Source organism: Citricoccus sp. SGAir0253, from assembly GCF_005877055.1.
In the GTDB taxonomy this organism is placed as follows: domain Bacteria; phylum Actinomycetota; class Actinomycetes; order Actinomycetales; family Micrococcaceae; genus Citricoccus.
Map to the genome: position 1 here is coordinate 398,996 of NZ_CP039424.1, position 115,343 is coordinate 514,338.

The window sequence follows — 115,343 nt, forward strand, 5'->3', positions numbered from 1 at the left end:
TGCTGGCCACCCTGGGGCCGATCGCGGACGAGCTCTACGTCTACCCGGCCACCCCGATCCGGCCCGGCAACGAGGAGTACGCCATCTCGTTCGCCATCCCGGTCAACACCCCCGGCGTGGTGTCCGTGTGCCGTGACCCCTACGCCGTGGACATGGACGTGGTGGACCGCCCCTTCTCGGCGCGCTTCGACGAGCAGGACGCCGTGGTGATCTTCGAGGACGTGCTCGTGCCCTGGCACCGGGTCTTCATCGACGGCAACCTGGACGTCTACAACCGGATCAACGCCGGCACGGCCACCGGCAACACCCAGCAGCAGACCGCCATCCGCGCCTGCGTGAAGATGGAGTTCGCCTACGACCTGTGCGTGCAGATGGCCAAGGCCACCGGCACCGACGCCACGCCGGACACCGCGGCGATGCTGGGGGAGATCTACTCCTACCTGCGCATCGCCCGGGCCGTGGTGCACTCGGCCGAGGTGAACTCCTCGGACTGGGGCGGCGGGGCCTGGTTCTGCCACGACGACATCTCCTCGCTGCGCACCATGATGCCGCTGTGGATGGCCCGGGTGAACGACATCATCAAGACCCTGGGCTCGCACAACCTGCTCGCCACGCCCACGGCGGCCGCCTTCGACCACCCGCGGCTGGGTCCGCTGGTGGAGCGCTACCTGCCCGGGGCCCAGGGCATCTCGGCGCGCGAGCGGGCGCGGATCTTCCGCACCGCCTGGGACTTCGCCGGTTCCGCCCTCGGTTCCCGCAACGAGCTCTACGAGCGGTTCTACCTGGGATCCGTGGGCCGTGCCCGCGGCCTCGACCACCGCAAGGCGCAGGGCAAGGGCGAGACCGGGGCCTACCGGGCCCTGTTCGAGGACGCCGGCATCCCTGCCGCCGACGCCGTCGCCCGACCCGTCGCCGTCGCCCACTGAGCCCAACCGGCCATGCCGGGGGCGCGGTGCGCCCCCGGCCGAGAAGAGAATCGAGGAGACAGACATGTCCTGGGGACTGATCAGCGAGATGGGCCACGTGGGGATCCAGACGACGGATCTCGACGCCTCCATCTGGGACGCGACCCAACTGCTCGGATTGCGTGTCACGGAGCAGACGGGCGACGCCGCCTACCTGGCGGCCGCAGACGTGCACCACGAGCTCGTCTACCGCGAGTCGGACGTCAACGGCGTGGACTCCCTCGGGCTGGTCGCCCGGGACGGGGACGCGCTGCGGACCATCCGCCGCCGCGTGGAGGACGAGAACCTGGAGGTGCTCAGCGACGCGCCGCGCACGGCCGGGGTGGAGGACGGGTTCAGCTTCGTGGGCCCGGAGGACTACGTCTTCGAGATCACCATCGGCCGCCAGCCGGACGTGGCCGCGCAGCAGGGCTTCGGGCCGGACCGCTACGGCCACCTCAACTTCCACCCGCGCAACACGCGGTCGATGATGGAGTTCCTGCAGCGGGTGCTGGACTTCCGGCTCTCGGACGTCATCGGCGACGACTACGCCTACTTCATGCGGTGCAACCCGGACCACCACGGGATCGCGTTGCTGCCGGGCAAGGGCACGTTCCACCACCACGCGTGGCAGACCCAGTCCGTGGCCGACCTGGCCAAGCTGGGGGACCGGCTCAACAGGGTGGGCCGGGAGCTGATCTGGGGGCCCGTCCGCCATGGCGCGGGTCACAACGTGGCGGCCTATTATGTAGAGCATTCCGGCGCCGTCGTGGAGTTGTACACCGATCTCGAGCAGATCTACGACGACAACCGCGAGCCCGTCATCTGGGGCGCCGACGACAACTGGTGGAACATGTGGAGCGACTACCGTCCCCTGGACTTCCGCGACTTCGGCATCCCGCCGGTCGTCCGCCGCCTCACCTCGGCCTGACGGCGGCCCTCCTCCGATGCGCTCCCGGTCCCGTGGAGCGTGTCCACCTGCTCAGCCTGATCCCGCCGTCGCCGGGCACCCCTCCCCGGCGACGGCCCCCCACCCCCGTGCCACCACGGCGCCCGGAAGTTGGAAACCATGCACCAGACCCCGAACACCGGCTCCGCCGGCCGTCCGTCGACGCCGCGCGACACGCTGAACACCAAGGACCTGCGCCGGGTCCTCGGTTCGAGCATGCTCGGCTCGATCATCGAGTACTACGACTTCATCCTGTACGCCACGGCGGCCTCGATCGTCTTCGACAAGGTCTTCTTCTCCGACCTGGACCCCGCGCTGGCGCTCTTCGCCTCCTTCGGCACCCTGGCCGCCGGGTACCTCGCCCGGCCGCTGGGCGGGGTGGTGTTCGGCCACTTCGGTGACCGAGTGGGCCGGAAGCAGATGCTCGTGGTCTCGATGATGATGATGGGCATCGCCACCATCGCCATCGGCCTGCTGCCGACACCGGAGGTGCTCGGCTGGCTCTCCCCGGTGGTGTTGGTGATGCTGCGCATGGTCCAGGGCATCTCGGTGGGCGGGGAGTGGGGCGGGGCCACGCTGATGGCCCTCGAGCACGCCCCGGCCTCCCGGCGCGGGTTCGCCGCCGCCTTCGCGAACGCCGGGGGGCCGGCGGGCGGCCTGCTGGCCACGCTCGTGGTGTCCGCGACCTCGGCGCTGACCGGAGACGCCTTCCTCGAATGGGGCTGGCGGGTGCCCTTCCTGCTCAGCGCGGTGCTGATCGCCCTCGGCATGGTGATCCGCCTGAAGGTGGCGGAGTCCCCGGTGTTCGAGAAGCTGGCCACCGAGGCCGAGCAGCTCGAGGAGACCCGCAAGACCCCGTTGATGGAGATCATCACGCGGCACTCGAGGACGGTCGGCCTGACGCTCGTCGCCAGCCTCGGCTTCTACGCCTGCCAGGGCATCCTCACCTCCTGGGGCGTGGCCCAGGCCGTCAACGACGGCATCGACCGCGAGTGGGTGCTGAACTGGAAGGGCGCCGCCGCCGTCGTCACCGTGGCCGTCTCCTTCCTGGCCGCCCGGATGAGCGACCGCATCGGCCGCCGCACCGTGCTGACCATCGGCGCCGTCGCCGGGACCGTCCTGGCCTGGCCGATCCTGGCGATGCTCACCAGCGGCGACCCGTGGCTGTTCGTGGTCGCGATCCTCGTGGGCAACGGCCTGGTCCAGGGCATCCTGGCCGGTCCGATCGGGGCGTTCATCTCCGAGCTGTTCCCGCCCCGGGTGCGCTACACCGGTGCCTCGATGTCCTACCAGCTGGCCTCCACCCTGGGGGCCGGGTTCACCCCGATGATCGTCACGGGCCTGATGATCGCCGGCGGGCTTCCCCTCGTGGGCGTGTTCTGGATCGCCGTGCTCGTGGCCGGCCTGGTCTGCATCCGGATCGTGCCCGAGGGGGCGGAGGGCATGCAGGGCACCCACGTGGACCGGGCACGGTTCAAGGCGACCAAGCGCATCGCCACCCGCAACGTGCCCCGGGAGTCCGTGGGTGCCGGGCACGGACCGCGGACGAAGGCCTGAGATGGCGGCCGAGGCGCCCTCCCGCCCCGCGGCGGCAACACCGACCGGCGCGTCCACCGGCGCGTCCACCGGCGCAGCCACCGGGACTGACGCGGGGCAGACCCTCACGGACCGGTTCGTCCGCCACGCCCATCGGGTCCGGTTCGAGGACTTCGGCGAGGCCACGCTGCGCCGTGCCCGGCACCGGCTGCTGGACGCGCTGGGCAACACCGTGGCGGGCCACCGGGCCCAGGGGATGGCCGAGCTGGTCGAGACCGTCGCCGGCTGGGGCGGCCAGCCCGAGGCCACCGTCCTGGGGGACGGCCGCCGGATCCCTGCCCACCACGCGGCGATGCTCAACGCGGCACTGATGCGCTCGTTCGACTTCGAGCCGGTCGGCGCCGAGGGACCCGGCCGGCGGCAGGTCGCCGCGCACCTCACCGGCACCACCGTCCCGGTGGCCCTGGCCGTCGGCGAGCGCGTGGGCGCCACCGGCCGCCAGGTCCTCACCGCCCTGCTCGCCGGGGAGGACGTGGCCGCCCGGCTGGCCTTCGGCTCCGGCTTCGACGTGTACTCCGGCCAGGACAACACCGGCACGGTCAACGGCGTGGGGGCGACGATCACCGCCTGCCTGCTGCTGGGCCTGGACGAGGAGCGCACCCGCCATGCCCTGGGGCTGGTGGTCACCCAGCTGGCGGGCACCGTGGCGAGCATCTTCGACCACGCCAGCGCCTTCAAGCTGCCCATGGCCTTCGCCGCCCGCAACGCCGTCACCGCGGCGGAGCTGGCCGCGGCCGGGGCCACCGGGCCGGCGGACCCGCTGGGCGGGCGCTTCGGCTTCCTGGAGACCCACTGCGCGGACCCGCACCCGGAGGTGATGCTGGAACGGCTGGGACAGGAGTTCTACGCGGACGCCGTCATCAAGCCGTGGTCCTGCTGCCGCGCCGCCCAGCCCTCCCTGGAGGCCTGCACGCGCCTGCTGGACGTCCCGGGCGTCACCGCCGAGCGGATCGAACGGGTCACCGTCCACGTCACCCCGCGCACCGCCGCGGGGTTCGTGGGGCAGCGGTTCACCCCGGGCCCGTGTCCCGAGGTCGCCGCCGCATTCAGCATCCACTACACCGCGGCCGCCGCCCTGGCCTTCGGCACGGTGCGGCCCGAGCACCTGGGCCCGGAGGCCATGGCCGACCGGCGCGTGCGGCGGCTGCTGGAGCGGATCGAGATCCAGGGCAGCCTCGACGACGGCGAGGTGCTCACGGCGGAGGTCGAGGTGCGGCTGGCCGACGGCGGCGTGCACCGCGAGCGCGTGGACACCCCGCTCGGGGACGTCCACCACGCCCCGCTCACGGAGGAGCAGGTCCTGGACAAGTACCGCCTCAACGCCGCGTTCTCGGGGTGCGTCACCGAGGACGTCGCCGCCCAGGGGATCGCCGAGGTGGGCGCGTTCGAGGACCTGCCCGACGTCGGCCGCCTGGCCGGGCTGTTCGGCGCCGGGTCCTGAGCCGGCCGGCGGACCGGCGGGAACGGACCGGCGGGGCCGGACCAGCGGGGCCGGACCAGCGGGGCCGGACCAGCGGGGCCGGCAGCACACGAGAGGGGCGGGGCCGTGACGGCCCCGCCCCTCTCGTGTCTCGTGGTGGCGCCGCCTCCCCCTGGACGCGGATCGGTCGCCGGACGATGCCCCGGCGGGTGCCGGCTCAGCGCCGGGGGACCAGGCCCAGCTCCCCGGGCACCCGCACCTGCGGCGTGCCCCCGGCGAACTCCAGGCGCCGCGGGTCCTCGGGCGTGAAGGGCGGCAGCGGCTCGCCCCCGGCCCGGGGCCGGCCGTCGCGCACGAAGCCCAGGAACCACTCCTGCAGCCCGGCGGCCGTGGCCGCGAAGACCTCGGGGTCCAGGCCCTCGAGGAGGGGGGCGTCCGCCCACGCCTCCCGGTCCCCGAACAGGAAGGGCAGCGGCATGCAGTGCGGGCTGCCGGCACCCGGCAGCGGACTCTGGACCGAGAACCCGCCCAGGTGGACCACCCGCTCGGCCCGGGTGGCGGCCGCGGCCAGCTCGAGGTGGGCCAGGCGGAACTGGTGCAGCGTCATCGCCTCGGCCATCCGGTCCTTGCCGGAGCCGCCGGGGTGCTTGCGGTCGATCCACGCGGCCGCTGCCTCCGGGTCCGCGAAGCGGTGCCGCAGGAAACCCTCCACCGCCTCGGGCGGGAAGGCGGCCTCCGGCGCGGGGCGCAGGAAGGCGGTGGCCTCCTCCGAGGTGGACAGCAGCAGCACCGCGTCCACGTGCAGCCGCGGGGCCGTGGCGGCGTAGTCGTGCAGGTCCTCCGGGACGGGACCGCCGGCGGCCGGCATCAGCGCCATGCCGCGTCCGGCGTAGGCCCGGGACAGGTCGGCCTGGGCGCCGAGCACGGCGTCCAGGGGCGCGCGCTCCAGCCCGCCGGCGTCGGCCAGTGCCGCGGTGACCACCGCCCACCGGTCCCGGAGGGCCTCCGGGGCCAGGGGCGGCTCCCAGGGCAGGCTGACCAGCGCGAGCCGGCGGAACAACCCGGTGGTCTCCTCGGCGGCGGCCAGGGCGTAGGCGTACCAGGCGCCGGCGGAGTCCCCGGCGAGCGTGACGTTGTCCGGGTCCCCGCCGAGGTCGGTGATCTCGTCGTGGACCCAGCGCAGGGCGGCCAGCAGGTCCCGCAGGGGACGCTGGGACTCGTGCGCGGTGCCCCGCGGGCCGAGGTGCCCCAGGGCCCCGATCCGGTAGTTCACGGTGACCAGGACGCACCGCCCGTCGCGCACCAGGGCGGGGGAGGTGAACCAGCGGGCGTTGCCCGTGCCGGAGAGGAACCCGCCGCCCGGGACGAACACGACCACGGGCAGCCCGCGGGCGCCGTCGGGGGCCTGGACGCGCAGCTGGAAGGCGGTCTCGGACTGCTCCAGCTCACCGTTGGCCCGCCCAGCAGCGCGTCGAGCGCCCCGGGCACCTGGGGGAAGGCCAGTGCCGGCTCGCCCGCGGGCGCCTGCGCCCGGCGGACCGGGACCGGCTCGGAGAACCGGTCGGCCGGGTCCGCGGGCCGCGCGTAGCGGAAGACGGCGTCCAGGCCGGTCCGGGGGCCGGTCCCGGAACCGGTCACGGCAGGAACTCGTAGTCGTCCGCCACCACGTGCCGGGTGATGCCCCAGTACTCGGTGGTCTGGAACGGCCAGACCTGGGAGACGCGGCCGAAGCGGTTCTGGTACCAGGTCCTCACGTAGGGCTGTCCCCAGGTCATGCGGGAGTTCTCCGCGTCCACCCAGGAGACGTGGCGGTCCAGGGCCTCCTGCCTCAGGTCCAGCGCCCGGGCACCGCGCTCGAGCACTTGGTGGATGGCCTCCACGGTGTACTCCGCGGCCCGCTCGATCATGAAGTGCAGGCCGCCGGCCACCACGCCGCCCGTGTTCGGGCCCATGAGCATGAAGAAGTTCGGGAAGTTCGGCACCGTGATGCCGGCGAAGGCCTTGGCGTCCCCGCCCCAGTAGTCGTGGATCTCCAGCCCGCCGCGGCCGACCACCTCGATCGGGTCGAGGTAGTCCGAGGGGCGGAACCCGGTGGCATAGATGACCACGTCCACGTCCAGCTCCCGACCGTCCCCGGTGACCAGCCCGTGCGGGGTGAAGGACTCCAGGCCCGCGGAGATCACCTCGGTCCGGGGGGACTTCAGGGCGGCGGCCCACACGCCGTTGTCCCGCAGCATGCGCTTGGCCGAGGGCGGGTAGTGGGGGATGGCCTTCTGCAGCAGGTCCGGCCGGCCCTCGTACTGCTCCTCCATGCGCCGGATGATGGCCTGGCGGAACTCCTCGTTGGCCCGCGAGACGCTGTGCGGGGCGCCCTCCCAGCCCTCCTCGGCGGTGGCGATGTGGATGCGGCCCTCGATGCCCCCGGCGGTCACCCAGAGGCGGAACAGCTGTCCGTAGCAGGGGACCCTGGCATGCAGCCAGTCCGCGGTCTCGGACATCGGCTCGTGGTACGTCGGCGCCGGCAGCATCCACGGGGCGCTGCGCTGGAACAGGTAGAGCTGCTCGACGTCGTCGACGATCGCCGGGACGATCTGGTAGGCGCTCGCGCCCGTGCCGATGACCGCCACGCGCTTGCCGCGCAGGTCCACCCCGTGGTCCCACTCCTGGGAGTGCATCTGGGCGCCGCGGAAGGTGTCCTGGCCCGGCCACTCGGGGACGTGCGGGTGGTCAAGCTGGCCCACGCCGGTCATGATCGCGTTGTAGCGGCGGGTGCGCTCCTCGCCGTCCCGGGTGCGCGTGGTGGCCAGCCAGGTGGCGGTCTCCTCGTCCCACACGGCGCGGACCAGGGAGGTCTCGAGCTCGATCTGTTCCGTGAAACCGGCCTTCTCGGCCACGGTCTCCAGGTACTCGAGGACCTCGTGGCCCTGGGCGAACTGGTGCGGCCAGTCCACGCGCTGGGCGAAGGAGAAGCTGTAGCCGTAGGTGGGGGTGTCCAGGCGCACGCCCGGGTAGTGGTTCTTCCACCAGGTGCCGCCCACCCGGTGGGAGGCCTCGATCCAGCTGTAGGGCAGCCCGGCCTCCTGGAGGCGGTAGGCGGCGGCGATCCCGGAGATCCCGGCGCCCACGATCAGCGTCTCGAAGCCCTCCGCGCCCTCCTGGCGGTAGTCCTCGTAGTGCCAGTCCGGGGACCCGTTGCGGTCCGGGGCCAGGGTGAACTCGTGCTTCATCTGGCCCATCCAGTTCGGGTCGCGCGTCGCGCGGCCGCCGGTGAACCAGTCCAGGACGGCCTCGGCCTGCTCGGTGGTGAGGGGCTGGACCGTGCGGACCCCCTCGTCGCGCAGGCGGCGCAGGCCCTGGAAGGCCAGCTCCTGGGCCCGGGCGGTCTGCTCGGCGCCCAGCCCGCCATGGGGGGTCAGCGTGGTGCCCATGGGCGGCAGCGGCGGGGAGAGCTCGGCCTCCAGCAGGGAGGTGTCCCGCAGGGCGGCGGCGACGGCCGCCAGCAGGACCGGCGCCTCGGCACCGGCCACCATGCGGCGCAGCGTCTCGTCGTCCTCGGTGATGGGCGCGTACTCGTCGACCCAGTACAGGTCGCCGTTCGTCGGCTGGGCGTCCAGCGGGGTGCTGATGGCGGTCATGGGTCCTCCTGGGATGGCGGGGGCGTGGCCCCGGGGATGGCGGGTGGGGCGGTCAGGCGATCGGCTGGCGGGCCCGGCGGACGCGGTCGTCCAGGTGGGTCCGCAGCTGCCGCACCACGTGGTCCTGCTCGCCCGGGGTGAAGACGGCGGCCACGTACCGGTCCGGGCGGACCACCACGTACACCGGCGTGCCGGGCAGCCCGGCGGTGAGGGTCTCGTGCTCCTCCCGCACGTGCTCGACGCCGGCCGCGGCCCCGGAACCGGCACCCGGGCCCGCCGGGGTGCCGGGGCCGTCCAGCCGCACCAGGGTGGCTCCGAGGGCGGTGAAGTAGGGGTCGAGGTCCCCGGGATCCGACGCCAGGCCGATCACGGCCCAGCCGCTGCCCAGGACGGCGTCCAGCCCGGTGGCCTTGCCGGACGTCCTACCGGCGGTGTCCCCGGGTTGCGCCGCGGCGGCCGGGACGACCCGCGGCTGGCTCACGGCGGAGCCCACCGTGACGCCCGGCAACGCCGGCGTCCGCGGACCGGGGGCGACGGCGAGCCCGTCCGAGTAGTCCGGCGGGGTGACGAAGCGCATGCCGGCCAGGTAGGAGTGCACCGGCGGGGCCTGGCGCAGCACCTGCACGGTGGCGTCGCGCAGGCGGGTGGCCAGGGGGTGCGTGGCCATGACCACTGCGCCGATCCGGCGCGAGAGCATCATCATCTTCGCCCCGTGCGCTCGGCGCTCGGTCTCGTAGGTGTCCAGCAGCCGGTCCGTGGCCCCGCCGCGGACGGCCTCGATGAGCTTCCACGCGATGTTGGCGGCGTCCCGGATGCCGGCGTTGAGGCCCTGTCCGGCGAACGGGGGCATCAGGTGGGCGGCGTCCCCGGCCAGGAAGGCCCGGCCGGACCGGTAGGAGCGGGCCACGCGCTGGTGGGCCACGTACACCGCCGCGCGGCGGACGTCGGCCGGGTCCAGGTCCGCGCGGAACGGGCGCATCAGCTCCCGGATCATGTCCGGGGAGGTCATCTCGTCCGCGTCCTCGTGGTCGAAGAGCATGAACTCCAGGCGCAACCGGCCCTTGATGCCGGGAACCAGGACGTAGGGGCGCTCGCCGTCGCAGTGGAACTCGGCGAAGGGATCGCGCGGGGTGGTCTCGTTGAGCAGGTCGATGACGATCCACCGCTGGGGCTGGGTGGTGCCGACCAGGTCGATGCCGAGGGCGGAGCGGGTGAAGCTGCGCCCGCCGTCGGCGCCGATGAGCCAGTCCGCCGCCAGGATGCGCCGGCCCTCGGGGGTCTCCACCGCCAGGGCCACGCCCTGGGCGTCCTGGGACAGCTCGACGGCCTCGGTGCCGAGCAGGACCTCGAGCCCGGGGTGGGCCAGGGCGCGGTCGAAGAGCAGTTGCTCCAGGATCGGCTGGTCGAACTGGGTCTTGGCGGGGTGGCCCAGCCGGGAGGGCACGGGGCGTGCCTCGGCCAGCAGGCGCTCGCCGAGGCCGAAGTAGCGGCTGCCGGTGTCCAGGAGGGATTCGGCCTTGAGGGCGTCGGCGATCCCGAGCTGGTCGAACACCCGGAAGGACTCGTCCTGCAGGCTGATGGCGCGGGGGAGGTCGCCGGGGGCGGTGGCCTTCTCCACGACGGTGGTCCGCACGCCGGCATCCGCCAGCAGCAGGGCGGCGGTCAGGCCGACCGGCCCGCCGCCGACCACGATGACCTCGCGTTCGGAGTGCTGTCCGTTGCTCACTGTCGTCTCCTCGCTCTCGGCCCGCGCCGGTGGGGGCCGGATGCCGGTGCATGGCGCCACCGGCAGTCCGCAGCGGCGCAAAAGTAATGCATATCACTCTGGTCATCACACTAACGGTGGTGTGATGCATAGGTCAACAGAGAATATATTCTTTGCGCCGTGGGGGCCGACGGTGATCGACTCCCCGTCGGCCGGGACCCGCAGGGTGCCGGAGAAGGTCGTGGCGGCCCGCTGCCAGCACTGCTCCGGGGCGTCGGAGGGGACCAGGTGGTGCAGTGCCAATATGCCCACCCCGGCGGCCTCGGCGATGCGTCCGGCGTCCTCGGGCGTGGTGTGTGCCCTGCGGTGGTGGCCCATGCTGGCGTCCAGGTCCTGCGGGGAGGGCCGGTGGTAGCTGGTTGCCACCGAGTCGAGGTCGATCGCCTCGTGCAGCAGCAGGTCACACCCGCTGGCCAGCCGGACCAGGTTCGCGCTCGGCGCGGTGTCCCCCGAGACGGTGACGGATCCGTGGACAGAGTCGATGCGGAACGCGAAGGCCGGGGCCACGGGCTGGTGCTGGACCAGCGTGGCGGTGACCCGCACCCGGTCGTCGCTGAAGACCTCCCAGGGGTCCACGTCCGGGTGGTTGGCGTCGTCGGGGTGGAAGCCGGCCGCTGCCGGGATGGCGATGTCCTCGCCGCGGAACACCCGGGAGAGGTCCGGCGCCCGGGAATCCCGGCGCCGGTCGTTCAGGTCGGTGGCGTGCGCCCGCAGCAGCAGTTCGACGAGGTCGGCGGTGCCCGGGGTCGGTGCGTCCGGGAAGACGGGGTCGGGTGCGGCCCCGGGGTGTCCGTGGGCCGGCGGCAGGACACCGCGGCGGCCGGGACCCAGGACGGGGACGGTCCGGTCCGGGTGTCCGCGCAGGCCCAGCCCGCCCAGGACCATGAGCGAGTTGAGGTCGATGGTGTGGTCCGAGTGGTGGTGGGTGATGAAGACGCCGGCGAGGTCGGCCACGCGCAGTCCGGCCTCCGCCATCCGGTGGGCGGCGCCGTGGCCGCAGTCCACCAGGTAGACCGCGGAGTCCACCACGACGGCCGTGGCGATGCCGCTGCGGTGCCGCGGGTCCCGGCCGCGCCGCAGCAGCGGTCCACCCGCCGTGCCCAGGGTGATCACGCGCATCCCGCCTCCGTCGGGTGCTGCCTGTTGTTCCATGTCCGTCCGTCCGTGGCAGGGCCCGCCGGGAGGCGGGCGAGGGCGTGGCCGTGGGGGGCCACCGGCGTGCCGGCGGCCCCCACGGGTGGTCGATCGCGGTGGCGTCAGCCGAAGATGCCCGCGATGACCTGCTGGCTGGTCCGCTGCCGCTCCGCGACGTCGGCCAGGTCCGGACGGGGCAGCATCGGCACGTCGGCCGGGCTCTCGAAGGCCAGGTCGAGGCCCTCGGCGTTGGCCACCGGGCCGTGGCCCGCCTCCGCCTTGGCCTCGTTGGCCTCCGGCGTGTTCAGCCAGGTGGTGAACAGCTCGGCGGCCCGGGCGTTCTCCGCCCCGTCGACGACACCGGCGTACCAGTAGGTGGCCCAGTTGCCGCCCTCGACGGGATAGGCGATCTCCACCGGGGCGCCGTCGCCGGCCAGGGTGAGGTAGTTGCCCATGGCGCCCATGATGCAGACGTAGGACCGGCCCTGCACCACCGAGTTGTGGCACTCGGCGGTGTTGGAGGAGATGACGACCTCCTGGCCGGCCAGCTGCTCCAGGTAGTCCTGGCCGAGCGAGTCGTCGTTCAGGACCAGGTCACCCCACTGCATCCCGCCACCGTCCGTGGCCGGGTCCGTCATGGCGATCTTGCCCTTGAGGGCCGGATCGAGCAGGTCCTGCCAGCTCGCCGGCACCACGCCCACGTCCTGGCGGGTGTCGTACACGAAGCCGCGCGGCGAGGCGGAGACCGCGGTCAGGGTCCCCTCCTCGAGGGAGAACTGCGGATCGCTGGTGAGGTCCTCCGCGTTGAAGGGGCGGAACTCCGAGAAGTGGTCCCGGTCCGCCAGGGCCACGGCGCCGGCATCGCCGGTGATCACGGCGTCGGCGATCCGCTGACCGGAGGCCTGCTCCTGGGAGACCTTGGTGTCCAGCTCGGCGCCGACGATCTGCAGGGGCTCGACGGTGATCTCCGGGAAGCGCTCGTGGAACGCCTCGAACACGGCGGGCCAGGTCGCGGTGAGGGGCGTGTAGACGTTCACCGTGGTCTGGCCGTCCTCCACGGCCTCGGCGTAGAGCTCCTCGAAGGTGGCCTGGGCGTCGGCGCCACCGAGCGCCGCCGCGGTCTCGACGCCCTCGCGCTCGCCGAGGCCCTCGGCGGCCGGTGCGTCCCCGCCGCAGGCGGTCAGGGCCAGCAGGGACGCCAGTCCCAGGGTGGTCAGGAGGGTACGTGCTTTCATGGTGGACCTTTCAGTGGGTTCCGGGGGGAGGGAAGGAGGGAGGGGATGGGTGGGGGTCACCGGCCGTGCCGCTCAGGCGCCGGCCGCCTGGGGAGCCTGCGACGCCTGGAACGGCAGGCAGGCGAGGGACTCCGGCGGGATGGCGGCGGCGACGCTGTCCCCGCGGACGGGGGAGCCGTGCGGCCAGATATTGGCGACCTCGGCGGTGCGCAGCGAGACGGCGAAGCGCTGCGGGCCCACCTGCAGGTCGTAGACGTACTCCTCGCCGAGGTAGACGATGTCCGTGACGGTGCCGGTGAACCGGTTCGGCATGGCCTCGGCCGGCTCGCCCATGATGACCGAGGCCGAGCGCATGGCCACCTCCACGGTGTCGCCCGGGCAGAGGCCCTTGCGGGCCGGGCAGTCCAGGCGCAGGTCCGTGTCGTCCAGCCGGATCGTCACGCCGTGGTCGTCGGTGGTGATGACGGTGCCGCGCAGGAAGTTGTCGTACCCCACGAAGTCGGCCACGAAGTGGGACACCGGGTGCCAGTAGATCTCGCGCGGGGTGCCGACCTGCTCGATCCGCCCCTTGTCCAGCAGCACGATCCGGGTGGACAGGGAGACCGCCTCCTCCTGGTCGTGGGTGACGTAGAGGGAGGTCGTGCCCACGCGGCGGTGCATGTCCCGCAGTTCGGTGCGCATGTCCTGGCGCAGGCGTGCGTCCAGGTTGGACAGCGGCTCGTCGAACAGCAGCAGGCGGGGCTCGGCGACCAGGGCGCGGGCCAGGGCGACGCGCTGCTGCTGCCCGCCGGACAGGTCCGTGGCCATCCTCGAGGCGTACTCGTCGAGGCCGACCAGCTCGAGCACCTCGCTGACCCGGCGGGCCCGTTCGGGCACGCTCACCTTGCGCATCCGCAGCGGATAACCCACGTTGGCGGCCACGGACATGTGCGGCCACAGGGCGTAGCTCTGGAAGACCATGCCGATGTCCCGCCGGTTCGGCGGCACGTGGGTCCGCTCGGCGGGGGCGTCCACGACCTGGTCGCCGATCGACACGCGGCCACCCGTGGGGCGCTCCAGCCCGGCCACGCACCGTAGCGTGGTGGTCTTGCCGCACCCGGAAGGCCCGAGCAGGGTGAGGAACTCGCCCTCCTCGATCTCCAGGTCCAGGGACGGGACGGCCGGGGCCGCCTTGGGGGAATACCGCTTCTCCAGGGACTCGATGCTGACTCTTGCCATGGGACTTCCTATCGGGTGCCGGCCGCGCTGAACGCGCGGGCGTCGTCGGGGGTATGGGGGGCGGGAGGGGAGGTGGTCTCCGGACGGGTCGGGGCCGCCTCCGCCTGCAGGGCCTCCACGAGGGCGCCGCGGGCCCGGGTCCTGCGCTCGGCGCGCCGGCGCAGCAGACGGCCGAGGCCCATCAGGACGGCCCCGCCCAGGGCCAGCAGTGCCAGCAGCACCAGGAGCAGGGCGGCCGCCCGGGAACCGTTGCCCAATTGGGTGTAGTAGTTGTAGACGAGCAGCGAGACCGTCTCGGTCTTCGTGCTGGACAGCAGGATGGGGATGTCCAGGCTGCCGGCGGCCATCACGCCGGTGATGAACCAGGAGGCCAGGAAGGTGGGGCCCACCAGGGGCACCACGATGGTGGTCACCATCCGGGGGGCGGAGGCACCGCTGACGCGCGCGGACTCCTCCAGCTCCACGCCGAGCTGGCCGACGGGGCCGCTGGTGGCGCGCTGCGCGATGGGGGTGACCACGATGACCAGGGCGATCAGCACGATCCAGATCGAGCCGTAGAGGTCCCGCAGGCCGGGCACGCTCAGGTAGGCCCAGGTGATGGCCAGGGCCAGCACGATCCCGGGAACCGCGACCACCGCCCACACGATCAGCTCGGGGAGCCTGGCCAGCCGGGTCCTGCTGCGCAACGCCACGTAGCTGATGACCAGGGCCAGGGCGGTGGCGAGGAAGCCGGCGAGGATGCCCACGAAGAAGGTGTTCTGCAGTGCCCGGAGCACGTCGGGTGTGGAGAACAGGTCCAGGTAGTGCTCGAGGGTGAAGCCGGTGACGCCGAGGATCGGCTGGAAGGACCCGATCACCAGCTGGACGAGGGGCAGCACCAGGGCGATCGCGGTGTAGAGGACGAACAGGCCCAGCCCCAGCCACCTCCAGGCGCCGATGTCCTCCTTCTCCAGGCGGTACGCCTTGCCGGTGACGGTGATGAAGTTCCGGTTGCCCAGGACCCTGGCGCGGACCGTGACCAGCAGGTAGATGATGGCGATCAAGAGCAGGGCCAGGGCGCTCGCGGAGTCGTAGCGGATCGGGGTGGTGGCCAGGAAGTCGTAGATCTGGGTGGGGAAGACGTAGATCCCGGCGGGCACGCCCAGGATGAGGGCCACGTCCAGCTGGCCCAGGGAGTTGACGAAGCCGAGGATCGCCAGCCCGGACAGGGTGGGCAGCAGGATGGGCACGTTGATGTCCAGGAACAGCCGCAGCCGGTTGGCACCGGAGAGGAGGGCGGCCTCCTCCATGGAGCGGTTGAGCGCCCGCACCGGCCCCATGAGCAGCAGGTACATCACGGCCACGCCCTTCAGGCCGCTGATCAGGATCAGGCCGGCCCAGGAGTAGGCGTCGAACCGGGCCGAGCCGTCCGCGTCCGTGCCCAGCACGGAGGTGAGCAGGCCGGTCGGGCTGGTGAGCATGCCCCAGCTGATCGCGAAGAACAGCGTGGGGATGGCGAAGATCGTCACCATGGTGATCGTGATGAGCCGCGCGCCGGGCACGTTGGTGCGCGTGGCGAACCAGGCGAAGGCGAAGCCGCCGATGATGCCGATGGCCTGGACCCCGACGGCGTAGACCACCGAGGCCCACAGGGTCTCCCAGGTGGCGGGGTCCCCGTAGGCGTCGACGAATCCGGAGAGGCCGAGGTCGCCGCTGGTCCCCGGCTGGCCGCTGCGGAAGGCCCCGTAGAGCAGCATCAGCAGCGGGTAGCCGAAGAAGGCGGCGATGGACAACAGGAAGACGAGAAGGGCAGGGCTGGCTGACCTGAGACGGTTCACGATGGCTTCTCCAGGGGACTCGGGCACTGCCGGCGGTGGCATCGCCGTGGCGAGGGGAACTGAGAATCCATACTGAGTGTGATCTCAGACACTGTCAACGATTCTGCATAATTTGTCGCGAAAGTATTCCTGTAGTCCAGCCTCCGAACCCGCGGTTCAGAATTCTCGGGGCCAGGTCTGGCGTGATCGACGTCACGAATATATTCTGTATTGCACAGTACAAAATGTTGACCGGGCTAGCCGGTGACAACCAGCCTCAAGGAGGACTCCATGAGCGACACCACTCTCGACACCCCGACCACCTTCGACCCCCGGGCGTTCCGTGACGTCCTGGGCCACTACCCCACGGGCGTGGTCGTGGTGACGGCCATGGTCGACGCCGCTCCGGTGGGCATGGTCGTCGGCACCTTCAGCTCGGTCTCGCTGGAGCCCCCGCTGGTCTCCTTCATGCCGATGACGAGCTCGTCGTCCTACGCCAAGCTGCGCGCGGCGGACCGGGTGTGCATCAGCGTCTTCGCGCACGACCAGCTCCAGGCCTGCCGCACGCTGGCCTCCAAGGACCCGGAGAAGTTCGACAAGGTCGAGTGGACCCCCTCGGCGGCCGGGGCCCCGATGATCGCCGACGCCGTCGCCCACATCCACGGCCGGATCGAGCGCGAGGTCGAGGCCGGGGACCACTACATCACCCTCGTCGCCGTGGACGATGTCGCGGTGAACCGACCGGTGACGCCCCTGCTGTTCTTCCAGGGTGGCTACGGCGGCTTCTCCACCACCGGGCTCGCGGCCCACGTCGACGAGTCGCTGATCTCGGCCGTCCGGGTCGCGGAGGCGGCCCGCCCGCAACTGGACCGGCTCGCCCGTCGCTTCGGCTGCTCGGCCGCGGCCCTCGTGCAGGTCAGCGCCGTGGACCAGACCATCGGCGCCACCTCGTACGGGGGTGACAGCGACGCCGACGAGCGCATCGGGGTGCGCGTCCCGCTCATCCCGCCGCTCGGCGAGGCCGCGGTGGCGTGGAGCGCCGAGCAGGTGGACCGGTGGGTCTCGCGCATCTTCCCGCAGGATGAGCAGGTTATCGCCCGCTACCGCGAGGCGGCGGAGCGGGTGCGGACCCAGGGCTACGCGATCTCGCGCGTGGACCACGACCCGGAGGGCTACGCGGCCCTGGGCGAGGCCCTCGGCGAGTACGCCCACGGGGAGCTGACCCCGGCCCGCGACCGCGCGGTGCGCGCCGCCATCGCGGGGGCCGGGCACTTCTTCGGCGGGTCCATCACCGACTCCGACTCCTCGATCGACCTGGCGAGCGTGGTGGTGCCGGTGTTCAGCCCGGACGCCGACGAGCCGCGCAACTCGGGACTGGTGCTGCGCCTGTGCCACCTGCCGGCGGGCGTGGACGCGCCCACCGTGCGGGAGTGGATCCACGCCCTGCAGGAGGCCGCGCGAGAGGTCGCCGAGACCCTGCGCACCACCGCCCGCAAGGACCATGCACGGTACGCCGCCTCCGGACTGCGCACGTCGTGAGCGGCCGGTCCCGGCGGCGTGCCGGGACCGGACGTCGGTCGGCCGGCGTCCAGCCCGCCGCGGGGGGTGACCGGACCCTGGGCCGCGGCACGGCCCGCCGGGGTGGCCCTGGACCACCCCGGCGCGGCCACCGCTGAGGCGCAGTCCTACCGGCCCTCCGGGCGTCGGGGCACCGGCCGATCACTTCCCTGACACGTCGGAGAAATCCCCGGCAGGGGCCGGGACGCGGCATAGAGTGCTTGACGATCCAGAGAGTCGGAGTATTCGTGTCACCTCGTTCCCCCGGGCACCCGCCCGTCAGCCGCTTCCGTTCGGACATCCAGGGGCTGCGCGCGCTGGCCGTGCTGCTCGTCCTGCTCTACCACGCCCACATCCCCCTCTTCACGGGCGGGTTCGTGGGTGTGGACATCTTCTTCGTGATCTCCGGATTCCTGATCACCGGCGGGCTGCTGCGCGGCATCCAGGACCACGGACGGGTCGACCTGCTCGACTTCTACGGCCGCCGGGCCCGGCGCATCCTCCCCGCGGCGCTGCTGGCCCTGGTGGGCGTGGTGGCGATGACGCTGGCGTTCCTGCCGCGCTCGCGCTGGGACGCCATCTTCACCGAGGCCACCGGCAGCGCGCTGTCCGTGGTGAACTGGATCTTCGCCCAGGCCTCCACCGACTACCTGCGCCAGGACGAGGCGGCGAGCCCTGTCCAGCACTTCTGGTCGCTGGCCGTGGAGGAGCAGTTCTACGTCTTCTGGCCCCTCCTGCTGCTCGGGGCGGTGCTGGCCGGCCGAAGGCTGACGGCGGCGCACCGGCGCCCGGCCGGCACCGGTCCCTCCTTCGCCGTCGTGTCCCGGCGGTTCATCGTGGGCGCCGCGGTGCTGCTGTTCGTCCTGTCCCTGGCGCATGCGGTCACCTACACCGCCGTGAACCCGGGGGCGGCCTACTTCGCGACGACCACGCGGACCTACGAACTGGCGATCGGCGCGCTGGTGGCCATCTTCGCGGACCAGCTGGCCCGGGTCCCGCGCCGCGCCGCCCTCGTCCTGGGCTGGGCGGGGCTGGCGGCCATGCTCATGGCCGGGCTGGGCTACGACTCCTCCACCGTGTTCCCGGGGGCCGCTGCGCTGCTGCCCACGCTGGGCGCGGCCGCCGTGATCGTGGCAGGCATGGACGGCCGCCAGCAGGAGGGGGTCGGCGCGCTGCTCTCCCTGCGTCCGGTCACGTGGGTGGGGGACATCTCCTACTCGCTCTACCTCTGGCACTGGCCGCTGATCGTGGTGGCCACCTACCTCTCCGACGGGCTGGGCTGGCGGACCGGCCTCGTGGCGATCGTGGTCTCCGTGCTGCCGGCGTGGCTGAGCTACCGGTTCGTGGAGAAGCCGTTCCAGGCGTGGCGCTGGGTCCGGCCGCCGGCCCGGGCGATCCGCGTCGGCCTGGCGGGCACCGCCGCCGTCGTGGTCGTGGCCGTCTCCCTGGACGTCTACAGCTCCCGGTCGGGCCCGACCGCCTGGGCCTCCCCGACGTACGACGCCTCGGTGCAGGAGGCCGCCACGGGCGCCGACGCCCCGCCGGTGGGCATGGAGCTGCTCGCCCAGGACCCCGCCGCGGCCCGGCCCCCGGCCCCGGGGGCGACCCTGGTCCCGGCCCTGGGGGACGTCAAGGACGACCTGCCCGAGAGCTACGGCGAGGGCTGCATCCAGGGGCGGCGGGACGTGGAGCCGGCGGCCTGCGTCTACGGGCCCGACGACGCCGAGGTGCGCATCGCCCTCGTGGGCGATTCCCACGCCGGGCACTGGATCCCGGCACTCACGCGGCTGGCGGCCGAGAACGACTGGCAGGTGCGCGCGTACGTCAAGACGTCCTGCCCGTTCACCGCCGGCACCGTCATGTACGACGAGGAGACCCCGTTCGTGGAGTGCTCCGACTGGAACGCGGCCACCCTGGACGAGATCAAGCGCCAGGACGTCGACCTGGTGCTGTCCTCGACGTCCAAGTACGACGCCCCGGCAGGGGAGACCGTCCCGGAGGGGATGGCGACGGCGTGGCGGGAGCTGGCGGACGCCGGCATCCCGCACGGCGTCCTGGTGGACCCCGCCTCGCCCCGGTTCAACGTGACCGAGTGCATGGAGGAGAACCCCGAGGACCTCGCCGCGTGCTCCTTCGCCGAGGACGAGGCCGAGTGGACCGGCTCGTTCAACCAGCGCGAGGCGCTGGAGGCGGTGCCCTCGTCCCGGGAGGTGGACCTGACGCCGTGGATCTGCCCGGAGGGCACCTGCCCGGCGACCATCGGCGGCGTGGTGGTCTGGCGCGACTCCAACCATCTCACGGCCACCTTCGCGGACTCCGCGGCGCCCGTGCTGGGCACCGTCCTGCGCGAGGAGGAGCTGGTCCCCGCGCCGTAGGGACGGCGCCGGCCTCCCGGACGATGCGATCCCCGCACTCCCGGAGGCCGGGAGTGCGGGGATCGCCAGGACGGGCCCCGTCGCGGGGCGTCGCGGTGCCCGGCCGGCACGGCATCAGCCCCGAGGGCTCAGGAACTCCTGGATCGGCGTGCCGTCGATCAGCACCCGGGCGGTGCCCACCCCGGCGTTGGCCGCTGCGGTGTGCTCGAGCTGGGCGATGATGCGCGGGTCGTCGCACGTGCCGCCGGAGACCGGCTGGCCGGTGAGCTCCACGGTGACCGTGTCCCCGGCGATCGAGACGTCCTGCACCTCGAGCGTGGACTGGTACAGGGCGTTCACGAAGCCGCCGGGCACGTCCCGGCCCGTGGCCAGCAGCAGGTCGATGCCGGCCTCGACGCGGTCCTCGTCCCCCACGGGGCCGGAGGAGTCGCCCACCGTCACCGTGTCCTCGAAGAGCAGGTCCCCGCACCCGGGGAACTCGACGCCCGGCCGGCCGGAGCCGTCCAGCGCGATCCAGTAGGCGGTGACCTCGTCGTCCGGGCTGTCCACGGGGGAGGGGCTGGCGGAGGGCGCCGCCGAGGACGGGGCGGCCGACGGCGAGGCGCTGGCCGAGGGGGAGGCGGGGGCGGTCGCGGACCGGCTCGCGGACGGCGAGGCGCTCGCCGACGGGGCGGCACTCCCCGAGGCCGATGCGGAGGCGGACGCCGACCCGGTGGCGTCGGCCGAGCCGCTCCCGCTGGGGCTGGCCGAGCCGCTCCCGCTGGGGCTGGCCGAGCCGCTCCCGCTGGGGCTGGCCGAGGCCTCGGCGGAACTGGCCGGGGCGGAGGACGGGGTCGGGCTCTCGGCGGGCTCGTCGGTCCCCTGCGTACAGGCCACGAGGCCCAGGGACAGGGCCGCGGCCAGGGAGGCGAGCGTGAGGAGCGGGCGGCTGGAGTGACGCGAGTGACTCATGGGGCGAGGATATCCCGGCGACGGCCACGGACGCGGCGAGCCGCGCCCCTAGACTCGGACCATGATGGACTGGATCTCCGCCCTGCCCCTGGGCTGGGCGATCCTCCTGTTCTGGGCCGGCGCCATCCTGCGCGCCACCACCACCTATGCCCTCGGCCGTGGGCTCGCCGCCGGCGCCCGGCACACCCGGCTGCGCCGCCGCCTGACGGGCCCGGCGTCCCTGCGGGCCACCCGGTTCGTGGACCGCTGGGGGCCGTGGGCCATCCCGCTGTGCTTCCTCACGGTCGGCCTGCAGACCGCCGTCATCGCCACCGCCGGGATCACCCGGATGCGCTGGGGGCGGTTCCTGCCGGCCATGCTCCTGGGTGCGCTGCTGTGGGGCATCCTCTACGGCACCGTGGGCATGGCCGTCGTCTGGGCCGCGCTCGCCGCCGCGGTCGGCAGCCCCTGGTTCGCGGCCGCGCTCGGGCTGGTCGGGGCCGGCGTCCTCGTCCTGTGGCGCACGGGCGTCCCGGCCCGGGTCCGCGCGGCGCGGCAGGGGCGCCGGTCCGGTGCCCGGGCACCGGTGCCCGACGGCGGCCGGCGCGCGCCGTCGTCGGGCCCGTCCCGTCCGGCTCAGCCGGACACGACCTCCGGCGCCGGGCGGTAGTCGGTCTCGGGGTCCAGGCCCAGCGGGCCCGCGACGGCGTCCAGCACGCCGCGGTGGGTGAGCACGCCGTCGTGGGCGTTGAGGCCCTCGGTGAAGCCCGGCTCCGCGGCCAGCGCCGCGCGCCAGCCGCGGTCGGCGATCCGCAGGACGTAGGGCAGGGTCGCATTGGTGAGCGCCGCCGTGGAGGTCTGGGGGACCGCCCCCGGGATGTTGGCCACGCAGTAGTAGAGCTGCTCGCCGACCCGGTACGTGGGGTCCTGGTGCGTGGTGGGCCGGGAGTTCTCGAAGCAGCCGCCCTGGTCGATCGCGATGTCCACGAGCACCGAGCCCGGACGCATGGAGGCCACCATCTCCTCGGTCACCAGCTTGGGGGCCGCCGCGCCGGGGATGAGCACCGAGCCGATGACGAGGTCGGCGTCCGCGACCGCCTCGGCGATGTGGAGCTGGGAGGAGGCCATGGTGCGCAGCCGGCCCTGGTGCACGGTGTCCAGCTGGGCCAGGCGGTCGAGGTTGATGTCCAGCACCGTCACGTCCGCCCCCAGCCCGGCGGCGATCACCGCGGCGGACTCCCCGGCCACGCCGGCCCCGATCACCGCGACGCGTCCCCGGCGCGTCCCCGGCACCCCGCCGAGGAGGATCCCGGACCCGCCCTGCGCCTCGGTGAGGTGGTACGCCCCGGCCGTCGGCGCGAGCCGCCCCGCCACCTGGCTCATGGGCGCCAGCAGGGGCAGCGCGCCGTTGCGCGTGACGGTCTCGTAGGCGATCGCGGTGGCCCCCGAGTCCATCACCGCGCGCGCCAGCCGGGGATCGGCGGCCAGGTGCAGGTAGGTGAACAGGACCTGCCCGCGGCGCATCCGCTCCAGCTCCGGGCCCACCGGCTCCTTGACCTTGAGCACGAGCACCGCCTGGTCCCACACCTCCTCGGCCGTCTCCACGATCCGGGCCCCGGCCTCCACGTATGCCTCGTCCGTGCTGCCGGAGCCCACGCCGGCCCCGGACTGGACGAGCACCTCGTGCCCGTGGTGGACGAGCTCCGTGACGCCGGCCGGGGTGAGGCCGACGCGGAACTCGGTGTTCTTGATCTCCGAGGGGACGCCGATGAGCATGCCCCGACGCTAGCCCCGCGCGGGGCGCCCGCGGGAGGTCCGGCCGCTCCGTGCCCTGTCGGCGCGCATACTGAGGGGGTGGACCTCCAGATCATCACGACCGTCGTCGCCGGCCTGCTGCTCACCGTCGCCGTGCTCGGCACGGTCTTCCCGATCCTGCCCGGCTCCATCCTGGCGATCATCACGCTCATCGCCTGGGCGTGGATCCTCGGCTCCCCGGCGGCGTGGACGGCCGCCGTGGTCGGCGTGGGGCTGGCCGTGGCCGGGATGAGCGCCTCCGCCGTGCTGACCGGCCGCACCATGCGCCGCGAGCGCATCCCGCACGGGCCCGTCCTGGTGGGCGTGGCCGGGGCCGTCGTCGGGATGTTCCTCATCCCCGTGGTCGGGCTGTTCGTGGGCTTCGCCGGCGGCCTGCTGGCCGCCGAGCTGGTCCGGCGCCGGGACGTGCGCGCGGCCGCCCGCTCCTCGTGGCAGGCGCTGAAGTCCATGGGCGCGGGGATCCTCGTGGAGTTCGCCTGCGCCGCCCTGGCGGCCTCGGCCTTCGCCCTCGGTGCCCTCGTGCACTTCCTCAACCGCTGAGCACCGCGCCCCGGGGCGCCGGCGCCGCGGGGCCGCACCGCTGACCACCTCGCCCACCGACCGCCCCGACCCGCAGACCACGCCACCCCGGAGGGAACCATGGGAACCTACGACATCCAGCTCGAGCAGACCGGCTCCGCCCCCGACTGGACCCTGCTCGTGCTGTGCGCCATCGCCGCCGTCCTGGGGCTGGTCGCCGCCGCGGTGGTGGTGCCGCAGTTCCTCGCCGCGGTGCGCGGGGAGCGGGCGGACGCGGGACGGACCGCGGCCGGGAACCGGGTGGGCCTGGCCATGGCCACCCTGCTCTCCGCGGTACTGGTGGTCGGCGGGATCATCGGCGTGGTGGTGTCCCTGACCGCCGAGGGGCTGTACCACGCCTCCGGCTTCGTGGAGGCGACGGGCACCGTGGACGGCCAGCGGTGGCTGAAGATCGCCGAGATGCCCTTCGCCGTGGCCTGGGAGGGCGGCGAACTGCAGGACGGCGACCGCGTCGGCGCCGCGTGCACGGAGGGCTCCGCCGTGCCCGGGCTCGACTGGACCTGCGCCCCGCCCGGGAACTGACCGCGGGCCGCCCGGTGCGCGGCCGCCGTCGGGCCGGGGGAACCCGGGGGCGACGCCCCGCCGTCGGGCCGGGGGCACCGGCCCCCATGATGACTTTGCGGGCAATACCCACCGGTCGGTAGTGCCCGCAAAGCATTGCTCGCAAGGCAGCGCCCGCACAGCGGCAGGGAGCGGGTCAGACGGCCGTGTTCGGCGCCTGTCCCGGGTCGCCGAAGCGCCGGGCCGCCTCGCGCTCGCGGTACCGGTCGAGCAGCGTCATGGCCGGTCCGGTGGTGACGCCGTGCACCACGATGGACAGGGCCACGACCAGGCCCACGATGGCCCACAGGTCGTCGCTCGTGGCGCCGAAGTCCCCCTCGCCGAGGGCGTAGGCGAGGTAGTACAGCGAGCCGATGCCGCGGATGCCGAAGAAGGCCGTGGCGGCGCGCTCCCGCGGGCCGGTCTTCCCCCCCGCGAGTCCGAGCCACCCGGCCAGGGGCCGCACCACGAGCAGCACGGCCAGGGCGACGGCCAGCTCGCGCCATCCGGCCTCCGCGAGCAGGCCGCGGGAGATGGCGCCGCCGAGCAGGACGAGGATGACCACCGTCAGCAGGCGCTCGAGCTGCTCGACGTAGCTGTGCAGCACCCGGTGGTAGCCGTGCGTCCGCTCGGCCGCGCGCACGGTCACGGCGCAGACGAACACCGCGACGAAACCGTAGCCCTCGACCGCCTCCGCGGCCCCGTAGGCCAGGAAGGTGGCCGCCAGCGCGACGAACCCCTCCGAGTGCTCGGCCAGCCGGTGGCGGCCGAACCGGGAGGAGAAGAACACCGCCGCCAGCAGCTTCCCGGTGCCCACCCCCAGCAGCACCCCGACGGCGATCCGCCACAGCACGTCCACGGCGAACCACTGCGGGAACCAGGCCGCGGGGGAGGTGCCGACCAGGCTGAGGGTGATGGCGAGGTAGACGAACGGGAAGGCCAGCCCGTCGTTGAGCCCGGCCTCGGAGGTCAGGCCGAAGCGCAGCTCGTCCTCCCGCTCGAGCGGCGAGCCCGGGCCGGATCCCTCGCCGTCCTCGCCGCCCTCGTCCTGTTCGTCGGCCGGCTCGCCGACCTGCACCTCGGAGGCCAGCACGGGATCGGTGGGGGCGAGGGCGGCCCCGACGAGGAGCGCTGCGGACAGGCCGAGGCCCAGCACCCACAGCCCCAGGAGCGTGAGCCCGAGGATGGACAGCGGCATGGCGATCCCCAGCAGCCGCCACGTGGTGGCCCACCGCCGCCAGCCCAGGGGACGGTCCAGCGCCAGGCCTGCGCCCATGAGGGAGATGATCACGCAGACCTCGGTCAGGTGGACCGCGACCTCGCGGTGGGCGATGGGGTCCGGGGTCGGGAGCTCGTCGATGAGCCCGAAGGCCAGCGCCCCGGCGGCGAGGAACACCATGGGCATCGAGACGGGGGCCCGGCGCAGCAGCCGCGGCAGGACCGCGGCGGCGAAGACGGCCGCGCCCGCCGCGACGAAGGCGACGCTGGGGGTCTCGAACATGGGCCGTCCCTTCCGGAGGGGACGAGGCTATCGTGCGGGGGCCGCCGCCGGGAACGCGGAGGCGGCCGTCGGGCGTGTGGAGGTGGCCGGAGGCGACGACGGCGGGGCGCCACCCACGGGAGGTGACGCCCCGCCGTCGGGCCGCGGAACCGCCCCTTGACGACTTTGCGGGCAGAACCGACCGGTCGGTTCTGCCCGCAAAGTGACGGGGGAGGGGGTGTCCGGGTCAGATGACCGGGCGGCCCTCCTTCTTCGCCTCGGAGACGTCGCGGAAGAACCCGCGCGCGATGAGGAACAGGATGACGGCCACGATCACGGGCCACATCAGTACGTACAGCGTCAGTGCGACGGTCATGGTGGTCCTTTCGGTCAGTCGTTGCGGGCGGTCGGGGCGGCGCCCTGGCCGGCGAGGCTGGCGCCGGCCGGGGTGGCCTCGTCCTGGACGGTCTCGGGGTCGAAGTCGCCGGTGAGGTCCTTGATCGTGCTGAAGTCGAAGTCCCGCTTCGAGCGGAAGGACATCAGGTAGCAGACCAGGAAGGACACCGAGTAGGCGACCAGCGAGGCCGAGAGGACCGTGTAGTCACGCAGGAAGAAGAGCGTGAACGGCAGGGCGACCACGGTGGCCAGGGCGCCGACGATGACCGCCGGCTTCAGGCCGAAGAACCCGAACGCCATGATCCCCAGCACCACGCCGATGCCGACGGTGGCCAGCAGCTCCACGGCGAAGCCCGTGGCACCGGTGAACGGGATCCACTCGAAGCGCACCGGCAGGAACGCGACCAGGGCCGCGATCACGGCGGCGGTAAAGGCCGCGTTGGTGACCTTCGGCCAGTAGAAGGACGCGATCACGGGGAACACCAGGCAGCCCCACAGGGCGCCGACGAACACGAGCAGGTCGAGGATGTTGAACTGGCTCGTGGCGAAGTACAGCGCCGCGGCGGTGGCCACGATCATGCTGATGCGGCCGATGAGCAGCATGGTCTTCGGGTTGGCCTTGCCCTTGCCCACGGACTGGCCGTACATGTCCGCCATGACGATGGAGGACAGGGCCGCCAGGTCCGAGTCGGCGGTGGAGGACAGGGCGCCGATGATCATCAGGAACGCGAGGGCCAGCAGGATGGGGCCGAGGTAGGTGCCGGCCATCTGCGGGATGAGGTTGTTGACGTCCCCGCCCAGCGGCTCCACGCCCAGGTACAGGGCCATGACGCCGAGCATGCCCACGCCGATCACGGTGGCGCCGTAGCCCACGGTCGCGGTGACGAAGGTCGGCTTGATGAGGTCCTCGCGGACCGAGAACAGGCGCTGGGCGATGGTCTGGTTGCCGATCGCGTAGGCCAGGACGGCGGCGATGTACGGCGCGCCCTGGTTCATGAAGGCGTCCGAGGAGAAGAAGTTGCCCTGCTCCGGGGTCACGTTGCCCGCGGCCACGCCGGCCTCGAACATGCCCGGGCCGCCGGCCACGAAGAACACCACCGGGATGACCACGACGGCGGCGCCCAGCATGAACATCACCTGGGCGAAGTCCGTGAGCACGGAGGCGCGGAACCCGGACCACAGGGTGTAGAGCAGCACGCCGCCGGCGATGATGACGATGCCGGCCCCGAAGCTCAGGGGCGAGAGCATCGCGATGAGCGCGCCACCGGCGATGAAGTTGGAGGTCAGGGAGATGAGGGAGCCCAGGACGTTGGAGCCGGCCAGCATCAGCTGGGAGGAACGGCCGTGCCGGGCGTACATGACCTCGGCGAGCGTGTGGGCCTTCGGCGCGACCTTGCGGATCCGCTTGCCGAACGGGTAGATGAACAGGATCATCAGGGCTCCCCAGAGCCCGTAGTGGATGGGGCCGGAGACCCCGTAGGTGTAGCCGGCGGTGGCGGAGGCGTACATGGACGACGCCCAGATCCAGGTGGCCGTCATGGACGCGGCCGAGATGCCGAAGCCGATCTTGTTGCCGGCGGTCATGTAGCCGTCGGCGTTCTCCTTCTTGCGGCTGATGCCCAGGGACATCCACATCGTTCCGCCGTAGAACACGAGCAGCAGCACCACGACTGCCACGATTCCGAGCTGGTTGATCTCCTGCTGGGGTGGCATCCCATCCCTTTCCGTCGGCGACAATGACAGCGGTCCGACGACGCCTTCCCGTGCGGGGCGACATCCCCCTCGGACCGCGAGCGGCGGCCTCGCGGCCGCCTGGGCCGGTCCGCGGGGACCGGTCCGGCAGGCCCTCGCGGGCCGCCACCGACGGGAGCCGCACAAGCGGGCCGGCGCGCTCTCGCACGCGCCCTGCGGGGCTCACACACATCGGTGCTGGCGCTCGGCCAGCCGGGTAACCATCTCATGTTTGCATGCGCAACTGCAAACCCGGTCTGCGGGGGTTCGTCATCCTCCCATGTCAGCGTGCTTTTTTCGGGGACTCGGAGAGGTCGTGCGGCTCGATTTGGGGAGAAGGGCCCCCGACGGCGTATGATGGGGGAGCGCGTTTGGGCACCTCCCCGGCGCCGCGGGGCCTTAGCTCAGTTGGTAGAGCGTTTCGTTCGCAATGAAAAGGTCAGGGGTTCGACTCCCCTAGGCTCCACCCCATGATCTCGACCGAGATCGCGGAAGGGCCCGGATCCACGTCTCGTGGATCCGGGCCCTTCCCGTCTCCGGGGCGGCCCGGGCGCGCCCTGGTCCCTCGCCTGGCCTGCTGATCCCCTCGCCTGTGCCCTGTTCCCTGTGCGCTGGGCTCGGTCAGTCGGTCGACCGCCCCCGCCCGCCGGCCAGGCGGCCGTGGTACTCGGCGGCGGCCCGGGCGGCCTCCCGGAGTGCCGGCCCGAACCACTCGGGGACCCGCGCGGCGGAGGCCGACGCGTGGGACTCGGCGTGGCCGGTGAGGCAGTGCACCGCGTGGACGGAGTGGTCCTGCTCGCCGTAGCCGTCGCCGACCAGCACCAGCTCGCCCTCCCCGTCGTACGGGAGGAACAGGCGGGCCTCGACCGGGGTGAACATGACCCCGGGCCAGTCCGCCGCGGCGACCGGGGGCGCGCCGCGCACCCGGAACGTCCGCCCGATCGCCGCGCCCCACTGGCCGACGTCGTGCAGGGCCTCGTGCTCCCGCCCCCGGGCGCGGGCCACCAGCTGGGCCGCCGCGTCCTCGAGGGCCTGCCGTTCCGCGGCCCCGAGCTCGCCGGCCTCCGGCCGCACGCGGCCCGCGGCGATCCGCAGGACCCGGTCGGGGTGCGGGCCGTGGCGCAGGATGCCGAACCCGTCGCCGCGATCGGTGAGGTGCAGCCAGTACGACGCCTCGCCCAGGACCGCCTCGTAGGAGGCGTAGGGGATCGTCCCGAGCACCTGGAGGGTGACCATGCCCCGATTCTCCCAGCCGGCCCTCCCGCCACCAGCCGCCGGCGGCCGGATTCCCGGCGGACCCGGCCGGCCGGCGCCGGGACCTACCGCCCCGCCGCGCCCTCGGGCTGGGCGAGCAGGTCCAGGGCCTGCGCCCGCAGGTCCACCTTGCGCACCTTGCCGGTGACCGTCATGGGGAACTCGTCGATCACCTGCACGTAGCGGGGGATCTTGTAGTGGGCGATCCGCCCGGCGCAGAACTCGCGCAGCGACTCGGCGGTCGGGGCCTCGGCGCCTTCGCGCAACCGGACCCAGGCGACGAGCTCCTCGCCGTACCTCTCGTCCGGGACGCCCACCACCTGGGCGTCGACGATGTCCGGGTGGGTGTAGAGGAACTCCTCGATCTCGCGCGGGTAGATGTTCTCCCCGCCGCGGATCACCATGTCCTTGATGCGGCCCGTGATCCGCACGTAGCCCTCCTCGTCCATCACGCCGAGGTCCCCGGTGTGCATCCAGCCCTCGGGGTCGATCGCCTCGGCGGTCTTGGCCGGGTCGTTCCAGTAGCCGGACATGACGGCATAGCCGTGGGTCTGCAGCTCCCCGGGCTCCCCGCGCGGCACCACCTCGCCCGTGGCGGGGTCCACGATCCGGATCCGCAGGTGGTCGCCCACCCGCCCCACGGTGGTCACGCGCCGCTCCAGGCTGTCCGTCGTCGAGCTCTGGATGGACACCGGGGCGGTCTCGGTCATGCCGTAGCAGATGGTCACCTCCGTCATGTGCATCTTCCCGATCACCTCGCGCATGACCGCCTCGGGGCACGGCGAGCCGGCCATGACCCCGGTGCGCAGGCTGGAGAGGTCGTAGGAGCCGAAGTCCGGCAGGCCCAGCTCGGCGATGAACATGGTGGGCACCCCGTACAGGGACGTGCACCGCTCGGTGGCCACGGCGTGCAGGGTGGCGGCGGGGTCGAAGCCGGGGGAGGGGATGACCATGGCCGCCCCGTGGGAGGTGGCCGCCAGGTTGCCGATGACCATGCCGAAGCAGTGGTAGAAGGGCACCGGGATGCAGATGCGGTCGGCCTCCGTGTACCGGATGCGCTCGCCGTCGAAGTAGCCGTTGTTGAGGATGTTCCGGTGGGTGAGCGTGGCGCCCTTGGGGTGGCCGGTGGTGCCGGAGGTGTACTGGATGTTGATGGGGTCCGCCGGGCGCAGGGTCGACGCCACGGCCGCCAGCCGCTCCTCGTCCGCGGGGGTCCCGGCCAGCGCCTCCCACGCGGGGGTGCCGAGGATGACCACGTCCCGCAGCTCCGGGCAGTCGTCCCGGACGTCCGCCAGCATGCGCTCGTAGTCCGAGGTCTTGAAGGAGGGCGCGGCGACCACCGCGCGGATGCCCGACTGGTCCAGCGCGTACCTCAGCTCCTCGCGCCGGTACGCCGGGTTGATGTTCACGAGGATGACGCCGACCTGCGCCGTCGCGTACTGCACCAGCACCCACTCGGCCACGTTCGGCGCCCAGATCCCGAGCCGGTCCCCGGGCTGCAGCCCGGCCTCCAGCAGGCCGGTGGCCAGCTTCGCGACGTCGGCCGCGAACGCCGCGTAGGTCCACCGCCGGCCGGTCTGGACCTCCACGAGGGCCTCGCGATCGCCGAAGCGTTCCACCGTGCGGGCCAGGTTCTGCCCGATGGTCTCCTCGAGGAGCGGGGTGCCGGTGGGACCGTGGTCCTCGGAGGGGGCGGTGGCGGGCTGGGCGGTCATGGGCGATCTCCTGACGGGTGACGTGGCTCACAAAGAGGCGGCGCCGCCCAGCCTAGTTACTGATCGCTAACCGGTCTACTGTCGTCCGGCGTTCGCCGCGGCCCTCGCCGCGGGGCGGTCGCGCCGCCGCCGGGATCCCGCGGTCCCCTCGCGCCGCGCGCCCGTGCCGGGGAGGATGGACCCATGACGCCCCAGCCAGCGGCGGAGTACGCCGACGTGCTCATCGTCGGGGCCGGGCTCTCCGGCATCGACGCCGCCCACCGGATCCGCCGGTCGTGCCCGGAGCTGTCCGTCCTGGTGCTCGAGGCCCGAGAGCGGATCGGCGGGACGTGGGACCTGTTCCGCTACCCGGGCGTGCGCTCGGACTCGGACATGTACACCCTGGCCTTCCCGTTCCACCCGTGGACGGGGCCGGACTCGATCGTCGAGGGGGAGCGGATCCGCCGGTACCTGCTCGAGGCGGCCGAGCGGACCGGCGTGGACCGCCTCGTGCGCACGGGCACGCGGGTCACGGCCGCGCACTGGTCCTCCGCCGAGCGCCGGTGGCGGGTGGACGCGGTGACCGGGGCCGGGCCGGAGGGGTACGCGGCACGGTTCATCGTGCTGTGCACCGGCTACTACGACTACGACCGCCCCCACGACCCGGGCATCAAGGGGCTGGCGGACGTTGCCGGCACCGTGGCGCACCCGCAGTCCTGGCCCCGGGACCTCGACGTCACCGGCCGCCGCGTCGCCGTCATCGGCTCCGGGGCCACCGCCGTGTCCCTGGTGCCCGCCCTCGCCGCGGCCGGCGCCCGGGTGACGATGCTGCAGCGCACCCCGGGGTACGTCCTGCCGCTGCCCCGCCGCGACGCCGTGGCGGAGGCCGCCCGCCGCGTGCTGCCGGGGCCGGTGGCGCACCGGGCCGTGCGCGCGAGGAACGCCGCCCAGCAGTGGGCGCTGTACCGTGCCTGCCGCCGCGCCCCGCGACTGATGCGGCGGCTCCTGCGGGGGCGCGCCGTGGACGCCCTCGGCTCGGAGGCCCTCGTCGACGAGCACTTCACGCCGCCCTATGACCCTTGGGACCAGCGGCTGTGCGTGGACCCGGACGGCGAGCTGTACGCCGCCATCCGGGCGGGCAGGGTGGACGTCGTCACGGGCGAGGTGGACCGGTGCGTGCCGGAGGGCGTCCGGCTGGCCGACGGCACGGTGGTGGAGGCCGAGGTCGTGGTCCCGGCCACCGGCCTGGCCCTGCTGCTCCTGGGCGGCGTCGGTCTCACCGTGGACGGGGCCGCCGTCGAGCCGTCCTCGCGCCACGCCTACTACGGCGCGATGCTCAGCGGGGTACCGAACCTCGCGTTCTGCATCGGTTACCTCAACCAGTCCTGGACCCTGCGCTCGGACCTGGCGGCCCGGTTCATCGCCCGCGTGCTCCGCCGGTTGCTCGACCGGCACCTGGACGCGGTGGTCCCGGAGGTCCCGGCCGACGTCGGTCCCTCCCACCCGCTGATGTCCGCCCTGGACTCCGGCTACCTGCGGCGGGCCGCGCACCTGATGCCCCGGGCGACCGACCGGTACCCGTGGGCGATGGCGCAGGACCTCGTCCGGGACGGCTGGGCGCTGCGGCGCGCCGACCTCGACGAGGGGCTGCGCTGGATCGGTCCGGAGGAGCGGGGCGAGGCCGCCGGGTGACGCCCGGTCGAGTCGCCCGCGCCGTCCGCGCCGCGCCCCACCCCCCGGTCACGAACACGATGGAGGGTGCTCGCGGCGGCGTGTCGCGACATCCATCGTGCACGTGACTGCCTCGTGGGCACCCCGTGACTCCGAGGCGTGGGACGGACGCGGGTTAGCCCGGGGCGAGCGTGTCCAGCTGCTCCAACCGGTCCTCCGCCCGCGCCCGCCGCTGCGCGACGCCCAGGTCCCACCACGCGTCGCCGCGCTCACCGAGGCCCTCCTTCGCCAGCTGGACCCGGTCCCGGGCGGCGCGCCGGTCGGCGTCGGACCCGGCGGTGCGCACCGCCGAGCGCGCCCGGCCCAGGTGCGAGCGCAGGCGGGCGGCCGTCTCCTCGGACAGCTCCGGATCGGTGGCGCGCCACCGGCGGCCGTTGACCACGATGTACCGGCCGTCCTCCGTGCGCTCCATGGCCGAAGCCTACGCGGGCCGGGAAGCGGGCCGGGAAGGGGGCTGGGCGGGGAGGCCGGGCCTTGTGGTGCCCGCGCCCCGGGGCGGATGCTGGCCGGGGCCGGGGCCGGGGCCGGGAGCATGGAGGTGACGATGGCGAGGACCGCGCTGGACCTGACCGTGCCGGACGCCGCCGCCTGGCGGGCGTGGCTGGACGCGCACGAGGAGGAGCAGGACGGCGTCTGGCTGCTGCTGGCCAAGAAGGACACGACCACGCCGACGACGCTGACCTACGCGCAGGCCCTCGAGGAGGCCCTGTGCAGCGGATGGATCGACGGGCAGGCGCGGTCCGTGGACGAGCGCACCTACCGGCAGCGGTTCACCCCGCGGCGCCGGGCCTCCCTGTGGTCGCAGCGCAACATCGCCCGGGCGGAGGAGCTGGTCCGGGCCGGGCGCATGCGCCCGCGGGGGCAGGCGGAGATCGACCGGGCCCGGGCGGACGGGCGCTGGGACCGCGCCTATGCCGGCCCGGCCACCGCCGAGGTGCCCGAGGACCTCGCCGCGGCCCTCGCGGCCTCGCCCCGGGCCGGCGAGGCCTTCGCGGGGCTCACCGGCCAGAACCGGTACGCCGTGCTGCACCGTGTCCGGACCGCGCCGAGCCCGGCCAGCCGCGCGAACCGGCTCGCCAGGCTCGTCGGCATGCTGGAGCGCGGCGAGACGCCGTATCCGCAGCCGGCGCCGAGGCGGGTGCCGCGGTCGTCGGCGCCCGCGGACGCGGCGGACGGGGACGGCTGAGGCCGGTCCGCCCGCCGATCCTCCCGCCGCGCCGCCCGCGTCAGCGGCCCCGGATCACGAGGGCATCGCCGACGGCGCGTTCCGCACCGCCGGAGGGGGCGTTCACCAGCGCGTCGCCGACGACCATGGCCGTGGAGCCGCCGCCGTCGAGGTTGATCGCGTCCCGGAGGCCGAGCCGCTCCGCCAGGTCGGCCGCCTCGGAGATGCTGAGCCCGACCGAGTCGGCCTGGCGGCCGTCGGCGGTGGCCAGGACGAGCCGGCCCTCGGCGTCCACCCCGGCGATCGTGCGGGGGTTGCGCTGGTGCACCCAGCCGTAGAACATGCCCGGGTTCTCCGGGTGGACCATGCCGTCCCGGGCGGCGGTGACGTCCCGCTCGCCGTCCGTGAGCAGGTTGGGGCCGCCGTTGACCACCTGGGTGCCCGGCGTCATCGGCAGCGTCCGGCCGTCGGCGTCCCGGTAGTCCTGGGTGAACCGGATTCCGCGCCCGTGCCCGGCGAGCGTCCGCAGGGCCTCGGCGTCGGTGCCCGTGGCCTGGAGGGAGAACTGGCCCGCCTCGAGCGCGGTGCCCCGCTCCCCGAGGACCTCGACGACGGCGCCGCGGCGATCCACGACCACCTCCAGTCCCGGTCCGTCCGGCGTGGACGCACCGAACTCCGGGGTGAAGACGACGGTCTCGTCGGCGTCGGTGCAGGTGACGTCGTGCCGCGGGGCGTCGGTGGGAGTGTCGCCGGTGCCACCGCAGTTGCGGACCAGCCCCGGGACGCGGTTGATGCCGTCCAGGGCGACCTCCGTGGACCCGGCGGTGGCCTCGCCCTCCCAGCGCAGCCGCTCGATGCGCGGCCGTCCGCTCCCGTCGATCACGAGGGCGGGGCGATCGCCCACGGACTCGGACAGGATCCTCCCGTCGTAGGCGCCGGCGCCGGCGGGGTCGCCGGGGGCGCCGTGCTGCTCGCCGTAGACGAAGAACCCGGCGTTCACCCCGGCGATCGCGCCCTCGGCCAGCGCAGAGGTCGTCTCGGTCCGCTCGAGGTCCGCGCCGAACGTGGCCTCCACGTCGCCGCGGAACCGCCGCGGGTCCACGGTGAGCACGTTGACGGTGACGGGCCCGGCCTCGGCGACGGGGGCGGCGTCGCCGTCCCAGCCGGTGTACCAGGTGCCCGCGGCGTGGCCGGTCGCGGCGGTGACCTGCCGCTGGACCTCGGTGGCGTCCTCCTTCGTGGCGTGGTCCCCGACGCGCACGCGGTGACCGAGGTACCCGCCGGAGTCGGCGAGCCGATCCGCCTCGACGGCCTCGGCACGGGCCTCCAGGCCGGCCGCGCGCAGCTCGGCGGCGACCTGCTCGGCGGTCTCCCGCGTCGACACTGCGGAGTCCGCCACGCCCTCCCGTCCGGAGGGCAGGGTCACCTGCACGGTCCACGGGTAGGTCGTCCCGGCCTCGCCCAGCGTGAACCGCGCGTGGGTCACGCCCGGGGCCAGGCGGCGCTCCGTGGCGTCGTCGGGGAGGGTGGAGGCAGGGGAGGTGCGGGCTGCGGCCGCGCCCGGCCCGGCGCCCGCCGGGACCGCGGCGGACGGTGCGTCCACCGCGGCGGAGGCGGTCGTCGTCGGGCCGGCGGTGGCGGGACCGGCCCCGAGGCCGGTGGCGAGCAGGGCGCCGGCGAGGACGGCGGAGGACAGGGCGCGGCGGCGCCCGTGGGCGCAGGGGTTCCGGTGGGTCACCCGACGACGGTAGGAGGGGCGCCGGGGGAGCCGGTCCCCGCCATGCCGCGGGCCACGCGGTGTTCCGGGAGTGTTCACCGTGCGCTCGGGACGCGGTCACCGACGGGTCCGGCGCGCTCCCTCACGGCAGCCACGTACACGATGGAGGTAGCCCGGCGCGGCGTGTCGCGACGTCGGTCGTGTACGTGACCCCGGGGGGCGGGCAGCGGCTGGCCCCGGGAGCTGACGCTGAGGAGGCCGCAGCCCTGCAGGTCGCGGTCGGCGACCCGGTGCCGGTCCTCGAGACGACGGTCTCCAGCCGGGAGCGCCGGACCGGTTCGCCCTCTCCCGCCGTTCACCCGTTCCGGCCGGAGGGGGCGTCCGCGTCCGGGGCGTCCTTGGTGATCTCGGGCCCGCTCCGCTTCCCCCGGTCCCGGCCCGGCCGTGCTGCGGCCAGGTCCCGGCCCCACTTCAGGACGGCGAGCACGGCGACGGCGAGCAGGCCGGCGACGCCCACGATGAGGGGCCACTGGGTGTCGAACCAGTAGGCCACCCGCTCGACCATCGTGGCCGAGACCTGCACCGTGGAGACGTAGGTCCGCACGGAGTCGGAGGTGATCGTCCGTGCCCCGTCGTCGATCGACAGGGCGGGCCGGAGCTGGAGCCGGACCTGCTGGTCCTCCGGGACGGTGGCCGTCACCGCCCAAGACCAGTCCACCGTCCCGTCCGCGGTGAACCGGCGGTTGACCCAGTCGCTCTCGATCGTCCCCGGGTCGCCCTCCACCGTGACGTCCTCCCCGACGGGCAGCAGGCGGGCGCCGACGATGCACTGGACGCGAATGCCCTGTTGCGTGGTGACGCCGTCCGGATTGGTGATGGCCTCCTCCGGGGAGCGGCCGGACTGCTCGAGCACGACGGCCGCCTGGTACGTCGCGGGATCGTTCACCTCGGAGGGCAGCGACTGCGGATAGACGACCTCTCCGGGCAGGTCGGCGTCCTCCGCCGCCCCTTCACACTCCTCCAGCCAGGGCCGTAGGGCCTCCGCACCCACCGGCGCCTCGGGAGCGCCGTTCGCGCCGGACGGCTCGGCGGAAGCGGAGACGGATGGTGAGGCGGACGGCGAGGCGGCCGGAGGTGGTGTCCCGGCGTCGCCCGGTCCCTCCGTCCTCGAGGGCGCGACCGTGGCGGTCTCGCCGGACGTTTCGTCCGGCGGGGCGGAGTCCCCGCCGGAATCGCACCCGGCCAGGCCGAGGACCGTCGCGACCAGGGCCAGGGCCAGGAACGGACGCGCGCGGACGGCGGCTGACCCGGCCGCGCGGCGGCAGGCCATCCGCCCGATGGACGACCCGCAGCCCTCCACGTCTCGGTCAACCGTCATCTCAGCACCCTCCGCCGGATGGGGTACAGGCTAGGCCCGGCCCCGGCGCCGTCGATAGGGCCCGGCGGCGGTGCCCACCCGCGTCACGTGCACGACGGAGGGTGCCGGCGGCGGCGTGTCCCCGCCTCCCTCGTGTACGTGACGCCAGCGGGCGCTTGGCCGCGTGGGACATAATGCAGGACATGAGCATTCCCGGACCCGGCCGGTGCAGGCCATGACCCCCGCGACCGCCGACGCCCCCCACGCGGAGTCCCGGCTGACCTTCTGCGGCCTGGACATCGCCTATGACCGCCGCGTCCTGGAGCCCCGGCCGTGGACCGAGGCGCAGTCGGCCTGGGCGGCCGAGCTGCTGGCCGCGGCGCCGGCCGGCCCGGTGCTGGAACTGTGCGCCGGCGTCGGGCACATCGGCCTGGGCGCGGTGCGGGACACGGACCGGGACCTCGTCATGGTGGACGTGAACCCGGCCGCCGAGGAGTTCGCCCGGGCGAACGCGGCGGCCAACGGCCTGGCCTCCCGGCTGGAGTTCCGGCTCGCGCGGATCGACGAGGCGCTGGCGCCCGGCGAGCGGTTCGCGCTCGTCATCGCGGACCCGCCGTGGGTGCGCTCGGCCGAGACCTCGACGTTCCCCGAGGACCCGGTGCTGGCCATCGACGGCGGCGACGACGGCCTCGACCTCGCGCGCACGTGCGTGGAGGTCATCGACGCCCACCTCGCCGAGGGCGGCTCCGCGCTGCTCCAGTTGGGCACCACCGCCCAGGCGGAGCTGGTCGCGGCCTTCGCCGCGGGGCGCGGCCCGGGCTCGGTCCGCGTGGTGGAGACCCGCGCCTACGAGCGCGGCGTGGTGGTGCGGCTGGCGCGCTGAGCGCCGTCCCGCCCAGCCGATTCGCCGAGCGCGGGCGCGCTGTGCGGGGTCCCGCCGGGCGCCGTCGCGCTCAGCCCGCCCGACGGCGGCGCACGACCTTGTGCGTGCCGTCGCACCACGGCTTGATCGCCGAGGCCCCGCACCGGCAGACGGCGCTGACCGGCCGCGTGGTGGGGTGCTCGTTGCCGTCCTCGTCCTGGACCACGTGCTCCCCGCGCAGCAGCATGGGCCCGCCCGGGCACAGGATGACGTCCGGGTGCCCGGACGCGTCCGGATGGTCCCCGTTACCGCTCCTGACCCCGCTCGCGCTCACGCTGCCCACGCCCCCAGCATGCGCTCGGCGTAGCGGTCGTCCAGGTCCAGGGACGTGAACGCCCCGAGGTAGACGTCGTCGTGCAGCTGCGGCTCCTCGGCGAGCAGGGCGCCGCAGATCGTGCGCACGGCCAGCTGTTCGTGCACGGCGTCGGCCTCCACGTGCTCGGTGTAGTACTCGATCATCTGCGGCGGGAAGCCGAGGCGCTCCATGCCCTGCGCGATCTTGCGCGAGGGCGAGGAACTGGTGGCCTCGAAGGCCGCGAGGAAGCCCAGGGAGGCCGCGCGCAGCCGGCGGTTCAGGCCGAACAGGGACATCGCGTTGTTCTGCTCGAGGACCTCGAGCGGCACCTCGTCGATGTACGCCCCGTACTCGGAGCTCAGCCCCACGGCCTCCAGGCCGCGCACGAACAGCTGGGCGTGCAGGCGGTTGGGGTCGCCGCCGCCGTACTCGTCGTACTGCAGCTCCACCACGGCGGCCTTGACGGTGTCCGAGAGCCGCGGGATGACCCACGTGGTGTGGTCGGACTCCTTGAGGTGGTAGATCGTCTTGTGCCGCAGGAACTCGCGGAACTGGTCCTCGGTGGCGCCGCGCTTGAGGTGGGCGGCGAGGGAGGGCCCGTCGTGGTCGCCCACGAACGCGAAGAAGTCCTCGGCGAAGTTGCCCGGCTCCGGGAACCGGGGCGCGCGCTCGCGCAGCTGCCGCTCGAAGTCCGCCTCCAGCGACCGGCGCACGCCGATCACGTGGGGGTCCCACTCGAGCTCGCCGGAGACGTCCTCGAAGCCGCGGTAGTGCTGCTCGTACAGGGCCCAGAGGGTCAGCTGGGCGTCCTCGGCGCTGTCGGCGGCCGGCGCGTCGGCCAGCCCGGCGGTGCGCCCCGTGCGCAGGGCCTCCAGCACGGCCTCGCCCAGGGGCCCGCGGGCGGTGGGGGTCAGCATGGTCGTCCTCCCGGGCCCGTCGTCGTGCGGGGTGCGGCCGGTGGCCGCCTCCATGAGAAGCGCATCGTCGTTCCCTCCTGGTGGCGGGGAGGGCCTACCCGGTGCATCTCCTCCCCGGACCTCCGAATCTATCCTGTGATCGGCGGCGGCGCCTCCCGGCCGGGTGGCCCCGCCGTCGTGGTTGCCCTCGGCTCCGCGCGCCTATCCCGCCGAGGCCGGCCGTGCCCGCCGTTCGCGACGCCCCCGCAGGAGCAACCCGCCGCCCGCGCTGGCCAGCAGGGCCAGCCCCGCCACGAGCACGGCGCCGCCGGCCCCGAGGGAGCCGTCGGTCCACTCCAGCAGGGCCTCGGTGACGGAAATCGTCAGCGCGATCACGCCCACCGCCAGCAGCACCCACCAGCCGCGCCACCAGTAGAGGGTGAAGAGGGCCACGGCCACCCCGAAGGTGACGGCGTGGGCCCAGCCCGGGTCCCGCAGCGCCAGCAGCAGTTGGCCGCCGAACAACAGCAGCAGGGACCCGACGCCGGCCCCGAGGCCCGGCTCGTCCCACCACCGGCCCCGCAGGGCGAGGGCCAGCCACGCGGCGCCCACGGCCAGGACCAGCACGGCGCGCAGGGCCTCGATCTCCCGGTCCGGCCCCAGCCACAGGCCCGTGAGGAGCATGACGGTCCCCCAGCCCAGGGCCAGGTGGACCAGGGGGGAGGGGGCGAGGGCGTAGCCGGCCAGCAGGATCACCAGCCCCAGGCCCACCCCGGCGGTCATGGACACGTTCTGCACGTCGTAGTCCGGGGGCGGGAAGAGGACGTGCAGCAGCCAGCTGCCCAGGGACACGCCCGCGGCGATGGCGCTCGCCGTGATGAGGGTTCCCGCCAGCAGGCGGATCCGCAGGCCGAGGTCCTCCCGGCGGGTCCAGGAGCCGCCGGCCACCCGGACGAGGGTGAGGGCCCCGGCCAGCAGCACGAGGGCGATGCCGGCGAGGATGAGGCTGCGCTGGGCGGCCGTGAGGTCGCCCCAGTACTCGGCGCCCAGCAGGATGATGGCGACGACGACGAGCGCGGCCCCCGCGTAGGCGATCATCTCCGTGACCCGCGGCGCCCCGCGACGGGCCGGGGACCGTGCGGGCTCTGGGCCCGGCCCGGGCGGCGCGGCGGGGACGTGCCCGGGCGCGGCGGTGCGCCGGTCCGCGGGGTCCCCGGGAGGCAGTGGCGCGGGCAGGCGGTGCCGGACCACGGCGAGGGCGTCATCGCTCCGTCCGGGGTCGACCAGCCCGGCCGCCACGAGGTCCGCGACGATCCGTCCGGCCGTGCCCTGCTCGTCCATGGCCGCATCCTATGCCGCGCACGCCGCCCGGCTCACGGGGCGGCCGTCTCCGGGACGCAGGGTCCCGGGCCCTCCTCGCCGGGGCGGGACGTGCCCATCCCGGGCGTGGAAGCCCGCCGGCTCAGGCCTCGGCGTCTTCGGGGCGTTCCGGCAGGGGCAGGTTCTGCACGCGCAGCTGGCCGCGGGCGAGCACCTTGCCGGAGGCCTCGTCCCGGATGACGACGTCCCACAGCTGCTGGCTGCGGCCCTGGTGCAGGGCCTCGGCGGTCACGGTGGCGCGGCCCCCGGTGGAGGCCCGCAGGAAGTCGGTGGCATTGTGGACGCCGACCGCGAACTCGCCGCGGGCGGCCACCGCCGCGTTGGCCCCGGCCCCGCCGGCGATCTCCACGAGCGTGGCGTAGAGCCCGCCGTGCACCACGCCCTGGTCGGTGTGGTGGTCCGGGCCGAGGTCGGCGTGGCCGCGCACCCACGTGGCCGTCACCTCCTCGGCGACGAAGCCGGCGGCCTGGACGAAGGACCCGACGGCGGCGGGCGGGGTGGCGTTCACGGTGTCACCATAGCCCGAGCACCTGCGCGCCCTGCCCCGCGATCCCGGCGATCGCGCCGATCATCCCGCCGAGGGCGACCGCGGAGACCACCGTGGCCACGAGCCACTCGCGCACCGAGCCGGTGGACCCGAGCACCGGCACCTTCATCCGGCCGCCGGCGCTCCACAGGCACCGCAGCAGCGGGACGCGGGCGAGTTGCCGGGGCCGGCGCAGCCGGAAGGGCCAGACCGGGTTGCAACCGCCGTCGGTGAGCATGTCCCCGGCGATGTGCGCGGCCACGCCGAGCGCGACGGCGAGCACGAACCAGTCGTTGTCCGTCCCGAGGCCCAGGGCCACCCAGGCCCCGCAGAGCAGCCCCACCACCCACGGGACCCTCCGGGCGCCGTCGGGCATGAACCGCAGGGCCTTGACCGCGAAGGTGGACAGCAGCACGGTGCCCACCCCGGCGCCGAGCTGCAGCACGTGCGTCTCCGTGGTCAGGGTCAGCCGGGAGAGCAGCCAGGCCACGAGGGTGAACGCCGCCAGGCCGAGCAGGGAGTGGGTGCCGTTGCGGTGCCCGCCGGCGGCGCGGCCGAGCACCACGCACAGCCACTCCGAGACCGGCGGCAGGGAGTGGGCGATCGAGGCGCTGCGGTGGTCGGCGTCCGGCAGCAGGGCGGCCCCGGCCGTGATGACGGCCCCGGCCAGGACGCCGGCGTCCGTGATCCCGGGCAGCAGGCCGAAACCGAGGGGGATGGCCGCGGGCAGGGTCAGCAGTGCCTCGCCGCCCGGGCCGGGCAGCCCGACTCCGGCCAGCGGTCCCAGCGGCAGGGCGCCGTCCGCGGCGATCAGCACCCACGCCGCGGCACCGCAGGCCGCGTGGTGCGGTCCCATCATGAGCAGGCTCACCGTCCTCACGGGTCAGGGGCCGCCGTGGTGGCGGGCGGCCCGGAACGCCATCGATCGGCGTCGCCCGGTGGAGGTGCCCTGATGGTCGGATCCATCTGACCATGCCGGACGGACACGTTAAGCACCGAGGCCCCCGGCGCCTCCTCGAGGGGAGCGCCGGGGGCCCGGTGCGGGCCACCGGTGTCAGGCGGAGACGAGCTCCCGGCGGTCCAGGTACGGCAGGCCGTGGGCCTCGCTGACGGAGCGGTGCATCACGTGCCCGTCCATGGTGTTCAGGCCGGCGGCCAGGGCCGGGTCCGCGGCCAGGGCGGCCTCGACGCCCCGGTCCGCCAGCGCCACCGCGTACGGCAGGGTCACGTTGGTCAGCGCGTACGTGGAGGTGTTCGGCACGGCGCCGGGCATGTTGGCCACGCAGTAGAACACCGTCTCGTGCACGCGGAAGGTGGGCTCCTGGTGCGTGGTGGGACGGGTGTTCTCGAAGCAGCCGCCCTGGTCCACCGCGATGTCCACGAGCACGCTGCCCGGCTTCATGGCGGCGACCATGGCGTCGGTGACGAGCTTGGGGGCCTTGGCGCCCGGGATGAGGACCGAGCCGATGACCAGGTCGGCCTCGACGACGGCGCGCTCGACCTCCAGCGCGTTGGAGACCACGGTCTTCAGGCGCCCGGCGTACTGGGCGTCGAGCTGGCGCAGGCGGTCCACGTTGATGTCCAGGATGGTCACCTCGGCGCCCATGCCCACGGCCATGGCCGCGGCGTTGGCCCCGGCCATGCCGGCGCCCAGGACGGTGACCTTGGCCGGGCGCACGCCGGGCACGCCGCCCAGCAGCACGCCCTTGCCGCCGGCCGGGGCGGCCAGCGCGGCGGCGCCGGCCTGCACGGACAGGCGCCCGGCGACCTCGCTCATGGGGGCCAGCAGGGGCAGGCGGCGGTCGGCGGTCTGCACGGTCTCGTAGGCGATCGCGGTCACGCCGGCGTCCAGCAGGGCACGGGTGAGCTCCGGCTCGGCGGCCAGGTGCAGGTAGGTGAACAGCACCAGGCCCTGGCGGAAGCGGTGGTACTCGGAGGCCACCGGCTCCTTGACCTTCAGCACCAGGTCGGCGCGGGCCCACAGCTCGTCGGCGTCCGCGACGATGACCGCCCCGGCCGCGCGGTACTCCTCGTCGGTGATGCCGGAGCCGACGCCGGCGCCGGCCTCCACGAGCACCTCGTGGCCGTGCTTGACGAGCTCATGGACACCGGGGACCGTGATGGCCACGCGGAACTCGTTGTTCTTCACTTCGCGGGGGACGGAGATGATCATGGGGGATCCTTATCGAAGAAACGGGCGCTTCGGGCAGATATTCTTGCGTTAACTCGGAAACGATGCGCGGAAATCGAAGATGATTCGGCACAACGGCAGGAATCGGAGGAATTGTGGAACACGCAAAACCCGCGGGGGCCGCGGCGTCGAAGGATCTGCGGCCGCACCGTGAGCTGGATCACCTCGACCGACGCCTGCTCGAGCTGCTGCGGGACAACTCCCGCATGACCAACCAGGCGCTGAGCGAGGCCCTCGGCGTGGCCCCCTCCACGTGCCTGGCCCGGATGAAGGCCCTCCAGCAGTCCGGGGTGATCCGCCGCTTCACCATCGACGTGGACCCCCAGGCGATCGGCCAGGGCATCGAGGCGCTCATCAGCGTCCGCGTGCGCCCGGGCGCCCGGCAGCAGATCGCGTCCTTCGGCGAGCGGCTCAAGGAGGTGCCCGAGGTGACCCAGTACTTCTTCCTCGGCGGCATCGACGACTTCATCATCCACGTCACCGCCCGGGACACCGACCACATCCGCCAGTTCGTCCTCGAGCACCTCTCGTCCAACCCCGTGGTGGCCACGACCCAGACGAGCCTCGTGTTCGACCACGTGGCCGGCCCGGCCGCGCTGTGAGGCACGTCTCCGGGATTCCGTTCCCGGATCCTGCAACCTTTGCGGCTTCGCCGCGGTAGTCCGTGATGTAACCATCGCTCGCCCCAGGAGAGGTGACGTCGTCATGGCCATCATCAATGCCGCGCTCCGCATCGCGGCCGACGCGTACCGGCACCGTGCCGAGCCCGTCGACCCGGTCCGGACCCCCGTCCGCCCCGACCGCGAGGTCCTCTCGCCGGAAGACTCGGCGCCGGGCATGTCGTTCGCCGGCCGGGTCCCCGACCAGCCGACGCCGGGGATGATGCCGCGCGCGGCCGTGGTGCAGCAGGCCCGGCCCGCGATCCGTCCCTCCACCCCGCCTGCCGCGCGTCCGGCGGCCGGGACGGGCGGGCGACCGGGACCGGACCGCCCGGCGGGCGGACCGGACGCCATGGGCCGCCCGCCGGCCGAGACGGCCCGGCGCCTGCCCGGGAAGCTGCCGTCCACCCGGCCGGAGGGATCCGGGCCTGCGCGCACCCCGGTGGCGCCGGCGTCGGGCCGTCCGCCCGCCCATCCCGCCGCGGCCGGGGCGCACCCCTCCGACCGGTGGAAGACGGCGGACGAGTGGAAGCTACGCGCCGAGTGCAGCCCCGCGGACACGGAGTTGTTCTTCTCCAAGGACCCGGTCGAGAAGCGCGCGGCCCTGGCGATCTGTGCGGACTGCCCCGTGGCGCGGGAGTGCCTCGCCGAGGCGATGGCCCAGGAGCAGGGGATGAACCTGCACGGGCGGTACGGGATCCGCGGCGGGCTCCAGCCCGCCGAGCGGCTCGACCTCGCCCGGGGCGGCCCGAAGCGCCGGGGCAAGCCCCGCGCGGGGCGGAGGAAGAAGACCGGCGCGGCCTGACGGCCCCGACGCCGGCCCCCACCGGACGAACGACGACGCCGGCGCCCGCCCCGGGAAGGGGAGGGCGCCGGCGTCGTGCGCCGGGGGAGGGGCTGGGGAAGGCGCTGGGGGGAGAGGGGCGCGGCGACCACCCTGCTGGACCGCCGCACCCCCGGCTCCGCGCACCCCGTGGACTTTGCGGGCAGAAGTCACCGGTGACTATTGCCCGCAAAGCGCGGGGTAGGTCAGGCGTGGCGCAGGGGCTTGCGGCTCGTCTCCGGGGCCAGGGCCACGGCGACGAAGGAGAGCGCGGCGGCGGCCATGAGGTACCAGCTCGGGGCGAGGTCGCTGCCCGAGGTGGCGATGAGCCAGGTGGCCACGAGCGGGGCGGTGCCGCCGAAGATGGCGTTGGAGAGGTTGAAGGACACGGCGAAGCCGGAGTAGCGGACCTTGGTCGGGAACATCTCGGCCAGGAAGCTCGGCAGGGTGCCGTCGTTGAGGGTCAGCAGGGCGCCCAGGAGGACCTGCACCAGCACGATCACCACGAAGCTGCCGGTGCCGAGCAGGGCGAACGCCGGGTAGGTCATCACGATGAACAGCACCGAGGCGCTGATGAGGACCTTCTTGCGGCCGAAGCGGTCCGAGAGCATGCCCGTGAGGAAGATGAAGCCGATGTAGGTCAGCAGCGCCACGGTGGTGGCGATGTAGGACAGGGTCTCGTCCAGGCCGATCTCCTGGGAGAGGTACGTGGGCATGTAGCTGAGGATCACGTAGAAGCCCACGGCGTTGAGCAGCACCGCACCGCTGGCCATGAGCAGGGCGCGCCAGTGCTTCGTGAACAGGTCGGACACCGGGGTCTTGACCGGCTCGTTCTCCTCGGCGAGCTCGCGGAACACCGGGGTGTCCTCGAGCTTGTTGCGGATGTACCGGCCGATCAGGCCCATCGGGGCGGCCAGCAGGAACGGCAGGCGCCAGCCCCAGTCGCTCATCTGCTGGCCGTCGAGCAGGCCGGTCAACAGCGCGGCGATGAGCGAGCCCAGCAGCAGGCCGGTGGCGGTGGAGGCCGGGACGACGGCGGCGAACAGCCCGCGCCGGTTGGCCGGGGCGTACTCGACGAGGAAGGCCGAGGCGCCGGCGTACTCGCCGGAGGCGGAGAAGCCCTGGACCACGCGCAGCACCAGCAGGGTGATCGGGGCCCAGAGGCCGATGGCGGCGTAGGAGGGGATCAGGGCGATACAGAAGGTCGCCAGGGACATCAGCAGGATCGACCAGGACAGTGCGGTGCGCCGGCCGACGCGGTCGCCGAGGTGCCCCCAGAAGAACCCGCCGAGGGGGCGGACGAGGAAGGAGATGGCGAACAGGCCGAAGGTGAGCATCAGGCCGGTCTGCGGGTCGGAGTCCGGGAAGAAGACCGCGGTGATGGTGACGGCGAGGTAGCCGTAGACGGCGTAGTCGAACCACTCGACGAAGTTGCCGATGAAGCTGGCCGCGACCACGCGCCGTCGGGTGGCGCGGATCTCCTCCGGCCGGGGCTGGGTGCCGGCGGAGGGGGAGGGGGTGCCGGCGGCTGCCGGGTCCTGCGTGGAGCTGGTCGTGGAGCCGGGCCGGGGCGCGGCGGGGGAGGGATTCTCGATCATGGGACCACCCTTCATTGGTTGCATGAGGTGCAACGAGGTTGCAAAGATGCAATCATGTGGTGTGGATCACGTCAACCCTCTGCCGCGGGCGTAGGGAGCGGGTACGGACCACCCGGGATACCCTCCGGGTGACCGCCTAGCATGAGGCACGTCACTCCCGCCCATGTGAGGAGCATCATGAGTCCCCAAGGAACTCCCCCTCGCCGTCTCGCCGCACTCCTCGTCCTCACCGGGCTCGCGCTACTCACTGGCTGTGCCGGCGACGTCCGGGCGTCCGTGGACGAGAGTGGATCGGCGGCCGGGGCCGAGGCGGCCCCCGCGTCCCGGCTGACCGCCATCCGGGAGGCCGGCCGCCTGAGGGTCTGCACCACGGGCGACTTCCCGCCCTTCGCCGTCGAGGACGAGACCGGTGAGCTCGCCGGCATCGACGTGGACATGGCCCGTGACCTCGCCCTGACCCTGGGCGTGGAGGTCGAGTGGGTGAAGACCGAGTGGAAGAGCCTGATGGAGGACTTCCAGGCGAAGTGCGACATCGCGGTCGGCGGCATCGACCGAACTCCCGAGCGCGCCGAGAAGGCCTTCTTCACCACCCACACCATGGTGGACGGCAAGACGCCGCTCGTGCGCTGCGAGGACGTGGAGGAGTACCAGACGGTGCAGGACATCAACCGGCCGGGCGTGACCTCGATCTTCCCGGAGGGCGGCACCCTCGAGGACTATGCCCGGGACACCTTCCCCCGGGGCGAGTTGAAGTCCCACGACGGTCCGGGGTCGATCTTCGACGAGGTCATCGAGGGGCGCGCCGACGTGATCACCATGGACCGGTCCGAGGTGCTCTACGTCGACCACGACAACGAGGAACTGTGCGCCGCGAACCCGGACGACCCGTTCACCTACGCCCAGAAGGGGTACCTGCTGCCCCAGGGTGACGTGGTGCTCAAGTACTACGTGGACCAGTGGCTGTCGATCGCGCGCAACGACGGGACGTACGAGATGATCTCCCGGCCCTGGTTCGGTGACGGGGACCTGATGCCGGGGCGCTAGTCGGTCAGTACCGGTCCTCTGGAGCCGCCCCCGGCCTCGTGTCAGGCTCGTGTATCCGGACCGTCCCCGTAGCCCCATCGATCGTGATCACCTGTCCATGGGTCAGCCGGGTGGTGGCGTCCGGCACGCAGGTGACCGCGGGGATGCCGTACTCGCGGGCCACCGTGGGCCCGTGGGTGACCGTGGACCCGTTCTCCGTGACCAGCCCGCCGAGCGTGAGGAACAGTCGCGTCCAGCCGGGGTCGGAAGTCGGGGACGCCTGCGGGCAGCACGTAGTGGTCGGAGTCCACGGTGCCGTCCACGACTTCGGTGCCGACTCCCCGGGACCGCGTCGATGACGTTCTCGGTGCGGGTCCCGGTCAGCGGGTTGGCCGTGAACATGACCCCCGCGGCAGCCGGGGCGATCATCCGCTGCACGACGACGGCCATCGCCGGGTCGTCGTGGTCCAGCCCCTGCGCGGCCCGGTAGGCTACGGCCCTCTCACTGCCCGGGGACTCCCAGCAGGCCCGGATCGCCGCGAACAGCGCGTCCGCTCCCTCCACCTCGAGCACGGTGTCCTGCTGGCCGGCGAAGCTGGCGTCCGGCAGGTCCTCTGCCGTGGCGCTGGAGCGGACGGCGACGGGCCCGCCGCCCAGCCGGGCGTAGGCCGCCAGGACGGCGTCCTCGGGCACGGTGCCGGCGCGGTGGGCGGCTGTCGTCAGGCAGAACCCGTCCGGTACCCGCTCTCCGGCGGCGACCAGGGCCCCCGGGCCGGCCGCCTTGCCGCCGACGAGCGGGGTGAGGTCCGGGGTGATGTCCGGGATGCGGATGATGTCCATGGGACGTACCCCCTGGTGACGGGGTGCCGAGGGAGCTCCGGACGGCTGCCACATGATACGCGGCCCCGGCCCCCAGCCGATGATCCGGCCGGGCCGCCGGCGTGGTCAAGACCTCCGCGGCCCGAGCCCGCTACCGCCCCGCCGCGTCCGCGAACATCGCCAGCCGCAGGGTCCGGGCGGTGCTCATGTGCGCGCGCATGGCCTCGCGGGCGGCGGCGCCGTCACGCTCGCGCAGGTGCCCCAGGATCGCGGCGTGCTCCTCGAGGGACTGCTCCCAACGGCCCGGCCGGGTCAGCGTGGAGACGGGGGCGTGGATCTGGTGGGTGGCCAGCCGGTCCAGCAGGTCGCTCAGGATGGGGTTGTGGGCCGCGGCCCACAGCGCCTCGTGGAACTCCACGTTCGTGGTCAGCCGCGTGGCGTTGTCCGGGTCCGGCAGCGACCGGTCCCGGGCGAGCAGCCCCTCGAGGCGCACGAGGTCCATCTCGGTGCGGGCGGCGGCGGCCTCCTCGGCGGCCTGCCCCTCGAGCAGGATGCGCAGGTCGTACACCTGCATCAGTTGCTCGGGGTCCAGCCGGCGCACCTGCAGGCCGCGGCCGCCGCGCTCGAGCAGGCCCTCCTGCTGCAGCCGGCCCAGCGCCTCGCGCACGGGGGTCCGGGAGACGCCGAAGCGCTCGGCGAGGGAGACCTCGCGGAACGGGGTGCCGGGCTCGTGCTCGCCGCGCAGGATCTCCGCCTTGAGCGCGTCATGGATCGCGGACGCGTCCACCTTCCCTGCCATCGGCCTGCCTTCCTGCTGCGGATTCGTCGTGCTGCCGGCGCCGCCCGCACGAGCACCGCCCCCGCCCGGTGGGGCAGGGGCGGGAGCCGCGCTGTGTCTCACCGGCCGGCGTCGGGCCCCTGGGGCGGGACCCGCGCTGGGTGCCGCCTGCCGCCGTCGTACCCCGCAGGGAGTCACGGTGACGACGACGGCCGGGAGGCGGGCGCTGTCAGGCCAGCGTACCGGCGCGGCGGCCGAAGACGACGCCCGCCGCCAGGCCGGAGCCGCCCGGGTAGTTGGCCGAGAACAGCCCGCCGAGCATCTCGCCGCACACGAACAGGCCGGGGATCGGCTCGCCCTGGGCGTCGAGCACGCGGCCGTGCGTGTCCGACTTCAGCCCGCCGAAGGTGAAGGTGATCCCGCAGGTCACGGCGTAGGCGTAGTAGGGGCCCTGGTCGATCGGGGTGGCCCAGTTGGACTTCACCGGGGTGGTGTCGGCCCTGCGGCCGTCCTTGACGGTCGGGTCCCACGCCACGGAGGTGTCGATCGAGGCGTTGTAGTCGCGCACGGTCTCCTCCAGGGTCCGGGCGTCCACGCCGATCTTCTCGGCGAGCTCGGCCAGGGTGTCGGCCCGCTCCACGGAGATGCCGGGCATGTCGTACTCCTCGGTGCGGAGCATCTTACGGAGGTTCGCGTCGAATACCTGGAAGGCGACCGAGCCGGGCTGCTTGAGGATCTCGCGGCCGAACTTGGCGTAGGTGTAGTTGCGGAAGTCCTCGCCCTCGTCCACGAAGCGCTTGCCCTCGGTGTTGACGATGATGCCCAGGAAGTAGGACTGGCGGGTCAGCCGGTTGGTCAGCTCGCGGTTGGACTCGTTGTCCGGGGTGAAGGCGTCCCACTGGGTGGAGTGGCAGGTGGACCAGTCGCCGGCCTTCTGCGCGCCGATGGCCAGCCCGGCGGCGATCATGTCCCCGTTGTTGAAGCGGGTGCCGCGCACCTTGGCGTTCTCCCAGCCCTCGCCGAGGTGCTCGCGGCGCCACTCGGCGCTGGACTCGAAGCCGCCGGCGCCCAGCACCACGGACTCGGCGCGCAGCTCGGTCACCGTGCCGTCCGGCTGGCGGACCTGCACGCCGCGCACGGCGCCGTCCTCGACGACCAGGCCGCAGACGTCCTGGCCGAAGCGGACCTCGGTGCCCAGCTCCCGGGCCACGGCGAGGTGGTCGTGCATCAGGCCCTCGCCGCCGCCGACGTTGCCCACGTGCAGCCCACCCCAGAACAGGTAGGAGCCGTCCTCGCGCTGGTAGGCCTGGCGCTCGTACATCAGGCGGTACTTCAGGCCCAGCGACTTCAGCCAGCGCAGGTTCGGGGCGGCCTCGTGCACGAGGGCGTCGGTCAGGTCCGGGTCGTTGCGGCCCTCGGTGACGCGGGCCAGGTCAGTCGCGTAGTCCTCGGGGGAGTAGGGCGGGACCACGGTGACCGCGTGGCGCTCGTCCGGCTCCACGAGGTCGGCCAGGTCCTCCAGGCCGCCGTGGGCGATCCGGGTGGCGCCGGCGGTGTAGTAGCTGTTGCCGCCGAACTCGTCCTGCGGCGCCTTCTCCAGCAGCAGCACCTTCCGTCCGCGGACGGCGGCGGCGTGGGCGGCGGTGAAGGCGGCGTTGCCCCCGCCGACGACGATGACGTCGGCGTCCAGGGCGTGCTGGTCCTCGCGGGTGGTCTCGGGTGCGGAGGTGGTCATGGGGTGCCTTCCGGTCGTGGCGCGTCGGGGCGTCGGCGTGATGTTGTGCACGAATGTATACAGTCGTGCACAGTCGCGTCAAGGGATGATGGGGCGGGGGGCCTACCGCTCGGCCGCGCGCACGCCGGTCATCCAGCGCAGGATCTCCGGCCACAGCTCGCGGTGTGCCGAGCGTCCGACGAGGACGCCGACGTGCTGGAGGCCGACGCCGATGTCGCCGCGGTAGCGCAGCACCCGCTTGCCGGTGCTCGCCGCCGCGTCGTGGAAGGGCAGGATCGAGCGGGGCGGGACGATGCTGCTGCGGGGATCGACGACGCTCAGCAACGGGGCCGTCAGCCGGGACGGGCCGACCCGTTCTCCGGCCACGGCCAGGGTGCCGCCCATCAGCTCGTCGCGCCGGTACAGGTGCTCCACGACGTCCTCGAACAGCTGCCCCGGCATCGCGAATTCGTCCAGCATCCATCGCTGCACGCGCCAGTGGGTGGCCAGCCGGGTCGGGTTCGCCAGGCTGGCGGCCCGGTCGAGGTAGGGCTCGAGGCCGAACTCCCGGGGCGACGCGGAGGCGCTGACCAGGTCCAGGAACGACCCGGGCACGCCGCGGTGCCGCGGGCGCAGCCAGCCGGCGTGCGGGGCGGCGGCCACCACGGGGGCCAGGGCGCCGGCGTCGGCGCCGAAGTGCACCGGTGCCTCGAGCAGCACGAGGCCGGCCACGAGTTCCGGACGGCGGACGGAGAAGATCGCGGCCAGGGTGCCGCCGAGGCTGTGGCCGGCCAGGGCCACGCTCGCCGCGCCCGTCTGGCGGAGCACCTCCCGGGTGCAGGCCAGCAGGAGGGTGTCCGCGTACTGCTCGAGCCCCCAGTGCTGCTGGTCCGTCCCGGGCTCCGTCCACTCGGCGAGGAAGACCCGCAGCCCGGCGGAGTGGCAGGCGGCCACCACGCTGACCGCGGGTTCCAGGTCCCAGATGTAGTGCCGCTTGATCGGCGCCGGGACCAGGAGCACGGGAGGGCCGGCCTCCGGTGCCGGGCTCGATCGCGACCCCGCGTCGGAGGCGGGGTAGGCGTGGAGCCGCACCCCCGGTGCCGGGTCGCTGACGACGGACGGCGTCGTCCGGGGCGCCGCCCCGGCGTGGTCGAGGAGCCGCCCGGACCACTGCCGGAGGCCGTCCCGTCCGGCGCCCAGCAGGTGGGCGTACTCCACGGGCGGCAGCCCCCCGGCGTGGTGCATGGTTCCGGCCTCCCAGCGTCGTTGCCCCGACCGTATCAGCGGTGGTGCCGGGGGTGGGTCAGCCGCCCGTCCACACGTAGCGGTGCTCCGGGCGGCCGGTGGCCCCGTAGCGGGGGCGCAGCTCGGCCAGCCCGTGGCCGGCCATCAGGTCCAGGTAGCGCCGCGCGCTGACCCGGGAGATCCCGCAGGCCTCGGCCACCTCCCGGGCCGAGCGGTCGACGCCGGCCCCCGCCTCCCGCAGGGCGTCCGCCACGCGGCGCAGGGTCGGGGCGGAGAAGCCCTTGGGCAGTCGGGTGGGCAGGGTGGCGCCGGACGCGCCGGCTGTATCACCGGGCGCGCCGGTCCCGGTCCCGGCGACGGCGGCCCCGCCCTCCCGCGGGGGCAGCCCGGCGGCTCCGCGCACGAGCCGGTCGATCTCCGCCTGGTCGAGTTCCCCGCCGTCGAGGGTGTCCTGCTCGGCGCCGGCGGGCTCGGCGTAGAGCGCCGCGAAGGCGAGCAGCCGGTCGTTGAACTCGTCCCGGCTGAAGGGCTTCACGAGGTAGCCGTCCACGCCGTGGCCCACGGCCCGGCGGACGGTGTCCCGCTCGCTCGCGGCGGTCACCATGATGACCGCGACGTCCGATCCGGCCGCCCGCAGGTCCTCCAGCACCTGCACGCCGCTGCGGTCGGGCAGGTGGACGTCCAGCAGCACGAGGTCCACCTCGTGCTCGGCGAGGAATCCCGCCACGGGCAGGCCGCGCTCCAGCACGCCGGCCACCTCGAAGCCCTCCAGGGCCTCCACGAAGCGGCGGTGCATGCCCGCCACCGCGAAGTCGTCGTCCACGATCAGCGTGCGGATCATCCGCCTCTCCTCTCGCCGTGCGCCAGCGCGGCGCTCTTGCCCTCCCCGCCATTCTCGCCCGGCCACGCGGCGTGGAACCGGGCCCCGCCCAGCGGCGAGGTGCCGACGACGACCCGGCCGCGCCGCCGTCGCACGATCCGGTCCACGAGGGCCAGGCCGACGCCGCGCCCGCCGACGGGGCCGGCGCCCTGCTTCGTCGACTCGCCCCAGCGGAACAGCCGGTCCACCGCGGCCGGGTCCAGGCCGGGTCCGGAGTCGTCCACGGTGACCGCCACCCCGCGCTCGCCGGCGCGGACCGCGAGGCGCACCCGGCCGCCGTCGCCCGCGGCCTCGATCGCATTGGTCAGGAGGTTGGCCACCACGGTGAGGGCGTCGTCGTCGGCCTTCCAGCCCGGTTCCACCGCGCAGGCGGGCGCCTCGCCCGGGCCCGCGCCCTCTCCGTCTCCACCGGAACCGAGCGCGCCCGCGCCACCGTCACCGTCCGCCGTCTCCGGCGCCACCTCCAGCTCCACCCCGGCCTCCCGCGCCGCCGCGGCCTTGGCCCCGACCAGCGCGGACAGGGAGGCGTCGCCCAGCTCGGCGCGCCCGGGGCCGCCGACGGCGCCGGTGAGCGAGGCGATGTACTCCTGCGCCTCCCCGGCCTCACCGAGGGAGAGCAGCCCGGAGATCACGTGCAGCCGGTTGGAGAACTCGTGGGTCTGCGAGCGCAGCGCCTCGGTGAGGCCGCGCTGGCCCTCGAGCTCGCGCAGGGAGGACTCCAGCTCGGTGCGGTCCTGCAGGGTCAGGGTGCGCCCGATCCGCCGGCCCGCCGCCACGGTGGGGCGCACGCGGGCGAGCAGGATGCGCTCGCCGGCGAGCACGAAGCCGGGGGTGTCCTCGGGGGCGGCGGGGGAGACGAGCAGGGCGGCCACGTCCGGCTCGAGCACCTCGGCGGCCGGACGGCCCTCCACGTCCCCGGTCACCCCGAGCAGGCGGCGGGCCTCGTCGTTGGCCAGGGTGACGGTGCCGTGCCCGTCCACGCCGATGACGCCGTCGCCCACGCTGTGCAGCAGCGCCTGCCGGGACTGCTGCAGCGCGGCCATCTCCTCGGGCTCGGCGCCGTAGATCCGCCGGCGCACGTAGCGCGAGGCCAGGGCGGCGCCGGCGGTGCCGAGACCTGCGGCGGCCAGCACCCACGGGGCGAAGCCGAGCACCACCTCGAGCAGGTCCGCGCGGATGTCCGACTGCAGGATGCCCACGGACACGCTGCCCACCACGGTGTCCCCGTCCCGGATGGGCACCTTGGAGCGCAGGGTCACCCCCACGGGGCCCTCCTCCACGCCACGGAAGGTCTCGCCGCTGAGGATCGGCCCGTGGTCCGAGGACACCGGCCGCCCGATCAGCTCCGGGTCCGGGTGCGCCACGCGCAGCCCGTCCCGGTCGACCACGACGACGAACGCCACGCCCGCGGCCCGCTCGGCCAGGTGCGCGATCGGCTGGATGCGCTCGACCGCGTCCGGCGCGTTGACGGCGGCGATCACCTCCGGGTGGGCGGCGATCTCCGTGGCGACGGTGTCCACCTCCTCGAAGGCCAGGTCCCGGGTGCGCTGGTCCTCCACGCGCAGCACGACGGCGGCCACGGCCAGCACCGTGAACAGCACGATCGCCACCTGCAGGGCCAGCAGGCGCCGGCGGATGCGGCGGCCGGCCCGCGGGGTGGCCGGGACGCGGGGCAGGGGCACGGGGTCCTCCTGTGCTCGGGGGTGGACGGGTGCGGCCGGCGGGCGGACGCCCGTGACCAGAACTTTCTTAACCACCTCTTATGACCACAACCGCATTCGGGCTGTGGCGCGCGTCACGGTCCTGTCATCGTGGTGATCCGGCCCACAGGAGTTCGTGGGCCCTCACATATCCCCATCGAGAGTACGGACAACGATGAGTTCACGCACAGTCAGAAGGGCCATCCTCGGGGTGGCCGCGGCCGGCGTCGTCGGCCTGGCGCTGGTGAACGCCGCCGCGGACGGCGGCGAGGCGACCGCCCGCTCCAAGCTGGTGCTGATGGCGCCGGCCGCCCCCGGCGGCGGCTGGGACGGGTTCGCCCGCGAGTCGCAGCAGGCCATCAAGTCGGGCGGCATCTCCAACAACGTCCAGGTGGTCAACGTGCCCGGCGCGGGCGGCACCATCGGCCTGGGCCAGTTCGCCCAGATGGACGGCCGCTCGGACATGCTCATGGTCACCGGCGGCGTCATGGTCGGGGCCGTGGAGCTGGCTGATTCCGGCACCACCCTGGACGACGTGGAGCCGGTCGCCCGCCTCGCGGACGACTTCGCCGCCCTCGTGGTCCCGGCGAGCTCGCCGTACCAGACCCTGGACGAGTTCATCGAGGCCTGGAGGAAGGACCCGGGCGGCACCTCGATCGCCGGCGGCTCGCTCGGCTCGATCGACCACCTGCTGACCGGCCTGGTCGCCGAGGAGATCGGGATCGACCCGAAGCAGGCGAACTACATCGCCTACTCCGGCGGCGGCGAGGCGCTGACCTCCATGCTCTCCGGCACCACGGTGGCGGGCATCTCCGGCTACAACGAGGTGGCCGACCAGGTCGAGGCCGGCATGCTGCGGGCCCTGGCCGTGTCCTCCGAGGAGCGCCTGCCCGGCGTGGACGTCCCGACGTTCAAGGAGCAGGGCGTGGACGCCGTCATGGCGAACTGGCGCGGGCTCGCCGCGGCCCCGGGCGTCTCCGAGGCGGACGAGCAGGAGCTGCTGGAAATCATCGACGAGTACCGGCAGACCGAGCACTGGCAGGACGCGCTGGAGCGCAACGCCTGGACGGACAGCTACATGACGGGTGAGGAGTTCGACGCCTTCCTGGCCGAGGAGACCGCCCGCACCCAGGACATCGTGGAAGGACTCGGCCTGTGAGCACCCTGATGCAGACCCCGACGCCGGAGCGCACCTCCGGCGCGAGCGCCCGCCGGCCCTTGTGGTCCGGCCGGAGCGAGCTGGTCATGCCGGTCCTGGTGGCCGGGCTGGCCACGTGGCTGGCGGTCGAGACGGCGACGATGCACGTGCTGGGGGAGTCGGTCCCCGGACCGCAGTTCTTCCCGACCATCGTGTGCGTGCTGCTCTTCGCCGTCGCGATCGTCCACGCGGTCCAGGTCCTGCGCAGCCCCCGGCTGCCGGACCCCACGGACGACGCCGAGAACGCGGACATGTCCTCGGACCTGCTCGGTGACCTCGCCAGCGCCTCCGAGCGCGGCCGCCGCCGGATCGCCGGCCAGGACCCGGACGCCACCCTCCCGAAGGACTGGAAGACCTACACGGACTGGAAGACCGTGGGGATGGTCGTCGGCGGGATCGCCGCGTTCATCCTCGTGCTGCCGGTGCTGGGCTGGGTGTTCTCGGCCACCGGGCTGTTCTGGGTGGTCTGCCGGGCCCTGGGCAGCCGGCGCGCCCTGTTCGACCTCGGCGTCTCGCTCGTGTTCTCCTCCGTCATCCAGCTGGCGTTCAACGCCGGGCTGGGCCTGAACCTGCCTGCCGGCCTCCTGGAAGGACTGCTCTGACATGGACCAGTTGTCCCTGCTCCTCGAGGGGCTCGGCTCGGCGCTGACCCCGATGAACCTGCTGTGGGTGGTCATCGGCGCCGTCCTCGGCACGGCCGTGGGCGTGCTGCCCGGCCTCGGCTCCGCCATGGCGGTGGCCCTGCTGCTGCCCATCACCTTCACCCTGGACCCCACCGCGGCGTTCATCATGTTCGCCGGCGTGTACTTCGGCGGACTGTTCGGCGACTCCACCTCGGGCATCCTGCTGAACACCCCGGGCAACTCCTCGGCCATCGCCTCCACCTTCGAGGGGCACCGGATGGCCAAGGACGGCCGGGCGGCCAAGGCGCTGGCCACGGCGGCCGTGGGCGCCTTCGTCGGCGGGCTGATCGCCACCACGCTCGTGGTGTTCTTCGCCCCGGTGCTCGTGAGGATGGCCACCGCCTTCGGCCCGGCCGAGTACTTCGCGCTGGCCGTGTTCGCCTTCCTGGCGATCTCCTCCGTGGTCTCCGAGTCCGTGGTCAAGGGCCTGGGCGCCCTGGGCATCGGCCTGGTGCTGGCCATGGTGGGCGTGGACGGGCCCTCGGGCACCGTGCGCTACACCCTGGGCCTGCCCCAGCTGTTCGACGGCATCTCGATCGTGGTCATCACCGTGGGCCTGCTGGCCCTGGGCGAGGTGCTGCACATCGCCGGGCGCATCCACCGCGACCCGGCCGGGGCCACCATCACCTCCAAGGGCCGGCCGCGGCTGGACCGGCACGACGTCCGCCGCGCCCTGCCGGCCTGGCTGCGCGGCACCGCCTTCGGCGTGCCCTTCGGCATCATCCCCGCCGGCGGCTCCGAGGTCCCCACGTTCCTGGCGTACGGCACCGAGAAGCGGCTGGCCCGCCGGCGCGGTGACGCCGAGTTCGGCACGGCCGGCTCGATCAAGGGCGTGGCCGCCCCGGAGGCCGCGGGCAACGCGACCGCCGGCACCGCGATGGGCGCCCTGCTGGCCCTGGGCCTGCCGACCTCCGCGACCGCGGCCATCATGCTGGCCGCGTTCCAGCAGTACGGCATGCAGCCGGGTCCGCTGCTGTTCGAGCGCAGCGGGGACCTGGTGTGGACCCTGCTGGCCTCGCTGTTCATCGGCCTGGTGGTGCTGGTCATCCTGAACATGCAGTTCGCGGTGCTGTGGGCCAAGCTGCTCTACATCCCGCGGCACTACCTGTACGCCGGGATCACGGTGCTGTCCATGCTGGGCGTGTACGCGATCAGCTCGGCCACCCTGGACCTGTGGGTGGTGCTGGGCGTGGGCCTGCTGGGCCTGGTGATGCGCCGCTACCAGTTCCCGCTGGCCCCCGTGCTGATCGCCGTGGTGCTGGGCCCGCTGGCCGAGACCGAGCTGCGCCGGGCGCTGACCGTCTCCGAGGGCGACCCGTCCATCCTGGTCTCCAGCCCCGTGACGGTCATCCTGTACTCGGTGCTGGCACTGGCCCTGGCGGTCTCCGCGGTGCAGCACGTGCGGCACCGGCGGGAGCGGGCGGCCGGGATTGCTGCTGACGGCGGTCCGGACAACGGCCCGGGTCCCGACGGCGGCCCGGGCACCCCGGTGGGCGCCCCCTCCGGCGCGGACGGCCTCGCCGGCCCCGACGCCGGCCCGGGGCCTGCCGCCGGCCGGTCGCCGGAGGCGCTGGTCGGTGCTGCACCGATCGGGTCCGGTGCCCACGGGGCCGGGGCGACCGGGTCCTCAGGCTCCCGGTAGGGACCACCGGGGTGGACCGGCACGGTTCCCGCAACCGAGCCGGAACGCCCCGGGACAACACCGCGGACCGGCGGGACGGTCATCGCCTGCGGGCGGTGACCGTCCCGCCGCCGTGTGGCGGCTGGTGCGCTGCGGCGGGGGTGTCGCGGCCCGGCGCAGCGCCGGGCCGCCCCCGTCCCGCCCTCACTAGGGTGGTGCCATGACCGAGTCGATGCATGTCCTGGCCTGCGCCCACGGGACGGACGATCCGGACGGCCGGCGCGCCGTCGACCGCCTCCGCGCGGAGGTGGCGGACGTGTGCCGCCGGCGGGGGATCGATGCCCGGGTCCACGAGGCGTACGTGGACGTCCAGGAACCCGCCCTGGAGGACGTGCTCGCCTCCCTGCCCGCGGGGGAGCCCGCCGTCGTCCTGCCCCTGCTGCTGTCCACGGGATACCACACCCGGGTGGACATCCACCGGGCGATCCGCTCCCGTCCCGGCACCGTGGCCGCCGCACCCCTCGGGCCGGACCGGCGGCTGGCCGCCGTGCTGGCCGAGAGGCTCGCGCAGGCCGGGCTCGGCGACGGCGACGAGGTGATCCTGGCCTCCGCCGGCACCCGCGTGGCCCGGGGCGTCGAGGAGGTCCTCGAGATGGCGGCCCGGCTGGGCGAGGAGATCGGGCGTCCGGTCACGGCGGCCTTCGGGTCCGCGGCCGAGCCGAACGTCCGGGACGCGGTCCGTGACGCCCGGGCCCAGGGCGCTCCCCGGGTGGTCATCGCCTCCTACCTCCTGGCGCCGGGGTTCTTCCACACCCTGCTCACCCGGGCCGGTGCGGACGTGGTGACCGGCCCCCTGCTGCCCTCGCGCCTGGTGGCCGAGTGCGCCGTCGACCGGCTGGAGGCGGCGCTTCACCCGGCGTCACACGAGGACTCCTGACGTCAGGCACCGGGCCCCCGGGCCCGGCTCGGCGGCCCCAAGGGCCGAACGTTGCTCCGTGTGTGGGGACGCTTGTCCGCCCTCCCGGGAGCTTCCTACCGTCGACGGCATGACCCAGGTGACCGAGACCACCACGCCGACCACCACGCCGACCGCCGCGACCGCCCGCCCCTCGCGGCGCCCCGCCGCCAAGCCCCACGGCCAGTGGAAGGTGGACGGCACCGCGCCGCTGAACCACAACGAGGAGTTCAAGCAGCAGGACAACGGCCTCAACGTCCGTGAGCGGATCGAGCAGACCTACGCGCGGGAGGGCTTCGACTCGATCCCCTCGGACGACCTGCACGGCCGCTTCCGCTGGTGGGGGCTGTACACCCAGCGCAAGCCGGGGATCGACGGCGGGAAGACCGCCACCCTGGAGCCCCACGAGCTCGAGGACCGCTACTTCATGCTGCGCGTGCGGATCGACGGCGGCGCCCTCACCACCGAGCAGCTGCGCGTCATCGGCGGCATCTCCACCGAGTTCGGCCGCGACTCCGCCGACGTCACCGACCGGCAGAACATCCAGCTCCACTGGATCCGGGTGGAGGACGTCCCGGAGATCTGGCGTCGCCTCGAGTCGGTCGGGCTGTCCACCACCGAGGCCTGCGGTGACGTGCCCCGGGTGATCCTGGGCTCGCCCGTGGCCGGGATCGCGGCCGACGAGATCATCGACCCCACGCCGGTCATCCGCGAGATCGCCCAGCGCTACATCGGCGACCCGGAGCTGGCCAACCTCCCGCGCAAGTTCAAGAGCGCCATCACCGGGCACCCCTCCCAGGACGTGGTGCACGAGATCAACGACATCTCCCTGGTGGGCGTGGTCCACCCGGAACTCGGACCCGGCTACGACCTGTGGGTCGGCGGCGGACTGTCCACCAGCGCCCGCCTGGCCGATCGCCTCGGGGCCTTCGTCAGCGAGGAGCGGGCGGCCGAGGTGTGGCACGGGGTGGTGCAGGTCTTCCGCGACTACGGCTACCGCCGCCTGCGCACCAAGGCCCGGATGAAGTACCTCCTGAACGACTGGGGGCCCGAGCGGTTCCGCACCGTGCTGGAGGAGGAGTACCTCGGCTACGCGCTGCCGGACGGCCCGCCGCCCGCCCCGCCCACCCGTCCCGGGGACCACGTGGGCGTCCACGAGCAGAAGGACGGCACCTACTACATCGGGGCCGCGCCGGTGGTCGGACGGATGAGCGGCACGCGCCTGACCGCGCTGGCCGACCTGCTGGAACGCCACGGCTGCACCCGCCTGCGGGCCACGCCCCACCAGAAGATCGTGGTGCTGGACGTGGCCCCGGACCGGGTCGACGCCGTCGTGGCCGGCCTGTCCGAGCTGGGACTGGACAGCGCGCCCTCGGTCTTCCGGCGCTCGACCATCGCCTGCACGGGCCTGGAGTTCTGCAAGCTCGCCATCGTGGACACCAAGGACACCGCCGCGCGGACCATCGCCCAGCTCGAGGAGCGCCTGGCGGACGTGGCGGACCGGCTGCCGGAGCGGCTGAGCCTGCACGTCAACGGCTGCCCGAACTCCTGCGCCCGGATCCAGACCGCGGACATCGGCCTGAAGGGCCAGCTGCTGCCGGACGCCGACGGCGGCCAGACCCCGGGCTTCCAGGTCCACCTGGGCGGCGGGCTGGCCTCCAGCGACCGGGAGACGGCCGGGCTGGGCCGCACCGTGCGCGGCCTGAAGGTGACGGCCGGGGACCTGGTGGACTACGTCGACCGGCTGGTCCGGCGCTACGACGAGGAACGAGACCCGGGCGAGACCTTCGCCCACTGGGCACACCGAGCAGACGAGGAGTCCCTCCGATGAGCACCACACCAGCACAGGGCGTCCGGAGCGCCGGGGAGCAGGACCGGCTGCGGCGCCTGGCCGAGGCGGGGGCCGCCGAGCTCGGCTGGGACGCCCCCGCCGAGGAGGTCGTCGCCTGGGTCGCCGGGCACCTCGCGGTGGAGGACACCGCGGTGGCGTGCTCGATGGCCGACGCCGTCCTGCCGCACGTGGTGTCCCAGCGGCTGCCGGGGGTCGACGTCCTCTTCCTGGACACCGGCTACCACTTCACGGAGACCCTCGCGACGCGCGACGAGGTGGCCCGCCGCCTGGACGTGAACATCGTGGACGTGCACCCGGAGCAGACGGTGGCCGAGCAGGACGGCGCCCGCGGCCCGGAGCTGTTCGCCCGGGACCCCGGGCTGTGCTGCAGGCTGCGCAAGGTCGACCCGCTCAACCGCGCCCTGGAGGGCTACCGCCTCTGGTTCACCGGGGTGCGCCGGGACGAGGCCCCCACCCGCACGAACACGCCCCTGGTGACCTGGGACGAGGCCCACGGGCTCATCAAGGTCAACCCCGTGGCCACGTGGACTCTCGAGGACCTCAGCGGCTACTCCGCCCGCCACGGCCTGCCGGAGAACCTGCTGCTGCACCACGGCTACCCCTCGATCGGCTGCCTTCCCTGCACCCGGCCGGTCGCCCCCGGGGAGGACCCGCGCTCGGGCCGGTGGTCCGGGAACGACAAGACCGAGTGCGGCATCCACGTCTGACCGGTCCCTCGACCGGTCCCGTCCCCCGGGCGCTCCCGCGCCCACCGTCCCGGCCCCGCCGCACCACCCGACCGACGACCCAGGAGCATCCATGACCCTCACCCGCGTTCCCGACGCCGGACCCGGCAGCCACACCGGCCTCGGCCTCCAGGACACCCTGGAGGCGGAGTCCATCCACATCATCCGCGAGGTGGTCGCCGAGTTCGAGCGCCCGGCCATGCTGTTCTCCGGCGGCAAGGACTCCGTGGTGATGCTGCACCTGGCGGCGAAGGCCTTCTGGCCCGGCCGGGTGCCCTTCCCGGTGGTCCACGTGGACACCGGGCACAACTTCCCCGAGGTCCTCGAGTTCCGCGACCGGACGGTCGAACGGCTGGGGCTGCGCCTGGAGGTGGCCTCCGTGCAGGACTACATCGACCGGGGAGAGCTGCGCGAGCGCGCGGACGGGACCCGCAACCCCCTCCAGACCACGCCCCTGCTGGACATCATCCGCGAGCTGCGCTTCGACGCCGTCTTCGGCGGCGGCCGGCGGGACGAGGACAAGGCCCGGGCCAAGGAGCGCATCCTGAGCCTGCGGGACGAGTTCGGCCAGTGGGACCCCCGCAACCAGCGCCCGGAACTGTGGAACCTGTACAACGGCCGGCACCCGGTGGGGTACCACGTGCGGGCCTTCCCCATCAGCAACTGGACCGAGCTGGACATCTGGCGGTACATCGCCCGTGAGGGCATCGAGCTGCCGTCCATCTACTACGCGCACCCGCGCGAGGTGTTCCACCGGGACGGGATGTGGCGGGCGGTCGGGGAGCACTCCCGGCCCGCGGAGGGCGAGGAGGTCTCCGTCCGGACGGTCCGGTACCGCACCGTCGGGGACATGTCCTGCACGGGGGCGGTGCTCTCGGACGCCGCCACGGTGGAGGACGTGGTGCTGGAGGTCGCGGCGTCCACGCTCACCGAACGCGGGGCGACCCGTGCCGACGACCGCCTGTCCGAGGCGGCCATGGAAGATCGCAAGAAGGACGGGTACTTCTGATGACCACAGCACTCCTGGAGCACCACGGGTCCGCCTCCGGAACCCTGTTCCGCCTCGCCACGGCCGGGTCCGTGGACGACGGCAAGTCCACGCTGGTCGGCCGCCTGCTGCACGACTCCAAGGCCATCCTGGCGGACCAGCTCGAGGCGGTGGCGCGCACCTCGGCCGAGCGCGGCTTCGGCGGCGACGACGGCGGCCTGGACCTCGCGCTGCTGACGGACGGCCTGCGGGCGGAGCGCGAGCAGGGCATCACGATCGACGTGGCCTACCGCTACTTCGCCACCGACCGCCGCACCTTCGTGCTGGCGGACTGCCCCGGCCACGTCCAGTACACGCGCAACACCGTCACCGGCGCCTCCACGGCGGACGCGGTCGTGGTGCTGGTGGACGCCCGCCACGGCGTCCTGGAACAGACCCGCCGCCACCTGAGCGTGGTGCACCTGCTCCGGGTCCCGCACGTCATCGTGGCCGTCAACAAGATCGACCTGGTGGACTACTCCGAGCAGGTGTTCGACGAGATCGCCGCCGCGGTGCGCCGCGTGGCCGAGGACCTGGGCCTGGCGGACGCCGTCAGCGTCCCGGTGTCCGCGCTGCGGGGGGACAACGTGGTCGAGCGCTCGGGGCACACCCCTTGGTACGCGGGGCCGACCCTGATGGAGCTGCTCGAGTCGCTGCCGAGCGCGGACGACCAGGACGACGCCGGGGCCTCCTTCCGGTTCCCCGTCCAGCTGGTCGTGCGGCCGCAGGGGGCGTTCGCCCCCGGGGTGGACGCGGGGTCCTTCCGCGACTACCGGGCGTACGCCGGGCAGATCGCCGCCGGCACCGTCCGCCGCGGGGACACCGTGGCCCTCCTGACCCCGGGGCAGCCGGCCAGGACGACCACCGTCGTCGGCATCGACGCGGCCGGCCGGGACCTCGAGGAGGCCACGGCGCCGCAGTCGGTCTCCCTGCGCCTGGCCGGGGAGTTCGACGTGGCGCGGGGTGACCTGATCGCCGCCGCGGCCACCGCCCCGGCGCCGTCCGCGCACGTGACGGCCGAGGTGTGCTGGCTGGCGCAGCGGCCGCTGCGGGCCGGGGCCGCCGTCCTCGTCAAGCACGGCACCGCCACGGTCCGGGCCCTCGTGCAGGACGTGGACGGACGCCTGGACCTGGAGAGCCTGGAGTCCGAACCGGCGCAGGCCCTCGAGCTCAACGACATCGGCCGGGTGCGGCTGCGGCTGGCCGCCCCGCTGCCGGTGGAGCCGTACGCCCGTCACCGGCGCACCGGGGCCTTCCTCGTGATCGACCCCCAGGACGGGACCACCCTGGCCGCCGGCATGGTGCTGGACGAGGGCACCGATGGATGAGCAGCCGCCCGCCCCCCGGACGGTGCGCATCACCGCCGCGGGCCCGGACCGGCCCCGGCACCGCTGGCGCACCCGGGCCCTGTGGCTCGGAGCGCTCGCGCTCGTCGGCGCGCTCACGCTCGCCCTCGCGGTGGTCCCTGGCGAGGGGGCGGACGGGGACGCGGCCGGCGCCCCCACCACCGCCCCCACCACGGCCGGCGAACTGCGCCTGGGCTACTTCGGCACCATCCCCCACGCCCCGGCCCTCATCGGGGTCCAGGAGGGACTGTTCGCGGACGCCCTGGCGGAGGCGGGCGGGACCGCCCTGCGCACCGAGGTCTTCACCGCGGGCCCCGCGGCCGTCGAGGCGCTGAACGCCGGGGCGATCGACGCGGCCTACCTCGGGCCCGGTCCCGCCCTCAACTCCTTCGCCCAGAGTGACGGCGAGTCCCTCCTCATCGTCGCCGGGGCCGCCTCCGGCGGGGTCCAGCTGGTCGTCCGGCGGGGGATCGACGCCGTGGAGCAGTTGCGGGGGACCGTGCTGGCCACGCCGCAGCTCGGGGGCACCCAGGACATCGCCCTGCGCTCCTTCCTGCAGGACCGGGGACTGTCCGTCTCGCCCGCCGAGGACGCCGACGTCAGCGTGAACCCGACCGCCAACGCACAGACGCTGCAGCTCTTCCGTGACGGGAAGGTGGACGGCGCCTGGCTGCCGGAGCCGTGGGCCTCCCGGCTGGTGCTAGAGGCCGGCGCCGAGGTGCTGGTGGACGAGGCCGAGCTGTGGACCGGCGAGCAGGGCGCGGAGCCGGGACGGTTCCCCACCGCGGTCCTCGTGGTCAACCGTGACTTCGCCGCGGCACACCCGGCCACGGTCGAGGCCCTGCTGAGGGGCCACGTCGAGGCGCTCGAATGGCTCGAGGACGCCCCGGAGGCGGAGCGGGCGGCCGGCCTGAACACGGCGCTCGAGCGCACGGCCGGGGCGGGCCTGCGGCGGGACGTGATGGACCGGTCGCTGGAGCACATCGAGTTCACCGCCGACCCGTTGGCGGGGACCTACCCGACGCTGCAGCAGGACGGCGTGGACGTCGGACTGGGCCGTCCCGCCGATCTCACCGACCTCGTCGACCTCGGCCCGCTGGAGCGGGTGCTGGCCGAGGCGGGCGACACCGACCGGGCCGACGTCGGCGGGCCGCGCACGGACTCGGACTCGGACTCGGACGCGGAGGAGACGCCATGACGGTGGTCCTGGAGGAGCTCGGCAAGAGCTTCGGGAACGATGCGCCGGTGCTCGAGGGCGTCAGCGCCCGGATCGGCCAGGGGGAGTTCGTCTGCCTCCTCGGCGCCTCGGGCTGCGGCAAGTCGACGCTGCTGAACATCATCGCCGGCCTCGAGCCCCCCACGGCCGGAGCCCTGGAGGTGCCGGCGGACGGTGCGGCGTTCATGTTCCAGGACGCCTCCCTGTTCCCGTGGCTCAGCGCCCGGGAGAACGTCGAGCTGGCCCTGAGACTGCGGGGCGTCGCGGCGGCCGAGCGGCGCGCCCGCGCCCACGGGCTGCTGGAGCTCGTCCGCCTGGGCGGCGCCGCGGACCGGCGTCCCCACGAGCTCTCGGGAGGCATGCGCCAGCGCGTGGCCCTGGCCCGGGCCCTGGGCCAGGACCGGCCGCTGCTGCTCATGGACGAGCCGTTCGCCGCCCTGGACGCCATCACCCGGGACCTGCTGCACGCCGAGCTGGAGCGGATCTGGCGCGAGACGGGCCGCACGATCGTCTTCGTCACCCACAACGTGCGCGAGGCCGTCCGGCTGGGACAGCGCGTGCTGCTGATGTCCTCGCGTCCGGGACGCGTGGTCCGGGAGTGGACGGTCCCGGCGGAGGTGCGCCACGACGCCGCCGCCGTCGGCGCCCTGGCCGGGGAGATCACCACGCACCTGAGGAAGGAGATCCGGCGCCATGCGCACTGAGTCCACCGCATCCACCGCACTGCGGACCGAGCCGCTCGCGGCCTCGTCCCCATCGGCACCACCGTCCTCACCCTCGTCCCCCGAGCTGTCCCGGGCCGTTCCCGACGCGCCGTCCACCGCCCCCGACGCACCGTCCACCGCCCCGGACGAGCTGCGCGACCTGGGGACCGGCCTGGACACCCTGCAGTCCGGCGGCCCGGTGCGGCGCCGGGACTGGAGCCGGGTCCTGCTGCCCCTGGGGGCGGTGCTCGTCCTGCTCCTGGCCTGGCAGCTGCTGGCGTCCCTCGACCTGAGGCGCCGTGACCTCGTGCCCGGCCCGCTGGACGTCCTGGCCGCGTTCGGCGACCTCTGGTCGGGCGGGCTGGTGCAGGAGGCGGTGGGCACCTCGCTGCAGCGCGGCGTGGTCGGCTTCGCCATCTCCGTGGCCGTGGGGACCGTCCTGGGCGTGCTGCTCGGCCAGGTCACGGTGCTGCGGCGCGCCCTCGGCCCGCTGGTCTCCGGCCTGCAGGTGCTGCCGTCCGTGGCCTGGGTCCCGGTGGCGGTCATCTGGTTCGGGCTCACCGACGCCACCGCGTACTTCGTGGTGCTGATGGGGGCCATCCCGTCCATCGTCAACGGCCTGGCCGCCGGCATGGACCAGGTTCCCCCGCAGTTCCGCCGGGTGGCGCGGGTCCTCGGAGCGTCCCCGGCCGAGACCGCCCTGATGGTGGTGCTCCCGGCGGCGCTGCCCGCCTACGTGTCCGGCCTCAAGCAGGGCTGGGCCTTCGCCTGGCGGTCGTTGATGGCGGCCGAGATCATCGCCGTCGGGGGATCCATGGGGTACGGGCTGGGCTCCCTGCTGGACCAGGGGCGCACGCTCGCGGACATGGGCATGGTGATGAGCGCGGTGCTGACCATCCTGGCGGTCGGCATCCTCATCGAACTGATGGTCTTCGGACCCGTGGAGCGGCGGATCCTCCGCCGCCGCGGGCTGCTGGAAGGGAGTACGCGATGACCACCCCGGACCTCTACCCGGTGTCCCTGCGCCTGCTCGGGCGCCCGGTGCTGCTCGTGGGCGGCGGGCGGGTCGCGGGCCGCCGGGCCCGCGCCCTGCTGGACGCCGGCGCCGTCGTCACCGTGGTGGCGCCCCACGCGGGGGACGACGTCGCCCGGCTGGCCGCCGGCGGCCTGCTCACCTGGGTGCCCCGCCCGTACCGGGCCACGGACCTGGACGGGGCGTGGTTCGTCCAGACCGCCACGGGGATCGACGCGGTGGACCGCGCCGTCGCCGCCGACGCGGACGCCCGGCGGATATGGTGCGTCAACGCCTCCGACGCCGAGGCCTCCGCCGCGTGGACGCCCGCCGTGGCCCGCGCCGGGGACGTCACCATCGCCGTCAACGCCGGGGGGGACCCCCGCCGGGCGTCGGTGCTCCGGGACGCCGTGCGGCTGGCCCTCGAGACGGGCCGGCTGCCGCTGCGCAGGCGGCGCCGCACGCCCGGGACCTGCGGGCGGGTGGCGCTGGTGGGCGGCGGCCCCGGCGAGGGCGGCCTCATCACGGTGCGGGGCCGGCAGCTGCTGGCGACCGCGGACGTCGTCGTCGCCGACCGGCTCGGGCCCCGGGAGCTGCTCGAGGACCTCGAGCCCGGCGTCCGGGTGATCGAGGTCGGCAAGGCGCCCGGGAACCACCTGGTCGGCCAGGACGAGATCAACGCCATCCTCGTCCGGGAGGCCCGCGCGGGCCACCTCGTCGTCCGCCTCAAGGGCGGGGACCCCTACGTCCTGGGGCGCGGGGGAGAGGAGGCCCGGTCCTGCCGGGACCACGGGATCGACGTGGAGGTGGTCCCGGGCGTCACCAGTGCCGTCTCCGTCCCCGCCGCGGCCGGGATCCCCGTCACGCACCGGGGCACCGCCACCGGGTTCACCGTGGTGACCGGCCACGAGGACCTGGCCGATCTGCCCGCGCGGCCGGACCACACCCTCGTCCTGCTCATGGGCGTCCGCCGGCTCGCACGGACCGCGGCCCTGCTGCGCTCCCGGGGCCTCGGCCCCGGGACGCCGGTGGCCGTCGTCGAGCGCGGCTGGATGCCGGACCAGCGGGTGACCATCGGCACCCTGGAGACCATCGCCGCCCAGGCCGAGCGCACCGGCGTGCGGAACCCGGCCGTCATCGTCGTGGGGGACGTCGTCCGGCTCAGCCCCTACGCACCCCCCGTCCTGCACGAGACCCCCAAGGAGCACATCCATGACTGAGACCGTCCCCACCCCCGCCCCGGGCCGCCCGCTTCGCCTGGCGATCATCGGCGCTGGACCGGCCGGCGTGTACACCGCGGACCTGTTGACCAAGGCCGAGCGGGACTTCGAGTTGAGCATCGACCTGTTCGACCGGTACCCGGCCCCGTACGGGCTGATCCGCTACGGGGTGGCCCCGGACCACCCGCGGATCAAGGGCATCGTCAAGGCCCTGCACAAGGTGTTGGACCGCGGGGACATCCGCTTCCTGGGCGGGGTGGACTTCGGCACCGACCTGACCCTGGAGGACCTGCGCCGCCACTACGACGCGGTCGTGGTCTCCACCGGGGCCATCCGGGACGCCGACCTCGACGTGCCGGGCGTGGACCTGGAAGGCTCGTTCGGGGCGGCGGACTTCGTGTCCTGGTACGACGGGCACCCCGACGTGCCCCGCCACTGGCCGCTGACCGCCCGGGAGGTGGCGGTGATCGGCAACGGGAACGTGGCCCTGGACGTGGCCCGGATGCTGTCCAAGCACGCCGAGGACCTGCTGGTCACCGAGATCCCCGAGAACGTCTACGCCGGGCTGGCCTCGTCCCCGGTGACGGACGTGCACGTGTTCGGCCGCCGGGGCCCGGCCCAGGTGAAGTTCACCCCGCTGGAGCTGCGCGAGCTGGCGCACTCGAGGGACGTGGACATCGTGTTGTACCCGGAGGACTTCGAGTTCGACGCGGCCTCGGAGGAGGCGGCCACCACGAACAACCAGGTCAAGACCATGGTCGGGACGCTGACGAACTGGCTGATGGAGCAGGAGGACCGCCCGGGCACGGCCTCGCGGCGGCTGCACCTGCACTTCCTGCAGCAGCCCGTGGAGATCCTCGGGGCCGACGGGGCGGTGGCCGGGCTGCGGATGGAGCGGATGGAACTGGACGGCACCGGCAACGTGACCGGGACCGGGGAGTACACCGACTACCCGGTGCAGGCGGTGTACCGGGCGATCGGCTACCACGGGTCCCCGGTGCCGGGGCTGGCCTACGACGCCGGCCGGGGGGTGGTGCCGAACGAGGCCGGCCGGGTGCTGGACGAGGCCGGGGCGGTGGTGCCGGGGGTGTATGCCTCGGGGTGGATCAAGCGGGGCCCGGTGGGGCTGATCGGGCACACCAAGGGGGACGCCCTGGAGACCATCGGGTGCCTGCTGGAGGACCAGCCGGGGCTGTGGACCGCCCAGGACCCGGACGAGCAGGCGATCCTGGACCTGCTCACCGGGCGCGGGGTGGAGTACACCACCTGGGAGGGGTGGCTGGCCCTGGACGCCCACGAGCTCGCCCTGGGCGCCGAGGCCACCGCCACCGGCCCCGTCGAGCGCGAACGCGTCAAGGTCGTCCCCCGCGAGGAGATGCTCGCGGTGTCCCGCCGGGACCCCGTGCCCGCCGAGGCGAGGGTCCTCGAGCCGGCGCGGTAGGCCACCCGGCCGGCGACGCGGCCGGCGACGCGGCCGGCGACGCGGCCGGTGCCGGGGCGTCACAACCGGTCACAAACCGGCCCCTGGCCTCGGCCGGAGCGCCCGGGCGCGGCCGTCCGGCCCGGAACGTCCGGGCGTGCCGCAATGTGACGCCCCGGCCCCCCGTCCGTTGGACTCCGGGGCGGCCCATCCAGTGGGATGAACCCACCACACCATCCAGAGCGGCCGAGAGATCTGGCTCGACGACGCCGCAGCAACCAGTCGGCCGGCCCCGGGACACCGGGACCGGCGGGCACGGTGCTACCGCCAGGATCGATGGAGGATCGAATGCATCACCACGCCACCCACCAGGTCCACGCCGGCTACGAGCCCGAGGCCCCGCACTGGCCGGTTGCCGTGCCCATCCACCAGACGGCGGCCTACCGCTTCCCGGACCACGCCACGGCGGCCGCCATGTTCCGGCTGGAGACCCCGGGCTTCACCTACAGCCGGACGGGCAATCCCACCGTGGCCGTCTTCGAGAACCGGCTGGCCGCCCTCGAGGGCGGGATCGGGGCCATCGGCACCGCGACGGGCCAGGCCGCCGTCGCCCTGTCCCTGCTGACCCTGCTGCACTCCGGGCGGCACCTGGTCGCCTCCAGCCAGCTCTACGGGGGCACCGTGGACCTGCTGACGGACACGTTCGCCGACTTCGGCATCGAGGTCACCTTCGCCGACCCCGCGGACCCGCCGGCCTGGGCCGCGGCGATCCGGCCGGACACCCGCGCGTTCTTCCTCGAGGCCATCACCAACCCCTTGGCCACCCTGCCGGACCTGCCCGCGCTGGCGGACCTCGCCCACGCCGCCGGCGTGCCGGTGGTCGTGGACAGCACGCTCGCGACGCCGGCCCTGTACCGCCCGCTGGAGCACGGCGCCGACGTGGTGGTGCACTCCGCGACGAAGTTCCTCGGCGGGCACGGCACGGTGCTCGGCGGGGCGATCGTGGACGGCGGGACGTTCGACTACGGCGCGGCCCCCGAGCGGTGGCCGCAGCTGGCCCGGCCCAAGGCCCGCTACGGCGGGCAGGCGCTCGTCGACCGGCACGGCCGGGGCGCGTACCTCGCGCTGGCCCGCAGCAAGTTCCTGCACGACCTCGGCCCGTCCCTGGCCCCGGCCAGCGCCGCGCAGTTCATCCAGGGCCTGGAGACCCTCGAGGTCCGCGTGGCCCGGCACGGGAGCACCGCCCTCACGGTGGCCGAGCACCTGGCCGGGCACCCCGCCGTCGGGCGCGTCCACCATCCGGGGATCCCCGGGCACCCCAGCGCCGCCCTCGCCGCGCGGGACTTCCCGCACGGCACCGGCTCGGTGTTCTCCTTCGACCTGGCGGCCGGACCGGAGGCCGTGGGCCCGTTCATCGACGCGCTGGAGCTGTTCCAGCTCGTGGCCAACGTGGGGGACGTGCGCTCGCTCGTCTGTCATCCCGCCACCATGACCCACTGTCGCCTCGCCCCGGACCGCCGCGAGGCCGCGGGGATCGGCGAGACCACGATCCGGCTGTCCATCGGGCTCGAGTGTCCGGAGGACCTCATCGCGGACCTCGACCACGCCTTGGCCACCGTGCCGGCCTCCGCACCGGCCGCCGTGCCGGCCTCCGCCCTGGCCGGGGAGGTGCGCTGAGATGACCCTCCTGGACCACACCGCGAGCACGGGCACCGCGCAGGGCACCCGGCAGGGCTTCAACACGACGGCGGTGCACGCCGGCCAGGAGCCGGACCCGCTGACCGGGGCGGTCGTGCCGCCCATCTACCAGACCAGCACCTTCGTCCAGGACGGCATCAACGTGCTGCGCGGCGGGCACGAGTACAGCCGCGGGTCCAACCCCACGCGCAACGGCTTCGAGACCCAGCTGGCGGCGCTGGAGCACGGGAGCCGGGCGTTCGCGTTCGCCTCCGGGCTGGCCGCCGAGGACGCCCTGCTGCGCTCGGTGCTGCGCCCCGGGGACCACGTGGTCCTGGGCGGGGACGGCTACGGCGGAACCAACCGGCTCATCAACGGCGTCCTCGGCCCGTGGGGCATCCAGAACACCCCTGTGGACATCACCGACCCCACGGCGGTCGCGGCGGCGGTCCGCCCCGGCACCACCGCCGTGCTGTGGGTGGAGACCCCCTCGAACCCCCTGCTGGGCATCGCGGACCTGGCGGCCTGGGCGGAGATCGCCCACCGGGCCGGGGCCCTGCTCGTGGTGGACAACACCTTCGCCTCCCCGTACCTGCAGCGGCCCCTGGACCTGGGCGCGGACGCGGTGGTGCACTCCACGACCAAGTACATCGGTGGGCACTCGGACGTCCTCGGCGGGGCCGTGGTGGTGGCCGACCGGGAGTACCGGGGGCAGGGACTGGCCGAGGCGGTCGGCTACCAGCAGTTCGCCGCCGGAGCGGTGGCCGGCCCGCAGGACAGCTACCTCGCCGCCCGCGGGCTGAAGACCCTGGGGCTGCGCATGGACCGGCACGGCGCGAACGCCGCGGAGCTGGCCGGCTGGCTGCAGGGCCGGCCGCAGATCGCGCAGGTCTACTACCCGGGGCTGCCGGAGCACCCCGGGCACGAGCTGGCCAGCCGGCAGATGGACGGCTACGGCGGGATCGTGTCCGTCCGGCTGGCCGGGGGAGAGGCCGCCGCGCGCGCCTTCGCCCAGTCCACCGAGCTGTTCGCGCTCTCGGTCAGCCTCGGCGGGGTCGAGTCCCTCATCTGCTACTGCTCCGAGATGACCCACGCCTCCGTGCGGGGCACGGCCCTGGAGGTGCCGGCCGACCTGGTCCGGCTGTCCGTGGGCGTCGAGGACGTGGCCGACCTGCAGGCGGACCTCGAGGCGGCGCTGGAGCGCGCCGCGGACCTGTCGGCCCCCATCCGAGCGTGAGGACAAGATGCACCAGATCACCCAGACCAAGGACTTCACGTTCGGCATCCGCACGACCCGCTTCGACGAGGACTACTGCCCCTCGTCCAGCTCGCGCGGCACGACGAACTTCGCGAACCTGGCCCGCGGCGAGGACCGCCGGCAGAACCTGCGCAACACCCTGACGATGATCACCGGCCGCCTCAACGACCTGGCCCACTGGGACAATCCGGGGCGGGACCGCTATGCCGTGGAGATCGACATCGTCTCCGTGGACCTGCACCTCGCCGGCGGCGACGACGGCGGCGAGGACGTGGCGTTCCCCCTGATCGAGATGCTCGACGTGGGGATCCGGGACACGGTGTCCGGCGTGCGCGTCGACGGGATCGTGGGGAACAACTTCTCGTCCTACCTCCGGGACTACGACTTCAGCGTGGTGCTGCCCGAACACCACGCGAGGGCGCCGCGGTCCAGCGTGCCCGACGACTTCGGGGACCTGCACGGGAAGCTGTTCACGCACTTCCTCGACTCCGAGGCCTACCGCGAGCGCTTCCCCCAGCCGCCCGTGATCTGCATCAGCGTCTCGAGCACCAAGACGTACCGACGGCTCGAGAACCACCACCCGATCCTCGGCGTCGAGTACGGGCAGGACGAGTCCTCCCTGACGGACCGGTACTTCGGGAAGATGGGGCTGCGGGTCCGCTACTTCATGCCCCCCGGCGCGGTCGCGCCCCTGGCGTTCTACTTCCGGGGCGACCTCCTCAACGACTACTCCAGCCTGGCGCTCATCGGCCTCATCAGCACCATGGAGGCGTTCCAGAAGATCTACCGCCCGGAGATCTACAACGCCAATGCGGCGGCCGGCCGGATCTACCGGCCGAGCCTGGAGAACCTCGACTACTCGGTGACGCAGATCGCCTACGACCGCGAGGAGCGCAACCGACTGGCCCTCACGCAGGGCAGGTTCACGGAGGAGCACTTCGTGAAGCCACACCAGAGCCTGCTGGAGCAGTGGGCCGCGGCCCATCCCGCACGAGAGACGGAGAACCACCGATGAACGCGATGAACACCCTGTTGCCCACCACCATCGTCGGCAGCCTGCCCAAGCCCTCCTGGCTCGCGGAGGCCGAGACGCTGTGGTCCCCGTGGAAGCTGGACGGCGAGGAACTGCGGGAGGGCCAGCGGGACGCGCTGGGCCTGGCCGTGGACGAGCAGCGCCGGGCGGGGATCGACATCGTCAGCGACGGCGAGCAGACCCGTCAGCACTTCGTCACCACGTTCATCGAGCACCTCAGCGGCGTCGACTTCGAGCGGCGGGAGACGGTGCGGATCCGCGACCGCTACGACGCGAGCGTCCCGACGGTCGTCGGCACGGTGGGCCGTGAGCGCTCGGTCTTCGCAGACGACGCGAAGGCCCTGCGCGCGCGGACCAACCGGCCCATCAAGTGGACGCTGCCCGGTCCCATGACCATGATCGACACCCTGTGCGACAAGCACTACGGCAGCCGCGAGAAGCTCGCCTGGGAGTTCGCGACGATCCTCAACGAGGAGGCCCGGGAGCTGGAGGCGGCGGGCGTGGACATCATCCAGTTCGACGAGCCCGCCTTCAACGTGTTCTTCGACGACCTCAAGGACTGGGGCGTGGCCGCCCTCGAGCGCGCGGCCGAGGGGCTGCGCAGCGAGACGGCCGTGCACATCTGCTACGGCTACGGCATCAAGGCCAACACCGAGTGGAAGGCCACGCTGGGGGCGGAGTGGCGCCAGTACGAGGAGTCGTTCCCGCTGCTGCAGCAGTCCTCGATCGGCATGGTCTCCCTGGAGCGGCACAACTCCCGCGTCCCGGTCGAGCTCATCGAGCTGCTCCGGGGCAAGAAGGTGATGGTCGGGGCCATCGACGTCGCCAGCAGCGCGATCGAGGCCCCCGAGGAGGTGGCCGGCACCCTCCGGGAGGTGCTCCGGTACGTGGACGCGGACAAGCTGTACCCGAGCACGAACTGCGGCATGGCGCCCCTGGCCCGGCAGGTCGCGCGGGACAAGATGGCCGCGCTCGCCGCGGGCGCGCGGATCGTCCGGGACGAACTGTCCGGAACCCCCTCGGCGTGACCGCCGGACCGACGAACCCCCGGAAGGTGGACGATCACCCATGACCTACGTCATCGCCCTGCCGTGCGTGGACCTCAAGGACAAGGCCTGCATCGAGGAATGCCCGGTCGACTGCATCTACGAGGGGGAGCGCTCCCTCTACATCCACCCGGACGAGTGCGTGGACTGCGGCGCCTGCGAGCCCGTGTGCCCCGTGGAGGCCATCTACTACGAGGACGACGTCCCGGAGGAGTGGTCGGAGTACTACAAGGCCAACGTCGAGTTCTTCGACGACCTGGGCTCCCCGGGCGGCGCCGCCAAGATGGGGCTGATCGCCAAGGACCACCCGATCATCGCCGCCCTGCCGCCGCAGCCCACGCCGGCCTGACTCCGCCGCCTGGCCGCTGATCCCCGGCCTTTGGCCGCCGGCCGGCCCTGCCCCCTGGCCGCTGACGCCTGGGCGCCGACCCCTCCCTCAGCCCCGCAGGGCCCGGTCCAGGTCGGCGACCAGGTCGTCGGCGGCCTCGAGGCCCACGGACAGCCGCACCACGCCGTCGCCGAGCCCGATCGCGGCCCGCCCCTCGGGGCCCATGGCGCGGTGGGTGGTGGTGGCCGGGTGGGTGATCAGCGACTTCGTGTCCCCCAGGTTGTTGGAGATGTCCACGAGCTCCAGCCCGTTGAGGAGGCGGAACGCCCGCTCCTTGGCCGAGCCGGTCCCGGGCTCCAGCTCGAAGGTCACCACCGTCCCGCCGCCGCTCATCTGCGCCCGGGCCAGTTCGTGCTGCGGGTGGGAGGCCAGGAACGGGTAGAGCACGCGCCGCACGCCGGGCTGGTCCTCGAGCCAGGTGGCGATCCGCAGGGCCGAGGCCGTGGAGTGGCCCACGCGCAGGGCCATGGTCTCCAGGCCCTTGAGCAGCGTCCAGGCGTTGAACGGGCTCAGGGCGGGGCCGGTGTGGCGCATCAGGTGGCGCACCGGCCCGTCGATGAACTCCCGGCGCCCGAGCACGGCGCCGCCCAGGACCCGGCCCTGGCCGTCGATGTGCTTGGTCCCGGAGTACACCACCACGTCCGCGCCGAGCTCCGTGGCGCGCTGCAGCAGGGGCGTGGCGAACACGTTGTCCACCACCACCTGGGCGCCGGCGGCGTGCGCCAGCTCCACCACGGCGCGGATGTCCACGATCTCCTGCAGCGGGTTCGAGGGGGACTCGAAGAAGACGGCGGCGGCCGGGGTGGCCAGGGCCCGCTCCCACTGGGACAGGTCGGCGCCGTCCACGAACACGGTCTCCACGCCCCAGCGGGGCAGGATCTCGTTGAGGATGGCGAAGCAGGACCCGAAGAGGCTGCGCGCGGCGACCACGCGGTCCCCGGCGGAGAGCAGCGCGCCCAGGGCGGTGAAGACCGCGGACATCCCGGAGGCGGTGGCGAAGCAGGCCTCGGCCCCCTCGAGCAGCCGCAGCCGCTCCTGGAAGGCCTCGACCGTGGGGTTGCCGTAGCGGGAGTAGACGTAGCGCTCGGCCTCCCCGTTGAAGGCGGCCTCGGCGGCCTCCGCGGTCTCGAAGACGTAGCCCGAGGTCAGGAACAGCGCCTCGGAGGTCTCCTGGAAGGGGGTGCGGTCGATCCCGCCCCGCACCGCCAGGGTCTGCTGGTCCCAGACCCCGGGGTGCGTGGCCTCCGAGCCTCCCGCTACGAGGTGCCGGGCCTCGCCGGTCACCGTCCGGTCCCCAGCACGACCGCCTGGGCCGCGATCACCCGGTCGCCGTCGAAGGTCACCGAGGGGCTGCCGTACAGGACGTAGCCCTCGGCCAGCGCCGCGGACACCCGCTCGCAGAAGGACCGGTCGTCCGGTCCGGTGAGCAGGCGGTAGGCCAGGGGCGCGTCGGCGCCGGAGGCAGTGCCCGACGGCGGCCCGGCGGGGGACGGCGGGGCGGTGGGGCTCTCGGACATGGGGTCTCCTTCGGGCGCGTGACGGGAGGGGCAGGGCGCCGGCAGTCAGAGGCGAGGAGGCGCCGGCACCGGGTGGGACCCGCGCTGGGAGGCACCGGCGTCGCCGTCGGCCTCCGGATCTCGGCGGGGCGATGCCCCGACGCTAACAACGCCGCCCCAGGGAACCCAGTGGTGCGCGGCGCACCCGTCACGGGAGGTCACGCGCGGCCGTCTCCCGCGGGCCGCGCCCCGGACCTCGAGGCAGGAGCCCTGCGCGCGTACCCTGCCGCCATGGGTTGGGGAGCGGCGGGTGCCGTGGCGTCCGGGGGCCAACCGCGGGAGCTCGCGCAGCGGGCCGAGCGGGAGCCGGTGCTGCCTCCGGGACCGGGGGAGGTCTTCAGCGGCTACGGGGTGATGGGCGTGCCCTTCGCCAGCGGTCACTACCTGGCCCTGCGCCGGTTCACCGCGAGCTCGATCGGCCCGGGCTACACGTCCGTCTGGCACCGCGACCCCCAGGGGCGGTGGACCGTCTACGCGACCGCCGCGCCCGAGGTGAGCTGCGCCCACTACCTCGGACCCGCGGCCACGGAGGCGCACACCTGCCGGATCGACCTCGACTGGACCGGCCCGCGCTCGTTGACGGTGCAGATCCCCGGGGTGCTCGACTGGCACCTCGAGCTGGCCGAGCGTGCCGCCACGCGGATGATGAGCGCCGTCGGCGCGCGCCTTCCGGCCGGGACCAGCCACGCCGGGTGGCTGCTGGGCCCGCTCGGCCGGATCGCGGGACCCGTGCTCTCGGCCGGGCGGATCCGCCTGCACGGGCGGATGCCGAGCGGGCACGCCTTCGGGGGTGTGCCCCGGCGGGTCTGGGACGTCGTGCGGACCTCGGCCGTGCTGGACGGGCAGGACCTGGGGGCGCCGGGCCCTTGGCCGGAGCAGGTAAGCGTCGGCGATCTCATGCTGCCGCAGCGGGGGCTCTTCTTCGCGGACGCGGAGGCGGTCTTCGTGCCGCCTGGCGGGACCGGCAGGGCCTCATCGTAGGGCGTCTGGTGATCCCCCTGGCGCTCGCTGCACCAGAGCCGGGAAGAGCAGGAGACGAATCCAGTGAAGGTTCGGGGACCTAAGCAGGCCGCTTCTCGGAGAGCGGGGCTCCGCTGTCACGTTCCTGCTCGTCGACCTCGCCGGCAATCCGCAGCACGCGCCGGGGGACCGGCTGTTGCTGCTTCCTCGCGATCGCGATGTAGGCATGGGCCGCGGCGCGCCTGTTCCGCTGATAGCGGCTCTGGAGCGCTTCCCTAGAGATCTGCTTCGCCACGGGTGGTCCTGTTCGATCGATCACTGCCAGTGTTGTCTTCTGCCTGGCTGTCTTCAGTATCTCCCCCGGAGGGTAGTCCAAGCACGGCTCCGAGGGCATCCAAGGCGAAGGAACTCGCCTTCTCGCTGGGAGCGTTCTCGCCCAGGTATTCAAGCATGATGATGGCTGCGTAGGCATCGTGATCGACGAGGAGATCCATCGTGGCTTCATCCCCGTCGAGGATCCTGGCGTCTCCCACGGGGGCATCCGTATCGGCCGTGACATCGGACGCTGACAACAAGCGGTCCGCTGCCCATCGCGCGTTCTCCCACCACTGTGCCTCGAGCGAGGTGTTGCGGGCTGTCTCCGCGGACTCCAACGCTGTCCGGCGGGCAGTCTCGGCGGAGCGGGTGACTCCGCGATAGGCGATCACGGCAGCGAACAGGGCCGCCACGCCACCGAGCCCCGCACTCGTCGAGAACGCGTAGGCCCACGCGACGAGGGGCTGGAGGGACAGGGGCCACACGGAATGTGTCATGGCTCCCGTCACTCCGCCGATCAGGAAGGTCCCAGCCACCCAGATGGCTGTGGTCCATGCGGATCTGCCGCCCTGGGATCGTGGTGACATCAAGGGCCGGCAAGCGTTACAGAATGCGCCGCCGGATTACGCGGAGTCCCAATGAACGTATGGAATGTATCGGGAACAATCGTTTTCGGACATCCGCATCGGCGGCAGTACGTACTCACCATGTGTCCCGGTCGTGCGCCGACGCCGACTGGGCGGGGGCCTCAGCCGGCGCGGAGGTCGTGGTCGGCGAGGACGCCGCGGGCTCGGCCGATCTGGCGGTCGGTGGAGAACACGGACCATGGTTCGGCCAGGCCCTCCTCGTAGACGAGGTCGCGGAACCGGGCGAAGGCGCCGTGGCCCTGGATGGCTTGCTCCAGCCGGGCGCGCAGAGTGTGATCGTGCTGCCGGGCGGCGAAGGCGGCCATATCCCGCCAGCCCTCTCGTGAACCGGTGGGCTCGAGCCGGAGCCACCGGTCCGGGCCCTCCTCGACGTCGATGGCGGCGTCCTGGCCGACGACGGCCGGGTCGGTCTCGAGCACGGTGGCGAGCATCTCCAGGTCCACCGGCAGCACGGGCCCGGCCAACGGTTCGCGGCGCAGGGCGGCCAGCAGGTCCTCGGCCAGGATCTCGTCGCCGGACCCGCCGCGGCTGGTGAGCCGGTTGATGACCGACAGGGCCACCGGTTCAGCCTCGGTTCGGCGGTGTTCCAGGGCCATCGGGATCCCGGCCCCCACCTGCTGCAGCGCGTCATCGATGTCGCGTCCGGTCACCGCGGCCAAGAAGCCATCCGCATCCGCTCGCGCGATGGCCCGGCGCACCGCGGTGAGATCCAGCGCGGGCAGCTGCGTCCGGGCTGGCCAGGCGTGCAACCGCATGGGGTGCGGCTGACTCGGTCGGCGCGGGACCCGTCCTTCACCGTCGTCCTGGGCCCACCGGCGCCCGTACTGGTCCGGGATGGCACCCCACCCGAAGTACGGCAATGGCACCGCGGGCCGGATCCCCAGCATCTCCAGTGGGTCGATCTTCTGCTCACCGAGCACACACCGGTGGGTCCAGTTATCGCCCAGGTCGAAGGTGAACTGGAACTCGGCGCCGGGCTGCAGCGTGCGGGCGACCTTCGTGGCGGCCATGTCCAGGGGCACGAGGACCGGTCCGGCGCCCACGGTGGCCAGTTCGGCACCGGTCTCCTCATCAGTGACGACCCGGCCATCGGCCAGGGTGAACACCGACAGGTGCGACCGGTCCCACCGGGCGAAGGCATCATTGATCGCCTCGGCCAGCTCCCCGAAGGTGTGCCCGGGCCCGACCGCGAACATCCTCCCGGGCCAGGGCCACAGCTCTTGGCCGGCCCCGCCCAGCAGTTCCACCGTCACCGATAACCAGGTCCGCGCCATACCCCGAGGATGGCACACCCGGCCGCGCTCTCGGCAGGCCCGCCGGGACGTCACCGGACGGAGCCCCAACCCGGCCATCCTCGCCTCGTTCTCAACAACTCGACTGCTTTTGCCTATATGAGACCGAAGCGAATGAGACGGGCGAATGAGACACGACGGCACACCGATTGCATGGGCCAATGCCTGTAATCGCGCGGATCTCTGGATGCTCGCGCCGCCTGGCCTGATCGTTGGTCGGGCGTCTCATTAAAGGAACGCTTAATGAGACTGCTAAATTGGCGCATCTCTATGGCTGTGCGATGGCGACCATGGGTAAAGGTTGATGAGCCTCGGGGCGATAGTGATCGAATCGGCGGATCTGCTCCTGAGCGGCGGGGGTGGGTTCGTCTCTACCGAGGTAAGCGTCGGTTCAAATCCCGTCGAGGATGTTATCCAAGGCGTCGGAGCGTTCCGGGCACCTGTACTCGACGACGATGCGAAGCAGGTCCGGACCGATCTGGTCATCGGTGGCCTTCCGCTCAACCCACCTGTCGTAGTCGTTGAATAGCTGGTCTTCCCCCTTGCCCATGGGGTCATCGCATAGGTGTCCCTCGAACCAGCCCATGAGCTCATCGAAGTCATCCGGCTCGTACCCGGTGGCCCGAACGTCTGCCTCGTAGTCCCCGGTGATCTGTATCTCGTCAGAGCCCTGCGTCGAGTTCGGCTCTGCCTCCACTCCGCTGGGTGAGGCGGCCTCCTCACTGGCCGGGGGGGGTGCTGGAGGCGCTGGGGGTAGAACTGTCTCGGACCGTGTTGGCGCAGGCGGTCAGGGCAATCGAGGCGACGGCCAAGGCGGCGGCAATGCGGGTGCGGCGCAGGGTGGTGCTCAAGTGGGCTCTCCTCTGGTGCAGATCGGGTGGAACGTCTTGATGAGAACCGCAAGGCCGGCATCAACCCAACGTTCAATACAGCTCGTTATGCTGAACGGCGTGAGTGACTACTGGGGTTGTCCGAAGTGCGGCCATCTGACGCTTCGCTACGAAGACAAGAATGGGCGCTGCGATGTCGCTACATGCGAGTATGACAAGTGCGATTACTTCGATGAGGGCGTCCCTGAGTGAGTGTCGCCTGAGCGATAACTATCCCTGTTGGATCCGGCGGGAAGATTCGCTTGCCACCCTGAGTACTCCAGCCGTTGCTGCCCAACGGTCTACCTGGAAGGGGCCCCTCATGGCTTCATATGTCTGCCCTACCTGTGACATCGACTTCGGCTACCCGCAAGGCCTCGCCGTTCACAAGGAACTCGGCTGTGAATGGGGAGACGACGATGGCGGCGGCGCAAGGTACTGCTGCGGGATGATCTATGAGGATGGCGAATCCACCTGTATGAGCTGCGGGGAGTCCCTGTAGACGTAGTCGTGCGGCGGACGTGAGGAGCCCATCTCGAGGCATCGCCCCTGAGATGACTAATCCAAGTGCCTTTCTAACTCTTACCTGGTCCCATGCCCCCATCGAGCGGATGTGTCCTGAACATAGGGCGCGTGCGGTCCGTAGTGCCTTCCTAGAGTTCTCGCGGCCTAAACAACGCGTACTCGATGATGTGTGTCGCTTCACCCGGTGCCCAGGCGTCTCGGACGGCGGTTGCTAGGTTGAGGTACTTACCGTATGTGTCCGTTGACCATCCGTGCGTTGGCCAGCCCAGCGACTCAGCCACCCTCTTGTCGAGAATGAGCGGTGCCGGAGCGGGATGAGAATCCCAGGTGTCGTAGGCGGAGAAGTAAATCCACTTGGTGAAGAAGGCGGGCCCGAAGTGTTTGATGCGGTCGTGGTCCCGGGAATACAAACGGCGGTAGGCCTCGACTGCATCTCCTTCTAGGACTGCTTGGTGGGAGGACAGAAGCTTTTCGGGGGCGCGGTCCTGGTGCAGGACGGACGCGACGCGGGCGATGCTGCGGGCTTTGGTACCGGTGCCCCATGCGGCCATGAGCAGGAATAGCTCGACAGCATCGGACGGCGTCTCGACCCTTCTTGCACGATCGAAGACGTCCTGACGGGTGATGTAGGGCCGCGTCGGTGCCTCCTCATGAATTTGTTCTGGCAGTGCCAGTTCGGATGGCCACCGTTTGCGCCACTGTGCCGTGGACCAGTGGAAACCTTGCTGCCGCACGTCTGCATCTGTCGGCGGGCCGCCTGGGAACTTCCCCCCCGAGTACCTTGACGACGTCGTCGACCTGCTCCTCGGTGTCGACAGCTCCACCGGTCTCGTGTGTATCCGCCATGTCAGCTCGCTCTCCGTCGGAACTCGTCGTAGGTGCCGCCGAGGTAGCCCAGCAGCATCTGTTGGAAGTCGGGGTTGGCGAAGAACTGGCTGAACAGTTCGCCGTTTTTCTCGTGGCGGTCAAGGAGGAGCTCCTTGACCTTCTCCTCGAGCACGAGCTGGTACTGGTTGCGGTCGTTGTGCAACGCGACCACGGCCATCTCGTCGTCTTCCATGACGACGGTGCGCTGCTGGTCGATCCAGACCTTGTCGGCCTCGCCGAGGTCGGCCCCGTACTTCTCGTTCATCACTTCGATGAGGGCGGACAGCTTGTCGAGCACCGGGTCGGTTGCCGACCCCTTGCCCTCACCGGGCAAGGCGCTGCCCGGTTCCTCGGAGGCTTCCAGAGCGATGCCTCCTTCACCGGTGACGGCCAGCCGTAGGTGGGTCAGCTGCACCGACTGGCTCAGCTGGGGCATCGGGTCGGAATCCAGCGCCGGCAGTTCGTGCAGCAGCAGCTTGCCGTAGAGGAAGAGTCGTTCCAGGTCAGCGTCCGGCCACGGCATGACCTGTGCGATAAATGCGTACGCCCGGCAGAAATGCGTCAGGGACGTCCGGAACTCTGCTTGGTCGTCTTCCTCTAGCGCCAAGAACCGCCCCACTGCGGGGTGGAGATTGGCGTAGATCACCGGCTGCTCGGCCGGATCGTTCGACAGCAGCGCCTTCGTGGCAGCCGTGAGTTCGTCCATGGCGAGCACGCCGGCTGACATTAGGTCGTGCTCCATCGTGTACAGCACGTTCGGGTCGGTCGGTTGGGCCAATGACTGCTCGTAGAACGGCTCGAAGGCGGCCTGGATTTCCTCCGCGGTGTTGGCGAAGTCGAGGATGAAGGTGTCCTGCTTACCGGGGTGGGTTCGGTTGAGCCGCGAGAGCGTCTGGACGGCCTTGACTCCGGAGAGCTTCTTGTCGACGTACATGGTGTGCAGCAGCGGCTCGTCGAACCCGGTCTGGTACTTCTCCGCGACCACCAGCACCTGGAAGTCTTCCCGGAAACGTTTGGGCAGTTGGGACTCGGGGAAGCCGTTCAGCATCGACTCGGTGTAGGCCAGCTCGGGCGCGTCCGGATCGGTCACCGTTCCGGAAAACGCGACCAGGGCCCGCAAAGGGTATGTGCCCTGGTCATAACCCTTGCGCTTGATGTACTTCTCGATCGCGGCCTGGGTACGTACCGCGTGCAACCGGGAGCGGGTGACGACCATCGCCTTGGCGTGGCCGTCGATCTTGCGGGCCGTCTTCTGCCGGAAATGCTCGACGATCACCTCGGCCTTGGCATCCATCATGTACGAGTGCAGCGAGGCGAACCGCGCCAACGCCGCCCGGCCCTTAGATGAGTCGAGTTCCGGGTCGACGCGTGGACTGGCGGTGGCGAGCTTGTAGTACGTCGCGTACGTCGTGTAGTTGGCCAGCACATCGAGGATGAATCCCTCGTCGATGGCCTGGCGCATCGAGTACGTGTGGAAGGGCCGCTTGATCCCGTCCGGTCCGACCTGCCCGAACGTCTCCAGGGTCTTCGGCTTCGGAGTGGCGGTGAAAGCAAAGAACGAGAGGTTCTTCTGCTTGCCCCGCTTCCGGGCACTCTCCAACAGGGCGTCGTCGGGCTCGTCAGCGGCCTCAGTTGCGGCTTCGGCTGCCTCGGCTTGCTCGAGGGCGTCCTCGCTACTGGAGAGGACCGTCTTCAGCTGTTTGACTGCATCCCCGGTGGTGGAGGAGTGGGCTTCGTCCACGATGACCGCGAAGCTGCGCCCGGCCACGCCCTTGGCTTCCCCCTCGGCGGCCTCCTCGGCGGCGATCTTCGCGACGACGGGGAATTTCTGCAGCGTGGTGATGATGATGCGGGCGGCGTTTCCCTCCAACGCCTCCTTCAACTGGGACGAGTGCTGGTCGACGCGCACGATCGTGCCCGGCGTGTGGTCCAACCCGGCCACGGTTTCCTGCAGTTGCCTGTCCAGTACGCGGCGGTCGGTGATGACTACGACCTTGTCGAAGATCGGCTGGTCGCCCGCATCGTGCAGTCGGGAGAGGGAGTGCGCCGTCCACGCGATGGTGTTCGACTTGCCCGACCCGGCCGAGTGCTGGATCAACCGGTCGACGCCGGCGCCATCGGCGTAGGTGGCGGCGAGAATGGACCGAACCGCGTGCCACTGATGAAAGCGTGGGAACAGCACCCGCCCGCTCTCGGTGTGGATGAAGTTGCCCAACAGCTCCAGCCAGGCATCGCGGTCCCACACCTGCTCCCACAGGTACGCACTCTGATAGCCGTTGCTGGCCGGATTGCCGGCCGACCCCGGACGCCCGGCGCCGGCTGAACCTTGGTTGAACGGCAGAAAACGCGTGTCCTGCCCCGCCAGCTTCGTCGTCATCGCCACCTGGTGCGGGTCGACCGCGAAGTGAACGAGCATGCGCTTGGCGAAGATCTTGTCATGGGGGTTGCGATCGTCGCGGTACTGGGCCATCGCCTGCTCCAGACCCTGCCCGGTCAGCGGGTTCTTCAACTCCGCCGATGCGACCGGGACTCCGTTGACCACCAGTACCAGGTCGAGCGAATCAGCGGGGTTGGACTCCGAGTGATGCAACTGGCGAACCACGGCAAGCCGGTTCGCGGCATAACGCTCCATCAATTCTGGGGCGAGAGTGTTGGCCGGCTTGAACCAGCACATACGCACCGTCACCCCAGAGTCCTTGACCGTGCCCCGCAGCACGCTGATGGTGCCCCGGTGGTCGATGGCGTCGGCGACGACCTTGAGGAATCGCTGCCTCGCGGTGCCCTCACCCCCGTGGCGGGCAACAAGGGTGTCCCACGCCTTGGGCTGGGACGCCTGAACGAAAGCGATGACCTCCTCCGGGAACAACCCCAGATCACGGTCGTACGATGACGCCGGCAGCGCGTCCCAGCCGCACGAAAGCAGGTGAGCCTCAATGTTGCTCTCGAACGTCGCCTCAGTCGTGTTGATCAATCAGATCACCCCGGGATGGTAGAGCCTGCGGTTGTCACGTCCAGCTGCCCCGTCACAGCCGCTGAGATCAAGGAGGACTTGTACTCGGCAAGGAGGGCGATGGAGCGTTCTAGGTCACGAATACCAGCGCGGACCACTTGTTGATCTTCCCGGACTCGATCGACAATCTGATCCTGCACACTTCGGGGAGGCAAGAGGAGGGGGGTTGACCGGACTCCCGCCTCGAGGTGCGGGTGAAGTGCGCCGGTGGCTCTGGCCAACATCGCCTGCTTGCCGAAGTTGCACTGCAGGAAGGTGGCCAGATACTCAGGAGAAATCAGCGATGAGTTCGCTCGGGCGATCAAGAGCGCATGGCAGCTTGCTTCACCGAAACCTTCTGGCACAAGCGCCACCTGACCGACAGCTCCCGTCTGCACGATCAGCACGTCCCCGGCTCTCAGATTGATTCGCCGACGCGCTGCGTGCCACTCCTCCGAAACGTAAAAGGGTCTACGGTCGAAGTCGATCGTCCCGTTCTTGATATGGACGCTTTGGATGTACCTGATCCCGTCATCGACCAAGATGTCCCGAGTCGGTCCGACGTACCCGTTCGTCAACTGACGCAGAACTCGACCAAGAGTAGATGCGCGCCAGCCCTCTGGAAGCTGATGCCCCTCCCACCCCGTTTCGATCGACTGAGGCGTGCCCGCACTACGCGCCTTGAGTTCACGAGCTATGAGGTTTGGGAGAGTCTCCTGCAACAGTCGGGCTTGCCGCCGGCGAGCAGCGATGATGCGATCGAGCCGGGAAACGCGGTCGTCAATGAAGTCCGCGATTCGCCGCTGCTCGGCCAAGTCCATCTCGGTGAACGGAAAGTTTGCTACTTGCTCAGCATTGAGATTGGCTTGAGTCGCAGAGCGCGCCTCAGCTACTGCTTCGGGCGCATAGTGCTTCAGCCAGTACGCCACGAATCTCGGGTCTGCTCGCTGTGGCTTGGGGACAATGCCCAACAGCGCCTGGTTCCAAGTGGCCGCGATACCCAGCGTTGCCACCGCGCCCACACTCGCGTACATCGCGAACAAGACAGTCCCGGGTTCACCCAGTGTGAGCCTCCGGTTCCTTACTCCTGCTTCCGTAAGCGACTTGGCGGTTGAGGTCACGATGTCAACGGCACTCATATCGCCGATCGAGACCCAAGGGATTCCCTGCTCGCTCCAGAACTGCTCATTATTTGTGTCGGGCGTACCACCCGCCACGAAGTGCGCAACATGCTTGAGCTTCACAGACCCAGTCCTTTCATCCACTCCTGGATCTGCACTTCAAGTTCCTTGACTTCTGCTGCGATGTCTTCAACGGGGCGTGGAGGTTCGTACATGTAGAACTGGCGAGTGAAGGGAATCTCGACGCCTACCTTGGTCTTGGTGTGGTCAACCCATGCGTCCGGGACGTAGGGATGGACCACACGAATTAGGTGTGTCTCGGCGGCCTCGCGTAAGGCCTTGTCTCGCCCGGCTTCCTCGAGGTCGAAGTACCCGGCGGGAACGGGCACATTCTCCTGATCGCGCAGCTCTGGGTCTGGCTCGGGTTTCCCGTTGCGTTTGGTGATGACTTGCGCCTCAGGATCGGCGATAGCGCAGGCCGTGGCGAAGGCCTTCTTCTCTTTGGCCGTCAGGTCACTCACCTCGGTAAGTAGAGCCCTCTCGGTGTCGAAACGGCGCCCAACAAGGTGGGCGTACTCGTCAAAGGGAGCGGCCGCGACAGCCTCGGGCGTGACTTCCCACCTCCGTTTCAAGGGGCGTTCGACGATGATGCGTTGAAAGGCGAACTTTTCCCGGGGCAGGACTCTTACCTTGGGATCGTCGGCAAACTCTGTCTTCGCCCCGCCGTACAACTGGGCGATTTGCGCGATCGCGTCTGCGGTGAGTTCCTTGCGCTTGTCTCCGAGAGATTTGCGCATCTTCGTGCCCAGCTGCCGGGCGTCGATGAGGCGGACCAAGCCGCGGTCTTCAGCAGCCTTGTTGTTGGTCAAGATCCACACGTATGTGGAGATACCGGTGTTGTAGAACATCTGGTCTGGCAGGGCGACTATGCCTTCGAGCCAGTCCTGTTCGAGGATCCACCGACGGATCTCCGACTGGCCAGAACTAGCCGCACCAGAGAACAACGGTGATCCGGACAAGACGATGCCCACCCGAGAACCCGTTGGCTTCATCTTGGACAGCATGTGCTGCAAGAACAGTAACGATCCATCCGCGACACTCGGGAGACCGGCGCCGAAGCGACCGTGGAAGCCCTGTTTCTCGTGCTCGTCCACAATGGGCTTCGCGTAGGACGACCATTTCACCCCATAAGGCGGGTTGGCCAGGATGAAGTCGAAACTCTTCCCTTGGAAGGCGTCCTGGGTCAAGGAGTTGCCTTGGGCCATCTGTTGCGGGTTGGTGTCCTGCAGCATCAAATCCGATTGGGCGATCGCCCACGTCTCGGCGTTGAGTTCCTGCCCGTACACGTGGACCTTGGCGTCGGGGTTGGCTTGGGTGATGCCGTGCAGAGCGCCCATGAGCATCCCGCCGGTGCCGGCGGCCGGGTCGTAGATGGTGCGGACCGGCTTGGGGTTCTCGGTCAGTTCCGCGTGGGTGCGTCCGTGCAGGAGCAGCTCGACCATGAGGTCGATGACTTCCCGGGGGGTGTAGTGCTCACCGGCGGTCTCGTTGCTCATTTCGGAGAACTTCCGGAGCAGTTCTTCGAAGATGTAGCCCATCGCCTCGTTGCTGACCACCGAGGGGCGCAGGTCCAGGTCGGCGAAGTCCGCCATGACGGGGTAGAGGATGTCCGCGCGGTCCATTCGGGTGATCTTGTCGTCGAGGTTGTACGCCTCCATCACCGTGTACGCATCCGGGGACAGCCGGCGGATGTAGCTGGCTAGCTGTTCGGCCAGCTCCTTATCGTTCTGCAGCATCGAGGCGAACGTCAGCGGGGAGAGGCTGTAGAACCTCTGGCCCGAGGCACGCTTGAGGAGCATGTCGACGCCCTCGTCGACCGCCTTCCCCAGGGTCTTGCGGTCGGCCTTCAGGGCGCCGCTGGCGACGGCCTGGTCCAGGACCGCGTCCTTGGTTGGTGACAGCACCGCGTCCATGCGCCGCAGTACGAGCAGGGGGAGCATCACCGAGCCGTACTCGTGCTGCTTAAAGGTGCCACGCAGCTTGTCGGCCACCTTCCACACGAACGTAACCTTGTCCGCGAATCCCTTCGGTGCCATTGCTTCCCTTCGTTGAGCTAATACGACTTGACCCTAGTCGTCAGGCGGGACATGCCATTCCAGCCGCTGGCAGGGTTGATGTCCGTAGCGACCTGGTGAACGCCTGGCATGCCCGCGCGGGCATGCCAGGCGGCGGCGCCGCCGGGGACTAACCGACGCTGATGGTTCCGGCACTGGTTGCGTCGACGAGGGCGTCCCGGACTTGGCTGGCTGCGTCGAGGATCGCGGTGGCGGATTCCTGCAGGGCACGGACCTCGGCGAGACGCTCCAGAATGCGATCCTGCTGCTCCACCGGTAGCAGGGGAACCTTCAAATCCTGCAGGCGGATGCGCTGGACGGCGGCGCCCTGTGCCTGGCTCCGGTTGTGTGCGCTAACAATGAACTCCGCGAGGAACTCAGGACGCAAGTTGTCACCGAGGGAACGCAGCAGGTGGAAGCTGTTGCTGGAGAGCACGCGCCCACCCTCAGCATCCACCCGGGCGGCCAGTCCGCCGGTGTTCTGCAGCAGGACGTCACCGGGCTGGGTGATAGTCGGGTTCGCCTTGAATAAGCCGAGGTCGACCGTGCGCGTCTCAGCGTCCCCACGAATCCACGGACCGGACACGATCGGGGTGCCGTCCGTGCCTTCGTCGACTTCTCGGATGGTTTCGCGGGTCCGCAGGACCTCGAGGCTGCCAGCTTTTTCCAGCTCAGTGATTGACACGAGTTTCGGAGGCTGGGTGCCGGCCGCTATGGATTCGGCGGTGACCTGGGTCAGCGCTGGGATGCTGGCCGCGGCGCGGTGAAGTGACTCGACCGTTGACCGCACGCTCTCCAGATCCGGTGCGTCCAGGCCGGAGGAGAGCCATCGGCGCGGGTTCACGTCGATCTTGTCCTTGTCCGCGAGGATGTCGGCAATAGTGACGGCGTCGGCGGGCAAGGTGGAGGGAACGGTGCGGTTCTCTCGCCAGTCCCGCAGTGCCGTGGCAAGGGCCTCGGGGTCGATGTCCTTGGTGTCACTGTGGTCGATCATCAGGACCCGGCCGGGATCGCTGACCTCTCCGGGACGCGCCAGGACCCAGAGGTTCAGCGGTATCCGCGTGTGGGAAGCCAGCCCGCCAGGCAGGGCGATGATGGCCTCGATAGTTCCGGCCTGAAGCATGGCGGCTCGGATTTTTGCCTCTGCACCGCCGCGGAACGCGCTGCCGGCAGGCTGGAGCACGAAGGCGCGTCCGCCTGTCCCGAGATACCAGATGGCCAGCTGGAGCCAGGCTAGGTCCATGGTGGATTTCGGTGGCGTGCCGTAGGGCAGTCGGGGGTCCAGGTAGAGATGTTCCGTGCGGTGGCCCCTTAACCCGTAGGGGGGGTCCATGACGACAACCTGTGCCAGTCCCTGGTCGAAGTAGTCCCTTGCAAAGACGTCCCCGTGTCGGAGGTTGGTCCGCGTATGCCCAGCGAGCAGGGCGCGCTGGTTCGCTTGGATGAGGGCACGGGGATCGATGTCTTGGCCAGTGAGTGCAGACCGATTCTCTCCGCGGCTGGCCGTGGCTATCAGCATCCGACCCGAGCCCACGGCCGGGTCATGCACGGGCCCGGGAATACTGCTGGCGAGGGTCGCCACGAGGCTCACCAACGTCTCGCTGGTGGCCGCCGAATCGTAGCCGCGCCGTACGGAGCGGGTGATCTGGTCCTGGAAGACTCCAAAGGCTTCCTCCAGCTCATCGAACCCAAGGTGGTTCACGACGCGTATGGCGAAGTCCAGGAGGTCCGTCTGGTCACGCTCTTGTTCATGGCCCGGGGAACCCGCGTGGATCGCATTGAACAAAGGCACACGCTCTGGATGTGAGGCCTCATAGGCCCACATGCCTTCTCGAATCAGTTCCGCCGTGTCGAGGGAGGCTGCCGCGTTGGCCAACTGGGGCCACTGCGTCTGGGCGGGTAGTTCTTCATCGAAGCCGGCGCTGTCAGGGTCGGAGACGTATCTCCAGGCGATCAGGTCCGCGCCAATTGCTCCGGCTTTCTCGGGTTCGACTGCGCCGCGGATGCCGTTCATCACGATCCAGAGATGCCGGCCAAGGGAGACGTTCTTGACCGTCTTGTCGTGCTCCTTGAGCCACTGTTCAACTTCCGCTGTTGCAAAGCGGGGGTTGGCGGTATCTCCTGGGACAGGCTGCGGGAAGTCCTGGTAGCGGTTGCGCCAGTTGCTGACCGTGGAGCGACCGACGTCGGCCAGTTTTGCGATGTCGCTGGCGCTGAGGGTGAGGGGGGTGGGCGTGCTCATGCTGCGTCCTTGGTGTGAGTGAACAAGTTGATGACGTTGGAAGGGATGCGCGAACCCAGGGCGACCACATTCGGGCCTGCAGCCCGGCGCAAGGCGGAGGAAAGGCCGACGTCGGGGCGAATCACGATGACTTCCACCCCTGCGGTCCGAAGCGATGCGACAGCGAAGGTGAACGCGTGGTCCCCGGAGGCGACGACGACGCGACGGTACCGCTCGGCGATCCAGGAGATATCGGTGACTGCCTCCAGTAGGGCCAGGTCTGCCCCGTCGATCCCGCTCCGCATCTTTCGCTGGGCTGTTCCGGTCCAGCCGTAAATCATCGCCAGGGCGTTGTGGTGGCTGGCGGCAACCACGGTGTGGTCGCCCGCGCACGGCGGCACTGCAGCATGAATGCGACGTTCGGCCTGGGTGACTTCGCTGCAAGTGGGCGCACTGTTGCCCACCATGTTCTCGATGTCCACCAAGTAGAGAGTCCGTCCGCGCAGGCCGCGGGCAGGGGGAGCCCCGTTGGGGCAGGTCTTCCTCGTCATGATCTTGCCTTCCGATGTGAGGGGCTCCCAGCGAGCCTCCTTCCGATCCAGTCACATCAGCATAAGGGCATCTGCATCCAAAAAACAAGTTCAGATCGGTTCACATGCAAATCCATGTCCAGACCGGACGTGCATCGAGAGGCCCCATGCTTGGCGGAGGGGTCATGCGAGGTGGCCGCCTTCGAGTGGACGGCCTGATCCCGGAGCGGAACGACGGTCAACCGACCCTGCGGCATGTATTCGCCCCAGGTCCGGGGCCTGGCGCACGTACAGTGGGGTTTGAGTCCCCATTCCCGATCAAACGGATGGAGCTGATCGCTTGAAGGCCTGGGTTGTCCGCGCCGGACTGCACGGTGAGCACGAGAAGTGGAACATCGACAATGATCGCGTCACCATCGGGTGGAGCGAGGTCGGAGACATTGGCGCCTGCCAGTCCCGCCAGGACGTTCGGGACCTGCTCACCAAGGTCTACCCGGGGGACCCGGAGGGCCGGCTCAGCAACTACACCAGCCAGCTGTGGTCCTTCCGGAACCGCATCAAGGTCGGTGACCTCATCGTCATGCCGCTGAAGACCCAACCGGGTTACATCCTGTTCGGTGAGGTCTGCGGAGAGTACGGCTACGACGCCGAGAACCCCATCGGGGATCGCCGCAAGTACCTGCCCGTGCAGTGGAATGCCGAGCCCGTGTCCAAGACGGGGATCGAGGCCGACCTCATGTACTCGCTGAACGCCATCATGACGGTCTTCAGCCCCTCCCGGAACGATGCCGTGAACCGATTGCTGGCCATCGCGGAAACCGGGGTGGACCCCGGCAACCCCTATGAGGTTCCCACCGCTGCAGCGGCCGATGACAACCGGGACGACAGCGAGGACGAGGTCACCGACCCACACACCGCCCCGACCCTGGAAGCGATCCGTGACCGGATTCGGTCCCACATCGCCGAGCACTTCAAGGAGCACGAGTTGACGGGGCTGGTCGCCGACATCCTCTCGGCCCACGGATTCCAATGCGAAGTGTCCCCGCCCGGCCCGGACGGCGGCGTGGACATCATCGCCGGGATGGGCCCGCTGGGATTGGACTCTCCCACCGTCGTGGTGGAGGTCAAGTCCGAGCCCGGCGCCATTGACTCCCGGGTCGTCCGCGGCCTGCATTCCGCCCGCGTCCAGCACAACGCCGATCAGGCCCTGTTGGTCGCCTGGGGCGGGGTGACCAAGCCGGCTCGCCAGGAGTTCCGGCGGGACCGGACGTTCTTCCGGATCTGGGATGGCGAGGAACTGCTGAACGAACTCCTCGACACCTATGAAGACCTGCCGGCCGAGACCCGCGCCAGGATCCCGCTGCGGCAAGCCTGGGTTCTGGACGAGGACGGCTAGGGGGAGCGGCGACCGGAGGCGGTTTGGTGGAATCCAGTCAGGGGCATGGCCTGGTGTGAACTCTCGAGTTCACACCTGTGCGAAGACCGCGCCCAGTATCGACCGGAGTTCCTTCACCACATCCTTGCCATCATCTCCGTGCCAGCCTTCAAGGGCGCGCTCGGTGCTGGTTGACTCACAGAACTGCATCGCAGCTGCGACCTTGTCGTCCCCGGACGTGAAGGTGCCGAAATAGGTTTCGAGAGCACCGCGCCTCAGTACGTACACGCGCTCTTCAGCCAAACCCGAAAGAAGCTTGGTGAGCTCGTCGCCAATTTCCTTTTCCTCTGCGCGGAGGGCGAGCAACTTCTGGTTCTTGGAGCCTTTCTCGAAGAGAGTTTCCAGCGGCTCCGTGATGCGGCGCGCAGTATCGGCGGATGGTGCAGCGTCCCAATCCTGCAACGCGGCCTGAGCTTCGTCCCAGAGCTGCCGAGCAGTCCGGTTAGCGACGATATTCGACAATTGCTTGGAGTTCGGCCCCGGCGGATTCTCCTGCTCCTCTATGAGGTTGTCGACTTTCCCCATGAGGTCGGAATGTTGCCTTTTGAGCTCTGGAGTGGAAGTTAGATGCCCGAACCCCTCGACCATGACATCCAAGTCGGTAATGACGTGCACCGTAGAGTCGAACTTCTCAAAAAACTCGCGGTACCTCTTGATGCCGCCTTTGCCACCCGTCTGCACGAACATGACGTTGCGTTCGATGTGGTTCCACTTGGTATCTAGCACGCGCGCCAGGTGCGGGAAGGTGAACACGTCACTGTCTCCCTCGACGAGCACAACGGTGTCCGCGAAGAACGCCGCTTCGTTGTTCTCGTGACAGATCAATTGGAATGCATCGCGCAATGAGGTCTCTGAAGAAACATCCACTAGATGAGGGACGACCTCCCCGGCGCATTTCCGCAGCTTCGTGAATGTGGCGGTAGACGTTGGCTCAAGAAACCCGGGGGAGTGGGTTGTGACCATTACTTGGTGCTCGCGTGCAAACTTCCCCAAAGCTTGAAGGAGTTGCCTTTGTGCCCTGGGGTGCAGATAGAGCTCCGGCTCTTCAAACAAGAGGAGATAGGCAGAAGTTGGCGTGGAGGGACTCTCTTGGGGGTTCTCCGACGCGTTTGAGGGTGCTCCCCGCAACTCCGTATAAGCACGAAGGATGGCAAAAGCGACCGTGCGCTTGAGCCCATCGCCCTTGCTGGACAGCGGACCGCTGTGACCGTCGTCAATCTCCAAGTTTGCCCCGCTGAGGATCGTCTTAAGATCCGGAGCCGGCACATTCATCCGCAGAGTGACGTCGGGGAAGCTTTCCTGCACGAACTTCTGGATGGTGTCCTCAATAGAGACGACCTTTTTCAGCCGAGGATCTTCTTCCTCAGGGTCCTGGTCTTCGCCGGAGATGCGGCTGAGCTTCTCGCGCACCGCAGAGAAGTGGTCCTCCAGGTCGGTCAGTTCGCTGGCGATTTCGTTCAGCAGGAGCCCGAGGAGCTTGCCAAATGTCGCTGAATCAGATGTCTTGACTTCGGCGTCGGCATCCTTTACCGCTTCGATGTAGATGACTTCTGGGAACAACTTCGACGTGGGTGAGCTGATGCCGGTGGGTGCCGGATGCATCTCATCGACGAGGGCGTCCGCCGGAAGTTCCGCTATGACCTCCTCATAAGCCTGATCGACGTCGGCCTTCTTGGGGCTATCCGGGAGCTTGTCTTCTAATTCGGGCAGGGCTTGAACGGCGGCTTCCCGCAGCGCCGCACCTCTCTTGCTTGCAACGGCAGTATCGAGTGCACTCTTGGAGTAACGGGCATCCTTTGGCGCAGGCTTCGCACACATCAGCGTCGCCCTGCCGCCGCGCTGTATTTCCCTCTGCAAGGTAAGGGACCCGTTGCGGACCACATTTCGAACGTCGACTCGGTGAGTCTCGGGGACGCGCAGCAGATCACCTTCAGTGATGTCCTCCAGCGTCAGGGTGACCCGGATTGGAAGGTCGGGGTTGCCAAAATCGTGGTCGGTTACGCGCTTGGGCGTAGTCCCTGTGCAGGCGAAGTGGATGGCGTGAAAAAGTGATGATTTGCCCACACTGTTTTCGCCGATGATGCACCCGAAGGTCGACAGGGCAATCTTGGTGTCAGCATGTGCTCTGAAGTTCTCAATATGAACCTCGGTGATCTTCAAATCGTCCCCCTCAGGATGCTGGCCCGTGCGTGACCTGTTCTTTCCGAATCGCCCCAGTCCATCAGGCTGTATCCCAGAATACGGAAGCAAAGACATACGGCTCTTGACTAGTACAGAAGGTTTCGGCGTAGTGTGCCCGACGCGCTTTTTGGGCCTCCTCTTCCGGTCACCCTATTGGGGTTCCGTAAGCTGCCGTGCTGGTCTTCGGCGGTAAGGGCCTGTGGCGGGCGAGGCGGGAGGTGCCGGTACAGGGTGGTGCGGGTGATGCCGGTTTTCTCCACGATCTGGGCGATGGTGTGGCCCTCGTTGCGCAGGTGCTCCGCATAGGCGAGTTTGATGGGATCGACCACGGTGGGCCGGCCGATCCGCCGGCCCTTGGCAGTGGCCACGGCTCGGGCGTGGGCGGCGCGTTCGATGGCGTAGGTGCGTTCCATCTGCCCGAACAGGGCGAGCATCACCACGGCCAGTTGCGACATCGGATCCTCGGGGTTGGAGGAATCCACTTTGATCGGGTCGGCCAGATTCCGCACCCCGACGCCGCGGTCAGCCAGGTCGTGGATGAGGTTCAGGGTGTCCCGCACGGTGCGGCCCAACCGGTCCAGGGTGTGCACCACGATGACGTCCCCCTCCCGGGCTTGGTCCAGAGCGGCGTGGAGGCCGGGGCGGTTGGTGGTGGCCCCGGATTTCTTGTCGACGTAGATCCGCTTGACCGCGATCCCCTCCTGACGCAGGGCATCGATCTGCCGATCCAAATCCTGTTTCGTGGTCGAGACCCGCGCGAACCCGATATCCATGCCCACGCTGTACCGAAAGTCGTATCTGTACGCGCCGCGCGGGATGTTCTTTTGAACCTTACTTTTGGGACGAAATACATGGCGTGTCGTCGTCCTTGAGCGCTCCGGTGGAGGAGTGTCCCACTTCTAAGGATCTGGGACGATCGAGGCCCATCTCGAAATCGGACGCCTGGATCTCCGAAGTCGTCTGCGGACATTGGCTCCGGGGGCCCGTTCATGGAAGTGTCGGAGGGCGCTCCGCCACAGGGCAGACCTTAAGGCACACCGTGGACGGTGAACCGGGCGCTTTCACTGGGTGAAGACGCCTTCCCGGAGTCAACTCAGTGCGTGGCCGAGGATTTCCGCGGCCTCCGCGCCGTGAACGGCTTCGCCGTCGCCGGGTCCCCGCCCTTACGCCTCGAGGCCGGGTCGGACGGCGCCGCCGCAGCCCGCGCGTCCTCCGAGTACTCCGCCGCGGCGCGGGCGGCCATCATGTCCAGGCCCTCGGCCCGGGCGGAGCGCAGGGCGGTGACGGAGGCGCTCATGCCGCGCATGGCGCTCTGCGTGCGGTCGGTGGAGTAGGTCATGGAGCGCTCGCGGGCGATGCCCAGGCCCTGGCCGACCTCGATCGCGTCCTGATTGGCGCCGAGGTACATGAACGTCCACTCGTCCACTGACTCCTGGCGCTCGATGAGCTTCTTCACGTCGGCGTGCGTGACCTCGCGCGAGGCGTTCTCGTGGCCGTCGGTGATGATGCCGAAGACCACGGTGTCCGGCCGCTCCGCGGCGGGCTTGGCCTCGATCCGCGCCCGGGTCTCGGCCACGGAGCGCGCGATGGCGTCCAGCAGCGCGGTGCTGCCGCGCGGCACCTGCCGGAGAGGGCCGACGTCGGCCAGCGGCCTCTCGACGTAGACGGCCTCGAAGCCGTCGTCGAACTGGTACAGCGAGACCGTGGCGTCCGGGTTCGAGGACCGCTGCTCGTCCATGAAGGCGCTGAACCCGCCCACCATGTCGTCGACGATTGAGGCCATGGACCCGGAGCGGTCCAGCAGCATGACGATCTCCGTGGGTGCACTGCTCATGATGTTCCTCCGGTGGTGCGGCGGCGCTTCTGGAAGCGCGGCGGGGTGGCGGATGGGGGAGGGGTGCGTTGTTGTTCGGCGTCGTACCGGGCGCGCTCGAGGGAGGCGCCGATGACGCGGCCGTCCTCGGTGGAGTAGGCCTGGAGCGGTTCGGTCCGGGCCAGGCGGGGCGGGACGGCGTTGGGGGAGAGGCCGGCGCGCAGGGCCACGGCCCGGATGGACGCCCCCTCCAGGGCGGCCCGGGCCATCGCCTCGTTGAGGGCCTCGTCGAGGAGCTCCCGCGCCTCGCCCAGGGCCTCGACGCGGTCCAGGCCGTCCTCGGGGAGGGCCTGCAGCAGGTCGAGGACCCGGCGGAGCGGGGAGTCCGGCGCGGTGTTCATGAACTGAGTATACGCAGAAACTGCGCACAGCACCAGAGGTCCGGCGCCCGCGCACCAAGGCCGGCCGCGCCGCCGTCGGGCCCGGCCTCCGGACCGGAGCGCCGAGGCGAGCCCGCCGTCCCTACACGTGCAGCCGCTTGGCCAGCTCGTGGCGCACGTGCCGGATCCGGGCCAGGTGCATGCCCAGGGCGACGACGCTGAGCGCGCCGCAGATCACCGACGGCAGCGCCGCCGTCACCCAGCCGAGGGCGAGGAACACCAGTGGCGCCAGTCCCAGCAGCACGGTCAGGCCGCTGTAGAGGATGTGCTCGCCGATCTCCGTGCGCATCACCCGCACGGTGATCAGCAGGGCCACGATCGATGAGGCGCAGAGGATCGGCACCGCGTAGGTCAGCGACCAGCCGTCCCAGCCGCCGAGGTAGTCCCAGTACGCGGTGACCAGCCCCACCAGGACCACGAGGTACACCGTCCCCTTGGCGAGGTTGCGCCGCTTGCGCACGGCCATCAGCACCACCAGCCACAGGGCGGCCACCCCCAGCCACGCGGAGCGCAGCACCCCGAGGCCGCCGAGGTCCGGGCCGAACAGCAGCTGGGCGCCGAGGGACGCCAGGATCACCGCGAGGGAGGCGAGGAACAGCGCCCTGAGCACCCGCCGCCGGGAGAACCGCAGGGGCACCGCCGGCAGGGGGCTCGGCGCCGGCTCGCCGGCCAGTGGCGCGGCGCACAGCGGGCACCGGGTCCAGGCGCCCTCCACGTCCACCGCGCACACGGGGCAGCGCCTCATGGCTCGCCCTCCGCCAGCTCCTCCTCGGTCACCCGCGCCGCGGCCACCGTCACCGCGACCCCGCGGCCGGTCAGCATCCGGGCGAACTCCCGGACGTGGCCCGTCTCCGTGAACGGGGAGCTGAAGGTGACCGTGAGCAGCCCGGCGTGGGAGATCACGCAGATCTGCGGGCGGACCGCGGAGACGTGGAACTGCATCCGGCCCACGTGCGCGTCCACGTCCTCGGGCAGGCGGACCAGGCCCAGGTTCGAGACCGCCACGGTCAGCCCCCGGTTGTTGCCCCAGTTGACCAGCCGCAGCAGCACGTCCTTGACCGGCCGCGGCATGATCCGCAGCACGGGCGCGCGCTCCAGCCGGATGAACCGGCGCAGCTTGCGCTCCAGCGCCTCCGGGGTCGCCTGCGGGCGGAACCGGCGCTCGAGCTGCCGGGCGACCGAGCCGACGTCGTCCGGGACCTCGCCGTAGGTGTGCTCCACCCGGACGGTCGCGAAGAAGTTGCGGGCCGACGTCGAGGGGAAGTGCTGGCGCAGGTTCACCGGCACCGAGGCCGCCAGGGTGCGTGCCGTGCCCAGGCCGCCCGAGGAGCGGCGGACGGCCTCGAAGAACAGGGCGGTGAGGAACATGGTGGGGGAGACGCCCTCGGCGCGGGCCAGCTCCAGCAGTCCCCGGGCCGGCATCGTCAGCTCGACGGCGCGGGTGCGGCTGTCGGGCGTGCGGGTGCCGCGGGCCCGGAACACGGTCCGCGCCGCCGGATGCGCGCGGCCGGGCTCCGGGGGCCCGGCGGTCGCACGGGGCGCGTCGCCCACGGTGAGCACGGCCGGGGTGGCCGCCCGGCTGAAGTCCGCCCTCGCGGCGGACTCGCCGGACTCCCCGGGCCGGCGTCGACCGTGGAAGTAGTGCCGGAAGCTGTCCGGCGTCAGGCCCAGCGCCGATCCCGTCGCCTCCGGCGGGCGCCCCACCGCGGGGTGCCGCAGCGCGAGGTAGGCGGTGACCAGGTCCGAGAGGAACCACAGGGCGCCGGTGCCGTCGGAGAGGGCGTGGAACACCTCGAGGCTGATCCGCCGCCGGTGGTGCGTGACGCGGAACAGCAGCTCGCGCCGGTCCGCCCGGTAGATCGGCGCGCACGTGGGCTGGTCTTCCGCGGCGACGACCGGGCGCAGGTCGCTGTCCTGCAGGTAGTACCAGAACACCCCGCGGCGCAGCACCGCGTGGTAGAGCGGGTAGCGCTCGTAGGTGGCGTCCAGGGCGGCCTGCAGCAGGGCCGGGTCCACCTCGTGGTCCACCTCCGCGCCGAGGCGGAACACCTTGGGGTCGGCGTCCGTCCGGGCGGCGAGGAAGATATTGGAGGCGTTGTCCAGCCGCACCCAGGCCCGCCGCGTCACCCCGGTGCCCCCAGCCCCGGATTCCCGACGGCGGCCGGGGCCTCCCCGAGGAAGGTGTCGATCACCGCGTAGGCCTCCCGCAGGGACCGGGAGAACCGCGGCAGGGCGATGAACCCGTGCAGGGCGCCCTCCACCCGGTGGACCCGCACCGCGTTCCCCGCCTCCCGCAGGGCGCGGGCGTAGGCCTCGCCCTCGTCGCACAGCAGGTCCAGTTCCGCCGTGATCACCAGCGTCTCCGGCTGGCCGGACAGGTCCGTGGCCAGCAGCGGGGCGACGAACCGGTCGCGGCGCCGGTCCGGGTCCGGCACGTACAGGTCGAAGTAGTCCTGGACCTCGGTGGTGGTCAGCCGGTAGCCCTCCCCATGCCGGCGCACCGAGGCGAAGGGGGAGGTGGCCGGGTCGTGGTCCCAGTGGGTCACCGGATAGAGCAGGATCTGCCGGTCCACCCCGCGGTGCCCGCGCTCGCGGAGCATCAGCGAGACAGCGGCGGCCAGGTTGCCGCCGGCGGAGTCGCCCACCAGGACGATCCGGTCCGCGTCCTCGATGCCCGCCCGCCGCGGGCCCTCCAGCAGCTGCCGGGTCACCCGGTAGCAGTCCTCCAGGCCCGCCGGGTAGGGGTGCTCGGGGGCCAGCCGGTAGTCGACGGCGGCCACCACGCAGCCGGTGAGGTCCGCCATCGTGGCGCACGCCGGGGTGTAGCTGGCGATGTCCCCGGTGACCCAGCCGCCGCCGTGGAAGAACAGCAGCACCTCGTCCCGGCGCTGCTCCCGCGGGCGGAAGACGCGGACGGGGATGGGCCGGCCGCCGTCGCCGGGCAGGGACTGCTCCTCCGGGGCGCGGTGGCGCCGCCCGCGCAGGGCCGCCACCCGGCGCTGCATCCGCCGGACCTTCGGGTAGTCCTCGCGCATGTTCAACCGGGGGGCTGCGAACAGGCCGAGCACCGTGCGGCGCAGCCGGTTCACGGGCGGGGGGCGGGGTCGGGGCGGTCCATGCCCTCAGGGTAGGGGGCGGAGCTGGGCGTCCGCGCCGCGGCCGGTGAGGTCCGCTCGACGCCCGACCTCGTCGGCCGGCGCCGGAGCCCTTCGCGCTCGTCCCGGCGACCGTGGCATCGACGGCCCCACCCACGCGGTGAGGGCTGCCGATGCAGTGGGTACCGTGATGTTCACACCCTGCCCACGGGGCGGCCCGGCCGCCCCGTGCCCGGCTCCCCTTCCCCTGCCCGAGGACCACCATGACACCCCTGCCCGACGCCTTCCGGATGACCGAGGACGAGCTGCGCCGGCTGGGCAGCAAGAAGTGGTCCACCCCGCCGGGGGTGATCGCCTCCACGGTCGCCGAGATGGACTTCGGCATCGCCGGCGAGGTGGCCGAGGCCCTCGACGCGCGGGTGCGCAGCGGGGCCCTGGGGTACCTGCCGGAGGCAGAACAGCAGGCGATGTCCCGGGCCTGCGCGCAGTGGTATCGCCGGGCGTACGGGTGGGAGGTCCCCGCGGAGTGGGTGCGGCCCCTGCCGGACGTGCTGCGCGGCCTGGAGGTGGCGATCGAGCACTTCTCCTGGCCGGGCTCGGACGTCGTGCTGCTGACCCCGGCCCACGTGCCGTTCCTCTCGATCCCGGGTCGGCTCGGCCGGGCGGTGCGCCAGGTGCCCCTGCTGCGGGCCGCCCCGGGGGAATGGGCGATCGACCTCGAGGCGGTGGAGGCGGCCCTGGCCCGCGGCGGCGGCCTGGTGGTGTTCTGCAATCCGCACAACCCGGTGGGCACGGTGTACCGGCGCGAGGAGATGGCCGCCCTGGCCGAGGTCGTCGAGCGCCACGGCGCCCGGGTGTTCTCCGATGAGGTCTACGCCCCGCTCGTCTTCGAGGGGCACCGGCACGTCCCGTACGCCTCCGTCTCCCCGGCCGCGGCCGGGCACACGGTCACGGCCACCTCGGTGTCCAAGGCCTGGAACCTGTCCGGACTGAAGTGCGCGCAGCTGATCCTGTCCAACGAGCGCGACGCCGCCCGGTGGAGCGAGATCGCCTTCCTGCCCGAGCACGGGGCCGGGCTGCTGGGGGCGGTGGCGACGACGGCCGCCTATACCCGGGGCCATGACTGGCTGGCCGCGGTGCTCGAGCACCTGGACGGCAACCGCACCCTGGCCGGCCGCCTGGTGGCCGAGCACCTGCCCGGGGTCGACTACGTCCCGCCCCAGGGCACCTACCTGGCCTGGCTCGACTGCACCGGCCTGGACCTGGGACCGGACCCGGCCGCGTACTTCCTGGAGCACGCCCGCGTGGCCGTCAACGACGGCGCGGACTGCGGGGCCGCCGGCCGGGGCCACGTCCGCCTGAACCTGGCCACCCCACGCCCGATCCTGGCCGAGACCCTCGAACGCATGGGCCACGCCCTGGCCGCCCGCCCCTGACCCCGGGCCCGGTCCGCGCGGCCGTGCCCTACGGTGGCTGGCATGACCCAGACTGTTCTCACCGACGTGCGCCCGTGGGGCCACGAGCCGGCCGACATCATCATCGAGGACGAGACGATCACCGCGGTGGTGCCCGCCGGGCGCGCCGACACGGGGGACGCGGCCACCGTCATCGACGGGCGCGGCCTGCTCGCCCTGCCCGGCTTCATCAATGCCCACGCCCACGCGGACAAGAGCTGGTGGGGCCGGCCGTGGGTGTCCTACGGCGGGGAGGCCACCACGGCGGGCCGGATCGCGCACGAGCGGGCCGAGCGGGGCCGGTACGGCATCCCCAGCGCGGACGGCGCCGAGCGGCTCCTGCGCGAGTTCCTGCGCCACGGCACCACGGCCACCCGCTCGCACGTGGACGTGGACCCCGGCGTGGGCCTGGACGGCATCGCGGCCGTGCGGGAGGCCGAGGCCCGGCTCGGCGGGGCGGTACAGGTGGAGATCGTGGCCTTCCCCCAGGACGGGGTGGTGCGCCGCGAGGGCGTCCTGGACCTGCTCGACCGGGCCGCGGCGCAGGGCGCCGAGAACATCGGCGGACTGGACCCGTGCCTGATCGACCGCGACCCGGTGGCCCAGCTCGACGGGCTGTTCCGCGTGGCCGAGCGGCACGGCTGCGGGCTGGACATCCACCTGCACGCCGGCGGGGAGCTCGGGGCGTTCGAGTACGAGCTCATCATCGACCGCACCCGCCGCACCGGCCTGCAGGGCAGGGTCACCGTGGCCCACGGCTTCGCGCTGGGCGAGCTGCCCGCCGCCCGGCAGGCCGCCCTCGTGGAGCAGTGCGCCGAGCTGGGGATCTCCTGGTCCACGGTGGCCCCGATCGGCACGGCGCCGCTGCCCTGGGCGGCCATGCGAGAGCACGGCATGGGGCTCGGGCTGGGCACGGACGGGGTGCGGGACCTGTGGTCGCCCTACGGGGACGGCGACCTGCTGCGCGTGGCCCTGGACTTCGCCCGCCTGCACGGGGCCCGCCACGACGAGGACCTCACCGCGGTCGCCCGGCTGGCCACGAGCGGCGGGGCCGCCTTCGTGCACCGCGCCGAGCAGGACCTGGTCCCCGGGGCGCGCGCCGACGTCGTGCTCCTGGAGGCCGAGAACGTCCCGGACGCGATCGTGCGCGCCCCGGCGCGCTCGATGGTCCTCTCCGGCGGCCGGCTGGTGGCCGACGGCGGCCGCCTGCTCCTCTAGGACCCGCCCGGCCCGCGGGACCCTCGTCCCGCGGGCCGGGCGTCCGGTGCCCGGCTGGCAGCCGGTCGCCCTCAGCGGGCGGCCGCCACCGCCCCCTCCGGGGTCAGCACGGTGGTGGACTCCGCCGCGGCGTCCACGGCCTCGGGGGTGAGGTGCTCGTCCTTGCACTCGAAGTCCCCGTACATCTCCAGCTGGTCGCTGTAGTGCGGGGAGAGCGTGCCGTCCGGGGCGATGAACCCGCTCTGTCCCGGAGGGGCCACGGTGCACATCTCGGCCTCGGCGCCGTCGAGGTGGACCATGTCGTTCTCGGTGCCGCGGTTCATGTAGTCCAGGGCCGTGAACCGCTCGTCCTTCCCGGCCTGGTCCACGCCGATGAAGTTCTGGTGGCTGAACGTGTGCTGGGCCATGGGGGCCTTCCAGTCCGCCGGGTCGGTCCCGTGCTCGGCCTCGAGCTGCTCCACGGCCTGCAGGTAGGTCTCGGCCAGCACGGTGGGCCCGTCCTCGCCGCCGAAGAGGTCCACCCGCTGCTCCACGCCGGCCCTCTTCCCGAGCAGGGCGTTGACCACGAGCTTGGTGCCGTTGGCCGGCCGGGCCACGCCGGACGCGGGGTAGATGGTCCTCGCGTACTGCTGGTAGACGGACTCCGGCAGGTCGTCGGCGAGGACCTCCTCGAACAGGCGCGGCAGCCAGGCCCGCATGAGGGCCGGTTGCGGATCGTCATAGAGCCCGTCGCCGTCGTCGTCCCGGGCCTGGCCGTCCCAGTCCAGCACGAGGTCGATCAGCTCGCGCTCGCGGCCGTGCGGGTGGTACCGGCGGGCGGCCTGCTCCAGGTAGGGGCGCAGGTAGCGGATGTTCAGGTCCGCGAAGCTGGTGGTCTCGAGGATGTCCCAGGACTCCTCCGGGGTGAAGGTCTTCTGGGACTCCAGCTCGGCGAGGATCTCGTTCACCCGGTCCACCGGGGCCCAGTTGCCGCTGTCGCCCACGGCCCCCGGGCCGGCCTGGTTGTTCCAGTTGGCGATGTAGCCCTGCTTCGGGTTGTACGCCTGCGGGTTCTCCGAGAAGTCCCGGATGCCCTCCCACTCCATGGACCCGTCACCGGTGGCGGGGATGCGCGCGTCCTGGCCCTCGGGGCGGTCCGGCATCCGGCCGGGGGAGACGTAGCCGATGTTCCCCCCGCGGTCCGCGTAGTACCAGTTGATGCTGATGCCCATCCTCTTCGCCTGGGCGAGGTACTCGTCCCAGTCCCGGGCCTTGGTGACGTCCACCCAGGCCATGAGCGACTGCACCTCGGTCCCCGTCCAGGACCGCTTCTTGGCGTACGCGGTGTGGTTCTCGCGGTCGATGCTCGTCACCGTGCCATGGACGGTGGAGTAGACGGTGTGGGTGACCGGGTCACCGCCCTTGACCTCGATCGTCTCCTGCCGCTGCTCCATCTGCCGCCACTGGCCCTCGTACCGGTACTGGGTGGGGTCCGCGGGGTTCAGCTGCTCCTGGTAGACGTCGTTGACGTCCAGCGGGCCGGCGGTGGAGCCCCAGGAGATGTGCCGGTTGGTGCCGAAGATGACCGCCGGGTAGGCGAAGGGCGTGTTGCCGGTGACGTCGTAGCCGGCCCCGTGCAGGCCGATGCCGTACACGTAGGAGGGGTTGAACCAGCCGAACTGGGGGCCGTTGACCAGCGTGGACCCGCCGCCCTCGGTCTTCTCCTCCCCGGTGATCCACAGGTTGGAGGCCTCCGGGCGGTCGCCGGGGGCGGTGCCGCCGCCGTTGGCGCGCATCCGCTCCACGCCGTCGTCGCTGAGGTCCGGGTCGATGGGGGACAGGCCCGACGCCGTCACCCCCGCGGGTGCCGCGGCCCCGGCTCCCAGCGCGCCGGGCAGGCGGTTGGGCTTCTTCACGTCCTGGCGGGGCTGCGTGGTGGGGGCGTTGGTGTCCTCGGTCCACAGGACCTGGTCGAACAGCGCGCGGCCCTTCTCCTCGCCGTGCTCGTCCACGAGGGCCTGCAGGGTCTGCAGGTTGGCCACCTCGCCGGTGGAGTCGGAGAAGCGGTTGGCCATGGTGCCGATCCAGATCATCGCCACGTCGTAGGCCGTCCACTCCCGCGGGGTGAAGCCGTGGTCGGAGAACTGCTTCGGCAGCAGGGTCTCGGGGCTGTCCGCGATCTCCTCGAGGTGCCGGTTCATGCCCTCGGCGTAGCCGGCCAACACGTCCAACTGCTCCTGGGGCAGGTCCTCGAGCTGGGCGCGGATGGCAGCCGGGTCGAAGGTGGCTCGGGTGCGGCGGTCGATCTCCACGTAGTCCGGGCCGAGCACCTCCGCCGAGGTGCCCAGCACGGCCCGGCGGGCCATCTCCATCTGGAACAGCCGGTCCTGCGCGACCACGTAGCCGTAGCCGTAGAACAGGTCGAAGGTGGTGTCCGCGTAGACGTGCGGGACGCCGTACCCGTCCCGCTTGATGGTGACGTCCTCGGTGGGGCGCTGCACCGCGGCGTCGGTGGCGACGCCGGCCCGGTCGCCCGGGGCGGTGAGCGGGCCGGCCATCGGGGCGGCGACCGCCGGCGAGAGGGCGACCAGGGACAGGGACAGGGTGAGCGCGACACCGGCGGTGCGCGTGGCGTTGTTCATGCGTGAGTACCTCAGTGGGGTGCGTACGGCGAGCGACCGCGCGCCCGGTGCGCGGCGCGCGCCGGACGGCCTCGGCGTGGCGCCGCGGGGGTGGTGGGGCGGCTCACCGACCGTTCGGTCAGTGAGCCGCGTCACAGGAGAGTAGCAACCTGTTTCGTTCAGTGCAACGCGGTTGCAGTGAGCGCCTCGGCGCGTGCGCCGGCGCGGGGAAGGCGGCTCCGGCCCGAGGGCCCGGAGACCGGCCCGCGTGCGCCCCGGGCCAGCCACCCTTGTCCTCCGCCGACGGCCGGGCGGACACTGGGGCTTCCTTGCCCCTGACGAGGGCAGGGAGTGCCCCGCCCGCTGGGCCCGCCGGCACGGCATGCCCGCACGGCACGCGCCCACCGGATCCCGGCCCGCCGGGGCGAGGGCACGGACAACGAGCGGTGACGCCGAGGAGGTCTTCATGAGCCTGATGAACGAGCTGGTGCGGAACGTGGAGCGCTGGCGCGCCCTGGACACGGTCGGCCGGCCGGTGGCCGCCGCCGTCGGGAAGGTGGTGCGGCCCGCGCCGGTGCGGAACCTGCTCAGCGGCACCCTGCTGGGCCACCCCCTGCACCCGGTCCTCACGGACGTGCCCATCGGCGCCTGGTTCATGGCCGGGCTCGTGGACCTGGTCGGCGGGCGCGAGGCCGAGCCTGTCGCGGACCTGCTCGTGGCCACCGGCATCGCCGCCGCGGTCCCCACCGCCGCCGCGGGGCTGAACGACTGGTCGGACACGCGGGGGCGCCAGAACCGCGTGGGCCTGGCGCACGCCGTCGCCAACAGCACCGCCCTGGCCCTCTACACCGCCTCCTGGCTGGCGCGCCGCCGCGGCCGGCGCCTCGGCGGGAAGGTCCTGGCCCTGGCCGGCCTCGGCTCCCTCACCACCGGCGCCTATCTCGGCGGGCACCTGAGCTACGCCCAGGGGGTCAACGTCAACCGCACCGCCTGGCGCAGCGGCCCCCGGGAGTGGACCGCGGTCCTGGACGAGGCCGAGCTCGTCCCCGGTACACCCCGGAGGGTGGAGGCGGGGGACGTCTCGGTGCTGCTGGCCCGCGTGGGCGGGGCCGTCACCGCGGTGGACAGCGTGTGCTCGCACCTGGGCGGCCCGCTGGAGCAGGGCACGATCGTCGACGGCTGCGTCACCTGCCCGTGGCACGGCAGCACCTTCCGGCTGGCCGACGGCGCCGTGGTCCGCGGCCCGGCCAGCTCCCCCCAGCCCGCCTACGACGTCCGCGTCCGGGAGGGGCGCATCGAGCTCCGCGCCCGGCCGTGGTGAGCGGGGCCGTGAAGCGCGGCGCCGGGGAGCGGAGCGCGTGATGGCCCAGGCGATCGAGGACTACGGCGTCATCGGCGACCTGCACACCATGGCCCTCGTGGGCCGCAACGGGTCGATCGACTGGCTGTGCCTGCCGCGGTTCGACGCGCCGGCGTGCTTCGCCCGGCTGCTCGGGGACGAGGAGAACGGCTTCTGGCAGCTCGCCCCGGCCGCCGGCGGGACGTGCACCCGGCGGCGCTACCGGGGCGAGACCCTCGTGCTGGAGACGGAGTGGGACACCCCGGAGGGAACGGTGCGCGTGGTGGACGCCATGCCCATGCGGGACCGCGCCACGGACGTGGTGCGCGTGGTCGAGGGCGTCTCCGGCCGCGTGCCGATGCGGATGGAGCTGCGGCTGCGCTTCGACTACGGCCGGATCGTGCCCTGGGTGCGCCGCCGGGACGGGCTGCTCTCGGCGGTCGCCGGCCCGGACGCGGTCTGGCTGGACACCCCGGCGTCCCTGCACGGCGAGCGCCTCTCCACGGTGGCCGAGTTCGAGGTGGCGGCGGGGGATCGGGTCCCCTTCGTGCTGACGTACCACCCCTCCCACGAGAGCGCCCCGGCCCGGCGGGACGCGATGGAGCGGATCCGGCACACGGAGCGGTTCTGGACGGACTGGATCACCCGGGCGGACTACGAGGGACAGTGGCAGGACGCGGTGAGCCGGTCCCTCCTGCTGCTCAAGGCCCTGATCTACGCGCCCACGGGCGGGATCGTGGCCGCGGCCACCACCTCCCTGCCGGAGGGGATCGGCGGCGTCCGGAACTGGGACTACCGGTTCTGCTGGCTGCGGGACGCGACCTTCACCCTCCAGGCCCTGCTGGGCACCGGGTACGTCAAGGAGGCGGGCGCGTGGCGCGACTGGTTGCTGCGCGCCGTCGCGGGAGACCCGGCGGACCTGCAGATCATGTACGGGATCGACGGCACCCGGCGGCTGGCCGAGCTGCGGCTGGACTGGCTGCCCGGCTACGAGGGCTCGGCGCCGGTGCGCACCGGCAACGCCGCGGCCGGACAGTTCCAGCTGGACGTGTGGGGCGAGGTGCTGGACGGGCTGCACGTGGCGCGCCTGTCCGGGCTGTCCTCCCAGGCCGAGGCCTGGGACCTGCAGCGGGCCCTGCTGGACTTCCTCGAGGGCCACTGGCAGGAACCGGACGACTCGCTGTGGGAGATGCGCGGGGGCCGCCGGCACTTCGTGCACTCCAAGGTCATGGCCTGGGCCGGACTGGACCGGGCGGTGCAGGCCGTGGAGCGCTTCGGCCTGGAGGGGCCCGTGGACCGGTGGCGGGCCCTGCGCCGGCAGGTCCACGAGGAGGTCTGTGCCCGGGGGTTCGACCCGCAGCGCGGCACCTTCACCCAGTCCTACGGCTCGCGGGGGCTGGACGCGGCCCTGCTGCTCATCCCGCAGGTGGGGTTCCTGCCCTGGCACGACCCGCGCGTGGCCGGCACCGTCGAGGCCGTCCAGCGCGAGCTCGTCCGGGACGGGTTCATGCTGCGCTACGACCCCGAGGCCGACGGCGGCGTGGACGGGCTGCCTGGGGGCGAGGGCGCCTTCCTGGCCTGCAGCTTCTGGCTGGCCGACGCCCTGCACGGCATCGGCCGCACCGGCGAGGCCCGGCGGCTGTTCGAGCGCCTGCTGGGCCTGCGCAACGACCTCGGGATGCTGTCCGAGGAGGTCGACCCCGCCACGGGCCGCCACCTGGGCAACACGCCCCAGGCGTTCAGCCACGTGGGACTCGTGAACACCGCGCGGCACCTGTCCGGCACCCACCCGGCCACGGACGCCCCCGCCTGACCCGCCCGACCAGCCCGACCAGCCCGACGTGCTTGAGAGGATCCTCGCCATGCGTGCACTGACCGTCATCCCGGAGCAGTCCGGGTCGCTGTCCGTCCAGGACATGCCCGAACCGGACGACGGCGGCCGGGTCCAGGTGGACGGCCTGCTGCTCGGCGTGTGCGGCACGGACCACGAGATCGCCCGCGGCGACTACGGCTGGGCCCCGCCCGGGGACGGTCGCCTCGTCCTGGGCCACGAGTCCCTCGGCCGGGTGCGCTCCGCCCCCGAGGGCTCGGACCTGGGCGCGGGCGACCTCGTCGTCGGCGTGGTGCGCCGGCCCGACCCCGTCCCGTGCGGGGCCTGCGGCCACGGCCAGTTCGACATGTGCCGCAACGGCCAGTACACCGAGCGCGGCATCAAGCACCTGCACGGCTACGGCAGCGAGCGGTGGCAGGTGGAGCCCGACTACGCCGTCCGCCTGGACCCGGGGCTGGGGGACGCCGGGGTGCTGATGGAGCCGACCAGCGTGGTGGCCAAGGCCTGGGACCAGGTCGACGCCATCGGCCACCGCTCCTGGTTCGAGCCCCGCCGGGTGCTGGTCACCGGGGCCGGCCCCATCGGCCTGCTCGCGGCGCTGCTGGGCGCCCAGCGGGGCCTGGACGTGCACGTCCTGGACCGGGTCACCGACGGGCCCAAGCCGGGCATCGTCCGGGACCTCGGGGCCACCTACCACTCGGGGGACCCGGACGAGGTGGCGAGGGACCTGCAGCCGGACGTGACCCTCGAGGCCACCGGGGCCGCTCCCGTGGTGCTGGCGGCCATGACCCACACCGCCGCCTACGGGATCGTCTGCCTCACCGGCGTCTCGGCCGCGGGCCGCACCATCCGGATCGACGCCGGCGCCCTCAACCGGGAGATCGTGCTGGAGAACGACGTCGTCGTCGGCTCCGTCAACGCCAACCTCGGCCACTACGCCGCGGCTGCCGAGGCCCTGTCCCGGGCCGACGCCTCCTGGCTGCACCGGCTCATCACGCGCCGGGTGCCCCTGCACCGGGCCCCGGAGGCCTTCGAGGCCCGGGACGACGACATCAAGGTGGTCATCGACCTGCAGGACGCGGGATGACCGGGATGCTCACCGCCGCCGGCTGGGGGCTGTTCGCCGGGGCGGCCCTGCTCGTCGGGGCCGCCGTCGCCTGGTTCATCCGGGTCCCGCCCAAGGTCGTCGGCTCGGTCATGGCCTTCGGCTCCGGCGTGCTGGTCTCCGCCGTGGCCTTCGAGCTGTTCGAGGAGGCCGCCCGCACCGGCGGGCTGTGGTCCGCGGTGCTCGGCTTCGCCGGCGGCGCGGCCGCGTACATGCTCGCCAACATGGTCCTGGCCCGCTACGGCGCCCGGCACCGCAAGCGCTCGCAGGACCAGCAGCCCTCCCGGGGCGAGCAGTCCGGCAGCGGGCTGGCCATCGCCCTCGGCGCCCTGCTGGACGGGATCCCGGAGTCCCTCGTGCTGGGCATCAGCCTGCTCGGCGGCGGCGGGGTCAGCGCCGCCGTGGTGGCCGCCGTCTTCATCTCCAACCTGCCCGAGGGCCTGTCCAGCGCCGCCGGCATGAAGAAGGCCGGCCGCGGCGCGGGGTACGTGTTCGGGGTGTGGGGAACCATCGCGCTCGTCAGCGCCGTGTCCGCGGGCGCCGGCTACCTGCTGCTCGGCTCGGCCCCGGACGGGGTGATCGGCGCGATCACCGCGATCGCCGGCGGGGCCATCCTGACCATGATCGCGGACACCATGATCCCCGAGGCGTTCGAGATCACCCACGCCTGGACCGGGCTCATCACCTCAGGCGGGTTCCTCCTGGCCGCCGCCATCAGCTGGCTCGGCTGACCCGCCGGCCCCCGCCCCGTACGCCTCGGCCAGGGCCGCGAACCCCGCCTCGGGGTGCGCGGCGGCGGCGGCCTCCCACGTGCGGCGGATCCCGGGCAGCAGGGTGCTCTCGACGCCGGCCCCGGCCAGGGCCTCGTCCGCGAGGTCCAGGTCCTTGAGGAACTTCTCCAGCCCCGCGCCGTCGGGCCGGACGGAGCCGCGGACCGCGTCGGTGAACTGCAGCTCCAGGCGCCGCGAGGCCGCCCAGCCGCCCATGAGGGCCTCCAGCGCCGCGTCCGGGTCGACGCCCAGGACCCGGACCAGCGCCGCCGCCTCGGCCGCGGCCACCGAGTGCGCCGCGACGAGCAACTGGTTGACGATCTTGAGGGCCACGCCCGCCCCCGGCCCGCCGACGGGCACGATCCGCGCGCACGTGGCCTCGAGGTAGGGCCGGGCCGCGGCGAGCGCCGCGTCCGTCCCGCCGCACATGGCCACCAGCGTCCCGGTGGCGGCACCGGCCGGGCCGCCGGAGACGGGCGCGTCGACGTACAACACCCCGCGCGCGGCCAGGGCCGCCGCCACCGCCCGCGACGTCGCCGGGTCCACCGTCGCGTGCTCGATGACCAGTCCGGCCCGCAGCGCCGGGGTCGGGCCGCCCGTTCCGTCCGCCCCGACCGGTCCTGGACCGCCGTCCGGACGTGCCTCGACCGCCGACCCGGCCGGGCCGCCGTCGGACCCGAGGAAGACCTCCCGCACCGCCGCCGCGTCCCGCAGGCAGCTGACCACGACGGGGCGGGCGAGCGCCTCCGCGAGCGTCCCCACGGCGAACCCCGCGTCCCGCAGTTCCCGCGCCCGTTCGGGCCGGCGCGCGCCGACGAGCACGTCGTGCCCGGCCCCACGCAGGCGGGCGGCCATGGGCTCGCCCATCGCCCCGGCCCCGAGGAACCCGATCTCGCTCATGCGTCCCCCTCCGCCGCCGACTGCTCGGTCCCCTCCGGGACGGCCACCAGGAAGTCCAGGTCGCAGCCCTCGTGCGGCTGCAGGGCGTGCCGGGCCTGCAGGCGGGCGAAGCCGCGCGCGGGCAGCGGCGGCGGGGGCGCCGGCTCCCGGGCGGCGAACTCGGCCGCGGGCACGCAGTGGTCCAGCGTGCCGGCCTCGGCGTCGATCACCACCTGGTCCCCGGTGCGCAGCCGCGCGAGCGGCCCGCCGACCGCGGACTCGGGGCTGACGTGCAGCACCACGGAGCCGGTCGAGGTCCCGCTCATCCGCGCGTCCGAGATCCGCACCATGTCCCGCACCCCCTGCCGGTGCAGCCGGGCCGGGATGGGCAGGTGCCCGACCTCCGGCATCCCCGGCGCCCCGACCATGCCGAGCCCGCGCAGCACCAGGACGGTGTCCGCCTCCACCTCCAGATCCGGGTCGTCGATCCGGGCGTGCAGGTCCTCCAGCCCGTCGAACACCACCACGCGCGCCCGGTGCCGCGCCGGCGCCCCGGCGGCCAGCTTCATGACGCAGCCGTCCGGGGCGAGCGTGCCGCTCATCAGGCGCAGCGCGCCGCGGGGTGCCACCGGGTCCTGCTCCGTGCGCAGGGCCGGGTGGTCCGGGCCCGCGAGGACCGGGGGAGTGGCGGCCAGGACCTCGCCCCAGGTGCGCCCGTCCGCGGCGGGGGCGCCGGCGTGGATCCGGTCACCGAGCCGGCGCAGCACCTCGACCACCCCGCCGGCGGCCTCGAGGTGCTCGAGCAGGTACCGACCGCCGGGCCGCACGTCCGCCAGCACCGGCGTGGTGCGCGACCACTCGTCCAGCCGGTCCCGGCCGATCCGCAGCCCGGCCCGTCCGGCGATCGCCTCGAGGTGGATCACCGCGTTGGTCGACCCGCCCAGCGCCGTGATCGCCCGGAACGCGTTCTCCAGGGACTCCAGCGTCACCCGGGTGCCGGGGGCCTCCCCGCGCCCGACGGCGGCCACGATCGCCTCCCCGGTGCCCCGCGCCACCGCGCGGCGGGACCGGCTCGCCGCCGCCGGCAGCGTCGAGCCCGGCAGGGCGAACCCGAGCACCTCGGCGACCGCCGCCATGGTGGTCGCGGTGCCCATGACGTTGCAGGTCCCGACCCCCACGTTGACGCCGCCCTCCAGCTCGGCCCAGGCGCCGTCGTCGAGCGCCCCGACCCGGCGCTGCTCGCACAGCGGCCACACGTCGTCCACGGTGAACTCGCGGTTGTCCCCGACGCAGGACACGGGGCGCGGGCCGGCGGCGAGGACCATGGCGGGCAGCCCGGCGCTGAGGGCGCCCATGAGCTGGGCGGGGATGGTCTTGTCGCAGCCGCCGAGCAGGACCACGCCGTCGATGGGCGAGGCGCGCACCATCTCCTCCACGTCCATGGACATCAGGTTGCGCAGGTACATGCTGGAGGGGCGGGAGAACGGCTCCGAGAGCGAGATGGTGGGGAACTCCAGGGGCAGCCCGCCGGCCGCGCGGACCCCGGCCTTGACCTCCTGGGCGAGCGACGCCAGCCCCGCGTTGCACGGGTTGAGCTCGCTCGCGGTGGTGGCGATGCCGATGACGGGGGAGCGGCGCACGTCCTCGGCGCTGAAGCCCTCCCCGCGCAGGAACGCCCGGTGCAGCAGGCCGTCCTGGCCCTCGCCGCGGAACAGTGCCCCGCCGCCGCGGTCGATGTGCTCCTGGGACATGCGCGTCCTCCCCGGGTCCGTGTGCCTGGGGACAGTGAACCACGGGAGGCCGCCGTCCTCACCCGCGTCCTCACCGGCGTTGCGCGGGGCGGACAGTACCGTGGGGGTGCAGGGCGGTCCGCGCGCTGCGTGGACGAAAGAAGGCGCCGTGCGATTCCCCGCTCCCCGTGACCGACAGGGTGACTCCCCGGCGCGGGAGGGCACGCCGCCGGCCGGGGGCCGCCCGGGCCGGCGGCAGCGCCGGGACCGCCGGGGCCTCGGGGGACTGCGCCGGAGCGGGGGGACCGTGCCGGTGGCGCTGGCCGTCGTCGCCGTCCTGGCCGCGTCCATCAACCTGCGCGCGGGCATCGCCTCCCTCGGCCCCGTGCTCGGGGACGTCCTGGGCGCCCTCGACGCCGCCGGGTGGCTGGCCGGGGTGGTCACCGCCATCCCGGGGCTCTTCTTCGCGCTCATGGGCCTCGCGGCCGTGCCGCTGGCCCGACGGATCGGGCTGAGCGGGGCGCTCACCGCCGGCATGGTCCTCACCCTCCTCGGCTTGGCGGTGCGCCCCTGGGTGGGGGACATCTGGGTGTTCATCGTCCTCACGGCGTCCGTGGTGGCCGGCATCGCCCTGGCCAACGTGCTGTTGCCGGCGTGGATCAAGAACCACGGACGGCACCGCACGGTGACGCTGATGACGGTCTACGCCGCGGTGCTGGGCGTCTCGGGCGCCATCGGCCCGTTGAGCGCGCTGCCCTTCCACGGCGGGGACGCCTGGCGGTGGGCGCTGTTCGTCTGGGCGTCGTTCGCCGCCGTGCAGGTGGTCGTGTGGGTCGTCGTCACGGCGCGCACCGGCTTCGACTTCCCCTCGCTCACGGTCACGCCGGATGCGGCGGGCGCGCCGGACGCGCCGGGCGCGGCGGGCGCGGCGGGCGCGGCGGGGGTGGCCGGGACGGGCGCCGCCGGGGCGGCCGGCGCCGGTGGCGGGGCCGGCCGGGCCCGGGGGTCGCTGTGGCGGGCCCCGACGGCCGTGTTCCTCATGGCGTTCTTCGGCCTGCAGTCGATGAACGCCTACGTGCAGATGGGCTGGCTGCCGCAGGTCTACGTGGACAGCGGGGCCCCGGCGTCCGTGGGGGCGATCGCCCTGGCGCTGATCGGCGCGCTGAACATCGTCGGCGGCCTGGTCATGCCCGTCATCATCAGCCGGGTCCGCAACCTGACGGTGTTCCCCGTGGTGTTCTCCGCGCTCTCGGCCGCCGGGTACCTCGGGCTGCTGTTCGCGCCCGCGGCCATGCCGCTGCTGTGGGCGTTCCTGCTCGGCATCGGCGGCTTCTGCTTCCCCACCGCGCTGGCCCTCATCGCCGCCCGTAGCCGGACCGCCCTGGTCACCGCCCGGCTGTCCGGGTTCGTCCAGCCGTTCGGCTACTTCGTGGCCGCGGCCGGCCCCCTGCTCGTGGGCATCCTCTACGACGTCACCGGCCAGTGGACGGTGATCCTGTGGGCGCTCGTCGCCGCGACCGTGGCCATGGCCATCACCGGCGTCCGGGCCGGGCGCCTGGGGTACATCGACGACGAGCTCGAGGCCTCCGCACGTTAGACACGGCCAAGCCCGACGCCGGCCGCTCGAGGCGAGCGGCCGGCGTCGGGCCCATGGCACCCCGGAGGGGGCCGGTGGGTCAGGCCTTCGGGACCAGCCGCAGCGGCATGCGCGCGAAGCCGCGCAGCACGTTGTGGATCCACGGGGTGGCCTCGCCGGTCGGCTCGATCCGGTCCACGCGCTTGATGAGCGCCTGCAGCATGAGCTCGATCTCGGCGCGGGCGATCGGCTGGCCCACGCACTGGTGCAGGCCCATGCCGAAGGCCACGTGGCCCGAGGCGTTGCGGTCCAGGTCGAACACGTCCGCGTCCTCGCCCCACTTGCGCGGGTCGCGGTTCGCGGCGCCCATGAACAGCAGGACCTTCGAGTCCGCGGGGATGTGCACGCCGCCGATCTCGGTGTCCACGGTGCTGGTGCGGTGGAACATCTGGAACGGGGACTCCAGGCGCAGCGCCTCGTCCACCGCGAACTTGGCCAGCTGCGGCTTGGCCTTGAGCTTCTCCCACTGCTCGGGGTGCCTGGCCAGGTTGTACAGCGTGTTGCCGATGCCGAAGATCGTGGTGTCCACGCCGGCGGACAGCAGCGCCCGGACCAGCAGGGTGGCCTGCTGGGGCTCGATCCGGCCCTCGTCCGCGACCTTCCAGATGTCCGCGCCGAGGCCGGTCGTGGTCAGGTTCTCCCGCTCGCAGCTGTCCATGATCCAGGCGGCCACCCGTTCGCCCTCCTCGAACGCCGCGGCGCGGATGTCGTTGTCCGCGCCGAAGGCGTTGAAGACCATGGAGCCGTAGGGCAGCAGGTTCTCGCGGCCGTCCGGGCGCAGGCCCACGGCGTCCGGGAACACCTTGAGCGGGTAGCGCTCGGCGATGTCCACGATGCCGTCCACCTCACCGCGGCCGGCGACCTCCTCGGCCAGCTCCTCGGCGAAGGGGGCGAACTGCTCGCGCAGCCGGCGCATGGTGGACGGGGAGATGACCCCGGCCAGCCCGCGGCGCATCACGGTGTGCGTGGGCGGGTCGGACTCGAGGATCGACGGCGGGCGCCACTCGGCCTCCTTGCGGATGTCCTTGGGGCCGAGGCCGCCAGACGAGCAGTAGGACTCGAAGTCCGTGAGGATCTCGTAGACCCACTCGTAGCGGGTGACGGCGTAGCAGCCGTGCTTCTCCAGCCACACCACGGGGCCGGCCTCGCGCAGCTTCTCGTGCAGCGGGTAGGGGTTCGAGATGTTCTCGAGGGTGAAGGGGTCGTCCGGCAGGGAGACGACGCTGGTGGGGGTCATGGTGACGGTCATGGCTTCTCCTGGGGGCGTCGGGTCAGAGGTCGAGGACGAGCTTGGGGCACCCGGCGGCCGCGCGGGAGACGCAGACCATCATCGAGTCGCCGAACTGCTTCTCGTCCTCGCTGAGGATGGCGTCGCGGTGCTCCACCTCGCCGCTGACCACGCGGGTCTCGCAGGTGCCGCAGATCCCGCCGCGGCACGAGGACAGCACGCGCACGCCCTGTGCCTCCACGGCCTCGAGCACGGTCTGGTCCGGGGTGACGGTGACGGTGGTCCCGGTCTGGGTCAGCTCGACCTCGAACGGCTCGCTGCTGGCCCCGGCGTCCAGGCTCGCGGCCACGAAGCGCTCAGTGTGCAGGACCCCGGGCGGCCAGCCCATGCAGTAGTCCTCGATCACGCGCAGCAGCGGCTCCGGGCCGCACGCGTACACGAGCATCTTGGCCCGCGGCAGGGCGAGCAGGCCCTCCAGGTCGATCCGGCCCACCTCGTCCTCGGGGAACAGCAGGATCCGGTCCCCGTACCGCTCCACGAGCTCGTCCGCGAACGCCATGGACGCCCGCGAGCGCCCGCCGTAGGCCAGCCGCCACTCGCGGCCGGCGGCCTCGGCGGCCTCGATCATCGGCAGGATCGGGGTGATCCCGATGCCCCCGGCGATGAACAGGTACTTGCGCGAGTCCACGAACGGGAAGTTGTTGCGCGGCCCGTTGATCCGGATGACGTCGCCCTCGGCC

The 115,343-nt window shown here is 72.4% G+C and carries 97 protein-coding genes, 1 tRNA gene, 2 pseudogenes and 1 riboswitch (2 of these 101 running past the window's edge); of the genes and pseudogenes, 44 read left to right on the forward strand and 56 right to left on the reverse strand.

Annotated elements, in window-relative coordinates:
• The 4 genes from E7744_RS01810 to E7744_RS01825 all read left to right on the forward strand — a co-directional run.
• On the forward strand, positions 1-926 hold the 3' portion of the coding sequence (locus tag E7744_RS01810) for a 4-hydroxyphenylacetate 3-hydroxylase N-terminal domain-containing protein (RefSeq protein WP_137772643.1). It extends 553 nt beyond the left edge of the window; only the last 926 of its 1,479 coding nucleotides appear in the window; its start codon lies off the left edge, out of view; the stop codon is at positions 924-926.
• 64 nt (positions 927-990) lie between these two features.
• Positions 991-1,875, forward strand: a complete 885-nt coding sequence (locus E7744_RS01815; RefSeq protein ID WP_137772644.1) for a VOC family protein — start codon at positions 991-993, stop codon at positions 1,873-1,875.
• Between the two features lie 138 nt (positions 1,876-2,013).
• The gene (locus E7744_RS01820; protein WP_137772645.1) at positions 2,014-3,450 is read left to right on the forward strand and encodes an MFS transporter; all 1,437 of its coding nucleotides are present in this window, start codon (positions 2,014-2,016) and stop codon (positions 3,448-3,450) included.
• A gap of 1 nt (position 3,451) precedes the next feature.
• Positions 3,452-4,930 carry an MmgE/PrpD family protein gene (locus tag E7744_RS01825; protein ID WP_137772646.1) on the forward strand — a complete coding sequence of 493 codons (1,479 nt, stop codon included), beginning with the start codon at positions 3,452-3,454 and terminating at the stop codon, positions 4,928-4,930.
• 196 nt (positions 4,931-5,126) lie between these two features.
• Here the strand turns inward: E7744_RS01825 and E7744_RS16065 are convergent, their stop codons facing one another.
• The 7 genes from E7744_RS16065 to E7744_RS01860 form a co-directional block, all read right to left on the reverse strand.
• Positions 5,127-6,353, reverse strand: coding sequence for a carboxylesterase family protein (locus tag E7744_RS16065; RefSeq protein WP_256376030.1), 1,227 nt, complete (start codon positions 6,351-6,353; stop codon positions 5,127-5,129).
• A gap of 190 nt (positions 6,354-6,543) precedes the next feature.
• Complete coding sequence (locus E7744_RS01835) at positions 6,544-8,544, reverse strand: NAD(P)/FAD-dependent oxidoreductase (protein WP_137772648.1); 2,001 nt, start codon at positions 8,542-8,544, stop codon at positions 6,544-6,546.
• 52 nt (positions 8,545-8,596) lie between these two features.
• Positions 8,597-10,270: an FAD-dependent monooxygenase gene (locus tag E7744_RS01840; protein ID WP_168199721.1), complete on the reverse strand. Its 1,674-nt coding sequence runs from the start codon at positions 10,268-10,270 to the stop codon at positions 8,597-8,599.
• Positions 10,271-10,375: 105 nt separating this feature from the next.
• On the reverse strand, positions 10,376-11,428 hold the full coding sequence (locus tag E7744_RS01845) for an MBL fold metallo-hydrolase (RefSeq protein ID WP_210417140.1): 1,053 nt from the start codon (positions 11,426-11,428) through the stop codon (positions 10,376-10,378).
• 137 nt (positions 11,429-11,565) lie between these two features.
• Positions 11,566-12,678 carry an ABC transporter substrate-binding protein gene (locus E7744_RS01850; RefSeq protein ID WP_137772651.1) on the reverse strand — a complete coding sequence of 371 codons (1,113 nt, stop codon included), beginning with the start codon at positions 12,676-12,678 and terminating at the stop codon, positions 11,566-11,568.
• Between the two features lie 72 nt (positions 12,679-12,750).
• Complete coding sequence (locus tag E7744_RS01855) at positions 12,751-13,896, reverse strand: ABC transporter ATP-binding protein (RefSeq protein WP_137772652.1); 1,146 nt, start codon at positions 13,894-13,896, stop codon at positions 12,751-12,753.
• 8 nt (positions 13,897-13,904) lie between these two features.
• On the reverse strand, positions 13,905-15,668 hold the full coding sequence (locus E7744_RS01860) for an iron ABC transporter permease (protein ID WP_137772653.1): 1,764 nt from the start codon (positions 15,666-15,668) through the stop codon (positions 13,905-13,907).
• Positions 15,669-15,983: 315 nt separating this feature from the next.
• Between E7744_RS01860 and E7744_RS01865 the strand changes: the two genes are divergently transcribed.
• Together E7744_RS01865 and E7744_RS16455 are read left to right on the forward strand one after the other, a co-directional pair.
• Entirely contained in the window at positions 15,984-17,231 is a 1,248-nt protein-coding gene (locus E7744_RS01865; RefSeq protein ID WP_137772654.1) for a flavin reductase family protein, read from the forward strand.
• 266 nt (positions 17,232-17,497) lie between these two features.
• Positions 17,498-19,624 (forward strand): acyltransferase family protein, encoded by a 2,127-nt coding sequence (locus E7744_RS16455; protein ID WP_137772655.1) that lies wholly within the window; start codon positions 17,498-17,500, stop codon positions 19,622-19,624.
• Between the two features lie 114 nt (positions 19,625-19,738).
• Here the strand turns inward: E7744_RS16455 and E7744_RS01875 are convergent, their stop codons facing one another.
• A complete protein-coding gene (locus E7744_RS01875; RefSeq protein WP_137772656.1) occupies positions 19,739-20,173 on the reverse strand; it encodes a GerMN domain-containing protein in 435 nt (144 codons plus the stop codon).
• Between E7744_RS01875 and E7744_RS01880 the strand changes: the two genes are divergently transcribed.
• The gene (locus E7744_RS01880; RefSeq protein WP_137772657.1) at positions 20,148-20,561 is read left to right on the forward strand and encodes a hypothetical protein; all 414 of its coding nucleotides are present in this window, start codon (positions 20,148-20,150) and stop codon (positions 20,559-20,561) included. The genes E7744_RS01875 and E7744_RS01880 overlap by 26 nt on opposite strands.
• A 75-nt stretch (positions 20,562-20,636) precedes the next feature.
• Complete coding sequence (locus tag E7744_RS01885) at positions 20,637-21,224, forward strand: DedA family protein (RefSeq protein WP_137772658.1); 588 nt, start codon at positions 20,637-20,639, stop codon at positions 21,222-21,224.
• On the opposite strand, the gene ald (E7744_RS01890) is transcribed toward E7744_RS01885, so the two are convergent.
• Positions 21,191-22,330 carry an alanine dehydrogenase gene (gene ald / locus E7744_RS01890; protein WP_137772659.1) on the reverse strand — a complete coding sequence of 380 codons (1,140 nt, stop codon included), beginning with the start codon at positions 22,328-22,330 and terminating at the stop codon, positions 21,191-21,193. The genes E7744_RS01885 and ald (E7744_RS01890) overlap by 34 nt on opposite strands.
• Before the next feature lie 78 nt (positions 22,331-22,408).
• Between ald (E7744_RS01890) and E7744_RS01895 the strand changes: the two genes are divergently transcribed.
• Positions 22,409-22,909 carry a DUF456 domain-containing protein gene (locus E7744_RS01895; protein WP_137772660.1) on the forward strand — a complete coding sequence of 167 codons (501 nt, stop codon included), beginning with the start codon at positions 22,409-22,411 and terminating at the stop codon, positions 22,907-22,909.
• A 99-nt stretch (positions 22,910-23,008) separates the two neighbouring features.
• Positions 23,009-23,470, forward strand: a complete 462-nt coding sequence (locus tag E7744_RS01900; protein WP_137772661.1) for a hypothetical protein — start codon at positions 23,009-23,011, stop codon at positions 23,468-23,470.
• 175 nt (positions 23,471-23,645) lie between these two features.
• Here E7744_RS01900 and E7744_RS01905 read toward each other — a convergent pair whose 3' ends face one another.
• The 3 genes from E7744_RS01905 to E7744_RS01910 form a co-directional block, all read right to left on the reverse strand.
• Positions 23,646-24,989, reverse strand: coding sequence for a sodium:proton antiporter (locus E7744_RS01905; protein WP_137772662.1), 1,344 nt, complete (start codon positions 24,987-24,989; stop codon positions 23,646-23,648).
• Positions 24,990-25,215: 226 nt separating this feature from the next.
• Positions 25,216-25,344, reverse strand: a complete 129-nt coding sequence (locus E7744_RS15915) for a putative transporter small subunit (RefSeq protein ID WP_210417141.1) — start codon at positions 25,342-25,344, stop codon at positions 25,216-25,218.
• 14 nt (positions 25,345-25,358) lie between these two features.
• Complete coding sequence (locus E7744_RS01910; protein WP_137772663.1) at positions 25,359-27,077, reverse strand: sodium:solute symporter family protein; 1,719 nt, start codon at positions 27,075-27,077, stop codon at positions 25,359-25,361.
• A gap of 411 nt (positions 27,078-27,488) precedes the next feature.
• On the opposite strand from E7744_RS01910, the gene E7744_RS01915 reads away from it, so the two are divergent.
• Positions 27,489-27,561: transfer RNA gene (locus E7744_RS01915), tRNA-Ala, on the forward strand.
• A 155-nt stretch (positions 27,562-27,716) separates the two neighbouring features.
• Here the strand turns inward: E7744_RS01915 and E7744_RS01920 are convergent.
• Positions 27,717-28,331 carry a hypothetical protein gene (locus tag E7744_RS01920; RefSeq protein WP_137772664.1) on the reverse strand — a complete coding sequence of 205 codons (615 nt, stop codon included), beginning with the start codon at positions 28,329-28,331 and terminating at the stop codon, positions 27,717-27,719.
• 83 nt (positions 28,332-28,414) lie between these two features.
• Entirely contained in the window at positions 28,415-30,064 is a 1,650-nt protein-coding gene (locus tag E7744_RS01925; RefSeq protein ID WP_137772665.1) for an AMP-binding protein, read from the reverse strand.
• Positions 30,065-30,247: 183 nt separating this feature from the next.
• Between E7744_RS01925 and E7744_RS01930 the strand changes: the two genes are divergently transcribed.
• Complete coding sequence (locus tag E7744_RS01930) at positions 30,248-31,735, forward strand: NAD(P)/FAD-dependent oxidoreductase (protein ID WP_137772666.1); 1,488 nt, start codon at positions 30,248-30,250, stop codon at positions 31,733-31,735.
• A 154-nt stretch (positions 31,736-31,889) separates the two neighbouring features.
• Here E7744_RS01930 and E7744_RS01935 read toward each other — a convergent pair whose 3' ends face one another.
• On the reverse strand, positions 31,890-32,186 hold the full coding sequence (locus E7744_RS01935; RefSeq protein WP_137772667.1) for a biopolymer transporter Tol: 297 nt from the start codon (positions 32,184-32,186) through the stop codon (positions 31,890-31,892).
• A gap of 132 nt (positions 32,187-32,318) precedes the next feature.
• On the opposite strand from E7744_RS01935, the gene E7744_RS01940 reads away from it, so the two are divergent.
• Positions 32,319-32,960, forward strand: a complete 642-nt coding sequence (locus E7744_RS01940) for a YdeI family protein (protein ID WP_137772668.1) — start codon at positions 32,319-32,321, stop codon at positions 32,958-32,960.
• A 40-nt stretch (positions 32,961-33,000) separates the two neighbouring features.
• Here E7744_RS01940 and E7744_RS01945 read toward each other — a convergent pair whose 3' ends face one another.
• A complete protein-coding gene (locus tag E7744_RS01945; RefSeq protein ID WP_210417142.1) occupies positions 33,001-34,677 on the reverse strand; it encodes a phosphodiester glycosidase family protein in 1,677 nt (558 codons plus the stop codon).
• 334 nt (positions 34,678-35,011) lie between these two features.
• Positions 35,012-36,034, reverse strand: coding sequence for a hypothetical protein (locus E7744_RS01950; RefSeq protein WP_137772669.1), 1,023 nt, complete (start codon positions 36,032-36,034; stop codon positions 35,012-35,014).
• Between the two features lie 214 nt (positions 36,035-36,248).
• Between E7744_RS01950 and E7744_RS01955 the strand changes: the two genes are divergently transcribed.
• The gene (locus tag E7744_RS01955) at positions 36,249-36,896 is read left to right on the forward strand and encodes a methyltransferase (protein ID WP_137772670.1); all 648 of its coding nucleotides are present in this window, start codon (positions 36,249-36,251) and stop codon (positions 36,894-36,896) included.
• 70 nt (positions 36,897-36,966) lie between these two features.
• On the opposite strand, the gene E7744_RS16080 is transcribed toward E7744_RS01955, so the two are convergent.
• From E7744_RS16080 to ald (E7744_RS01985), 6 genes are all read right to left on the reverse strand, one after another.
• Positions 36,967-37,218 carry a CDGSH iron-sulfur domain-containing protein gene (locus E7744_RS16080; RefSeq protein ID WP_371415369.1) on the reverse strand — a complete coding sequence of 84 codons (252 nt, stop codon included), beginning with the start codon at positions 37,216-37,218 and terminating at the stop codon, positions 36,967-36,969.
• Positions 37,206-38,147, reverse strand: a complete 942-nt coding sequence (locus E7744_RS01965) for an iron-containing redox enzyme family protein (protein WP_137772671.1) — start codon at positions 38,145-38,147, stop codon at positions 37,206-37,208. Before E7744_RS01965 ends, E7744_RS16080 begins: the two co-directional genes overlap by 13 nt.
• Positions 38,148-38,348: 201 nt before the next feature.
• Positions 38,349-39,467, reverse strand: a complete 1,119-nt coding sequence (locus E7744_RS01970) for a hypothetical protein (protein ID WP_137772672.1) — start codon at positions 39,465-39,467, stop codon at positions 38,349-38,351.
• Between the two features lie 121 nt (positions 39,468-39,588).
• Positions 39,589-40,014, reverse strand: a complete 426-nt coding sequence (locus E7744_RS01975; protein ID WP_137772673.1) for a PaaI family thioesterase — start codon at positions 40,012-40,014, stop codon at positions 39,589-39,591.
• A gap of 4 nt (positions 40,015-40,018) precedes the next feature.
• Entirely contained in the window at positions 40,019-40,903 is an 885-nt protein-coding gene (locus tag E7744_RS01980) for a metal-dependent hydrolase (protein ID WP_246858507.1), read from the reverse strand.
• 183 nt (positions 40,904-41,086) lie between these two features.
• Entirely contained in the window at positions 41,087-42,205 is a 1,119-nt protein-coding gene (gene ald, locus E7744_RS01985; RefSeq protein ID WP_137772674.1) for an alanine dehydrogenase, read from the reverse strand.
• Between the two features lie 113 nt (positions 42,206-42,318).
• Here ald (E7744_RS01985) and E7744_RS01990 point away from each other — a divergent pair, with 113 nt between their 5' ends.
• The gene (locus E7744_RS01990; protein WP_246858508.1) at positions 42,319-42,825 is read left to right on the forward strand and encodes an Lrp/AsnC family transcriptional regulator; all 507 of its coding nucleotides are present in this window, start codon (positions 42,319-42,321) and stop codon (positions 42,823-42,825) included.
• 103 nt (positions 42,826-42,928) lie between these two features.
• The gene (locus E7744_RS15920) at positions 42,929-43,687 is read left to right on the forward strand and encodes a WhiB family transcriptional regulator (protein WP_210417143.1); all 759 of its coding nucleotides are present in this window, start codon (positions 42,929-42,931) and stop codon (positions 43,685-43,687) included.
• 224 nt (positions 43,688-43,911) lie between these two features.
• On the opposite strand, the gene E7744_RS02000 is transcribed toward E7744_RS15920, so the two are convergent.
• On the reverse strand, positions 43,912-45,303 hold the full coding sequence (locus E7744_RS02000; RefSeq protein ID WP_210417144.1) for an MFS transporter: 1,392 nt from the start codon (positions 45,301-45,303) through the stop codon (positions 43,912-43,914).
• A 276-nt stretch (positions 45,304-45,579) separates the two neighbouring features.
• Here E7744_RS02000 and E7744_RS02005 point away from each other — a divergent pair, with 276 nt between their 5' ends.
• Positions 45,580-46,347, forward strand: a complete 768-nt coding sequence (locus E7744_RS02005; RefSeq protein ID WP_246858509.1) for a transporter substrate-binding domain-containing protein — start codon at positions 45,580-45,582, stop codon at positions 46,345-46,347.
• A 4-nt stretch (positions 46,348-46,351) separates the two neighbouring features.
• Here E7744_RS02005 and E7744_RS16555 read toward each other — a convergent pair.
• The 7 genes and pseudogenes from E7744_RS16555 to E7744_RS02040 all read right to left on the reverse strand — a co-directional run.
• Positions 46,352-46,585, reverse strand: a pseudogene (locus tag E7744_RS16555) (PEP-utilizing enzyme); the annotation flags it as partial.
• A 140-nt stretch (positions 46,586-46,725) separates the two neighbouring features.
• Positions 46,726-47,220, reverse strand: a pseudogene (locus E7744_RS02015) (PEP/pyruvate-binding domain-containing protein); the annotation flags it as partial.
• A 76-nt stretch (positions 47,221-47,296) separates the two neighbouring features.
• Entirely contained in the window at positions 47,297-47,944 is a 648-nt protein-coding gene (locus tag E7744_RS02020; protein WP_137772676.1) for a GntR family transcriptional regulator, read from the reverse strand.
• A gap of 208 nt (positions 47,945-48,152) precedes the next feature.
• Positions 48,153-49,658, reverse strand: a complete 1,506-nt coding sequence (tcuA, locus tag E7744_RS02025; protein ID WP_137772677.1) for an FAD-dependent tricarballylate dehydrogenase TcuA — start codon at positions 49,656-49,658, stop codon at positions 48,153-48,155.
• A gap of 102 nt (positions 49,659-49,760) precedes the next feature.
• Positions 49,761-50,882, reverse strand: coding sequence for an alpha/beta fold hydrolase (locus E7744_RS02030; RefSeq protein ID WP_137772678.1), 1,122 nt, complete (start codon positions 50,880-50,882; stop codon positions 49,761-49,763).
• Positions 50,883-50,940: 58 nt separating this feature from the next.
• Entirely contained in the window at positions 50,941-51,723 is a 783-nt protein-coding gene (locus E7744_RS02035) for a response regulator (RefSeq protein WP_137772679.1), read from the reverse strand.
• Positions 51,720-53,444: an ATP-binding protein gene (locus E7744_RS02040; protein ID WP_137772680.1), complete on the reverse strand. Its 1,725-nt coding sequence runs from the start codon at positions 53,442-53,444 to the stop codon at positions 51,720-51,722. Before E7744_RS02040 ends, E7744_RS02035 begins: the two co-directional genes overlap by 4 nt.
• A 193-nt stretch (positions 53,445-53,637) precedes the next feature.
• Between E7744_RS02040 and E7744_RS02045 the strand changes: the two genes are divergently transcribed.
• From E7744_RS02045 to fdxA, 18 genes are all read left to right on the forward strand, one after another.
• Positions 53,638-54,621, forward strand: a complete 984-nt coding sequence (locus E7744_RS02045) for a tripartite tricarboxylate transporter substrate binding protein (RefSeq protein ID WP_137772681.1) — start codon at positions 53,638-53,640, stop codon at positions 54,619-54,621.
• The gene (locus E7744_RS02050) at positions 54,618-55,262 is read left to right on the forward strand and encodes a tripartite tricarboxylate transporter TctB family protein (RefSeq protein ID WP_210417145.1); all 645 of its coding nucleotides are present in this window, start codon (positions 54,618-54,620) and stop codon (positions 55,260-55,262) included. Before E7744_RS02045 ends, E7744_RS02050 begins: the two co-directional genes overlap by 4 nt.
• A gap of 1 nt (position 55,263) precedes the next feature.
• Complete coding sequence (locus E7744_RS02055; RefSeq protein ID WP_305764209.1) at positions 55,264-56,985, forward strand: tripartite tricarboxylate transporter permease; 1,722 nt, start codon at positions 55,264-55,266, stop codon at positions 56,983-56,985.
• A gap of 199 nt (positions 56,986-57,184) precedes the next feature.
• Positions 57,185-57,901, forward strand: coding sequence for a sirohydrochlorin chelatase (locus E7744_RS02060; protein ID WP_137772682.1), 717 nt, complete (start codon positions 57,185-57,187; stop codon positions 57,899-57,901).
• A 109-nt stretch (positions 57,902-58,010) separates the two neighbouring features.
• Positions 58,011-59,750: a nitrite/sulfite reductase gene (locus E7744_RS02065; protein ID WP_137772683.1), complete on the forward strand. Its 1,740-nt coding sequence runs from the start codon at positions 58,011-58,013 to the stop codon at positions 59,748-59,750.
• Positions 59,747-60,478 carry a phosphoadenylyl-sulfate reductase gene (locus tag E7744_RS02070; protein WP_137772684.1) on the forward strand — a complete coding sequence of 244 codons (732 nt, stop codon included), beginning with the start codon at positions 59,747-59,749 and terminating at the stop codon, positions 60,476-60,478. Before E7744_RS02065 ends, E7744_RS02070 begins: the two co-directional genes overlap by 4 nt.
• A 91-nt stretch (positions 60,479-60,569) precedes the next feature.
• The gene (gene cysD, locus E7744_RS02075) at positions 60,570-61,505 is read left to right on the forward strand and encodes a sulfate adenylyltransferase subunit CysD (RefSeq protein ID WP_137772685.1); all 936 of its coding nucleotides are present in this window, start codon (positions 60,570-60,572) and stop codon (positions 61,503-61,505) included.
• Complete coding sequence (locus E7744_RS02080; protein ID WP_137772686.1) at positions 61,505-62,851, forward strand: sulfate adenylyltransferase subunit 1; 1,347 nt, start codon at positions 61,505-61,507, stop codon at positions 62,849-62,851. The genes cysD and E7744_RS02080 overlap by 1 nt, the downstream gene beginning before the upstream one ends.
• Positions 62,844-64,067, forward strand: a complete 1,224-nt coding sequence (locus E7744_RS02085) for an ABC transporter substrate-binding protein (RefSeq protein WP_137772687.1) — start codon at positions 62,844-62,846, stop codon at positions 64,065-64,067. Before E7744_RS02080 ends, E7744_RS02085 begins: the two co-directional genes overlap by 8 nt.
• Entirely contained in the window at positions 64,064-64,789 is a 726-nt protein-coding gene (locus E7744_RS02090; RefSeq protein WP_137772688.1) for an ABC transporter ATP-binding protein, read from the forward strand. Before E7744_RS02085 ends, E7744_RS02090 begins: the two co-directional genes overlap by 4 nt.
• Positions 64,779-65,783 (forward strand): ABC transporter permease, encoded by a 1,005-nt coding sequence (locus E7744_RS02095; RefSeq protein WP_137772689.1) that lies wholly within the window; start codon positions 64,779-64,781, stop codon positions 65,781-65,783. The genes E7744_RS02090 and E7744_RS02095 overlap by 11 nt, the downstream gene beginning before the upstream one ends.
• On the forward strand, positions 65,780-67,021 hold the full coding sequence (gene cobA / locus E7744_RS02100; protein ID WP_137772690.1) for a uroporphyrinogen-III C-methyltransferase: 1,242 nt from the start codon (positions 65,780-65,782) through the stop codon (positions 67,019-67,021). Before E7744_RS02095 ends, cobA begins: the two co-directional genes overlap by 4 nt.
• Positions 67,014-68,462 carry an FAD-dependent oxidoreductase gene (locus E7744_RS02105; RefSeq protein ID WP_137772691.1) on the forward strand — a complete coding sequence of 483 codons (1,449 nt, stop codon included), beginning with the start codon at positions 67,014-67,016 and terminating at the stop codon, positions 68,460-68,462. Before cobA ends, E7744_RS02105 begins: the two co-directional genes overlap by 8 nt.
• A 209-nt stretch (positions 68,463-68,671) precedes the next feature.
• Positions 68,672-68,784, forward strand: a riboswitch (SAM riboswitch).
• A gap of 5 nt (positions 68,785-68,789) precedes the next feature.
• Positions 68,790-70,118, forward strand: a complete 1,329-nt coding sequence (locus E7744_RS02110) for an O-acetylhomoserine aminocarboxypropyltransferase/cysteine synthase family protein (protein ID WP_137772692.1) — start codon at positions 68,790-68,792, stop codon at positions 70,116-70,118.
• Position 70,119: 1 nt separating this feature from the next.
• Positions 70,120-71,355 (forward strand): cystathionine gamma-synthase, encoded by a 1,236-nt coding sequence (locus E7744_RS02115; RefSeq protein ID WP_137772693.1) that lies wholly within the window; start codon positions 70,120-70,122, stop codon positions 71,353-71,355.
• A 7-nt stretch (positions 71,356-71,362) separates the two neighbouring features.
• Entirely contained in the window at positions 71,363-72,391 is a 1,029-nt protein-coding gene (locus tag E7744_RS02120; protein ID WP_137772694.1) for a DUF1852 domain-containing protein, read from the forward strand.
• Between the two features lie 5 nt (positions 72,392-72,396).
• Complete coding sequence (locus tag E7744_RS02125) at positions 72,397-73,437, forward strand: methionine synthase (protein ID WP_137774794.1); 1,041 nt, start codon at positions 72,397-72,399, stop codon at positions 73,435-73,437.
• Positions 73,438-73,477: 40 nt separating this feature from the next.
• On the forward strand, positions 73,478-73,804 hold the full coding sequence (fdxA, locus tag E7744_RS02130) for a ferredoxin (RefSeq protein WP_137772695.1): 327 nt from the start codon (positions 73,478-73,480) through the stop codon (positions 73,802-73,804).
• A gap of 87 nt (positions 73,805-73,891) precedes the next feature.
• Here the strand turns inward: fdxA and E7744_RS02135 are convergent, their stop codons facing one another.
• Together E7744_RS02135 and E7744_RS16085 are read right to left on the reverse strand one after the other, a co-directional pair.
• Complete coding sequence (locus E7744_RS02135; RefSeq protein ID WP_246858608.1) at positions 73,892-75,052, reverse strand: O-succinylhomoserine sulfhydrylase; 1,161 nt, start codon at positions 75,050-75,052, stop codon at positions 73,892-73,894.
• A 71-nt stretch (positions 75,053-75,123) separates the two neighbouring features.
• Positions 75,124-75,360, reverse strand: coding sequence for a DUF1737 domain-containing protein (locus E7744_RS16085; RefSeq protein ID WP_137772697.1), 237 nt, complete (start codon positions 75,358-75,360; stop codon positions 75,124-75,126).
• A gap of 270 nt (positions 75,361-75,630) precedes the next feature.
• On the opposite strand from E7744_RS16085, the gene E7744_RS15710 reads away from it, so the two are divergent.
• Entirely contained in the window at positions 75,631-76,380 is a 750-nt protein-coding gene (locus E7744_RS15710; RefSeq protein ID WP_168199722.1) for a hypothetical protein, read from the forward strand.
• 79 nt (positions 76,381-76,459) lie between these two features.
• Here the strand turns inward: E7744_RS15710 and E7744_RS02150 are convergent, their stop codons facing one another.
• The 11 genes from E7744_RS02150 to E7744_RS02195 all read right to left on the reverse strand — a co-directional run bounded on the left by E7744_RS02150 (position 76,460) and on the right by E7744_RS02195 (position 89,801).
• Positions 76,460-76,654, reverse strand: a complete 195-nt coding sequence (locus tag E7744_RS02150; protein ID WP_137772698.1) for a hypothetical protein — start codon at positions 76,652-76,654, stop codon at positions 76,460-76,462.
• Positions 76,635-77,171 carry a hypothetical protein gene (locus E7744_RS02155; protein ID WP_137772699.1) on the reverse strand — a complete coding sequence of 179 codons (537 nt, stop codon included), beginning with the start codon at positions 77,169-77,171 and terminating at the stop codon, positions 76,635-76,637. The genes E7744_RS02150 and E7744_RS02155 overlap by 20 nt, the downstream gene beginning before the upstream one ends.
• 251 nt (positions 77,172-77,422) lie before the next feature.
• Positions 77,423-78,595 (reverse strand): hypothetical protein, encoded by a 1,173-nt coding sequence (locus E7744_RS02160; protein WP_137772700.1) that lies wholly within the window; start codon positions 78,593-78,595, stop codon positions 77,423-77,425.
• Between the two features lie 409 nt (positions 78,596-79,004).
• The gene (locus tag E7744_RS02165; protein ID WP_137772701.1) at positions 79,005-79,310 is read right to left on the reverse strand and encodes a hypothetical protein; all 306 of its coding nucleotides are present in this window, start codon (positions 79,308-79,310) and stop codon (positions 79,005-79,007) included.
• A 22-nt stretch (positions 79,311-79,332) separates the two neighbouring features.
• Positions 79,333-79,464, reverse strand: a complete 132-nt coding sequence (locus E7744_RS16390) for a hypothetical protein (protein ID WP_256376025.1) — start codon at positions 79,462-79,464, stop codon at positions 79,333-79,335.
• Positions 79,465-80,135: 671 nt separating this feature from the next.
• Positions 80,136-80,831, reverse strand: coding sequence for a hypothetical protein (locus tag E7744_RS02170; protein ID WP_137772702.1), 696 nt, complete (start codon positions 80,829-80,831; stop codon positions 80,136-80,138).
• A 23-nt stretch (positions 80,832-80,854) separates the two neighbouring features.
• Positions 80,855-83,845, reverse strand: coding sequence for a type I restriction endonuclease subunit R (locus tag E7744_RS02175; protein ID WP_137772703.1), 2,991 nt, complete (start codon positions 83,843-83,845; stop codon positions 80,855-80,857).
• Positions 83,846-83,850: 5 nt separating this feature from the next.
• On the reverse strand, positions 83,851-85,107 hold the full coding sequence (locus E7744_RS02180; RefSeq protein ID WP_168199723.1) for a restriction endonuclease subunit S: 1,257 nt from the start codon (positions 85,105-85,107) through the stop codon (positions 83,851-83,853).
• A complete protein-coding gene (locus E7744_RS02185) occupies positions 85,104-87,035 on the reverse strand; it encodes a class I SAM-dependent DNA methyltransferase (protein ID WP_246858510.1) in 1,932 nt (643 codons plus the stop codon). The genes E7744_RS02180 and E7744_RS02185 overlap by 4 nt, the downstream gene beginning before the upstream one ends.
• 193 nt (positions 87,036-87,228) lie before the next feature.
• Positions 87,229-89,340 carry an N-6 DNA methylase gene (locus E7744_RS02190; protein WP_137772706.1) on the reverse strand — a complete coding sequence of 704 codons (2,112 nt, stop codon included), beginning with the start codon at positions 89,338-89,340 and terminating at the stop codon, positions 87,229-87,231.
• Positions 89,337-89,801 carry an NYN domain-containing protein gene (locus E7744_RS02195; protein ID WP_168199724.1) on the reverse strand — a complete coding sequence of 155 codons (465 nt, stop codon included), beginning with the start codon at positions 89,799-89,801 and terminating at the stop codon, positions 89,337-89,339. The genes E7744_RS02190 and E7744_RS02195 overlap by 4 nt, the downstream gene beginning before the upstream one ends.
• A gap of 388 nt (positions 89,802-90,189) precedes the next feature.
• On the opposite strand from E7744_RS02195, the gene E7744_RS02200 reads away from it, so the two are divergent.
• Positions 90,190-91,245, forward strand: a complete 1,056-nt coding sequence (locus E7744_RS02200) for a restriction endonuclease (RefSeq protein ID WP_246858511.1) — start codon at positions 90,190-90,192, stop codon at positions 91,243-91,245.
• Between the two features lie 69 nt (positions 91,246-91,314).
• On the opposite strand, the gene E7744_RS02205 is transcribed toward E7744_RS02200, so the two are convergent.
• From E7744_RS02205 to E7744_RS02235, 7 genes are all read right to left on the reverse strand, one after another.
• Positions 91,315-93,444 carry an AAA family ATPase gene (locus E7744_RS02205; protein WP_168199725.1) on the reverse strand — a complete coding sequence of 710 codons (2,130 nt, stop codon included), beginning with the start codon at positions 93,442-93,444 and terminating at the stop codon, positions 91,315-91,317.
• Between the two features lie 107 nt (positions 93,445-93,551).
• Positions 93,552-94,238, reverse strand: coding sequence for a recombinase family protein (locus E7744_RS02210; protein ID WP_137772709.1), 687 nt, complete (start codon positions 94,236-94,238; stop codon positions 93,552-93,554).
• 320 nt (positions 94,239-94,558) lie between these two features.
• Entirely contained in the window at positions 94,559-95,299 is a 741-nt protein-coding gene (locus E7744_RS16460) for a vWA domain-containing protein (protein WP_210417146.1), read from the reverse strand.
• Complete coding sequence (locus tag E7744_RS02220; RefSeq protein WP_137772710.1) at positions 95,296-95,679, reverse strand: hypothetical protein; 384 nt, start codon at positions 95,677-95,679, stop codon at positions 95,296-95,298. Before E7744_RS02220 ends, E7744_RS16460 begins: the two co-directional genes overlap by 4 nt.
• A gap of 121 nt (positions 95,680-95,800) precedes the next feature.
• On the reverse strand, positions 95,801-96,463 hold the full coding sequence (locus E7744_RS02225; protein ID WP_137772711.1) for a DUF6320 domain-containing protein: 663 nt from the start codon (positions 96,461-96,463) through the stop codon (positions 95,801-95,803).
• Positions 96,460-97,845 (reverse strand): alcohol acetyltransferase, encoded by a 1,386-nt coding sequence (locus E7744_RS02230; protein ID WP_137772712.1) that lies wholly within the window; start codon positions 97,843-97,845, stop codon positions 96,460-96,462. Before E7744_RS02230 ends, E7744_RS02225 begins: the two co-directional genes overlap by 4 nt.
• Positions 97,842-98,807, reverse strand: coding sequence for an alpha/beta hydrolase (locus E7744_RS02235; protein ID WP_246858512.1), 966 nt, complete (start codon positions 98,805-98,807; stop codon positions 97,842-97,844). Before E7744_RS02235 ends, E7744_RS02230 begins: the two co-directional genes overlap by 4 nt.
• Before the next feature lie 269 nt (positions 98,808-99,076).
• On the opposite strand from E7744_RS02235, the gene E7744_RS02240 reads away from it, so the two are divergent.
• Both E7744_RS02240 and E7744_RS02245 read left to right on the forward strand, forming a co-directional pair.
• Positions 99,077-100,249, forward strand: coding sequence for a MalY/PatB family protein (locus E7744_RS02240; protein WP_137772713.1), 1,173 nt, complete (start codon positions 99,077-99,079; stop codon positions 100,247-100,249).
• A 42-nt stretch (positions 100,250-100,291) separates the two neighbouring features.
• Entirely contained in the window at positions 100,292-101,485 is a 1,194-nt protein-coding gene (locus E7744_RS02245; RefSeq protein ID WP_137772714.1) for an amidohydrolase, read from the forward strand.
• 71 nt (positions 101,486-101,556) lie between these two features.
• On the opposite strand, the gene E7744_RS02250 is transcribed toward E7744_RS02245, so the two are convergent.
• Positions 101,557-104,106 (reverse strand): penicillin acylase family protein, encoded by a 2,550-nt coding sequence (locus E7744_RS02250; protein WP_168199726.1) that lies wholly within the window; start codon positions 104,104-104,106, stop codon positions 101,557-101,559.
• Between the two features lie 445 nt (positions 104,107-104,551).
• Between E7744_RS02250 and E7744_RS02255 the strand changes: the two genes are divergently transcribed.
• The 4 genes from E7744_RS02255 to E7744_RS02270 are packed head-to-tail and all read left to right on the forward strand — an operon-like array spanning position 104,552 to position 109,091.
• Positions 104,552-105,406, forward strand: coding sequence for a Rieske (2Fe-2S) protein (locus E7744_RS02255; protein ID WP_137772716.1), 855 nt, complete (start codon positions 104,552-104,554; stop codon positions 105,404-105,406).
• A 40-nt stretch (positions 105,407-105,446) separates the two neighbouring features.
• The gene (locus E7744_RS02260) at positions 105,447-107,237 is read left to right on the forward strand and encodes a glycoside hydrolase family 15 protein (RefSeq protein ID WP_137772717.1); all 1,791 of its coding nucleotides are present in this window, start codon (positions 105,447-105,449) and stop codon (positions 107,235-107,237) included.
• A 49-nt stretch (positions 107,238-107,286) separates the two neighbouring features.
• The gene (locus E7744_RS02265; protein WP_137772718.1) at positions 107,287-108,342 is read left to right on the forward strand and encodes a glucose 1-dehydrogenase; all 1,056 of its coding nucleotides are present in this window, start codon (positions 107,287-107,289) and stop codon (positions 108,340-108,342) included.
• Complete coding sequence (locus E7744_RS02270; RefSeq protein ID WP_137772719.1) at positions 108,339-109,091, forward strand: ZIP family metal transporter; 753 nt, start codon at positions 108,339-108,341, stop codon at positions 109,089-109,091. The genes E7744_RS02265 and E7744_RS02270 overlap by 4 nt, the downstream gene beginning before the upstream one ends.
• Here E7744_RS02270 and E7744_RS02275 read toward each other — a convergent pair.
• Together E7744_RS02275 and E7744_RS02280 are read right to left on the reverse strand one after the other, a co-directional pair.
• Positions 109,047-110,030, reverse strand: coding sequence for an NAD(P)-dependent oxidoreductase (locus E7744_RS02275; RefSeq protein WP_137772720.1), 984 nt, complete (start codon positions 110,028-110,030; stop codon positions 109,047-109,049). The genes E7744_RS02270 and E7744_RS02275 overlap by 45 nt on opposite strands.
• The gene (locus tag E7744_RS02280) at positions 110,027-111,760 is read right to left on the reverse strand and encodes a dihydroxy-acid dehydratase (RefSeq protein ID WP_137772721.1); all 1,734 of its coding nucleotides are present in this window, start codon (positions 111,758-111,760) and stop codon (positions 110,027-110,029) included. The genes E7744_RS02275 and E7744_RS02280 overlap by 4 nt, the downstream gene beginning before the upstream one ends.
• 292 nt (positions 111,761-112,052) lie before the next feature.
• Here E7744_RS02280 and E7744_RS02285 point away from each other — a divergent pair, with 292 nt between their 5' ends.
• On the forward strand, positions 112,053-113,336 hold the full coding sequence (locus E7744_RS02285; RefSeq protein WP_246858513.1) for an MFS transporter: 1,284 nt from the start codon (positions 112,053-112,055) through the stop codon (positions 113,334-113,336).
• Positions 113,337-113,415: 79 nt separating this feature from the next.
• Here the strand turns inward: E7744_RS02285 and E7744_RS02290 are convergent, their stop codons facing one another.
• Positions 113,416-114,624, reverse strand: a complete 1,209-nt coding sequence (locus tag E7744_RS02290) for a cytochrome P450 (RefSeq protein ID WP_137772723.1) — start codon at positions 114,622-114,624, stop codon at positions 113,416-113,418.
• 22 nt (positions 114,625-114,646) lie between these two features.
• Positions 114,647-115,343 carry the 3' portion of a PDR/VanB family oxidoreductase gene (locus E7744_RS02295; protein WP_137772724.1) on the reverse strand. The gene runs 314 nt beyond the window's last position, so 697 of the gene's 1,011 nt are visible here — the last part of the coding sequence; its start codon lies beyond the right edge, outside the window; it ends in the stop codon at positions 114,647-114,649.

Coding starts and splice junctions, on each gene's coding strand:
- E7744_RS02210 (WP_137772709.1), bottom strand. CDS start 94,238: ATGGATATCGGGTTCGCGCGGGTCTCGACCACGAAACAGGATTTGGAT.
- E7744_RS15920 (WP_210417143.1), top strand. CDS start 42,929: ATGGCCATCATCAATGCCGCGCTCCGCATCGCGGCCGACGCGTACCGG.
- tcuA (WP_137772677.1), bottom strand. CDS start 49,658: ATGACCACCTCCGCACCCGAGACCACCCGCGAGGACCAGCACGCCCTG.
- E7744_RS02070 (WP_137772684.1), top strand. CDS start 59,747: ATGAGCACCACACCAGCACAGGGCGTCCGGAGCGCCGGGGAGCAGGAC.
- E7744_RS01920 (WP_137772664.1), bottom strand. CDS start 28,331: ATGGTCACCCTCCAGGTGCTCGGGACGATCCCCTACGCCTCCTACGAG.
- E7744_RS01970 (WP_137772672.1), bottom strand. CDS start 39,467: ATGGACGAGCAGGGCACGGCCGGACGGATCGTCGCGGACCTCGTGGCG.
- E7744_RS02030 (WP_137772678.1), bottom strand. CDS start 50,882: ATGCACCACGCCGGGGGGCTGCCGCCCGTGGAGTACGCCCACCTGCTG.
- E7744_RS01925 (WP_137772665.1), bottom strand. CDS start 30,064: ATGACCGCCCAGCCCGCCACCGCCCCCTCCGAGGACCACGGTCCCACC.
- E7744_RS01835 (WP_137772648.1), bottom strand. CDS start 8,544: ATGACCGCCATCAGCACCCCGCTGGACGCCCAGCCGACGAACGGCGAC.
- E7744_RS02220 (WP_137772710.1), bottom strand. CDS start 95,679: ATGAACACCGCGCCGGACTCCCCGCTCCGCCGGGTCCTCGACCTGCTG.
- cysD (WP_137772685.1), top strand. CDS start 60,570: ATGACCCTCACCCGCGTTCCCGACGCCGGACCCGGCAGCCACACCGGC.
- E7744_RS01815 (WP_137772644.1), top strand. CDS start 991: ATGTCCTGGGGACTGATCAGCGAGATGGGCCACGTGGGGATCCAGACG.
- E7744_RS02250 (WP_168199726.1), bottom strand. CDS start 104,106: ATGAACAACGCCACGCGCACCGCCGGTGTCGCGCTCACCCTGTCCCTG.
- E7744_RS02240 (WP_137772713.1), top strand. CDS start 99,077: ATGACACCCCTGCCCGACGCCTTCCGGATGACCGAGGACGAGCTGCGC.
- E7744_RS02275 (WP_137772720.1), bottom strand. CDS start 110,030: ATGAGCGAGATCGGGTTCCTCGGGGCCGGGGCGATGGGCGAGCCCATG.
- E7744_RS01855 (WP_137772652.1), bottom strand. CDS start 13,896: ATGGCAAGAGTCAGCATCGAGTCCCTGGAGAAGCGGTATTCCCCCAAG.
- E7744_RS02090 (WP_137772688.1), top strand. CDS start 64,064: ATGACGGTGGTCCTGGAGGAGCTCGGCAAGAGCTTCGGGAACGATGCG.
- cobA (WP_137772690.1), top strand. CDS start 65,780: ATGACCACCCCGGACCTCTACCCGGTGTCCCTGCGCCTGCTCGGGCGC.
- E7744_RS01930 (WP_137772666.1), top strand. CDS start 30,248: ATGACGCCCCAGCCAGCGGCGGAGTACGCCGACGTGCTCATCGTCGGG.
- E7744_RS02270 (WP_137772719.1), top strand. CDS start 108,339: ATGACCGGGATGCTCACCGCCGCCGGCTGGGGGCTGTTCGCCGGGGCG.
- ald (WP_137772659.1), bottom strand. CDS start 22,330: ATGCTCATCGGCGTCCCCTCGGAGATCAAGAACACCGAGTTCCGCGTC.
- E7744_RS02080 (WP_137772686.1), top strand. CDS start 61,505: ATGACCACAGCACTCCTGGAGCACCACGGGTCCGCCTCCGGAACCCTG.
- E7744_RS01865 (WP_137772654.1), top strand. CDS start 15,984: ATGAGCGACACCACTCTCGACACCCCGACCACCTTCGACCCCCGGGCG.
- E7744_RS02095 (WP_137772689.1), top strand. CDS start 64,779: ATGCGCACTGAGTCCACCGCATCCACCGCACTGCGGACCGAGCCGCTC.
- E7744_RS02065 (WP_137772683.1), top strand. CDS start 58,011: ATGACCCAGGTGACCGAGACCACCACGCCGACCACCACGCCGACCGCC.
- E7744_RS02265 (WP_137772718.1), top strand. CDS start 107,287: ATGCGTGCACTGACCGTCATCCCGGAGCAGTCCGGGTCGCTGTCCGTC.
- E7744_RS02120 (WP_137772694.1), top strand. CDS start 71,363: ATGCACCAGATCACCCAGACCAAGGACTTCACGTTCGGCATCCGCACG.
- E7744_RS02260 (WP_137772717.1), top strand. CDS start 105,447: ATGGCCCAGGCGATCGAGGACTACGGCGTCATCGGCGACCTGCACACC.
- E7744_RS01935 (WP_137772667.1), bottom strand. CDS start 32,186: ATGGAGCGCACGGAGGACGGCCGGTACATCGTGGTCAACGGCCGCCGG.
- E7744_RS02160 (WP_137772700.1), bottom strand. CDS start 78,595: ATGGCGCGGACCTGGTTATCGGTGACGGTGGAACTGCTGGGCGGGGCC.
- E7744_RS02055 (WP_305764209.1), top strand. CDS start 55,264: ATGGACCAGTTGTCCCTGCTCCTCGAGGGGCTCGGCTCGGCGCTGACC.
- E7744_RS02245 (WP_137772714.1), top strand. CDS start 100,292: ATGACCCAGACTGTTCTCACCGACGTGCGCCCGTGGGGCCACGAGCCG.
- E7744_RS02155 (WP_137772699.1), bottom strand. CDS start 77,171: ATGACACATTCCGTGTGGCCCCTGTCCCTCCAGCCCCTCGTCGCGTGG.
- E7744_RS02110 (WP_137772692.1), top strand. CDS start 68,790: ATGCATCACCACGCCACCCACCAGGTCCACGCCGGCTACGAGCCCGAG.
- E7744_RS02115 (WP_137772693.1), top strand. CDS start 70,120: ATGACCCTCCTGGACCACACCGCGAGCACGGGCACCGCGCAGGGCACC.
- E7744_RS01965 (WP_137772671.1), bottom strand. CDS start 38,147: ATGCTGACCCCCACCGCCCGCGGGCCCCTGGGCGAGGCCGTGCTGGAG.
- E7744_RS02125 (WP_137774794.1), top strand. CDS start 72,397: ATGAACACCCTGTTGCCCACCACCATCGTCGGCAGCCTGCCCAAGCCC.
- E7744_RS15710 (WP_168199722.1), top strand. CDS start 75,631: ATGGGTTGGGGAGCGGCGGGTGCCGTGGCGTCCGGGGGCCAACCGCGG.
- E7744_RS01885 (WP_137772658.1), top strand. CDS start 20,637: ATGATGGACTGGATCTCCGCCCTGCCCCTGGGCTGGGCGATCCTCCTG.
- E7744_RS01845 (WP_210417140.1), bottom strand. CDS start 11,428: ATGCGCGTGATCACCCTGGGCACGGCGGGTGGACCGCTGCTGCGGCGC.
- E7744_RS01940 (WP_137772668.1), top strand. CDS start 32,319: ATGGCGAGGACCGCGCTGGACCTGACCGTGCCGGACGCCGCCGCCTGG.
- E7744_RS02105 (WP_137772691.1), top strand. CDS start 67,014: ATGACTGAGACCGTCCCCACCCCCGCCCCGGGCCGCCCGCTTCGCCTG.
- E7744_RS02280 (WP_137772721.1), bottom strand. CDS start 111,760: ATGTCCCAGGAGCACATCGACCGCGGCGGCGGGGCACTGTTCCGCGGC.
- E7744_RS02020 (WP_137772676.1), bottom strand. CDS start 47,944: ATGGCAGGGAAGGTGGACGCGTCCGCGATCCATGACGCGCTCAAGGCG.
- E7744_RS16460 (WP_210417146.1), bottom strand. CDS start 95,299: ATGAGCAGTGCACCCACGGAGATCGTCATGCTGCTGGACCGCTCCGGG.
- E7744_RS01905 (WP_137772662.1), bottom strand. CDS start 24,989: ATGTTCGAGACCCCCAGCGTCGCCTTCGTCGCGGCGGGCGCGGCCGTC.
- E7744_RS01825 (WP_137772646.1), top strand. CDS start 3,452: ATGGCGGCCGAGGCGCCCTCCCGCCCCGCGGCGGCAACACCGACCGGC.
- E7744_RS02000 (WP_210417144.1), bottom strand. CDS start 45,303: ATGATCGAGAATCCCTCCCCCGCCGCGCCCCGGCCCGGCTCCACGACC.
- E7744_RS01950 (WP_137772669.1), bottom strand. CDS start 36,034: ATGACGGTTGACCGAGACGTGGAGGGCTGCGGGTCGTCCATCGGGCGG.
- E7744_RS02290 (WP_137772723.1), bottom strand. CDS start 114,624: ATGACCGTCACCATGACCCCCACCAGCGTCGTCTCCCTGCCGGACGAC.
- ald (WP_137772674.1), bottom strand. CDS start 42,205: ATGATCATCTCCGTCCCCCGCGAAGTGAAGAACAACGAGTTCCGCGTG.
- E7744_RS02190 (WP_137772706.1), bottom strand. CDS start 89,340: ATGAGCACGCCCACCCCCCTCACCCTCAGCGCCAGCGACATCGCAAAA.
- E7744_RS02060 (WP_137772682.1), top strand. CDS start 57,185: ATGACCGAGTCGATGCATGTCCTGGCCTGCGCCCACGGGACGGACGAT.
- E7744_RS01820 (WP_137772645.1), top strand. CDS start 2,014: ATGCACCAGACCCCGAACACCGGCTCCGCCGGCCGTCCGTCGACGCCG.
- E7744_RS02045 (WP_137772681.1), top strand. CDS start 53,638: ATGAGTTCACGCACAGTCAGAAGGGCCATCCTCGGGGTGGCCGCGGCC.
- E7744_RS02035 (WP_137772679.1), bottom strand. CDS start 51,723: ATGATCCGCACGCTGATCGTGGACGACGACTTCGCGGTGGCGGGCATG.
- E7744_RS16085 (WP_137772697.1), bottom strand. CDS start 75,360: ATGTCCGAGAGCCCCACCGCCCCGCCGTCCCCCGCCGGGCCGCCGTCG.
- fdxA (WP_137772695.1), top strand. CDS start 73,478: ATGACCTACGTCATCGCCCTGCCGTGCGTGGACCTCAAGGACAAGGCC.
- E7744_RS15915 (WP_210417141.1), bottom strand. CDS start 25,344: ATGACCGTCGCACTGACGCTGTACGTACTGATGTGGCCCGTGATCGTG.
- E7744_RS02255 (WP_137772716.1), top strand. CDS start 104,552: ATGAGCCTGATGAACGAGCTGGTGCGGAACGTGGAGCGCTGGCGCGCC.
- E7744_RS01910 (WP_137772663.1), bottom strand. CDS start 27,077: ATGCCACCCCAGCAGGAGATCAACCAGCTCGGAATCGTGGCAGTCGTG.
- E7744_RS01900 (WP_137772661.1), top strand. CDS start 23,009: ATGGGAACCTACGACATCCAGCTCGAGCAGACCGGCTCCGCCCCCGAC.
- E7744_RS02085 (WP_137772687.1), top strand. CDS start 62,844: ATGGATGAGCAGCCGCCCGCCCCCCGGACGGTGCGCATCACCGCCGCG.
- E7744_RS01955 (WP_137772670.1), top strand. CDS start 36,249: ATGACCCCCGCGACCGCCGACGCCCCCCACGCGGAGTCCCGGCTGACC.
- E7744_RS01850 (WP_137772651.1), bottom strand. CDS start 12,678: ATGAAAGCACGTACCCTCCTGACCACCCTGGGACTGGCGTCCCTGCTG.
- E7744_RS02225 (WP_137772711.1), bottom strand. CDS start 96,463: ATGAGGCGCTGCCCCGTGTGCGCGGTGGACGTGGAGGGCGCCTGGACC.